This is a genomic window from Streptomyces sp. NPDC093089 (genome assembly GCF_044754405.1).
In the GTDB taxonomy this organism is placed as follows: domain Bacteria; phylum Actinomycetota; class Actinomycetes; order Streptomycetales; family Streptomycetaceae; genus Streptomyces.
Map to the genome: position 1 here is coordinate 1 of NZ_JBIVPA010000021.1, position 111238 is coordinate 111238.

Genomic DNA, 111238 nt, shown 5'->3' on the forward strand with positions numbered 1-111238 from the left:
GCCGGCATCTGGCACAACTGGACCACCGACGCCGCAGTCAAACGCTCACTGATCGCCTACGACCACTGAATACATCGGACTCATTCATCTAGGGGGTGTCCTCCCGGGCGAGGGACCTGCGCATCACCACGCACGGACGGCCGTGGGCGAGGTCGGGGCGGCGGGCGGTCTCCTCGTAGCCGAGGGAGGTCCAGAAGGCGAGGGCCTCGGGGTTGTTCTCCAGGACGGCGAGCTTCAGCCCGGTGCGGCCGGCGGCGCGGAAGCGGTCCTCGACGTACGTGGCGAGCCGGCGGCCGTGGCCCGAGCGCCGTTCGTCCGCGTGGACCATGAGGAGCCCGAGCCACGGGTCGGGGTCGGCCGGGTCGGGATGGCGGCCGAGGGTGACGGCGACGGCCACGAGGCGGCCCTCGGAACGGGCGAGCAGCACCTCGGCGGTGGGCTGGGCGAGGTCGTCGGCGAGTGCGGCCGCGACCTGTTCGGGCCGGATGTCGGACGGGTCCGGGAAGTCGCCGGTGAGCTGCTGGAACTCCTCGTTCGACGCGTACAGCGCGGTGAGTTCGGTGAGCAGCGTGCCGGGGAGGGCGGCGCCGTCCTCCAGGGCCTTGGGGGCGAGGGCTTCGACGATCACGCGGGAAAGGGTAGAGCCCCGGCCGGGATTCCCGGCCGGGGCTCTATCGTCGTGCGACGGATCAGGCGTGTGACCGATCAGTGGCGCGACCCGTCACGCGACGCGTCAGGCGTGCGCCGGAACGGTCGTGCGCCGGAACGGTCGTGCGCCGTGTCAGGCGTGCGACGGATCAGAGGTTGACGCCGAAGTCGCGGGCGATGCCCTCCAGGCCGGAGGCGTAGCCCTGGCCGACGGCGCGGAACTTCCACTCGGCGCCGTTGCGGTAGAGCTCGCCGAAGACCATGGCGGTCTCGACGGCCGCGTCCTCGGAGAGGTCGTAGCGGGCGAGCTCGGCGCCGCCGGCCTGGTTGACGATGCGGATGTACGCGTTGCGCACCTGGCCGAAGTTCTGCGAGCGGGCGACCGCGTCGTAGATGGAGACAGGGAAGACGATCTTGTCGACGTTCGGCGGGAGGGCCGCGAGGTTGACGTTGATCTGCTCGTCGTCGCCGCCGCCCTCGCCGGTGCGGTTGTCACCGGTGTGGACGATGGTCTGGTCGGGCGTCGACTTGTTGTTGAAGAAGACGAAGTGCGCGTCGGACGCGACCTTGCCGGCGGCGTCCACACCGATCGCCGAGGCGTCGAGGTCGAAGTCGGTGCCGGTGGTGGTGCGGACGTCCCAGCCGAGGCCCACGGTGACGGCGGCGAGGCCCGGGGCCTCCTTGGTCAGGGAGACGTTGCCGCCCTTGGACAGGCTCACAGCCATGGAAAGTCCCTTTCATCGTGATGTCGTCGCCTGGAGAAACGCGTGCGCGGCTCCGGCGGTTCCCGTGCGGATTCCCGTCCGGTGTCCCGTGCGGGTGCCCGCCCGGGTTCCGTCCGGTCTCCCGCAGGGTTTCCCGCTGGGTTTCCGCCGAAAACAGGATGACTCCCATGGCCCCCTGCGGGGAACATGGAGGGCATGTCCGGTCCGTATCCCATCCGCGGCTCCGTCTCGCTTCCCGAGGCCGAGCTCCAGTGGCGTTTCTCGCGGTCGTCGGGGCCGGGCGGGCAGCACGTCAACACCAGCGACTCGCAGGTGGAGCTCCGCTTCGACCTCGCGGCCACCGAGTCGCTCCCCGAGGTGTGGAAGGCGCGCGCCCTGGAGCGCCTCGCCTCCCGCCTGGTCAACGGCGTCGTGTCGGTCCGCGCCTCGGAGCACCGCTCCCAGTGGCGCAACCGCGAGACGGCGGCGGTGCGCCTCGCCGCGCTGCTCGCCGAGGCGACGGCCCCGCCGCCGAAGCCCCGCCGGCCGACGAAGATCCCGCGCGGGATCAACGAGCGGCGGCTGCGCGAGAAGAAGCAGCGCTCCGAGACGAAGAAGACCCGGCAGTCCCGCGACTGGAGCTGAGGGCACCACGGGGGACGTGCCTACGGGGACGCGGCTCCCGGGACGCGCATCCAGGGACACGCATCCAGGGACACGCATCCCGGAGCCCGCCCGGCGCCCGTACCGGCACCCCTACGACCTACGACAAGTGGCGGTACTTCCCCTGGAAGTACGTCAGCGGGCCGTTCTCCGAGGCCGGGGGCAGGGTGGCCGTCAGGACGCGGCCCACGACGAGGGTGTGGTCGCCGGCGACGACGCGGCTCTCGGTGCGGCACTCCAGGGTGGCGAGCGCGCCGCCCATGAGGGGGGCGCCGCTCTCCTCGCCGCGGGTGTGGGGGAGGTCGGCGAAGAGGAGGCGGTCGCTGACGCGGTTCTTCATGGCGAAGCGGCCGGCGACGTGCCGCTGGTCCTCGGCGAGCATCGAGACGGCCCAGACGGGGACGTCGGTGAGCAGGTCGTCCATGCGGGAGCCGTTGCGCAGGCTGACCAGGACGAGGGGCGGGTCGAGGGAGACCGACATGAAGGCGGTGGCCGTCATGCCGACGTCCTCGCCGCGCGGGCCGTCGTCGGGGTCGTGCGCGGTCACCAGGACCACGCCGGACGCGAGGCGGGACATGGCCGCCCGGAACTCGTCGTTGCTCACCCCCTCAGCATGGGGGATGGCCAGGTCGGACACGGGGGGCGGGGCGGGGGTCTTCTGCAGCACACCAGCACGCTATTGCGGTGTCGGCGTCCGCCGCATCGGGCCCGGGGACCAGTCCGGCACCCCTCGCCGGACCTAGGCCCCGTCCGAGGCCCTGTCCGAAAAGCGCCGTCCGGGGCGCGGTGGGCGGCCCTTCGCGCCCTATGGCGGGAGGCCTCAGGGGGAAAGGTGCGACCCGCCATGATCTGCTGTGACTTGAGTCACAGAGGCCAGTATTTGCTGACCCTGTGTACCGGGTGCGCAGCTCGCTGTGATTCAGTGGCAGTGACAGTGCACACGTAGCCGATGAGAACCCTGGAGTTGCTGTCGAGGTCTCGGGGAGAGCGAGCGATGGAGACCGAGTCGGAGCCGTACGTCCGTCTCTCGACCCTGCGGCAGCTGCATCAGGTCGTGGCGGACCTCAACACTGCGCGCAGCCTGGCGGACACCCTGCAGACCGTCGCCGACGGTGTCGTCGCGGGCCTCAACTACGAGCTGGCCTGCGTCAACCTCGTACGCCCCGACGGTGACCTGGTCGTCGCCGCCTTCGCCGGAAGCTCCGCCGCCGAGGCCCTGATCACCGGCCGGGTCGGCTCCCGTGCCTCCTGGGATCGACGCCTGTCCATGGGGTCGGCCTGGGGGGACCTGCGGTTCATCCCGCACACCGAGGGCTGGGTGCTGATGGAGGACGACGTCCCCCAGTGGCACACCGACGGCCCGGCGCCCCGCTTCGAGGACGAGTGGCACCCGCACGACCGGCTCTACGCCCCGATGTACGCCTCCGGCTCCGGCCGCGAGCTCCTCGGCGTCATATCCGTCGACCGCCCGCGCAACGGCCGGCACCCGGGCCCCTGGGGCCAGGAGGCGCTCCAGATGTACGCCTCCCAGTCGGCCATCGCCATCAGCAACGCACGCCTCCGCTCCAACATGCAGCGCGCCCTGGTCCGCCTGGAGCGCGAGCAGCAGGCCCTGCGGGCCAGCGAGGAGTCCTTCCGGCAGGCCTTCGAGTACGCCCCCTCCGGCATGGCGATCGCCGAGATGGGCGGCGACCAGCACGGCCGGCTGCTGCGGACCAACGACGCCCTGTGCCGGCTCCTCGGTCGGCCCGCGTCCGTGATGCGGCGCTACTCCTTCGCCGACCTCGTCCACCCCGAGGACATCGGCACCCTGCTCAGGACCTCCGCCGAGGGCGGCCGGGCCGAGCTGCGGCTCGGGCGGCGCGACGGCACGTACGTCTGGGTCTCCCTGCGGAACTCGGTCGTCGCCGACACCGCCGACGGGCCGCGCTTCCTCCTCACCCACGTCGAGGACATCGAGGAGCGCAAGCGGCACGAGCTCCAGCTCGCCCACCGCGCCTCGCACGACGCCCTCACCGGCCTGCCCAACAGCGCCGAGCTGCGCTCCCGGCTCTCCGCCCGCATCTGCGAGCGCCCGTCGGCGCCCGGGGACGAGGCCGCGTACGGCGCGTACGACTCCGCCCGGGACGGCGGCTACGCGACCGGCCACGAAGCCTCCTACGACACCGCCTACGACTCCGGGTACGAACCGCAGCCGTACGAGCACGAGCACGAGCACGGCTTCGGGTTCGAGCCGGCGGGCGGCGCCGGGCCGTACGACCACCACGTCCACGCGGTCGCCCCCACGGGCGGCGAGGTCGACGACGGTACCAAGGGGCTCGCGGTCCTCTTCTGCGACCTCGACGGCTTCAAGTCGATCAACGACCGGTTCGGCCACCACACCGGCGACGCCGTCCTCATCGAGGTCGCGCGCCGGCTCACCACCGGCGTGCGGGACGGCGACACCGTCGCCCGGCTCGGCGGTGACGAGTTCGTCGTCCTCGCCGACGGCCTCGGCGCCGCCGACGCCGCCGACCTGGCCGTACGCCTCCGCAACGCGATCATCCCGCCGATCCGGGTGGACGGGCGGGCGGTCCGCGTCGGCGCCAGTTTCGGCATCGGATGGGCCGAGTGCGGGATGACCGTCGAAGAGGTCCTGAACTCCGCCGACCAGCGGATGTACGTGGAGAAGCGCTCCCGTGCCAAGGTCCACCGGCGGGCGGGCTGAGCCGAGCGCTCGCCCGTTCGGGGTAGGCTCGGCCGGTCGGCGACGGCCGACGAGCATGGAGAGGTGACCCGGATGGCTGCCGGTAACGACGGCGCGAACAAGCCCGAGGACGAAGATCCGTTCGGCTATCTCTACGCGGACGGCCAGGCAGCGGGCGCCCAGCCCCCGCAGGGCGGTGGCTACGGCTACCCCGGCCCCGCCCCCGCCCAGCCCGGCGTGCCCCGGACCTCGTACAACCAGGTCAGAACGGTCGGCGAACGCCAGTACGGCCAGCAGCAGCCGTACGTCCCGCCGCAGCAGCAGGCCCCCTACGGCCAGCCGCAGGCGCAGTACGCCGCGCCCGAGACCTACGGCGGCCAGCAGACCCGCCAGTCCCCGATCCCGCCCCAGCGCGGCGGCGGCTCCGGCCGCGGCCCCAACACCCGCGGCCTGCTGATCGGCGCCGTCGCCGTCGTCGCGGTCGTCGTCGTCGGCATCGCCGCCGCCGTCATCACCAACTCGGGCGACAAGGACAAGGACAAGCGGGCCGGCGGGACCACCCCCACGGCCACGTCCTCCCAGGTCTCCGAGACGCCCAGCACCGAGCCGAGCGCCGAGAAGACTCCGGAGGAGCTCCCCAAGCAGGACGCGGCGACGCTCATGCTGGGCGGTGTGGCCACCACGGGGACCGACGTGAAGGGCGCGAAGGGCACGAACGGCGCCTACGTGAGCTTCAACGGGGCGGGCGGCTCCGCGAGCTGGTCGGTCGACGTGCCGAACACCGGCGAGTACACGCTGCGCATCACGTACAGCGTGCCCGGCAAGGACGCCAAGACCTCGCTGACGGTCAACGGTGAGACGCCGCGCGCCCTGAACATGTCCAACTTCGCGAAGGCCGCCGAAGGCGACTGGGAGAAGGGCTGGACCTACACGTACGCCTACGTGAACCTCAACAAGGGCGCCAACGCGCTCAAGATCTCCTGCGAAGCGGGCGACACCTGCGAGGCGATCCTCGACCAGGTGTACCTGGAGGCCGGCCACACCCGGTAGGCGACCGTCGGGGCCTCCTGATCGGGCGGCCCCGCGAAGCCTCAGGCGGCTTCGGGCTCCTCCGTGACCTTCACCCGCGGCAGTAGTTCCTCGTAGGCCGCGGCGTCGTATTCGCCGGCGACCGGGGAGAGGACGGTGGCGGCGGAGAGGGCGACGGCTCGGGCGAGGCGTTCGGGCCAGGGGGTGCCGTCGACGAGGCCGGCGAGGAGGCCGGCGACGGCCGAGTCGCCGGCGCCCGTCGGGTTGCCGCGGACCGGGGCCGGCGGGGCCGCGTGCCAGAGCCCTTCGGGGGTGGCGGCGAGGAGGCCCTCGGGGCCGAGCGAGGAGATCACCGCGTGGGCGCCGCGGCGGCGGGCGTCGCGGGTGGCGCGGCGGGGTTCGCGGGAGCCGGTGAGCTGGGCGAGTTCGTCGGTGTTGGGTTTGACGAGGTCGGGGCGGGCGGCGATGCCGCGGCGGAGGGGTTCGCCGCTGGTGTCGAGGAGGACGGGCACGGCGGCGGCGCGGGCGAGCCGGACGAGTTCGGCGTAGGCGCCGACGTGGATGCCGGGCGGGAGGCTGCCGCAGAGCGCCACTGCCCTTGCCCCGTCGAGGAGTTCGGTGAAGCGGGTGCGGAAGGCGGTCCACTCGGCGGGTGTGACGGCCGGGCCCGGTTCGTTGAGCTGTGTGGTGTCGCCGGTCGCGGCGTCGACGACGGCGACGGTGCGGCGGGTGGGGCCCGCGGTCTCGACGAGCTCGTCGCGTACGGGCGTCGCCGCGAGCTGCTCCCGCAGGGTCGCGCCGGTGGCGCCGCCCGCGAAGCCGGTGGCCACCGTCTCGTGGCCGAGGGCGGCGAGCACCCGGGCGACGTTGAGGCCCTTGCCGCCGGGGCGTTCGATGACCTGGGTGACCCGGTGGGAGGCGTGCGGCACGAGGGCGGGGACCCGGTAGGTCAGGTCCAGTGCCGTGTTGAGGGTGACCGTCAGGATCACCTGTCCCACCCCCGTACTCCGTACTCCTCGCTCCGTACTCCGTGGGGAGGCTGTGGAACGACCGCTTCGACGGGCACTGATCATGCCAAACGAAAGGCGATCGGCCCAGACCCCCGGACCGACCGCCCTCGCGCATGACTCCTGATCAGACCGTTGCGGCCGCCGTCGGGTCGACGATCCACTCGCCCTTGCGCATGACGCCCTTGAGGTCGAAGTCGGCGTCGAGGACGACGATGTCGGCGTCCTTGCCGGGTTCCAGGGAGCCGACGCGGTCGTAGGCGCCGAGGAGGCGGGCGGGGTTGGCGGAGATGGCCTGGACGACGGATTCGACGGGGAGGCCGTCGATGGTGACGGCGCGCTTGAAGGCGCGGTCCAGGGTGAGGGTGGAGCCGGCGATGGAGCCGCCCTCGACGAGGCGGGCGACGCTGTCCTTCACCTCGACCTCCAGCGGGCCGAGCATGTAGCGGCCGTCGCCGAAGCCGGCGGCGTCCATGGCGTCGGTGATGAAGGCTACGCGCTCGGGGCCCGCGTGGTGGAAGGCGAGCTCCAGGGCGGCGGGGTGGAGGTGGGTGCCGTCGTTGATGAGCTCGACGGTGATCCGCTCGTCCTCCAGGAGGGCGGCGATCGGGCCGGGGGCGCGGTGGCCGAGGGCGGGCATCGCGTTGTACAGGTGCGTGGCGACGGTGGCGCCGGCGTCGATGGCCGCGACGGTCTGCTCGTACGTGGCGTCGGTGTGGCCGATGGCGGCGATCACGCCGTGCTCGGCGAGGAGGCGTACGGAGTCGAGGCCGCCGGGCAGTTCGGTGGCGAGGGTGACCATCTTGGCCTGGCCGCGGGCGGCGTCGATCAGCTTGCGGACGTCGGCCGGGTCGGGGTCGCGGAGCAGCGTCTCGTCGTGGGCGCCCTTGCGGCAGGGGGAGATGAACGGGCCCTCGAAGTGGAGGCCGGCGAGCTCGCCCTGCTCGGCGAGTTCGGAGAGCAGTCCGGCCCGCTGGGTGAGGAAGTCCATCTCGCCGGTGACGAAGGAGGCGACGACGGTGGTCGTGCCGTGCAGGCGGTGGGTGTGGACGCCCTTGAGGACGTCGTCGGCGGTGCCGGAGGTGAAGGAGGCGCCGCCGCCGCCGTGGTTGTGCATGTCGACGAAGCCGGGGACGAGCCAGTGGCCGGTCAGGTCGACGGTCGGGGCGCCCTCGGGGGAGGAGCCCGCGATGCGGTCGCCCGCGACGATCACGCGTCCGTTCTCGACGATCCCGGTGGGCAGCACGACGTGTGCGCCGGCGAGAACCTTGTGATCGGCCATCAGGCGGAAACCTCCGAGTCGGTGGGGGGCTGGTCGGCGAGCAGGTCCCAGGCGAGGAGGCCCGCGCCCAGGCATCCGGCGGTGTCCCCGAGGGCCGCCGGGACGATGGCGGGCAGCTTCTGGAACGTGACTCGCTCCTCCACCGCGGCCCGGAGTGGTGTGAACAAGGTTTCCCCGGCCTCGGCGAGACCGCCACCGATGATCAGGGTGCGGGGGTCCAGCAGGGTGAGGGCGGTGACGAGCCCGTCGGCGAGGGCGTCGACGGCGTCCTGCCAGACCCGTACGGCGGTGGCGTCGCCGGATTCGACGGCCTTCGCGCAGTCGGCGGCGTCGGCGTCGGGGTCGCCGCTGGCGGCGGCCCAGGCCTGGGAGACGGCGGAGGCGGAGGCGTAGCGCTCCAGGCAGCCGCGCTGGCCGCAGCCGCAGTCGGTGCCGCCGGGGCGGACGACGATGTGGCCGATCTCGCCGGCGTAGCCGTGGGCGCCGGCTTCGATGCGGTCGCCGATGCCGATGGCGCCGGCGATGCCGGTGCCGAGGGGGACGAAGAGGAAGCGGTCGGCGCCGTTGCCCGCGCCGATGCGGCCTTCGGCGAGGCCGCCGGTGCGCACGTCGTGGCCGAGGGCGACGGGGATGCCGTCGAGTCGGCCGCTGAGGAGTTCGCGCATGGGAACGTCGCGCCAGCCGAGGTTGGCGGCGTAGACGGCGATGCCGTTCTCGGCGTCGACGATTCCGGGGACGGCGACTCCGGCGGCCGCGGCGGGCTCGCCGTACCGCTCCTGGCCGAGGGCGCGGAGGTCCTCGGCGAAGCCGAGGATCGTCTCGACCACCGCCTCGGGGCCGCGCTCGCGGCCGGTGGCGCGGCGGGCCTCGTGGAGCAGGGTGCCGTCCGCCCCGACGAGGGCGGCCTTCATGCCGGTGCCGCCCACATCGAGGGCGATGACGTGTCTCACGGGGGACAGTCTGTCGCGCGACCACCCAAAAGGTCTAGTCCACTGCCGAGGATTGTTACGTACGGATACAAATTCGAGCCCCGTGCCGAGTTGCGGAAGTGATACCCAAGTGGTGTAGACCTCATGCCCGGCCCGCGAGAGACTTACGGCCCTGCGAAGAGCGAACACTCCGCTCGGCGCAGCTCAACGACGAGCAAAAGGTGGATGAAGCCGTGGAGCGGCGACGATTCCTTGGACTGACCGCGGCCGCCGCCGCCCTCGGACTGACCGGCACGGTCGCCGGGTGCGGCTCCCTCGGGGGCGACTCCGGTGACGTGACCCTCAGACTGGTCGCCGCCGAGTACGACCTCACCGGTGGGGACTCCACCAAGAAGTACTGGACCGACCTGGTCGCCGCCTTCGAGGCGAAGCACCCCGGCGTCACGGTCGAACTCCAGGTCGAGTCCTGGGACGACGTCGACCGCAAGGTCTCCGAGATGGTCGCCGCCGGCAACGCCCCCGACATCGCCCAGATCGGCGCCTACGCCGACTACGCCGCCGCAGGCAAGCTGTACGCCGCCGACGAGATCCTCTCCATACCCGTCCAGGCCAACTTCCTCGCCCCGCTCGTCGCCGCCGGCGAGACCGAGCGGACCCAGTACGGCCTCCCCTTCGTCGCCTCCACCCGGCCCCTCTTCTACAACCAGGACCTCTTCGACCGGGCCGGGCTGGAGGCCCCCACGACCTGGGACGAGCTGGCCGCGGCCGCCGAGAAGCTGAAGGACGAGGGCGTCCCCACCCCCTTCGCGCTGCCCCTCGGACCCGAGGAGGCCCAGGCCGAGACGCTCATGTGGCTGCTCAGCGGCGGCGGCGGCTGGACCGACGCCACCGACCACTACGCCGTCGACTCCGACGCCAACATCCGCACCTTCGAGTGGCTCCGGACCCAGCTCGTCGGCAAGGGCCTCACCGGCCCCGTCGCCCCCGGCAAGCTCAACCGCAAGGCCGCCTTCGCCGCCTTCGCGCGCGGCGACGTCGGCATGCTCAACGGCCACCCCTCGCTCGTCAAGGAAGCCACCAAGAAGGGCGTCAAGGTCGGCCAGGTCCCCCTGCCCGGCGCCGACGGCACGCCCAAGACCTCCATGGGCGTCGCCGACTGGATCATGGGCTTCAAGCAGAACGGCCACCGCAGGGAGATCGGCGACTTCCTCAACTTCGTCTTCAGCGACGAGAACGTCCTCAAGTTCGCCGGGGACAACGACCTGCTGCCCGTCACCGTCAGCGCCTCCACCCGCATGGAGACCGACCCCGAGTACGCCAACCTGCGCGCGTTCCTCAAGGGCCTCCCCAACGCCCAGCTCCCCCCGGTCGGCAAGACCTCCTGGGCCAAGGTCAGCGAGAACGTCAAGCAGAACATCGGCAAGGCCGTCGCCCCCGACGCCAAGCCCGCCGCCGTCCTCGGCGCCATCGGCCGAGCGGCGACCGCGGCGGAGTCCGCCGAGTAATGAGTTGGTCGTTCGACTGCTCCCCCTCCTGAAGGACGGGGGTTCCTGGCTCACTTCGCCTGCGGACCGGCGGTCCGACAGGTCTTACGAGATCAACGCCGGCCGGGTACGAGACCAGCCTGGACGAGCATCACGCTGGCGGAGTTCTTGTCCCTCGGTCGGGAGACTCCGCACGCGGTGCACGTGTGGGTGCGTTCGGACAGCGGCAGCGCGTGCTTGGCTCTCGCTCCGCAGTCTGCGCAGTCCATCGTGGTGTGCGCGGGGGAGATCGTGTGCGTCGCTGGTGGTGGTGGCGGTTTCCTTCACACCCCAGTCGATGCCGATCGCCGCGCCCGTGGCGAGAAGTGGTTCGGTCTCGGTGGCGACAACGAACGAGGCGTACCAATGCCCGAGGCTGTCGCGGTGGACGCGCACGCTGGACGGGGTGGAAGGCAGTTCGCGCGACCACACCACGGTGACGGCGATGCCGCCCGCCAGGTGCAGACGGCCGTCCTTCAATCGGAAGCCGCGTCGGGTGTACTCAAGCGTCGGGGCGCTCTCGCGCTTCTTCTTGTACTTCGGCATCCCCGCCCGCTGCCGCATGGGAAGCCGGGCCTTGATGTCCTTGAGCGCTTTGGCGCGGGACTTTCCGAAGTCGCGGATCAACTGCTGTCGCGGAACGCGGGCGCCGTCGCGAAGCCACTCGTTCTTGGCGCGTGCCGCGGTCAGCATTTTCGCGAGCTGAACCGGGCCGCACGTCGACTTGTCCGCGCCTTCGGGTAACGCCCGGTTGTTCTGGTGAGTCTGCTTGGACTTGGCGACGGACTCGTTCCAGATCCACCGGCATCGCGACCGCTCCGCGTTCAGCGCGGCCCTCGCGCTGGACGACACGCGGAGGCGATAGGTAAACCGGGCGTGCCCGGCCTCTCTCACTTCCTTTAATGTCGCCATGATGTCAAAGTGGCATCATGGTTCGTTTCGCACTCCGCATTCCCGAAGACCTCCACGCCCGTCTCGTCGCGCAAGCGGCTGCGGACCGCAGGTCGATCAATGCCGAGATCCTGTACTTGCTGGAGGGCGCGCTGCCCGCTCCGGCGGCAGACGACGAATCACCCTGACGGCGATTCGCCCTTCCCAGCCCTGCTCCACAGGTGCTTCGTTTCCTCCCCCACCTAGAGGTGGGGGTATCCACGAAGGAGTCCGGATGACCACCGACGACGCCCGGGAACCGGCTGACGACGTAGCCGACGCCGACTTCGACGGCGATGGCGGTGGGCTCGGAGAGCGTGAGCAGGCGCTTCTCGCCCTCGAAAGCCGCTCCTGGCCCGGTCCCGGCGCCAAGGAGCGGGCGGTCCGTGAGCGGCTCGGCCTCTCTCCGACCCGCTACTACCAGCTGCTGAACGCGTTGCTCGACGACCCGCGGGCGCTCGCGCACGACCCGGTGACGGTCAACCGGCTGCGCCGGGTGCGGGAGGAGAGGCAGCGGCGACGGTAGGCGGCCCTCGTGCAGGCCCCGCTGACGGGACGGCCGTACGTCGGTAGGGTCGGGAGCATGGTCAGCAGCCTTCCGCACCCGGCCACGTCCTCCGGCCGCGACGGTCTGGCCGCGCTGCTCGCGCGGCCGGCGAAGGCCGTCGTCGCCCTCGACTTCGACGGCACGCTCGCCGAGATCGTCGCCGACCCCGAGCAGGCGCGCGCGCACCCTGGTGCCGTGGCGGCCCTCGCCGCCCTTGCCCCCGAGGTCGCCTCGATCGCCGTCGTGACCGGCCGCCCCGCCGGGGTCGCCGTCCGCTACGGCGGCTTCGCCGGCGTCCCCGGCCTTGAGCACCTCGTCGTCCTCGGGCACTACGGCGCCGAACGCTGGGACGCCGTCACCGGCACCGTCCACGCCGCCGCCCCGCACCCGGGCGTGGCCTCCGTCCGCGCCGAACTCCCCGGCTTCCTGGACCGGGCCGGGGCCTGGCCCGGCGTCTGGATCGAGGAGAAGGGCCGGGCGGTCGCCGTCCACACCCGCCGGGCCCTCGACCCGGAGGGCGCCTTCGAGGCGCTCAAGGGCCCGCTCGGCGAGCTCGCCACCCATCACGGGCTCGTCCTGGAACCCGGCCGCATGGTCCTTGAGCTGCGGCCGCCCGGCATGGACAAGGGCGTGGCGCTCGCGGAGTACGTACGGGAGGTGGGCGCGGGGTCCGTGCTCTACGCGGGCGACGACCTGGGCGACCTGCCGGCCTTCGCGGCGGTCGAGAAGCTCCGTTCCGACGGCACCCCGGGCGTCCTGGTGTGCAGCGGCTCCACCGAGGTCCCGGAGCTCGCCGAGCGTGCGGACCTCTCCGTCCCGGGCCCGGCGGGCGTGGTCGCGTTCCTCACGGAACTGGCGAGGGCGGTACGGGAGGACTGAGAGGCCCGGCATGCCGCGAGGGCGGTACGGAGGAGCCTGAGGCCCCTCCGTACCGCCCCCGTCAGGTGACTCCGCGATCAGTGCGCGGCCGGGTTGGTCACGCTGATCGTCAGGTCGTCGCCGGCGTCGCCGGTGACGGTGACGCGCACGCCGTGACCGGCGACCTTGACGCTGGCCTGCGGGGCCGTGGTGTCGTAGTAGGCGTTGGGGTCGGTGTCGTCGAAGACCGGGATGCCGGGGACGGAGGGGGCGCAGGCCGCCTGCGTCTCGACGGTCTTGTTGCCGCCCTTGCCGACGAGGACCTCCTTGTGGAGGCAGGTCGCGTCGGTGGCCTCCAGGCCGAAGGTGGCGTCGAAGGGCTGGCGCCGGTTGGTGGGCGCGGTCCCGTCGGCGTACTTGAAGGGGGCGGGTCGGGCGTCGACGGCCATGGCCGAGCCGCCGCCGGGGTGCTTGCTGACGTTGTTGTCGTCGAAGGACCGGTCGACGTACCAGACGAGCAGGCCGTTCTGGTAGCGGAAGTACTCGACCCAGTCGGGGGCGGTGACGCCCTTGCTGAACTGGTACGGGCCCTCGGCGAGGAGCGCGTCGGAGCCGACGTACTCGCGGTTCTCCAGGAGGTAGTAGCGCGGGGAGGTGGCCGTCTCGGTGCCGGTGGAGATCTTCCAGCGGCCCTGCGCGGTCCAGCCGTTCGCGCCGTTCTCGACGTCGTCGGTCACCAGGGTCGTACCGCCCGAGGTCAGCGTGACGTCGTCGAGGAACGCGCCGGCGAAGTGCACGCCGCCGTCGCTCTGGTAGCGGAAGCGGAAGAGGGACGGCTTGCCGGCGGAGTCGTACGAGTAGCGCAGCGTCGTCCACCTGCCGACGGAGGAGCCGGAGACGGCGTCGCCCGCGCGGGCCCAGGTGGTGCCGCCGTCGAGGGAGTACTCGGCGAAGAGGTAGTCGTAGTCCGCCTCGATCTCGTACCAGGCGCTCGCCTTGACGGTCACCCTCGGGGCGGCCGGCACGGAGCGGGTGAGGGACTGGTTGAGGCCGTCGGCCGAGCCGGTCCACCAGGCGTGCGTGCCCGAGGAGGGCGTGGCGTAGGTGGTGCTGCTCGTCTTGTCCGGGAGCGCGACGCGGACGGCCTGGTTCTTGCCCGTGACCTGGAGCTGCGCCGGGTTCAGGGTGTACGTGCCGTCGGTGCCGAGCGGGGCGTCGCTGTAGTCCAGCCAGCCGAGGAAGAGCTTCTCCTCGGCGCCCATGAGGCCGGGGTGGGTGCCGATGCCCGCGTTCGCGGCGGCGCCGTGGCCGAGCCAGGAGCCGGAGCTCATCAGGGTCCAGAAGGCGGTGGAGTTCTCGCCGCCGTCCGTGTCGTAGTAGTCCGGCAGGCCGAGGTCGTGGCCGAACTCGTGGCAGAAGACGCCGAGTCCGCCGTTCTCGCCCTCGGTGGTGTAGTCGCCGAGCCAGTACTTGGACTGGCCGATGCGGGCGCCGCCGCCCTTGTTCTGGGTGCCGGAGACGTCGGGGCCGGTGAGCCCGTAGTCGTCGCCGTTCACGAACCAGCGGTGCGACCAGATGGCGTCCTCGCCCTGGGCGCCGCCGCCGGCGTCCTCACCCATGCCGGCGTGGACGGCCTGGAAGTGGTCGATGTAGCCGTCGGGCTCGTCGAAGTCGCCGTCGTGGTCCCAGTCGTTGCGGTCCCACACGTCGAACTGCGCGAGGTACGCGTCGATCTCGGCGGGCGACTTGCCGGCCGCGATCTGCGCGTTCCACCAGGCGTCGCCGGTGTCCTGGATGAAGGCCCAGGAGCCTCCGGTGTCCTCGACGGCGTTGTCGCCGTAGGTGGAGGCGTTGCCGGGGACCTTGACCCAGTCCTCGACCGTGTTGGTCACCGAGTAGCGGCCGTTGGACAGCTTCTCGTAGTACGTCTTCATCGACTCGCCGGAGCCGTTGAAGAGGTTCTCGTAGTACGGCTTGGAGAAGTCGGCGGTCCAGGCGTTGGAGTTGTCCTCGGCCCGGTCCGGCTGGGGTATCTGGTTGTGCAGCGGTCCGGGGACGGTGCCGAGCTTGCCGGAGCCCTGGTCGCCGAACTCGGAGAGGATCGTGAAGATCTTCTCCTGGCGCTGGGCGGTGGTGGTCTCGGTCTCCACGAACTTGCCGTCGGCGACCTCGACGACGCCCTCGGCGTTCGCCTTCGCCTTGCCCTTGGCGATCAGGTCGATCGCCTTCTCCCGCAGTTCGGTGCGCTGCTTCGTGAGCGGTCCGGGGCGGTTGTCGGACCGGTGCGCCTTCGCGCCCGTCGGCGCGGCGTCCTTGGCTTCCTGCGCGGCGGCGGGGACGAGCCCCGCGGCGAGGAGTGCGGTGAGCGCCGACCCGAGGGTCATGCCCACGACAATCTTCTTCACGTTTCTTGCGATCCTTCCGCTTGCCTCATGTGCCTCATGGGGAAAAACGGATCGCCTGGGGGAACGATCGCCGCAGAGTCTGGCACGAGACACCCCCTCAAGAGGAGGGGTCTTCACCGATTACCGGTAACCGAATCACCGGTCACCGAAGCAGCAGATCGACCACCCCCGTGAGGTCCTCCTCATCGCTGCCGACGTCGAGGCGGCGCCGCATCAGCTCGAAGTACGGCCGGATCAGCTCCGGACTGACCCCCTGACCCTCCGCCGTGGCCAGGAACGTCGGCGTACCGGCCACCTGCATGGCGAGGTTGGACACCACGCCCTCGCTGTAGTCGCCGGACCGCAGCTGGGCGGCGGTCCCGTGGACGCCCTGGGCCATGGCCGCGAGCCAGTCGGCGAGCAGCGGGGCGAACGCCACGGGGTCGATGTCCTCCCGGCGGATCAGCGCGAAGGCGTGCGCCGTCCCGGCGAACATCCCGTACATCGCGCTCAGCAAGGCCACGTCGTGCAGGGCGGCGAACCCGGCGTCCGCCCCGACGTACTTCGTGCCGAGTGGAACGGCCAGGGCTTCCCGGCGCGCCTCGAACAACTCCCGCGACCCGCTGTAGAACACGTAACCCCCGGCCTCCGGCACCCCCGCCATCGGCGGTACGGCCATGATCCCGCCGTCCAGGTAGCGGGCGCCCCGCTCTTCTGCCCATGCGGCGCGGGCGCGGGCCTGGGCGGGGGTCGTCGTGGTGAGGTTGACCAGGTCCCTGCCGGCCAGGTCGACGCCGTCCAGAGCCTCGCCGACCGAGTCGTCGTCGAGGAGGCAGACCACGATGAGGGCGCTCGCCGCGACGGCCGAGGCCGCGCTGTCCGCGACCTTCGCGCCCTCGGCGGCGAGCGCCTCGGCGCGGGCCGCTGTCCTGTTCCAGACGGTGAGCGGATGCCCGGCGGCGAGCCAGGTCCGGGCGAGGGCGGTCCCCATGGCGCCGAGGCCGAGAAGGGTGACGGGGGGCTTCGCAGCAGTGTTCCGTGTCATGCCGACAAGGCTGCTCCGGGGTTCTGGCCTGCTCAAGTACCCACTTGGAAGTGGGTGGTTACCCTGAAGTGAGCGAACAGGTCAGAAGGGTGGGCACATGGCGACGCTGAACCGGCCGGGCGCCGACGACGGTCACATCTGCGGCATCGACACCGCGATGGAGGTGATCGGCGGCAAATGGAAGGTCCTCGTCCTCTGGGCGCTCCACGAGCAGCCCAACCGCCGCTTCGGTGAACTCCGCCGCCTCCTCCCGGGCGTCACCGAAAAGGTTCTCGCCTCCCACCTCCGCGAGCTGGAGGCCGACGGCATCGTCCACCGCGTCTCCTACGGCGAGGTCCCTCCCCGCGTCGAGTACTCCCTCACCAAGTCCGGCACCCGCCTCAACGACGCCCTGGAACCACTGGCGGCGTGGGGGAGGGAACGGCGGGAGGAGCGAACAACCGCCTGATCTCCCGAGGGACCCTGTCGTGGCCTCAACCCACGACAGCCCGCCCAGACGGCGGGAAAGCCGGACGGGCGTCCGCCACGTGTGCACGGCAACCACCCACCGCCCCCGGCCACGCTGCCCTTTGTTGCCACGGCCTCGGCCCACGGCGGCCGGTGAGTGCCGGGGCGGGGTGGGGGCACCTCCGAGGAACGGAGCGCAGCGAGTACCGCAGGGGCCTCCGTGCGGCGGGTGCGCTTACCTGCTTAAGACGGAGCGGCTGCGGCAGGCCTCTGGCCTGCGGGGATGCATCGACAGTTTTGCAGCCATGTGAGCTTCCTATGCGAAATCGTATAGATAGTGGGTATCACCCTTGAGATTTGATGCGGAAATGCATAAGGTGATGCGCAACCTGGGATTCTTATGCAGCCCTGGATGGCTTCATCCACTCGTGGAGGTAATCTGTGCGTGCGGCCCGGCGCGTGACCAGGATCGAGACGGTCAATCGCTTCACCGGCGAGGTTCAGGACCTCACCGTTCACTCGTCGGTCAGTGCAGGTGCCGGGCTCTGGTTCCGAGGAGGTGGCTACACCACGATGGGTTACGAGGCTCACAACGCCCTGGCTGAGGCCGACCTCAGCGGAGCGGCGTACAAGCTGTTCCACAAGATGTGCGCCATGCAGAATCGCAAGGACCACGGCTTGGTCCGCGTTGAGACGCAGGCGAAGTTCGCCGTGCAGGTCGGGATGCAGCAGCCGACCGTGTCGCGGGCTCTCCGCCAGCTCGCCGAGGCCGGATTCATCTACCCCGACGGCCGCGACTGGCGTCTGCGCGCCGACTTCGTCTTCAACGGCAACGGCGCCGCTCAGGGCCAGGCCATCCAGAACATCCCCGCGGGCACGCCCGACCCGTACGCGGGGAAGGGCGCCGAGCTGACCGTCATCGACGGGGGCAACGACAGCGATGCGTGAGCGACGACGGGTCTAACAGACGCTCTCCTCGACCTCGCGCATTCGCCCCTGCCAGGATCGGTCCGGACAGGGGCGTCGCCCTTCCGGACGTCAGCGGGTCTGCTCGATGCGTTCGAAGATGTCCGCGTCCGTCTCCCGCTGCCAGGCCGGCAGGTCGGTCCAGTCGGCGACGTATCCGGGCTTCGGATCCTCGAAGTGCCTGAACATCTGGGCCGTCCAGCAGATCGCTACGAAACGGCTTTTCTGCTCGCGGGTGAGGCGGGCCGTATGCCCTCCGCTGGCTTCGATGAAGTCGCGTACCTGTCCGCACACGGCGGTGGCTGCCTCGCGCTCCCACTCGGGGGTCTCGTCCCACGGCGTGATGTAGCCGGGCTTCGGTTCGCCGGGATAGTGCTTGTTCACACCGGCGATCCACGCCTCGCGGAAAATCCGGCCGTCACTCATGCGCGTGTCCCTCTCGTCATGCGGTACGCGGTAGCGCCGCGATTCGGTGATCCAGGTCCGAGACTCGGCCATCGGCCATGAGCGGGGCAAGACGCCCTCGAAGCCCGTCCAGCTTCCTGCAGATGAATCCCGAGTGGGAGCGGTCGGCCAGACCGAGCACCTGCTCCGCGTAGTGCATGACCTGGTCGATGTCACACCGGTGCGCTCCGAGGACTGCGAGGTCGGCGAGGACGGCAGCGCGGCGGCGTAGTGACAGGGGCTGCGCGAGGGCTGCTGTGAGGGCTTCCTCCGCGAGGTCGGGGCGGCCCAGTTGGAGGTAGCAGGCTCCTCTTTCCTCAGCGAGGCGGGAGCCGTCGAAGCGGAGCCAGCCCCCGTTGTGGGAGTGGGCGCTGTCAAGGGCATGCACCTCCTCGGCTTCGTCCAGAGCCCGGTTGCAGGCGTCGAGGTCGCCCACCGCCGCGTACGCCTGCGCCTGGACTGCGGCGACCCAGTGGCGAGTGGAGAGTGCGTCGTCGCCCCGTAGGGCGATCCGGGAAGCTGCCGCGAGCAGAGACTGGGCGGCGGGGGCGCGGCGCGCGTACAGCTCGACGTACGCGTGGCGGGTCATGGCGCAGGCCCAGAGGTCGTGGTCCCCGCAGGCATGAGCGGCGTGGGCGGCCAATGTGTAGCACTGGGCGGCGTCGGTGTACCGGTTGGCGTCGAAGAACAGCTCACCGACGAGTTGGTAGAGGTCGGCCGTCATCCGGCACAGCCGGTCCCGATCCCCCGGCATACGTGCCTCGGCCAGTCCCCTCGTCATGGCGTCGAGCTGTACGCGAACAGCGGGGAAGACAGCCTGTTTGGAGTCCGAGAGCGCATAGATCTGCCACAGGCTGCGGTGCAGGTCGTCCCCCGTCTCCAGGAGTTCGACCGCCGCGCACTCTCGGGGGGCTTCGTCGGAGTCGGGCAGGGCGACCAGTGCGCCCGTGACGGCGAGTAGGCCCAGGACATCGCGGCGCTTCATGTCGTCATCATCACCATGGAAGAGGGGCGGGGTGTCGGGGAGCACAGAGGTCTCCACCGGCTGTTCTTCGGAGAGGAGGGCTTCCAGCTCGGGGAGGGTCACTCCCAACAGCGCTGCGATCTTGAGTCGTTGGTGCGGCTGGGGGGTGGCACGACCGCTTTCCCAACGGACGACGGTGGACGCGGCCACCGTGAGCGCTTCTGCGAATTCCTCCTGAGAGTAACCCCGCGCCACACGCCGTTCAGCAAGGCGCCTACGCCTCAATGACATTGGCATCCCCTCATAGGAGCACCTTTCCCTGCGCGCGCGCACCGACGCCTGGAAAACGCCCGGGCATTGCGCAGGGTCCGCTCTGGGAGACGGTAACGGATCGTTGTTCACTGGTCGCACGTCGCTCATGGGGCGAAGAGTCCTTCAGGCGGCTTCTCGCAGAGAGGAGCAGTTGCGTGACACCACCCGAATCGCCTCGCTGGAGCCCCGGCAACGGCCGTACCTACATTCCGCAGGAGGTCCAACCGGGTGAGCCGAGCCGGGCCTTGCGGCTGCGAGCGGCCGGTGGCTGGGAGCGGTTCATGCGCCGCTTCGCCGGCGAGAGGCCCGACCGGGACGGCGAGGAGTGAACGCCGTCGACCATGCCGGGTACGAACGGCATGCGCTGCTCGGACGCCGGGTACGAGACATCGCCTCGCAGGGCGAGGGCGAGCTCATGGCGGTCACACACGAAGTACACGACGACGGCCGCATGGTCCGCGTCGCTCACATCCGCCCCGCGTCCGGTGTCGAGTGGTCGACGGCGATCGCCAACATCCGGGCTGTCCGACCGGTCGAGAGGAGCCCCATGCCCTCGTGCAGTCCCAAGCGACTCGCGGCCGTCCCCCGTGCGGTGATCATGCAGCCGACGACTCAGTGCCTGCCCATGGACTGCACGTACTGCTACCTGCCCCTACGGAAGGAGAAGCACCTCATGACGGTGGATGTCGCCAGAGCGGTGGCCGAACAGGTCAACGCGTGGGCGGCCGATGACCCGGTATTCGAGGTCGTGTGGCACGGAGGTGAGCCCCTTGCCACGGGACGCGAGCACTTGGCGGCGCTCATGGCCCCCTTCGATGGCGTGAAGCACTCCGTGCAGACGAACGCCGCTCTGGTCGATGACTCCTGGTGTGAGTTCCTGCTGGACCACGAGGTAGCCGTGGGAGTCAGCATCGACGGCCCCGCAGAGATGAACACGCATCGTGTGACCCTCGTCGGGCGCCCCGGATTCCAGGTCACGATGCGCGGGATCGACCGCCTGCGCCGTCACGGTATCCCGTTCTCCGCCATCGCGGTCGTCTCCGACCCCGACCCGGCGGACGCCAGCCGCTTCTACGAGTTCTTCGCCGAGCTCGGCGTCACCACTCTCGGCGTGAACGTCGAAGAGGAGGAGGGCGTCAACCTGACCGCCCCCACGCCCGACATCGGTCGAGCGGTCGAGTTCTGGGCCGCCCTCGCCGACGCCTGGCGTGCCAACCCGGTCGTACGCCTCCGGGAGATCCAGCGCGTACTGAACTTCGCCGGCGCTGTCCTCCAGGGCCAGGTCACGGCACCACTCCCGGCCTCCGCCCCGTGGGACCCGCTGCCCACCGTCGCGTACGACGGCGGTGTGGTCATGCTCTCCCCCGAGCTGGCCGGGTTCACCGACGAGCGGTTCGGCGACTTCACCACCGGCAACGTGCTCGGTCTCGGCCTCGACGTCCTCGTCGCCGAGGCCGAGGAACGCACTCCCTGGATCGCCGAGTTCTGGAAGGGCGTGGACGCCTGCCGCGCCGCATGCCCCTCCTTCGCCTTCTGCGGCGGAGCGCACCCCGCCAACCGGTACTTCGAGCACGACGGCCGGATGGACGGGACCAGGACCCGGTACTGCACCACCGCCAAGATCGCCTTGTTGGAAGGAGTAACGCGCCATGTCCGCGAACATGCCCACTGACGCCACCACCCTCGTGATGGACTCGCCCCAGGGCTTCCGGTCCCTCCTGGAGGTCGCCGGGACGCAGGCTCTGGCCACCTTTGACAACCGGCCCACCTGGGACAACCCCACCCCGGTGTTCGACAACCGGCCCACGTGGGACGACTGGAGCAAGAAGTCCTAGGTCACGCTGATACCGGGGCGGTCCCAGCCGACTCTGCGTGGCCGCCCCGGCCCCGCGACAGAACGGAGCACCATCATGGCCACCCGCGCCTTCGGGCACGTCACCGTGACGACCCCGGACCTGGACGAACCCGGCTTGTACCTGTCGAACGTCGACACCCTCGACAGCGTGCACGGCATCGTCCAGGACTTCTCCTTCCGAGACGCGGACCTGCGCTCGCTCGACTTGGCGGACACACAGCTCATCACCGGCCGCATCACCGACGTCCGCTCTCAGCGAGTCGAGTTCCAGGCCCTGAATCTGCACGGCGTGGAGATCAGTGGCAGTGATCTCCGCTCGGCTCGCTGGAGCGGGTGCAAGCTGACCCGTGTGGTGGTCCGCGACTGCAAGCTCATGGGCGCCGCGCTGGACGGACTGGTCCTTGACGACGTGCTGTTCGAGGACTGCAAGTTCGACTACGCGACGTTCGACAGGATCCGTGCCACCGGTCCCGTCGCGTTCACGGGTTGCGTCCTCACCGAAGCGGTGTTCAGCGACTGCGACCTGTCCGCCGCCGTGTTCTCCGACTGCACCTTGAGGGTCACGGAGTTCGGTGGCGGCCGTTACCGGGACACGGACTTGCGCGGAAACGACCTGTCGATGCTCCGGGGCGTCGCGAATCTGGCCAAGGTCCGCATCGACCACACCCAACAAGCCGACCTCGTTCACGCACTGGTGAGTGAGCTCGACATCACGGTCGGGGACGACTGACTCCAGGAGGACCGCCGTGCCCCTGTATCTGGCCTTCAATGACCTGCGCGCTCTACGCGCACGCTGTGACCTCGCCGTAGTCCGAACAGCCAGGGGCGAGGCGGCGTACGAGGACGGGGCCGTAGTCCCCTCCGGCGACTGGCAGCCATTGGGCGCTGGGGCCGGTCGCATGCTGACCGCTCCCGCAGGGGCGGGGGCCGGCATGCTCGTGGAGATCGTCCGGCCGCCCGTACCGACCGGCCGGGGGCTTGGCGAGCTGGCGAAGCCCCTGGGCGACGACCACGCCGAGTACATCGGCCAGGCCCTCGCCAAGCCCGGGATGCGCACGACCACGGACAACTATCGTGACGGACGCCTGATCGGCCTCCACCTCGACAACTGGGACAAGCTCCCCTACGGCCGGAAGGCGACCGGGAGGCGGCGGCTCGCCCTCAACCTCGGGCCCGGAGACCGTTTCATCATCCTCGGAAGCCTCGACGCCGAGGCCGTATGTCGGGTGGTCCACCCCGACTCGTACGAGCGGCGGCATCCCCACACCGATGACTACCGCGCGTACGTCGCCGCCGGTCACCCCCTTCGGTGCGTCCGGATCCGCCTTGCACCCGGAGAGGGCTACGTGGCGCCCACCGAGTACCTCCTCCACGACGGTTCGACCGAGGGCCAGGACAAGACGTCCGCCATGGCCTTCTGGCTCGGGCACTGGCGCCGCGGCATCCTGCCCTCGCTCGTCTGACCGCCCGTGCCGCCATCTAGCCGCCGAGGGCCTCCAGCTGGTCGAGGAACCAGCGGGTCGGAGGGAGGGCGGTGGCGGTGGCGGCGAGGCGCTTGGTGCGGGTGGTGCGTTCGGCGGGGGGCATGGAGAGGGCGGCGTGGAGGGCTTCGGCGGTCTGGGACACGTCGAAGGGGTTGACGGTGAGGGCGTGGGGGTGGAGTTCGGCGTGGGCGCCGGCCTCGCGGGAGAGGACGAGGGCGCAGCCGGACTCGGAGACGACGGGTATCTCCTTCGCCACGAGGTTCATGCCGTCGCGGACGGGGTTGACGAGGGCGACGTCGGCGAGGCGGTAGGCGGCGAGGGAGCGGGTGAAGTCGTCCTGGACGGAGACGAGGACGGGCTGCCAGTCGGGGGTGCCGAACTCGGCGTTGATCTCGGCGGCGAGGTCCGAGACGGCGGTCGTGTACGCGCGGTAGACGTCGAGGTCCTGGCGGGAGGGGTAGGCCGAGGCGAGGTGGACGACGCGGTCGTGCCACTCGGGGCGGGTGGTGAGGAGCTCGCGGTAGGCGAGGAGGCCGCGGAGGATGTTCTTGGAGAGCTCGGTGCGGTCGACGCGGACGATGGTCCTGCGGTCGCCGACCTCCTTGCGGAGCGCCGCGAGCCGCTCGTCGACCTCGGGGCGGTGTGCCAGGGAGCGGAGCTCGTCGCCGTCGATGCCGAGGGGGTGCACCGCGACCTCGGAGCGGCCGAGGCCTGCGGGGCCCGCGCACTCGGTGAAGGCCGAGGCCCAGGCCTGGGTGTGGAAGCCGAGGTGGTCGGCGCCGAGCATGCCCGCGAGGAGTTCCTCCCGCGGGTCGTCGGGGAGCATGCGGAGGTAGGCGGGGGAGGCCCACGGGGTGTGCGTGAAGTGGGCGATGCGGAGGTCGGGGCGGAGCTCGCGGAGCTGCCCCGGGACGAGGGCCAGGTGGTAGTCCTGGACGAGGACCGCGGCGCCCTCCGCCGCCTCGGCGGCCAGGGCCTCGGCGAAGGCGCGGTTGTAGGCGCGGTACGACTCCCAGCTGCGGCGGAACGCGGCGTCGAAGACGGGTTCGCGGGGGATGTCGTACAGGTGGTGGTGGAGGAACCAGAGCACCGAGTTCGCGATGCCGTTGTACGCGGCGTCGTACACGTCCGGATCGATGTCGAGCATGCGGACGCCCGGCTCGGAGATTCCGCGGCGGACGGCCTCGCGGTCGCCCTCGCCGAGCGCGGCGCACACCCACAGGCTCTCCTGGGCGGACACGGCGCTCAGCCCCGAGACCAGGCCGCCGCCGCCCCTGCGGGCGTCGAGCGAGCCGTCGGCGCCGGGGACGTACGAGACGGGGCCCCGGTTGGATGCCACGAGCACAGTAGCCATGTGGCGAACCTAGCCCGTCCCGTAAACGCTCAAACGTACGTATACGAGACAGGCTGATTCGGCCACGCTCAGTCGCCGCAGGTCAGCGGTTCGGCCGGGGGCGCGACCGGCGGCTTCGGCGGCCGGTTCGTCAATCGCGCCGGCTGTTGCGCAGGGCCGCCTTCGCCACCAGGCCGGCGGCCGCGAGGGCCACGGCGAGGGCGCCGAGCAGCCAGAGGCGCTCGGCGTTCCCGCCCGTCGCCGCCATGGAGCCGGAGGAGCGGCCGCCCTGCGGGCCGGGGGCCGGGGGAGCGGGGGAGGCGGCGCAGGCGGGGGTCGTGGGACAGGCCGTGACCGTGTTGCCGAGGGTGGTGAAGTCGCCGTGCAGCGTCTCCTCGTACCGCTTGCCGAAGGGCTCGACCACGTCCGCGGCGGCCGGTCCGGCCGCCGTGAACACGAGCGAACCCGCCGTCAGGCCGATGGCCGCCAGCACTCTGCCCAGGTGGTGTCGTCTGAAGCGCATAACAGGGCAATGTAGGCAAAGCGGATCATCGTAGGGTGTTGCGCCACGCGGTGAAGCCGCCCGGCGCCGCGCGCCCGCCCCGGCCGTCAGGCCACCCGGCGCCGCGCGCCCGCCCCGGCCGTCAGGCCACCCGGCGCCGCGCGTACTCCGTGATCTCGGCCATCGGGGGGCGTTCCTCCGTGTCCACGGCGTACGTGCGCGGCTCGAAGCCCTTCTCGCCGCGCTCGAACTGGGTGAGCCGGGGCCGTACGAGGTGGCCCCGGGAGAGCCGGAGCTGCGCCGTCCGGTAGATCGCGGCGGCCATCCGGCCGAGCGCCCGACCGTCCTGGTGCCGGTGCTTGCGCACCCCGACGTCCACCTGGGCGAGCGCGTCCAGGCCGACCGTGTGCAGCGCGTCGACGAGCAGCCCCAACTCCACTCCGTAGCCGACGGGGAACGGCAGCCGTTCGAGGAGCGAGCGCCGCGCCGCGTACTCGCCGCCGAGGGGCTGCACGAAGCCGGCCAGCTGCGGCCAGTGGAGGTTGAGCAGGGGGCGCGCCACCAGCTCGGTGACCCGGCCGCCCTGACCAGGGGCGTCCCCGAACGGGCGGTCGTACATCGCCTTCACGAAGTCGACGTCCGGGTCGGTGAGCAGCGGGCCCACGATCCCGGTGACGAAGTCCGCGGAGAAGTCCCGCAGGTCCGCGTCCACGAAGCACACGACGTCCCCGCTCGTCACCATGAGCGACCGCCACAGGACCTCGCCCTTGCCGGGGACCGCCGGTATCCGGGGCAGGATCGCGTCCCGCGCGACCACCCGCGCCCCGGCCGCCGCAGCGACCTCCGCCGTGCGGTCCGTGGAGCCCGAGTCGATCACCACCAGCTCGTCGACGAGCGGCACCGCCTCCGACATCAGCTCGCGGCGGATCACGGCGACGATGTCCCCGACCGTCGCCTCCTCGTTCAGCGCGGGCAGCACGACGCTGACCCTCGTGTTGCGCTTGGCGGCGAGGATGCGCTCCAGCGGCCGGTCCTCCACGGACCAGGACCGGCGGTCCAGCCAGCGCTCCACCTCTTCCAGCACGTGATCTCCATCTCGCGTTACGGACGGCCGGTCCAAGCATCCGGGCCTTCGGTTACAGTCTTGAACAACGCGGATCCCCGATGCACGTCGGGGTGCCGACCGCGTCGGAGCGCAGGAACGAAGTCCACCGCGCTTCACAATCGAATACCGCTCATCCAGAGGGGCAGAGGGAAACGGCCCGTTGAAGCCCCGGCAACCCTCCAGTCGGTTTGTCTCGTCCTCCAGCGAGGTCCCCGGCTAGGGAAGGTGCCAAATCCGTCTCATGACGAAAAATTCGTCATGGGAAAGATGAGGAGAAAGGGCCTCGCCTCCATGGCTGTACAGACTGTCGCCTCCACCACCGTCGACCTCGGTCCCGCGTCCGGGCTCTCCTGTCGCGAATGCGGTGAGGTCTTCCCGCTCGGTCCGATCTTCGCCTGCGAACTCTGCTTCGGGCCCCTCGAAGTCGCGTACGACCTCCCCACCGGCGACCCCGAGGCGCTGCGCAAGCAGATCGAGGCCGGCCCCGCCAACATCTGGCGCTACGCCCCGCTGCTGCCCGTCCCGGCCGACGTCGCCGAGAAGCCGAACCTGAACCCGGGCTGGACCAAGCTCGTCCAGGCCGACAACCTCGCCCGCGAGATCGGCGTCGCCCCCGGCAAGCTGTTCGTCAAGGACGACTCCGGCAACCCGACCCACTCCTTCAAGGACCGGGTCGTCGCGCAGGCCATCGAAGCCGCCCGCGCCTTCGGCTTCACCACCCTCTCCTGCTCGTCCACCGGCAACCTGGCCGGCGCCGTCGGCGCCGCCGCCGCCCGCGCCGGCTTCCGCTCCTGCGTCTTCATCCCGCACGACCTGGAGCAGGGCAAGGTCGTCATGGCCGGTGTCTACGGCGGCGACCTGGTCGCCATCGAGGGCAACTACGACGACGTCAACCGCTTCTGCTCGGAGCTCATCGGCGACCCGCTCGGCGAGGGCTGGGGCTTCGTGAACGTCAACCTCCGCCCGTACTACGGCGAGGGCTCCAAGACGCTGGCGTACGAGATCTGCGAGCAGCTCGGCTGGGTCATCCCCGACCAGCTCGTCATCCCGATCGCCTCCGGCTCCCAGCTCACGAAGATCGACAAGGGTCTGCAGGAGCTCATCAAGCTGGGCCTCGTCGAGGACAAGCCGTACAAGATCTTCGGCGCCCAGGCCGAGGGCTGCTCCCCGGTCTCCGTCGCCTTCAAGGCCGGCCACGACGTGGTCCGCCCGCAGAAGCCGAACACGATCGCCAAGTCGCTCGCCATCGGCAACCCGGCCGACGGCCCGTACGTCCTCGACATCGCCCGCCGCACCGGCGGTGCCGTGGAGGACGTGAACGACGAGCAGGTCGTGGACGCGATCAAGCTGCTCGCGCAGACGGAGGGCATCTTCGCCGAGACCGCGGGCGGCGTGACCGTCGGCGTCACGAAGAAGCTCGTCGAGGCGGGTCTCATCGACCCCGAGCTGACCACCGTCGTCCTCAACACGGGTGACGGACTCAAGACCCTGGACGCGGTGGCCGACACCTCTCAGGCGACCGTCACCATCCGCCCGAGCCTGGACGCGTTCCGCGACGCCGGCCTGGCGGTCTGAGCCCGCCCGCTTTCCGGTCCTCCGAAAGGTTACGAAGACATGGCCGTGAACGTCCGCATCCCCACCATCCTCCGCACCTACACGGGCGGTCAGTCCGAGGTCCAGGCCGAGGGCGCGACCCTCGCCGAGGTCATCGCGGACCTGGAGAAGAACCACACCGGCATCGCCGCCCGCGTCCTGGACGACCAGGGCAAGCTCCGCCGCTTCGTCAACGTCTACGTGAACGACGACGACGTGCGCTTCGAGCAGGGCCTGGAGACGGCCACCCCGGCCGGCGCCGGAGTCTCGATCATCCCCGCGGTGGCCGGCGGCTGCTGAGCCGTTCCGCGTCCCGTCTTCCTTGAATTGCCCCTTCCGCGCCTATAAGCGGAAGGGGCAATTCTGCATGGTTGAGCGGGGTAGAGTTGGGGAAGTCCCCTCCGCTGCTCATGCCGGACGCATATGAGAAAGCGTCCCCGCGCGACAAGAAGCAGCCAAAGTGCCTGCGCGTTGTGTACGTTCTGCGCCTTTTGCCGGGCCCGACTTGCCCCGGCATCCAGGGGATTCTCCCCAATTCCCCTTTCCGTCGTGCCGAGAATTCCCGCTCGAATGACCTGTTGCAGAGGGCAGTTGGGCAGATACATTCAGCGGCGGTCGACGCGTTCCGGCGCAGGGTCTGACCCGGGTCCGCGAAGTGCGGTCCCGCGCAAGGGCCAGTAATAGGGGAGTTAGGCATGGCTCAGGGCACCGTCAAGTGGTTCAACGCGGAGAAGGGCTACGGCTTCATCGCGGTCGACGGTGGTGCGGATGTTTTCGTCCACTACAGCGCGATCCAGATGGATGGCTACCGCAGCCTCGAAGAGGGACAGCGAGTCGAGTTCGAGATCTCGCAGGGCCAGAAGGGTCCGCAGGCGGACATGGTCAAGCTCGCCGTCTGAGCGCGGCGCGATCGGCCACCGACGCAACGCCGTCGAGGGGTCCGCATCCCTGAGGGGATGCGGACCCCTCACGCGTTCCCGCCCCTTCCCCCCTGTGTTCCCGCCCCTTCGCGCGCGCGTTCCCGCCCCTTCCCCCGCGCCCCCGCGCGCCCCTTCCGCCACGTCCCGATCGTCGAGAGTCGCTTGCACTCTCCTATGCCGAGTGCTAATCATTGGCGTTAGCACTCGGAAGGTGAGAGTGCTACCACGAGGATCGGGCAGATGAGGCCCGCGGCCGGACGGGGCAAGGAACCGTCGGGTACGCAGGCCGTCCGTCGCGGGCGTCGGCGCGGTCCTGGAGCGTTATCCACCCCATGTCCGGGAGGACCACTTCACATGGCCAAGATCATCGCGTTCGACGAGGAGGCCCGGCGCGGTCTCGAGCGCGGCATGAACCAGCTCGCTGACGCCGTCAAGGTCACCCTCGGCCCCAAGGGCCGCAACGTCGTCCTCGAGAAGAAGTGGGGCGCCCCCACGATCACCAACGATGGTGTCTCCATCGCCAAGGAGATCGAGCTCGAGGACCCGTACGAGAAGATCGGCGCCGAGCTGGTCAAGGAAGTCGCCAAGAAGACGGACGACGTCGCCGGCGACGGTACGACCACCGCCACCGTCCTCGCCCAGGCGCTCGTCCGCGAGGGCCTGCGCAACGTGGCCGCCGGTGCCAACCCGATGGCCCTCAAGCGCGGTATCGAGAAGGCCGTCGAGGCCGTCTCCGGCGCCCTGCTCGAGCAGGCGAAGGATGTCGAGACCAAGGAGCAGATCGCTTCCACGGCCTCCATCTCCGCCGCCGACACCCAGATCGGCGAGCTCATCGCCGAGGCGATGGACAAGGTCGGCAAGGAAGGCGTCATCACCGTCGAGGAGTCCCAGACCTTCGGTCTGGAGCTGGAGCTCACCGAGGGCATGCGCTTCGACAAGGGCTACATCTCGGCGTACTTCGCCACCGACATGGAGCGCATGGAGGCGTCGCTCGACGACCCCTACCTCCTGATCGTCAACTCCAAGATCTCCTCCGTGAAGGACCTGCTCCCGCTCCTGGAGAAGGTCATGCAGTCGGGCAAGCCGCTGCTGATCATCGCCGAGGACGTCGAGGGCGAGGCCCTGTCGACCCTGGTCGTCAACAAGATCCGCGGCACCTTCAAGTCCGTCGCGGTCAAGGCCCCGGGCTTCGGCGACCGTCGCAAGGCCATGCTGAACGACATCGCCATCCTCACCGGCGGCACGGTCATCTCCGAGGAGGTCGGCCTCAAGCTGGAGAACGCGGGCCTCGACCTGCTGGGCCGCGCCCGCAAGGTCGTCATCACCAAGGACGAGACCACCATCGTCGACGGTGCCGGTGACAGCGACCAGGTCGCCGGTCGCGTGAACCAGATCCGCGCCGAGATCGAGAACTCCGACTCGGACTACGACCGCGAGAAGCTGCAGGAGCGCCTGGCGAAGCTCGCCGGCGGTGTTGCGGTCATCAAGGCCGGTGCCGCGACCGAGGTCGAGCTCAAGGAGCGCAAGCACCGCATCGAGGACGCCGTGCGCAACGCGAAGGCGGCCGTCGAGGAGGGCATCGTCGCCGGCGGTGGCGTCGCCCTGCTCCAGGCGTCGAACGTCTTCGAGAAGCTCGAGGCCGACCTCACGGGTGACGAGGCCACGGGTGCGAACATCGTGAAGCTGGCCCTCGAGGCCCCGCTGAAGCAGATCGCCGTCAACGCCGGCCTGGAGGGTGGCGTCGTCGCGGAGAAGGTCCGCAACCTGCCCGTCGGCCACGGCCTGAACGCCGCGACCAACGAGTACGTCGACCTCATCGCCGAGGGCATCATCGACCCGGCGAAGGTCACGCGCTCCGCGCTGCAGAACGCCGCGTCGATCGCCGCGCTGTTCCTCACCACCGAGGCCGTCATCGCCGACAAGCCGGAGAAGGCGTCCGCGCCGGCCGGCGGCGGCATGCCGGGCGGTGACATGGACTTCTGATCCTCCGGGATCGGTGGTTCATCGCTGAACGCGACCGAGGGCGGCACTCCCACCAGGGGGTGCCGCCCTCGGGCGTTCGGCGGATGCTGGAAGGGGCGGCCACGGCGGAGTGCCGCCCCGGGGGCCGTACGGAAGGGGCAGCGGCATGGTCACCCTGCTGACGACGCCGGCCGATCGCGAGCTGGTCATCACGCGCACCTTCGACGCCCCGCCGGCCCGGGTCTGGGAGGCCTGGACCGTCCCCGAGCACGTACGGGAGTGGTACGGGGCGGCCGTCCTGACGACGACGGTCGTCGACATCGACCTGCGGCCCGGCGGCGCCTGGCGCTGGGGCCAGACCGCGCCGGACGGGCAGGAGATCGTCTTCTCCGGCACGTACGAGGACGTCCTCCCCGTCGAGCGCCTCGACTACACGGAGGTCTTCGAGCAGATGCCGGACGCCGAACCGGTCCGCGTGAACCTCGCCTTCGACGCGACGCCCGACGGCGGCACCGCCCTCACCAGCACCTCCTTCTGGCCCTCCAACGACATCAGGGACCAGGCACTGGCCGCGGGCATGGAGGCCGGCGTCCGCGAGCAGTACGACCGCCTCGCGGACTACCTGACGTCGATGTGAGCCCTGCGCGGGCCGCGGGCCCGGCACCGCTCGCGGGCGTGAGCCCCACGTCCTGCGCGGGGCACCGGAAGGCGCGGGCGTGAGCCCTACGCGGGTCGCCGGAACAGGCCCGTCCAGAGGAAGGACTCGCCGAACACGGGGGAGTCGGCCGGCTCGTCGCGCATCCGGCGCACCTCGACCTCGGTCAGGTCCGCGAAGATCGCGCGCAGCGAGTCGTCCGTGTACGCGAGGCCGCCCTCCAGCTTCCCGCGCCGGTAGAACTCGGCGTCCGACAGCTCCGCCCCCATCCCGCCCTCGCCGGCCGCGAACGTCGTCAGCGCGAAGTGCCCACCGGGCGCCAGGACCCGGTCCAGGAGTGCGAGATAGCCGACGCGGCGGTGCGGCGGCAGGTGGTGGAAGCAACCGGAGTCGTACACCAGGTCGTACGGCCCCTCCAGCGCGGCCGCGAACACGTCCCCGCACACGAACCGGACGCCCTCGGCCCCCGCCTCCCGCACCCGTTCCTCCGCCCACCGGATCGCCCCGGCGGACAGGTCGACCGCGTCCACCTCGTACCCCAGCGACGCCAGGTACAGCGTGTTCCTCCCCGGCCCGCAGCCGAGGTCCAGGGCCCGCCCGCCGGCCGGCACCAGGCCCCGCTCCACGGACGACACCAGGCTCTCGTCCGGCTTCCCGACGAAGAACGGCACCGGCTTCCCCCGGTCCGCGTAGAACCCGTCCCACCACTCCGCGCCCGCCTCCGTCCACCGGTCGGCCTCGGGCGCGAACAGGCCGTCGAGCAGGGTCATGACATCGTCGATCGTGCGGATGTTCCGGTCCATGTGGATCTCCCCTCCGAGTCCCCCAAGAATACGGGGAGGAGGGGTAAAAGCCCAGGTCAGAGGTGGTGTGGGGAGGTGCTGTGCGGGGCGTGGGCGGGCGCTGGGCGGCGTTCCGGGCCACCCCGACGGGGCTGACGTCCGGACCCTCTGAGGGTCGCTCCCAGGGCCGGGGAGGGGCCTTCTCGGGGGGAGCCGGGGGCGGTTTCCGTACGGGTCCGAAGTCCGGGTCGGGGCCCGGCGGCGACGAGTTGAACCAGTTCGAAAATGAGTGCTGCCCGCCCCCTCGCTCTGCTAGGGTCGCCCTGCTCGCGCGGGGGACGAGCGGCGAGAGCAAGTGGCCCCTCCCCGCGCCGTATCCCCTGGGGAGGGACCTTCACGTGAACAGCCCATTTCCACGACCGCGCCGGCGTGCGCTCGGTCGCATCGCGCTCACCGTCAGCCTCGCGGTGACGGCAGGGGCCGGCAGCACCGTGGGGGCGGTGGCCGCCGACGCGCCCGGACCCACCGCCGAGGCGGTCGTCGTCAGTCCGGGCGCGCGCTTCGTGCCCCGCGCCACCATCGTCCTGAACGCCGGAGAGACAGGCTTCCTCACCGCGCAGGAGGGCGACGACCGGCTCCGCTGGATCGACTACGGGACCGGCGCGACCACCGTCCTCGACCACCGCCTGCCGAAGCCACTCTCGTACGACGTCGACTCGTTCCGTTTCGCCGAGTACCCGGCGGGCTTCGGTCACGGCTCCGACACCGTCGCCGTGCACTCGGAGACCCCGACCCCGCACGTGACGCTCCAGCAGCGGGCCGGCGGGGCGACGACCACCGTCGCCATCCCGGAGGGGCAGACGTACGTCGGCACCTACGGCGACACCGTCCTCACCCGGACCGGCACCGAGAGCGCCGTGACGAGCCTGCACCTCCTGCATCCGGAGGCCGGGGGCGGCGTGCGGGACCAGAAGCTCGAAGGCCTGCCCGAGGGGTGGAACCTCTCCGTCAGCGAGGGCGACGCCCGCTCGATCGCCGTCCGCGGCATCAAGTGGGAAGACTCCACGATGAGTCAGGGCTGGTGGGTCGTCGACCTCGCGAGCGGAAGCCTGAAGGCGCTGTCCACCCACGGCGAGAGCGTCGCGTTCGACCGGGACCGCGTCTTCCACTTCAGTGCCCCGTCCAGCGGCGAGGTCCAGGTGTACCGCCGCGACGACCTGGACGCGGCCCCGACCACCATCGACCTGCGGGACGTCGCCTCCTACAACGAGACCGTCCGGCCCTTCGGCGACAAGTTCGTCACCGTGACCCCGCCCAACCCCGGCGACAACGAGTACCGCGGCAACCACCTCGTCCTGCGCGACAGCACGGGAAGCTGGGACTCCCTGCTCGCCGTGGCCTCCACCGACGTGCACCGTGCGCCCGACGGCGCGCTCCTGGTGGCCGGTGCGGAACAGGAAACCGACTACGGTGCCCTCGACTGGGGGTACTACCGCTTCACCGAGGCCGCCGACGGCACCGTCACGCGCAAGCGCCTCGCGGACATCGAGGACATGGAGGCCAAGCCCTTCGGCATCTCCCTCGGCAGCGGCATCCTGACCACGGCGGACGACTCGAAGCTCTACCAGCCGCACACCATCATCGGCGGCTACCGGAGCACCTGGCTGAAGACCTCCGGGCGGCCGGAGGAACTGCGCTCCACGGTCGACGGCTTCGTGGCCGGCCAGGACGGCGACTGCAGCATCACGTCGGGCGTCTCCTGCGCCACCCTGTTCGCGAGCGGTGACGGCCACCACGGGCGCGTCAAGGGTACCGAGCAGGACCTGACCATGCTCTACCGCAACGGCTCGGCCGCGTGGGGACCGCGGCTCGAGACCGGTATCGGATCGCCCCGCCTCGTCGACCTCTCCGGCCGGTTCGGCGTCGTGGAACAGGGCTGGGGAGGGACCCAGGCGGTCGTCGAGTTCCGCGGCACCGACTCCGGCGCCGTGCTCCAGAAGCGCGAGCCGGTCGCGTCGGCCCTCTGGGGCAGCACGCTGTGGAGCGCGACGAAGGGATCGGACACCGTCACGTCCAAGGTCCTTCCGGCGGGAACGGCGGGGGAGTCGTTCACGACGACCAACCGCTGCGAGCCCACCGAGCTCCAGGCCGTGGGCCGCTGGGTGTACTGGAAGTGCAAGGACGAGTCGTGGGACGTCCGGGGCGGTGGTCTGTACGACCGGTCCACCAAGCGCTTCATGAGCCTCGGTTCGGAGCAGGTGCTGCTCGGCGACGGCTACCTCGTCTCCCGCTCGAACGGCACGGGCCTGACTCTGGTCGACCTGCACAACGGCATTCCGGGCAGCGGGAACGCGGCCGACCTGCCGCAGCGCGTCGTGGCCACCGCCGCCGACCTCGGTGCCGGCACCGTCCGCCGCTCCGGCTGGACCGTCGACCGCTTCGGCGGGCACGTCGCCTACACCGGTGTCGACCGCCGGGTGCGCATCGTCCCGTCCGGTGTTCCGGCCTCCCCGATCGCAGCCGTCGACGCTGACGTTTCGACGTCCGTCGACATCAAGTCGGCCGTGTGGCAGCCGCGTTGGTGGACGTCCAAGCCCGCTGCCTCCTGGTCGCTGGAGCTCCGGCACAAGGCGACCGGCAAGGTGGTCCGGACGTTGACCGGTGGTGAGGCACGCGGTCTCGTCACCGCCGCGTGGGACGGGAAGGACACGGCGGGAGCGTCCGCCCCGAACGGCGCCCACACGTGGACGCTGACCGCGAAGGCCGCGGACGGCGTCGGTGCGGACCTTTCGGTGTCCGGAGCGCTCTCCGTGTCCGGTGGCGTGCCCGTGGCCGTGTACCGCGACCTCGCCGGGGACGACGGCTTCGGTGATCTGCTGGTGATGGACACGACGGGCCTGGTGTCGATGTACCGGGGGACCGGTACGGGCGCGCTGTCGGCGCGGATCGCGGGGACGGGGGCGAAGTTCCCGACGACGTCGGTGTTCGTGCCGGTGGGTGACCTGAACGGCGACCGGTGCGTCGACGTCTACGCCCGCGTGGGCGACCAGCTGCGGGCGTACCGGCCCGGCTGCGGGAAGGTGGTCTCGGCGTCGTCGCCGTACACGGTGGTGGGTTCGGGATGGGGCACGTACGACGTCCTGACGTCCCCGGGTGACGTCAACGGTGACGGGTACGTCGATCTGATCGCGCGGCAGGCGTCCACCGGCGACGTGTACTTCTACGCGGGAACGGCCGACCACCGGATGAAGTCCCGAGTGCGGATCGCCACCAACTGGAAGCTGTACAAGCAGCTGGTCGGCGCTGGTGACCTGAACGGCGACGGGCGGGGCGACCTGCTCGGCGTCGACGCGTCCGGGGTGCTGTGGCGGTACTACGGCACGGCGGCCGGCGGGCTGTCGCCGCGGGTCAAGGTCGGCACCGGCTGGGGCGTCTACACCTCCCTCGTCGGCGTCGGAGACCTCTCGGGCGACGGCCGTGCGGACCTGGTGGCGCGGGACACCACCGGGAAGCTGTGGCGGTACTCGGGTGCCGGGAACGGGCTGTACGGCGGACGAGCGCTGATCGGCAGCGGAGGCTGGAACGGTTTCAAGGGGCTCTACTGAGTTCAAGGGGCTCTGCCGAGCCGTTCCACCTCGTGGATCCACCCGGGGGCCCGGCCGTGACGGCCGGGCCCCCGGGCGTCGGCGCGCTCGTGCCGTCCGCCTCGTGGGGCCACCGAGGAAAGGCGTCAATCTGGAGGATGCCCGCGGGCTCGTGGCGCGGCTGGATGTGAGTGGGTGGAAACAAGGGCATACCCGTGCGGACCGGTCGTGGCGAGTCTGTGGCGAGTGTGTGGCGGTGTCCTGTGCTGTCCGGATCTGTCCGGTAGGTGGGGGAGGGGATTGGCCGGACTGGCGGGTTGTCCTCGATCGCGGGCGCCGCTAGCGGTGTTGGCGGCTCCGGGCGGGGTCTCCATCATCGTCCCGGGTGCGAGGGACCGGCGCACCGGAGGGGAGGGGTCGTGGGGACGGCGGGCGTTGTGGTGGTGGGCGACAGGTGAGTTCGTTCACCGGGCGGCGGTTGGCGGGGCTGATCGCCGAGCGGACGGGGCAGGCGGCGCTCGGTCACGACGCCGAAGTCGTGGGCCGTGTACTGCCGTTCAAGGTCAGTGCCCATGTGGCCGACGAGCTCGTCGACTGGGCGCGGGCCCCCGACGATCCGCTCTACCGGCTGGTGATGCCGCACCGGGACATGCTGGCGCCCGCGGACTTCGCCGCCGTCGAGGCGGCGCTGCGGAGCGGGGACCGGGTGCGGCTGAGGCTGGTCGTGGACGGACTGAGGGAACGGCTGAACCCGCATCCGGGCGGCCAGTTGCACCTGAACGTGCCCGAGGACGGGTGGGGGCTCCAGCACAAGTACCCCGAGACGCTGCTGGTCTTCCCGCGCCAGGGGCAGACCTGCCACGGCTACTGCGCGTACTGCTTCGGCTGGCCGCAGTTCACCGGTGAGTCGGCGCGCCGGCAGGCGGTGGGCGGGCCCGAGGTGATGACCGGGCACCTGGCGCGGCACCCGGAGGTCACCGACGTGCTGCTCACCGGCGGCGACCCGCTGGTCATGCGGGCCGAGCTGCTCGACACGTACGTCGCGCCGCTCCTCGACCTGCCCCACGTCCGCACCGTCCGCATCGGCACGAAGGCGGTGTCGTTCCAGCCGGAGCGCTTCCTCACCGCACCCGACGCCGACGACCTGCTCCGCCTCTTCGAGCGCGTCGTCGCCTCCGGCCGGCACCTCGCCCTGATGCTGCACGTCTCCCACCCGCGCGAACTCCACCCGGAGCCCGCCCGCCGCGCGCTGCGCCGGCTCCGCGCCACCGGTGCGGTCCTGCGGACCCAGGCCCCCGTCGTCCGGCACGTCAACGACGACGCCGCCGTCTGGGCCCGCATGTGGCAGGAGCAGGTCGAACTGGGCCTCGTGCCCTACTACATGTTCGTGGAGCGCGACACGGGCCCGCGCCGCTACTTCGGTCTGCCGCTCGCCCGCGCCCTCGACGTCCACGCCGACGCGACCCGCCGGGTCTCGGGCCTCGCGCGGACCGCGCGGGGCCCCGTCATGTCCACCGAGCTCGGCAAGCTCGTCCTCGACGGCGTCGCCCACCTCCCCGACGGCCCCGCCTTCGCCCTCCGCGCCCTCCAGGCCCGCGACCCGTCCCTCGTCGGAACCCTCGCCCACGCCCGCCTCGACCCTGCGGCCCAGTGGTGGGACGAGCTCATCCCGTACGGGCCCCGGGACCGCGCCCTGATCCCGGGGAAGCCGCTGACCCTGGAGGGAGTGGTGGGCTGACGGGCCGGGCCCCGGACGGGGCCGCCCCCGACGTTCAGGGGGCAGCCTTCTCGGTTCTCAGGCGGCGGCGTCCCGGTGGGCGCGGCCGAGGAGGGCGAGGTCCTCGGGGGTGAGGCGCAGGGAGCCGGCGGCGACGTTGGCCGCCAGGTGGGCGGGGTTGCCGGTGCCGGGGATGGCGAGGAGGTGGGGGCCCTGGTGAAGGGTCCAGGCGGTGCGGACCTGGGCGGGGCTCGCGCCGTGGGCCTCGGCGACGGCGAGGACCTCGTCGAGCTCGGTGGTGGCGGCCCCCGTCTCGCGGGCGGCGGCGGCGATCGCGTAGAAGGGGACGAACGCGATGCCCTGCTCGCCGCAGTGCCGGACGAACTCCTCGTACTCGGGGCGGACCCCGATCCCGTACATGTTCTGGACGCAGACGACGGGGGCGATGGCCTGCGCCTCGGCGAGCTGGTCGGGCGTGATGTTGGAGAGGCCGAGGTGGCGGATGAGGCCCGCCCGGCGCATCTCGGCGAGGGCGCCGAAGCGTTCGGCGATCGAATCGGTGCCGAGGACGCGGAGGTTGACGACGTCCAGCCGGTCCCGGCCGAGCTGCCGCAGGTTCTCCTCGACCTGCGCGCGCAGCGCGGCGGGCGTGCGGGCGTGCTCGCCCCAGGCGCCGGAGAGGTCGCGCGAGGGGCCGACCTTGGTGGCGATGACGAGGTCGTCGGGGTAGGGCCCGCCGAGGGCGCTGTTGATCAGCTCGTTCGCGGAGCGGAGCGGCGAGAAGTAGAACGCCGCCGTGTCGATGTGGTTCACGCCGAGGTCGACGGCCTTGCGCAGGACGGATATCGCCCGGTCGCGATCCATCGGTACGGCGTTCTCGACGAGCGCCGCGCCGTGCTGCGGCAGCCGCATGGCGCCGAAGCCGATCCGGTTGACGGGGAGGTCGCCGCCGAGGAGCCAGGTTCCGGAGGCGGTTGCGGGTGCTGCGGGTTCCATGCGGGATCCACCTTGCGGTTCGAGGGAGGTGAACATTGTGCGGAAGCGGCCGGGCCGGCGCACCGGATTTTTCGAAGTGGAGCCCGCGGTAGGGGGGTTGGCCCTACCCGCGGCCCGCCTGTCTGCCGGATGGGAGCCGTCCGCGCGGTCCGGGAGGCTGTGCGCATGACGACGAACCGTGGACGCAAGGCCCTGACGCTCGCCCTCTCCGCCACCGCCGTGGCCGGGGTCGCCCTCGCCGGGGGCGCGGTCGCTCCCGCCGCCGCGGCGACCGGGCTCGCATGGGGTGACTGCGCCCCGGCGGTGAAGCCGCTGCCCGGACAGCAGTGCGCGCTGCTCTCCGTACCCCTGGACTACGCCCGCCCCGACGGGGAGCGGATCCAGCTCGCCGTCTCCCGGCTGCGCAGCGACCGCCCCGAGGCGCGGCGCGGCACCCTGATGGTCATCCCCGGCGGCCCGGGCAGCTCCGGGGTGCAGCGGCTCGGCCAGAAGGGCGCCGCCCTGACGAAGGAGCTGAACGGTGCCTACGACCTGGTGGCCTTCGACCCGCGGGGCGTCGGCGGGTCCGCGAAGGCCCGGTGCGGGTTCGCGGAGGACGACCGGCGGCTGGTGACCCTGCGGTCCTGGCCCGCGGCCGACGGCGGCATCGGCGAGAACACGGCCCGGTCGCGCCGGATGGCGGAGGCGTGCGGGCGCAACGGCGGCGCGATGCTGCGCGGCCTGACGACCGCCAACCAGGCGCGGGACCTGGACCGGCTGCGGCAGGCGCTCGGCGAGCGGAAGCTGTCGGCGTGGAGCGTGTCGTACGGGACGTACGTGGCCGCGGTGTACGCGCAGAAGTTCCCCGGCCGCACCGACCGCTGGGTCCTCGACAGCAGCGCCGACCCCGACCCGAAGCGCGTCGCCCAGGGCTGGCTGGCCGACATGGCCCGGGGCGCCGAGGACCGCTTCCCCGACTTCGCCGCCTGGACCTCGGACCCGGCACGGCCCGCCGCCCTGCGTCTCGCCGAACGCCCGGACGACGTAAGGCCGTTGTTCCTCGACCTCGCCGACCGGCTCGACCGCGCCCCGCGCCCGTCGACGACCCCCGGCGTCCCGCTGACCGGCACGGTCCTGCGCCAGGCCCTCCAGCAGGCCCTGTACTCCGACACCGCCTTCGAGCCCTTCGCCCGCCTGATGTCCCAGGCCCTCGACCCGGCGGGCGTCCCCGTCCTCCCGCCCGAGCTGACCGGCCCCATGCCCGACGAGGCCGCGACGGTGAGCGTCGGCGTCATCTGCAACGACGTCGACTGGCCCCGCTCCGTCCCCGCCTACGAGCGGGCCGTCGCCGCGGACCGGGTCCGCCACCCGCTGACGGCCGGGATGCCCGCCAACATCACCCCGTGCGCCTTCTGGAAGGGCGGCGCCGTGGAGAAGCCGACCCGCATCACCGACCGCGGTCCGTCCAACGTCCTGATGATCCAGAGCCTCCGCGACCCCGCCACCCCCCACTCGTCCGGACTGAGGATGCGCGAGGCCTTCGGCGACCGCGCCCGCCTCGTCTCCGTCGACAAGGGCGGCCACGCCGTCTACCTCGGCAGCGGCAACGCCTGCGGTGACCGTGCGGTGACCCGCTTCCTGACGGAGGGGGTGCGGCCGGCGGAGGACGTGCTCTGCCGCTGACTCCGGGCTACCGGGTACGGGGAAGGGCCCGGCCGACTGGTGTCGGCCGGGCCCTTCCCCGTACTGCTGCGGGCTACGTGAAGGCCTTGACGCTCCTCCAGTCGATGGAGAGCACCGTCCTCAACGCCGCCCTGGTGTTGGTCGTCGACGGGTAGTAGAGCTTCATGTTGCCGGTCGCCCCGTCCCGGGTCCACAGGTCCGGGACGCCGTTGCTGTCGCCGTCCAGGGCCCTGCTCACGTCGGGGATGCCGATGACGGCCGAGACGTTCGTCTGCGTCCAGCCCGTGCCGTACGAGACGTCGCCCTGCCGCGAGGCGGCGGACGTCATCAGGGAGGCGAGGGTGACGCTGCCCGCGACGCTGCCCGGCTTGCCGTGGCGGATGTACATGACGCCGGTGTTCACGTCCCGGAACAGCAGGTCGGGGGTGTTGTCCAGGTCGATGTCGGCGAGGTTGACGATGTCGCGGCTGGTCCAGGTCTCGCCGGTCATCTGGGTGGCCGTCTGGAAGTGGGCTCCGGTGTAACCGGAGAGGATCCAGAAGTTCGCACCCGCCCGGACGAGGACGTCGGGCAGCTTGTCGCCGGTGATGTCGCCGACCGCCTTCATCTGCGTCCAGGTCGACGGCGCCGGGGCGTTCGACGGCAGCTGGACGGAGACCCGGTCCTCGACGTTGAACGTGCCGTAGCCGTCGCCGGGGTAGATCCAGAAGGTGCCGTCCGGCGCGACGGAGAACAGGTCGGTGTAGCCGTCGCCCGGGTAGGTGTCGGCGTACTTGCTGATCAGCGCGGTCTTGCCGGTGGTCGCGTCGTACCAGTAGCCGGGCGGCGGTTCCTCGGCCCTGAGGATGTTCGGGTCTTCGTCGTCGGGCCTGAGGACGTAGGAGCCGCGCATGCCGCTGTACAGGTCGCCGCCCTCGATGCCGGACAGGGACTGGAGGCTGCCGCTGGAGTTGATGATCAGGAGGTCGACGAAGTCGTCGCCGCCGACGTCACCCGGGCCGTCCGCCTTGTCGCGGGGGCGGACGTAGAAGGCGTAGTCCGTGCGGGCGCTGATGTTGCCCGCCGCGTCGTGGGCGAAGATCTGCATGCCGTTCGGGCCGGCGTGCGGGGGCTTCAGGTTGCTCACCGTCGCGACGCCGCCGGTCGCGGTCACGGTGCCGCTGGTGCTGGGGACGCCCTCGAAGTTGTAGGTGAACTTCGAGGCTCCGACGGAGCTGAACTTGATGGTGCCGGTGCCGCCGAACTTCACCTTGGCCCAGGTCTGGCCGTCGTCGGTGATCTCGGGGAAGTCGGTGCTCTCGACCTCGGGTGCCAGGGGAGCGGTGGTGTCGACGGTGATGCGGCAGGGTTCGTCGCCCAGGGGGAACCAACTGGAGAGCCCGGCCGGGACCATGTCGTCCTCGGCCTGGACGACCCAGGTGTAGGTGGCGCCGTTCACCAGGCCGTTGACTTGAGCGGTGGCGGTGCCGGAGGAGTTGGTGGTCTCCACGTAGTCGGTCGAGGTACCGCCGACCTTCGTGACGCGGAAGCGGAGCTTCTTCAGGTTGCCGTCGTCGTCCTTGGCGTTCGCGGTGAGGGTGATGTTCGTCATCGCGATGGTCCTGGTGCCCGGCGCGATCACACACGCTCCGCCCGGCGTGCTGTAGCCGCCCGTGGGCTCCTTGGGCTTGCGGTTGTAGTCCGCCTCGAACGCCGCGGAGGCGGCGGCGAACTTGCGCCAGGTGTGGGCGTCGCTCTCGCTGGTGGCCCGCAGGCCGAAGGTGATGTTGCCCCAGCCGCCGGTGGCGGCCTTCTGGGCCGCCGCCTTCACGTTGTCGCTGGTGAACTGCTCGTACGCGTCGTCGCAGTCCGGGTCGGGGTCGTAGCCGTGGGCGAAGCTCTTGTTCTCCAGCCACGTGGCCCAGCTCGGCTGGGAGTTCCAGGTGGTTCCGGTGGAGATTCCGCCGGTCAGGTAGAACTGGAACTGGCGGGGGCTGCACGACCACGAGTGGGTGTTGTTCACCTTGAACGAGGCGTCGTAGATCGTGGCGCCCGTGACGGTCTTGAAGTCCATGCGCCAGAACGAGCGGGCCAGGCCGCCGGTGTCGCTCTCGTATCCGACCCGGGCCTCGGAGGTCCCGGAGCCGAAGTTGGTGCCGTCGAAGAAGCTGCTGTTCGGGTACCGCCGGTAGGCGATCGTCCAGGCTTCCTTGATGGTGTTCATCGTCGGGTCGACGAACACGGGGAAGCGGACGTCCTTGGCGGTGAACAGCCCGGTGGCGGCGGCCCCCAGCTGCATGCGCGCGTCGCCGGTGCCGCCGCCCTCGATGCGGACGGGCACGGGGGCGTGCTTGGCCCCGGGCTCGACGCCGTTCAGGCCGGACAGCTTCAGGACGTCGGCGGGGGTGGCCGTCGAGGTGCGGGGCGCGGCCTTGGGGTCTCGGGCTTCGGGGTCGCGTCCGCTGGAGTCCCAGGCGAACGGGGTGGGGATCGAGCCGACCTCCTTGCCGGCCTTGTCCAGGATCCGTACGCGGCTTCCCTTGTCCTCGTACCGGAACACGGCGGTGTCCGAACGCAGGCCGTACGTCACGGTCTTGAGCGCCTGCTGCTGCGCCGCCTCGCGGGTCTTGACGATGAGCAGCTGGGCGAAGCCACCCTCCTCGCGGGCGAGCACGAGCAGGTCGACGCCGGGCAGGACCTCGGGGTAGAGGGCGCGGGGGCCGTCGAGGACCGGCTCGGGCAGGGTGCCGGGCCAGGTGTACGCGACGGTGTGGCCTTCGACGTCCATCTCGGCCAGCACGGTGTCGCCGGGGCGCGGGGCCCGGGCGAAGGACCGGTCGGCGCGGGACGCGTCGGCGCTGCCGCTGGAGAACCGCACGGGAAGGGCGGCGTTCACCGGCCGGATGCCGAGCCCGCGGGGCGCGTCCTTCGTCCGGACCAGCTTGTTGTCGATGGGCGCCCACTGGCCCTTGGCGTTCTTCGCACGCTGCGGAAGGGCGTGGATGCGGGTGCGCATCCGCCCGTTCGGCAGGGCCCAGGTCAGTTCGGTGGCCGTCGTCGCGGTCTCGACGAGCACGGGCTTTCCGGTGAGCCGGGCCTCCTTCACCGCCGCGGTCACGTCGCGCGGACCGGTGGAGGCCGGCTTCGCGTCGACCGGGCGGGCGGGCTGTGCCGTCGGTGGGCCGTCGGGTTGCCACCAGGGCAACAGGGCAGCGGTGAGGGCGGCCAGTACGAGGCCGAGGGTGCAGGCCAGCCTGGTGCGCGTGCGCACGAAGGGGCTGAGCAGGCGGGGCGCGGTCACGGCGGTCTACTCCCGTGGGGACCAAACGGAAAGGGGCAGCACAGACAGCCCCGGACGGCGGACCGCGGGGCACAGGCGCGCAAACGATCACACGGGCTTCACAGCCTGTCCATTCGTGAAGGTTTTATTAAGTCGTGACCTCGAGCCGGGAGTTCCATGACCATGCGGCTGCTAAGGCGCCACGTGGGGCTTTCGGGCGACCTTTAGAGACGGGTATCTGGCAAATCGGATGATCCACCTGAAAGGTCGTCAGCATGATCTTTCGGGTCGCCATATCCCGTGTCCGAGGTCACAGAGAAGTGAGGCAACCGCTCCCATCCGCCCTTGAGGCGGACGGTGTTCATGACGGATGGTGCACACGCGTGCGCCCGTCACGGGCGTGCGCTCTTTGGTGTTTCCGCACCTCATCCGTTGTCTGGATTGCCTCAGTGGGAGTCGCCGCGTATGCGTGCTTCAGGTCCGCTGTCATGGCTGGGGCGGGGACGCCTAGCCATGACGGAATCACAACGACGGCGTCGGCGGCTCGGCCGCACGGCGACCGTCCTACTCCTGTCCTCGACGTTGTCGGTGACGACCCTGGGCGCCGAGGCGTGGGCCGCGCCGGGGCCCGGCATGACCCGCACCGAGGACACCGCGCAGATCAAGCTGCCCGAACTCCCCGAGGACGTACCGCTCGATCCCGACCTGGCGGCCCTTCCGGCACTGAGCACCTCCGAGGAGGTGCCGGTCAAGCCGTACGAGCCCGACAACGTGACTCCCTGGCAGGCGGGTTCCGGCACCGCTGACCCCAGCACGGCGGCGCCCGGGACGTCGGTCGCGGTCAGCAACGGCCTGCCCATCGCCCTCGGCGTCCCCGAGGGCACCCCGCCCTCCGCCCTGGCGGGCGACTGGAAGGTCGACCTCGCCGCGCCCGCCGCCTCCCAGGACGCGGGCGTCTCCGGCCTGATCCTGCAGATCACCCCGCCGGCCACGGTCGACCCGAACGCCCAGGTCGTCCTCGACGTCGACACCAGCAGCTTCAAGGACCTCTACGGCCCCCAGGCGGGCGAGCGCTTCGGCGTCGTGCTGCTGCCCGACTGCGTCCTCTCCTCGCCCACCGAGGGGGAGTGCTCCGGCGGCACCGAGACCATGACGGGCGACGACGACGCGGAGTCGTTCGAGCGGCTCGTGAGCTCGGTGAAGGTGGTGCCGGCCAAGTCCGCGCCCACCAGGAACACCGGGGCGAAGAACCTGCCGAACCGGACGATCGTCTCCGGCACCGTGCCCGTGGCCAAGCTGCTGGCCGACGAGCCCGCCCCGCTGGCCGGCTCGTCCGTGCACACCGCCGCCTTCGTCGCGGAGACCGCTCCGGACCCCAAGACCCTGGGCGTGGTCGACACCGGCGCCTCCAGCGCCGGCGACTTCGGCGCGTCGCCGCTGCTGTCGTCCGGCTCGTGGTCGGCGGGCTCGTCCAGCGGCGCCTTCACCTACGGCTACCAGGTGCAGGTCCCCGAGGTCGCCGGCGGCCTGATGCCGAAGGTGAACCTCTCGTACTCCTCGCAGTCGGTCGACGGCCGCACCTCGGGGACGAACAACCAGGCCTCCTGGATCGGCGACGGCTGGGACTACAGCGCCGGCTCCATCACCCGCTCCTACGCCAACTGCCGCCAGGACGCCAAGAAGGCCGGGTCGAACAACTCCACGCACGGCACCGGCGACCTCTGCTACGGCTCCGAGAACGCCACCCTCTCCCTCGGCGGCTCGACCACCGAGCTGGTGTGGGACGCGACCAAGGGCCCGCTCGGCTCCGACGGCAAGCCCGTCGGCGAATGGTTCACCGCGAACGGTGACGGCTCGAAGATCGAGCGGATCAAGGACACCAGCAAGGACCCGCGTACCGGCACCGGGGTCATGAAGGACGCGGACGGCGAGTACTGGGTCGTCACGACCAAGGACGGCACGAGGTACTACTTCGGCCTCAACAAGCTCCCGGGCTGGTCCGACAACGGCACCCTGGCCGACGACCCGTACACGAACTCCGTGCTCGCCGTCCCGGTGTACGGCAACCACGAGGGCGAGCCCTGCTACAAGGCGGGCGACTGGCCCAACTCGTTCTGCAACCAGGCCTGGCGCTGGAACCTCGACTACGTCGAGAACATCCACGGCAACGCCATGTCGCTCTGGTGGAACCGCGACAGCAACTACTACGCGCGGAACTTCAACTGGAACCAGCCGGTCCTGTACCACCGGGACGGCTACCTGTCCCGGATCGACTACGGCCAGCGCAAGGACACCCTCTTCTCGGCCGCTGCCCCGGCCAGCGTGAAGTTCGACGTCGAGGAACGCTGCTACACGGTCGAATCGAAGACCTGCAGTGAGGCCAACTTCACCTCCAAGAACTCGGGCGACTACCTCCACTGGTACGACACCCCCGCCTCCCTGCGCTGCGCGTCCGGCAAGGCGTGCTGGAACGCCGGCCCCACGTTCTGGTCCCGCAAGCGCCTCGACAAGATCACCACGTCGGCGCAGCGGCTCTCCACCAGCACTGCTCGGCAGACGGTGGACGAGTACCGGCTGATACAGAAGTTCCCGGTCACCGAGACCGGTGTGAACACCGCGCTGTGGCTGGAGTCGATCACCCGCAAGGGCTTCGGCCGCAACGGCGGCACCGACGTCACGGAACTCAACGCCGTGCGTTTCGAGCCCAACACGAAGGACATGCCCAACCGCGTCCTGGAGGACTCGAGGCCCGGGTTCTCCCGGCAGCGGATCAGCCGGGTCATCAACGAGTACGGCGGCGAGACCGTCGTCACCTACAAGGAGCCCACCGGCGCCTGCGGCACCGGCACGGGGCTGCCCGGCAAGGACGACACGGCGGAGCTGAAGGCCAACACGCGCTTCTGCTACCCGTCGTTCTGGCACCCGGACCCCAACCAGGAGGACATCGACTGGTTCCACAAGTACGTCGTGGACACCGTCGAAGAGCTCCCCAACATCCCCGGCTCGTACCCGACACTGACGTCCTACGAGTACGCGTCCCCCCGCTGGAAGCTGGCCGAGGCGGAGTTCACCAAGAAGTCCACCCGCACCTACTCCCAGTTCGCGGGCGTCAGGCAGACCACGACGATCACCGGCGCGGACGATCCGAGCAGCGGCAGCAAGCGGTCCAAGTCCGTCACGCGCTTCTTCCAGGGCATGGGCGCCGGCACGCTCGTCACGGACATCACCGCTGTCGGCAGGACCGTCACCGAGCCCACGGACCCGTCCGTGATCGCCAAGGACGAGGAGCCCTTCGCCAGCCGCATCGCCGAGGAGCTCACCTACGCGAACGCCGACGACGCCGACACGGACTGGCTGACCCGCAGCGTCACCGTGCCCGAGGCCGAGGAACTCGCCAAGCGCGACCGCGGCGACGGCCTGAGCCCGCTCCGCTCCTGGCGCGTCACCGAGCCGAGGACGACCTCGTACACCAAGTCCTCCGGCACCGGTGACGACAAGAGCCCCGAGCGCAAGGTCGAGACCCTCACGCAGTACGACGAGAACGGCCTGCCCACGCAGGTCGAGTTCCTCGGCGACACCGCGAAGCCGGGTGACGAGTCCTGCACCAGGTCCACCTATCTGGACCGGGCCGACAAGAACCTCATCGGTCTCACCAAGGAGGTCCTCACCTCCCCGACCCGCTGTGCCGACGCCACCTTCGGTGACCTGAAGACGCTCAGCGGCGCCACGCGCACGGCGTACGACCACCAGGGCTACGGCGCGGCGCTCACGGCCGCCACCCTCGGCGAGGCCACCCAGACGTGGTCGCTCAACGGCGAGGGCACCGGCTTCCAGAACGACGGAACCACCGACTTCGACGAGACCGGCCGCGTCATCTCGCGCACCGACCCCGACCTGAAGACCTCCACGATCACCTACACCCCCGACAAGGGCCAGGTCTTCACGGTCACCGAGCGGAACTCGGCGGGCCACGAGCAGATCCAGGAACTGGAGCCGGGCCGGTCCGTCGCCGTCAAGACCACGGACCTCAACGGCCGTGTCAGCCAGGCGGAGTACGACGCGCTCGGCCGTCTCGTCAAGGCCTGGGGCCCCGGCCGCACGCCGTCGCCGACGGCCGTGCCCGACTTCCGGGCCGTCTACACGATCCCCGCGATCGACCCGGCGGACCCGACGCGCCTGCCGCCCTACGTCACCACGTACACGCGGGGTGACGAAGGCCGGATCGACACCTCCGTCACGATCTACGACGCCCTCGGCCGCGAGCGCCAGACGCAGGAGCAGGCCGTCGGCCGCGGCTGGCTGATCACCGACACCCTCTACAACCGCTCCAGCGAGGTCTGGCGCACCAGGAACGCCTACCTGACCCACGAGGCCACGCCCGGCGAGCTGTTCACGCCGGAGGCCGACACGGCCGTCCCGAACGTCACCGAGTACACCTACGACGGCCTCGGCCGCGTGGTGCAGGAGATGCCGTTCCTCAAGTACGAGACCCCCGGGTCCGAGGGCGCCACCTCGCAGCCGTTCCCGTCGCGGGCCACCCGCTACGAGTACGGCGCCGACTGGTCCACGGTCATCAACCCGCAGGGCTCGCCGTCCTACCGGATCTACACCGACGCCCTCGGCCGCAGCTCCCGCGTCGACACCTTCACCGACGCGGCCCGCACGGCGTTCACGTCCATGCGGTACGAGTACGACGCCCGCGGCCAGCTGGCGAAGGCCACCTCGGCGGCCGACCCCGCCCACCCGTGGTCCTGGACGTACGACCACCGGGGCCGGCTGGACTCCTCCACCGACCCGGACGCCGGCACGACGAGCACGAAGTACGACCACCGTGACCGTCCACTGACCGTCACCACCAAGCGTGGCACCGTCTGGAACTCTTACGACGACCTGTCGCGACCGAAGCAGCAGCGGCTCACCGACGGCTCCGGCGCCGTCCTGGCCGACTTCACGTACGACACCGTCCCCGGCGGCAAGGGCCTCCCGGCCTCGGTGACCCGCTACACCGACGGTCTCGCGTACACGCAGAAGATCAACGGTTACGACAAGGACTACCAGCCGACTTCGACCACTCTGAGCCTTCCGCAGTCGATTGCCGACACCTGGGGTCTGCAGAGTTCGTACACGTACGGCTACCAGTACTCCGACACCGGCCGGCTCGACTCGGCCACCCTCCCCGCTGTCGGCGCCCTCGCCGCCGAGAAGCTCGTCGTCCGCTACAACAAGGACGGCCTGCCCCTCTCCATATCCGGCAAGGACTGGTACGGCGCCGAGACCGTCTACTCGCCGTACGGCCAGGTCATGCGTTCCACGCTCGGCGCCCAGCCGTACCGCGTGTGGACGCAGAACACCTTCGACGAGGCCAGCGGCGAACTCCAGGAACAGCAGGTCTACCGCGAGCAGACCGGCGACACCTCTCTCGTCGGCGGCATCCTCGTCTCCAAGCGCTCCTACGCCTACGACCCGGCCGGCAACGTCACCGGGATTCAGGAGCACTCCACGGGCATCGACGAGCGGCAGTGCTTCTCGTACGACCCGCTGGGCCAGCTGAAGAAGGCGTGGACCGACAAGAACGCCACGTGCTCCACCGGCCCGACGAACACCGACGGGTCGATCAACGCCACACCCGGCACCGGCAAGACCCTCGGCTCCGGCTACTGGCAGGAGTACGAGTACGACCTCCTCGGCAACCGCAAGAAGCTGACCGAGAAGGACTTCACCGGCGACACCACGAAGGACGCAGTCACCTCCTACACCTACGGCAAGGCGGACGGCTCCCAGCCGCACACCCTGACCAAGGTGTCGAAGGCGTACAGGACGCCTGCGGGCGCGGCGGTGAAGGCCGAGACCGAGCGTCTCTACGAGCTCACTGGTGAGACCAAGACCATCACCGACCCCATGACCGGCGACAGCCAGTCGCTGACCTGGACGTACGACGGCCAGATCGACCGCATCACCGGCCAGGGCACCGGAGGCAAGACCCCGTATCTGGGGCTCGCGGACAAGTGTCTCGACCTCAAGTCAGGCTTGGCGGCCGCAGGCCAGCCGCTCCAGTTGTACGGCTGCAACGACACGGCGGCGCAGAAGCTTCGTTTCACCCCCGGACCGAATCAGGTCGACCCGAACCTGGGCTCGCTGGCGGTGTACGACACCTGGTGTCTCCAGCCGGCGGCGAACGCGGTGGGTTCTGCGGTGCAGATCCAACCTTGCTCCGGCACCGCGGCGCAGCAGCTGAAGCGGAACGCCGCAGGGCAGCTGACACACGTCGTGTCGGGCCTGTGCGTCGCGGTCAAGGACGCGGCCACCGCGAGTGGTACAGCGATCGTGCTGGCGACCTGCAACGGCACCGCCGCGGCTCAGCAATGGGCTCCGCAGAACGACACCCGTCACATCTACGGCCCCGGCGGCAGCCGACTCCTCACCATCAAGGGCAAGCAGGCCACCCTGCACCTGGGCGAGGCCGAGGTAACGGTCCAGAAGGGCGGTGCGCTGATCAACACCCAGCGCACGTACTCCGCTCCGGGCGGCGCGGTCATGCGCTTCGCTTACGGCTCGGCTGCCTCCTGGCTGGTTGCCATCACGATGGACCATCAGGGCACCCCCTACGCCGAGGTCGAGCTCAACGGTGACCAATCGGTCCGCATCCGCAAGCAGGATCCCTTCGGCAACCAGCGCGCCGCGGCGACCACCAGCATCGGCATGCAGACTCACAAGGGATTCCTCGGAGCGACCAACGACGAGGCCTCCGGCTTCACCCCCCTCGGCGCCCGTCTCTACGACCCCGTCGTCGGACGCTTCCTGTCCGCCGACCCGATCGTCGACCTCACCGACCCCCAACAGTCCAACGGCTACGCCTACGCCCACAACAACCCGGTCACCCACTCGGACCCGACCGGTCTGGCCATCTCCCTCACCGCCTCGGAGAAGGCCGCCGCCCTCGCCGGCGCCGGCCTCAGCGCCGCCGAAGTCGCCCAGGCCCAGGCCACCATGGGCAAGTCCCTGAGCTCCGTGATCCTCTCGATCGCCTGGGAGACTCTCAAGGACTTCATCGGCATCAACGACGCCATGGCCTGCTTCGGCGGCGACATGTGGTCGTGCGGCAGCCTCATCATCGACGCCATCCCGTGGGGCAAGATCGGCAAGATCCCGTCCGTCCTCCGGGCCATCGACCGCACGATCGACGCCATCCAGGCCTTCAAGGCCGCCAAGAAGGCCGCCGAGATCGTCCTCAAGGCCGCCAAGGCAGCCGAAGCCGCCGCCCTCAAGGCCAAGAAGGCGGCGATCGAACGGGCTAAGAAGGCCGCACAGGCGGCCAAGAAAAAGGCCGCCGACCAAGCCAAGAAAATCAGCGACCAAGCCGCCCAGAAAACCAAGAAAACCGGCAACCCCGTCCAGAAGCAGGCCCAGGCCAAGGCAGCCCCCAAGGCTTCGTCCGCGGCAGGCTCCGGCAAGGGCGGCGGCAAGTCCGGCGGCGGTGGCGGCGGCAAGGTCAGCACGACCAAGGCCGGTGGTTCGAACGGTGCTTCGTCGCGCAGCAACGGTGGGTCCAGCGGCGGCGGCTGCAACAGCTTCGTGCCGGGCACCAAGGTCCTGATGGCGGACGGCTCCGCCAAGCCGATCGAGCAGGTCAAGGCCGGAGACAAGGTCATCGCGACCGACCCGGAGGCGGGCGAGACCCGCGTCGAGACGGTCACCGCGGAGATCAAGGGCCAGGGCCGCAAGCACCTGGTCAAGGTCACCATCGACACGGACGGCCCGTCCGGTTCGAAGACGGCCCAGGTCACCGCGACCGACGGTCACCCCATGTGGGTCCCCGAAGTCGGCAAGTGGCTGAAGGCCACCGACCTGAAGTCGGGCGAGTGGCTCCAGACCAGCGCGGGCACGTACGTCCAGATCGCTTCCATCGAGCGTTGGACGGCCCAGGACGCCACGGTCCACAACCTGACCGTCTCCGACCTCCACACGTACTACGTGCTGGCGGCTGGCGTTCCGGTCTTGGTCCACAATGCCAACCTGCCGACAGTATGTGGCCCGATCACGGAAAAGACGCATTTCGCCGACGTGGAAGTATTTGACGCGAACGGCGATCAAGTTGACGCGTATTCCCTGCGAAGTGGCGCCACGACTCCGGAGGAGGCCAGCATAGGTTCGGGAAGGGCGCGCCAGGCGGTCCATACGGAGAATCGGGCGGCCAGAGCGGCCGGTGGTGCCCCCATGGTTGGGGATACCGTGATTCCCAACGACCCATTCTGGGGAGCCAGTCCTGTTCCTGAAGGCGGATTGGTGAGGATCACTGGCACCAGGCCGCCTTGCGGTACTTGCCAAGGTCAAATGAGGCTTTCTGCGGAGGATACGGCTTCGACCTTCGAATACCTCTGGCCAAACGGTAGTGGCGGAATGAACAGGTGGCGCACGTCTGGGTGAGTTCGACGACTTCCTGTACCGCGGTGCGGGAAGGTAGCCACTTCTGACCCTTGTGAGAGGCTCCTGTTGGGCGGCCATCGGCTGCACCGGCAGGAGCCTCTGCCTTGTGGGCGGGCTTCTTGGGAACTCTGGGGCGTGGCAGCGGGTATCCGCACCGGTACGATCCCTGCCATGGATACCTCACCAGAAGGCGTTTGCGGGCTCTGCGGCCAGCTGATGAATGCCGATCGCACTCATCAGCACGGTGACCGGGAGGCAGTCGAGCAAGGAAGGTGTGTGAAGTACGTCGTGATAGAGCTGCGCGGAGCTATTGCCCACTTTCAAGACGTCGACGACTCCACTCAGACAGACAAAACCGTGGCCGCTGGACTGGCGGAACAACTCGGAATCGATCTGGCCGAGCTTCTTGGCTGCCGATTCACGTGCTGGGAGGAGCCCGGAGAGTATGGTGTCATCCAGAGTGATTTCAGACTTGCCTGACTGACCTGAGGGCGAGCGAAGGGCCCGGCGGGTATTTTCTGCCGGGCCCTTCTGCGCACGTCTCAGATTTTTACGGATTCCGATTCCGGAGCGGGCGCGGTCGGGGCCAGTGCGGGGGTGCCGTAACCGACTGTGACTGCCACCTCCGGGACCTCCGTCTCCACGTTGAACTCGTCCAGGAGCTCCTGGCTGAAGCCCCAGAAGTAGGTCGCCACGAAGCCGACCAGGTAGCCGACCAGCAGGCCGCCCGCGTAGATGGCGATCGTTTCGCCGAGGTCGTGGTTGCCGTTGAGGAGGGGGAAGAGGGCCCAGCCGGAGGGGCCGATGGCGGTGGAGCCGACGGAGGTGCCGAGCATGGAGAAGAGGCCGATGAAGGCGCCGCCGGCGGCGCCGCCGACGCAGGCGGTGACGAAGGGGCGGCCGAGGGGGAGGGAGACGCCGTAGATGAGGGGTTCGCCGACGCCGAGGAAGCCGGCGGGGAGGGCGGACCTGATGGTGCGGCGGAGGGAGCCGTTGCGGGGGAGCTTCAGGTAGACGGCCATCGCGGCGCCGACCTGGCCCGCGCCCGCCATCGCGAGGATGGGGAGGAGGACGGTGTAGCCCTGCTGCTCGATGAGGGTGGTGTGGATGGGGATGAGGGCCTGGTGGAGGCCGAGCATCACGAGCGGGAGGAAGAGGCCGCCGAGGAGGAGGCCCGCGCCGGCGCCCGCGTTCGCGAGGAGCCAGTTGGCGAAGTCGCCGATGGCCTGGGAGATCTCGCCGGCCACGAACATCAGGCCGAAGATGGTGACCAGGCCGGAGATCAGGACCGTCAGGGTCGGGGTGACCAGGACGTCGAGGGACTCCGGCACCCAGCGGCGGCACCACTTCTCGACGTACACCGCGAGGACGGCCGCGCCGAGCGCGCCGAGGACGCCGCCCTGGCCGGGGGAGAGCGTCTGGCCGAAGGCGTCGATCTTGGCGACGCCGGGGAAGACGATGATCGCCGCGACCGCGCCGCCGAGGATCGCCGTACCGCCGAACTCCTTCGCCGTGTTGTAGCCGACGAAGACCGCGATGAGCGCCATGAAGCCGCTGGCGATGGCGGCGAGGGCGGGGGTGACGCCCGGCAGCCAACCGAGGTTGATCAGCAGGCCGTTGAGGCCGGCGATGATGCCGCAGCCGATGAGGGCGGGGATCAGCGGGACGAAGATGTTCGCGATCCGGCGGAGGAAGAGCTTGAAGGGGGTGGCGTTCTTCGCCTTCTGCGCCGCCTTCAGGGCCGCGCCCTGCGCCGCGAGGTCCTCCGCCGAGTGCGTGGGCTGCGGTGCCGCCGCCACCAGGGCCTCGATCTCCGGGGTCACGCGGGCGACGGTGCCGGGGCCGAGGACGATCTGGTACGTGTCGTCCTCCACCACGCCCATCACGGACGGCAGGGCCTTGAGGGCTTCGTCCTGGACGAGCGAGCGGTCCCGCAGGCCGAGGCGGAGGCGCGTCATGCAGTGGGCCACGGTGCTGATGTTCTCGGCGCCGCCGACGAGGGGGAGGATCGCGGCGGCGATGGCGCGGTTCTTGTCGTCTGAGCTCATGGTGCGGGGGGCCTTGCTGTGAGGGGATGCCTTGCTGTGTGGGGGGATGGATGCGCGGGTTACGCGGTCGGCTCGGTCGCGTGCAGCGCCGCGCGCAGGTGGCCGCGGGAGTCGGTGAGCCGCCGGGCGGCCGTCGGGGCGTCGATGTCGGCGAGGATCATGAGGATGGCGTTCTTCACCTCGCCGTCGGCGGCGGTGAGGGCCGTCTCGATCTGTTCGTCGGGGGCGCCGGTGGCGAGGGCGACGATCCGCCGGGAGCGGGCCTGGAGCTTCTCGTTGGAGGCGCGGACGTCGACCATGAGGTTTCCGTAGGTCTTGCCGAGCCGGATCATGGTGATCGTCGAGATCATGTTGAGGACGAGCTTCTGGGCGGTGCCGGCCTTGAGGCGGGTGGAGCCGGTGAGGAGTTCGGGGCCGGGGACGACCTCGATGCCGTGTTCGGCGGCGGCGGCGAGGGCGCTGTCCGCGTTGCAGGAGAGGCCGATGGTGAGCGCGCCGAGGGTGCGGGCGTGTTCGACGGCGCCGATGGCGTACGGGGTGCGGCCGGAGGCGGAGATGCCGACGACGGTGTCGTCGGCGGTGAGGCCGAGGTCGGTGAGGTCCTGGACGGCGAGTTCCTTGGAGTCCTCGGCGCCTTCGACGGCCTTGATCATGGCGGACGGGCCGCCCGCGATGAGGCCGACGACCTGGGCGGGGTCGGTGTTGAAGGTGGGCGGGCACTCGCTGGCGTCGAGGACGCCGAGGCGGCCGGCCGTGCCCGCGCCCATGTAGACCAGCCGACCTCCGCGGGCCATCCGTTCGGCGGTGGCGTCGATCGCGGCGGCGATGGCGGGGAGCTGCCGGGCGACGGCGGCGGGGACGGTCTGGTCCTCGCCGTTCATGGTGCGGGCGATGTCCAGGGTCGGGAGCTGGTCGATCTCCGCGAGCTCGGGCCGGAACGCCTCGGTGGTGAGGGTGGCGAGCTGGGCGCGGAGTTCGGAGTACGTGGAAGCGGACATGGGCTGCTCTTTCGGTGCGTGGACGTCGTCGGCGGCGTTGGCGTCGACGTATGACGCTCGGCGGACGGGGGAGGGTCAGCGGGTCCGTGGTGAGTGGCGGTGGGCGAGGGCTTCGTACGAGGCGGCGAGGGCGGGGGCCGCCGTCTCGTACGTGCGCTGGGTGACGCAGGTGAACAGGCAGTCGATGACCAGGAGCTGGCTGGTGCGGGACGACATGGCCGCGGGGCGCAGTTCGCTTTCGCGGGCGGTGGAGGTGGTGAGGACGTGGTCGGCGTACTGGGTGACGGGGCCGTCCGGGCGGCCGGTGATCGCGACCGTGGTGGCGCCGTGGTCGAAGGCGACGCGGAGGGGTTCTATGACGTCGCCGGTGGAGCCGGAGTGGGTGATGGCGAGGGCGACGTCGCCGGAGCGGAGCTGCACGGCGTTGGTGACGGCGAGGTGGGGGTCGCTGTGGGCGTGGGCGATGAGGCCGATGCGGAGGAGCTTCTGCGCGAGGTCCTGGGCGACGAGACCGGAGGCGCCGACGCCGTAGATGTCGACGCGGCGGGCGGTGGCGAGGGCGGCGACGGCGGCGCCGAGCTGGATGGTGTCGAGTCCGGCGGCGGTGTCGGCGAGGGTCTGCTGTTCGTCGTGGGCGAGTTTGGCGACGACGTCGGCGATGGGGTCGTCGACGGCGATGTCGGCGGTGACGGCGGGCGCGCGGCCCGACTGCTGCTGGGCGGCGAGGCCGGCGAGGGCGAGCCGCAGGTCGCGGTAGCCGGGGTAGCCGAGGAGGCGGGCGGTGCGGACGACGGTCGCCTCGCTGGTGCCGGTGAGCTCGGCGAGGCCGGTGACGGTGAGGGCGGCGCAGCCGGCCGGGTCTCCGGCGACGGCTTCGGCGACCCGCTGCATGGAGCGGGTCATGGAGGGGGCGAGGGTGCGCACCTTGGCGGCGAGCGCGGCGGGGGCGGGGGGCGAGGCGGGCGCGTCGCTGGTGAAACTTTCCTTCACGTCATTGGTCACATCTGAAAGATACTTTCGGCCCGGTGGGGCGACAAGACCCCCTCCGTCCCGGACGGGTCCCGGAAACGGACGGGCCCTTCGTCCTTTCCCCACTCCGGGTGACAATGAGTGCATGGACGACATCGACCCCGTGGAGCAGTCGCTGCACACTGCTCGCGCGCTGGTAATGGCCGACCTGGTGGCCCGGGACGTGGCCGCCGCCGAGGTCGTGTCGATGGTGGAGGACGCCGTGACCCACCGCCGCTGGTGGGTCGAGCAGTGGCCCGAGGGCATCACGTACGTCGCCGGACTCGTCGCCCAGGACGTGCAGGACGCCCTGCTCGAACAGTACGGACGCTGGCCCCTCTGTCCCGTGTGCTCCTCCGGCGACCCGCACGCCCTCGACGTCGAACCCGAGCTCGGCCCCGACCCGCACTGGGTCTGCGGCAAGCAGGGCGTGGTCGTCGCCCCGGTGGGGGCCCTGAAGTGAGCCGCACGACGGAGGCCTGCCGCGTGACCCGCTCGATCGACGCGACGGAGGCCGCCACGTGACCCTCTACATCGACCCGCCGACCTGGCCGGGCCACGGCCGCATGTGGTCCCACCTCGTCAGCGACGCCTCCTTCGACGAACTCCACACCTTCGCCGCGTCCATCGGCGCCCCGCCCCGCGCCTTCGAGCGCGACCACTACGACATCCCCTCCGACCGCTACGCGGACGCGGTGGCGGGCGGCGCCGTGGAGGTCGGGTCGAAGGAGCTGCTCCGCCGCCTCACGGCCGCGGGCCTGCGCCGGCCGAAGAACCGCCCCGCGCCCTGACGTACCGAGGGGGCGGCCCTCGTCCTGACGTACCGAGGGGACTGCATGCGTCCTGAGCACGCCGAAGGGGCGGCCCGGCACGATGCAGGGCCGCCCCTTCGGCGTGTCATCCGCTCACACGGGCTGTCCGGACAGCGGCTCGGAGGGACGGGCGTCCGGAGCCTGCCCCGCGTCGGCCGCCGAGGTCGTGGAGCCCCCGCCGACCGTTGGGATCGCGGCGCTCTCGTCGGCCGTCTCGATCGTGGAGCTCCCGCCGACCGTTGCGATCGCTGTGCTCTCGGCGGCTTTCGCCCGGCGCCCCGCCACGTGGGCGGAGACGATCAGGAGTACGGCGACGGTCCCTGCGATCGCGGGCCAGTAGACGTAGCGGTAGTTCGACTCGGGAGAGGTGGGCAGGTAGGCGAGGACGTAGAGGACCGAGCTGGCGCCGAGGAGGCGGAGTTCTCGGGTGTAGGGGCCGGTCCAGCGGCGGCGCAGGGCGAGGACCAGGGAGAGGGCGAGCCAGAACCAGCCCTGGAAGAGGAACGGGAGGTCGCGGACGAAGCCGAGCACGTAGGAGCGCAGGGTGGTCCGCAGCATCTCGTTGGAGGGGGTGTCCACGATGGCGTCGGGCTGGTCCGCCGGCCGGGCGCGCGTGCCGTCCTGGAAGGGGTAGTTGCTCTGGAAGAGCAGCTTGGCGAAGAGCTGGAGGCGGTACTCGGCGTAGCCCTTCCAGTGCTGGGGCATCTGCTGGGTCCACATCTCCACCATGGCGTCGACGTTCCGCGGCGACAGGGGGTCCGGTGCGATGTCGCGCCGGTAGCAGTGGAAGTAGGCGTCCGAGGGGATCTTCTTGGACTGGCAGGTGGCGGCGGCGGTGGCCAGGCCGTCGCGGAAGGCCGGATCGGCGCCGGCCCGGTCCGCGGCGGTGCGCACCTGGGCCGGGGTGAGCACGTGGACGAGGTCGTCCAGCGGGATCTGCGCGTACTGGCGGGAGGGCAGCGGGTCGGCGACGGCGTTCACGGCGGTGTTGGCGCCGGCGGTGACGGCGACGAGCACACCGGTGGCGACGAGCCAGCGGCGGCGGCCCGGGGCGGGCCAGAGCGCGAGGACCAGCAGGACGAAGACCGGTATGACGGCGGGGAAGGCGTTCTTGCGGACCAGGACGGCGTACGCGAGGAACAGCACGCCCACGAGGAGGAGGGCCCAGCGGGTCCTGGCCCGGCCGGACGGCAGCTCACGGGCGAGGAGCGCGACCGCGCAGGCCGCGAGGAGGACGTACGCCATGTGGACGTCCTTCCACACGACGCCCGTGAAGGTCACGACGTGCGGGGCGAGGCCGACGGCGAGCATCGCGAGGGAGAGTCCGCGGCTGCCGCTCCTCTTCCACACCAGCACGGCGAGGAGCCACAGCGACGCCCACAGCACGGCGGCCTGCAGGGCGGCCATGGCCGATACGGCGCCCGTGGAGTCGATCAGGACCTTCCACAGGAGGGCCATCACCGGGGGGTGCCAGTCGTGCATCGGCGTCTCGCCCAGCGCCTCCCTGAGCTGGACGAGGCTGTCCGAGCTGAAGTATCCGGGGTGGAACACGACGGACACGGCGTAGGCGCAGACCGCGGCGAAGGTGGCGAGGGCCCACGGCCAGAGCGCGCCGCGCCGCCGGGCGGCGCGGAGTGATGCGGTCCACCGTTCGATGCTGCCGGGCACGTGGGTCGGGTCCTCTCCTGGGCGGGTGAACACGAGGCTGCGGTAGGAGACGAAGCGGAACAGCGTCGCCGCCGCCCAGCCGACGAGCCGGGCCGCGTTGTCGCTGAAGGGCGATCCGAGGCCGAGGAGTTCGCGGGAGACGTAGACGGGGAGGGCGGTGACCGCCATGCCCACCAGGTTGACGCCCACGAACAGCGTGAGTTCGCGCCGGTCGACGGCGCCGCGCCGGTCGCGGTAGGTCCAGTAGCGGTTGCCGACCCAGCTCACGACCATGGCGAGCAGGGTGGCGACGACCGATGCGACGACCGGCGCGCTCCCGAGGACCCCGCCGCCGGAGGCCGGGGATCCGAAGATCAGGAGGTTGAAGCTCGCGGTCTCCACGACGAACGCGAGTGCTCCGACGACGCCGAAGGCCGCGATCTCACGCCCGATGTTCCGCGCCCACGCGGGCGCGTGTCGGCTCCAGGCCGTCAACCGCATCATGGCGGAAACGTAAACTTGTGCGACCGGAATACACAAACGCGAGGTAGCATCCCCACGAATTTCACGGACGGGCCACGCTGCCCGTTGTTACTGGGGGGAACCTTCGCATGAGTCCGGTGATCGCCTGTGTCGTTCCCTGCTACAACGAGGAGGCGGCGATCGGGAAGGTCGTCCGCGACCTGCGCGCGTCGCTCCCCGAGGCCGTCATCTACGTGTACGACAACGCCTCCACGGACAACACCCTCGCCGAGGCCCTCAAGGCCGGCGCGATCGTGCGTCAGGAGCCCCGCAAGGGCAAGGGCAACGTGATACGCCGGGCCTTCGCCGACGTCGAGGCCGACGCGCTGCTGATCATCGACGGGGACGACACCTACGACGCCACGCGTGCCCGCGAGATGGTCGACCTGCTCTTCGAGGGCCCCTACGACCAGGTCGTCGGCGCCCGCCGCGAGATAACCGACACGGCCTACCGGGCCGGTCACGCGGTCGGCAACAAGATGCTCACCGGCGCCGTGCGGTCGCTGTTCGGCAACGACGTCAGCGACATGCTGAGCGGCTACCGGGTGTTCTCCCGCCGGTACATCAAGTCGTTCCCCGCCCTCTCGCGGGAGTTCGAGACCGAGACCGAGATGACGGTGCACGCCCTCAGCCTGCGTCTGCCCACGGCCGAGCTGGAGGTCGACTTCAAGGACCGGCCGGCCGGCAGCGTCAGCAAGCTCCGCACCTACCGCGACGGCTGGCGCATCCTGAAGCTGATCCTGGGTCTCGCCCGCCGTCAGCGCCCTTCGCTGTTCCACTCCGTCATCGCCGGCCTGCTGGCCCTCGTCTCGCTCACCCTGGGCGTCCCGGTGATCGCCGAGTTCGTGGAGAGCGGCACCGTTCCGCGCTTCCCCACCGCCATCCTGGCCGCCTCCATCATGATCATCGCGGTACTCGTGCTCCTGGTCGGGTACATCCTGGAATCGTTCATGCACATGCGCCAGGAGCAGTCCCGCCTCGCCCACCTCATGTACCCGGCGCCCTCCTTCGGCGCGGACTTCGTGCCGGAGGCGCTCCCGGAGGCGACCGTCTCCGGCTCGGACGTCCGCACCGCCTGACGCACCGAAGGGACGGCCCGCGCCCTGACGTACCCAAGGGGCGGCCCGGCATCGTGCCGGGCCGCCCCTTCGGTGCGTGCGGTCAGGTCAGGTGGGAGGCGATGGTGTGGGCGCAGGTCAGGGCCTCGGTGTGGGTGGTGTCGATCTCCAGGTCGTAGGTGACGCCTTCGTGGACGACGAGGGCCTGCTGGGCGGCCATGCCGGGGGTGCGGTCGCCGCGGGCGATCTCGCGGCCGGCGGCGGTGGCGGGGTCGCAGCGGACGCCGACCCAGAGGACGGGGAGGTCGCCGAGGACGGTGCGCCAGCGCTGCTGGGAGGCGGCGCCGCCGAGGAAGACGTCGTCGATGACGATCCTGGCGCCGGCCCGGGCCATCGTGGCGATGCCTTCCGCCCAGGCGGCCTCCAGCTGCCGGAAGTCCTCGCCGACGGTGACGCCGCCGTCGTCGCCGAAGACGATCCCGCCCTCCGAGGACCACATCTTCTTGGGCAGGGCGTCGACGAACGAATCGCATCCGAACGTCATCCAGGGGTCGGGCAGCACGGACTGCAGGCACCGCACGATGCCGGACTTCCCCGAGCTGGAGGCGCCGTTGAGGATGATCATTCGCGTCGTCACGGTGTCACCGTACGGAACCCCCGGGCGGTTCCGCAGCGGGTTTTCAGTCGGCCCGTACGAGCACCGTCTCCTGCGGCGGGCCGCTGAGCAGCTGCGGTCCGGCGGCCATCGCCGCCGCCAGGTGGGGGCTGCGGAGGTGGGCGTCGAAGGCGGCGCGGTCGGTCCACTCCTCGACGACGATCCAGGAACCGGGCTCCAGCGGGTCCTCGTACGGGCGGTACGAGAGGCACCCGGGTTCGGCGAGGGTCGGGGCGACGAGCGAGAGGGCCTGGCGGCGGACGGCGGCCTCCTGGCCCGGCGCGGCCTGGAGTCGTGCGATGACGGTGACGGCGGTGCTGCTGCTGGTGGTCACGGATTCCCCCCGTGGGTGCGTACGCGATGTCAGCGGGACGATACGGCCTTCTGTTCCAGAGGCGTGCCGGAAGCCACCACGCGGGACGGGGACTTGTGGAGCTTGAGCGCGAGGGCGGCCGTCGCGAGGCCGAGGGCGGTCATGGCGGCGCCGGCCCAGGCGGTGGAGGCGAAGCCGAGGCCGGCGTCGATGACGGTGCCGCCGAGCCAGGGGCCGCCGGTGTTGCCGAGGTTGAAGGCGGCGGTGGTGGTGGCGCCGGCGAGGGTGGGGGCGGCGCCGGCGACGTTGAACATGCGGGCGTTGAGGGCCGGGGCGGTGTAGAAGGTGGACACGCCGAGGAGGAACGTCAGCACGATCGTGGCGGCCGGGCTGGACGCGAAGAGGGCCAGGGCGACGAGGAAGACGGTGGAGGCGGCGATGCCGCTGAGCATCACGCCGAAGAGGTGGGCGTCGGCGACGCGTCCGCCGATCGTCGTGCCGACGACGGCGCCGATGCCGAAGAGCGCGAGGACGCCGGAGACCCAGCTCTCGTCGAGGCCGGAGACGTCGGTGAGGAGCGGGGCGAGGTAGGAGAAGGCGCAGAAGACGCCGCCGGCGGCGAGGGCGGTGACGGCGATCGAGAGGAGCACCTGGCGGTCGCGGTAGATCGTCAGCTCGCGTTTGACGCGGGGCTTCGTCTCGGGCCGCGGGATGTGCGGGATGCGGGTCACCACGCCGACGAGGGCGATGGCGGAGGCGGCGCCGACCGCCCAGAAGGCCGAGCGCCAGCCGAGGTGCTCGCCGAGGAAGGCGCCGGCGGGGACGCCGAGGACGTTGGCGATGGAGAGGCCGCCGATCATGACGGCCATGGCCCGGGCGCGCGCGCCGACCGGCACCATCGCGATGGCGACGGCCGCGCCGACCGCCCAGAACCCGGCGCAGGCCAGCGCGCTCACGACGCGGGAGGCGAAGAGCACGGCGTAGTTCGGGGCGAGGGCGCCCGCGACCTGGCCGAGGCCGAAGACGGTGATGAGGGTGATCAGGGTGGTCTTGCGGGGGAGCCGGAGGGTGGCGACGGCGAGGAGGGGTGCGCCGACGACCATGCCGATGGCGAAGGCGGATATGAGGAGTCCGGCGCTCGGGATGGAGACGTTCATGTCCTCCGCGAGGGGCGGCAGGAGTCCGGACAGCATGAATTCGCTCGTGCCGAGCGCGAAGACGGAGAGCCCGAGGATGTAGACGGCCAGGGGCATGCGGGTGGCGGTCGCGGGTGGGGTGGACAGGAGGGAGGGGGTGGTCGGGGCGGGTGGGGTGGGCTCGGCGGAGGGAGAGGGCATGACATGTGTCAACCCTCGATTTGTGCCTGTCATTCCGTGGTGACGGGAATGTCTTGGGATGCGAGACGGGCGGGCCCCGAGCCGCATTCCTCACGCTGGGTGACGAGGTGTTCGAGAACGGCGCCGTTCTGTGGGCTCGTGAGGCTCTTCGGGGGTCTGTTCAGCTCTTGCCGGACGTGTCCGTCAGTTCCGCGAGCTCCCTGGCCATGTTCTCCCGCGCTTTCCCCTCCCAGGCCGCCGCGCCGTACGGGGTGCGGAAGAGGCTGGGGAGGGCGAGGAGCTGGCGGAGGACGGCGGCGCGGCCGTCGCGGAAGGCGTCGTCGGGGACGAAGGCGTACTCCTCGCGGACGGCCGCGGCATACCCCCGGTACGTATCGGGGTCGGTGGCCAGGACGGCGAGGTCGGCGTCGCAGAGGGTCTCGCCGTTGAGGTCGCCGGTGTCGGGGTCGTGGCTGGTCGTCAGTCGGACGAGGCGGGCGACCTCGGTGACCTCGTGCGGGGTGAGTCCGGCCTCGGTGAGGGCCTTCTCGGCGAGGGCCGCCGAGCGTTCCTCGTTCTCGGAGCGGTCGGGCCGGTAGACGGCGTCGTGGAACCAGGCGGCGAGCCGTACGAGCTCCAGCTCGCCTCCCTCGCCGCCCTGGTCGGTGAGTTCGTCGATGCGGTCGAGGACCGCGCGGAGGTGGTCGACCGTGTGGTAGCGGCGCTGCGGCTCGGCCCAGCGGGCCAGGAGGTTCCGGCCGTACGGGGCGGGGTCGGGGCCCTCGCGGCCGGCGCGGGCGGCGAGCAGGGTGGCGGTCCAGCGTCGGAGGAGCGCGGGTTCCTGGTCTGCGGTCATGGGGGCATTCTGCCCGGCGGGGGTGTGGAGGGGGCGCTTCCGGTGCGTCGTCACGACCGCCCCCCTCTCTCCCTTACATACCCCCCATGGGTATGCTACGGTGCTCCGCACAGGTACCCCCTAGGGGTATGCCCCGGCTCCGGTCGGGGGTCGATGCGAGCGAAGGGTCAGGGCAATGTCAACCGTCAATCCCCGGCGCTGGTGGGCACTTGTCGTGCTCGCAGCAGCCCAGTTCATGGTCATCATGGACACGTCGATCATCGGGGTCGCGCTCCCCGAGATGCAGAAGGACCTGGGCTTCACGCAGGGCGAGCTCCAGTGGGTCTTCAACGCGTACGTGATCGTCTTCGGCGGCCTCCTGCTCCTCGGCGGACGCCTCTCCGACCTCGTCGGGGCCCGGAAGATCTTCGTCACCGGCTGGGCCGTGATGATCGCCGGCTCGGTCCTCGCCGCCGCCGCGCAGACCGCCTGGGTCGAGATCGCCGGCCGCGCCGTCCAGGGCGTCGGCGGTGCGCTGATCGCGCCCTCCGCGATGACGCTGCTGATGATGCTGTTCATGCACGACCCGAAGGAGCTCGGCAAGGCGATGGCGCTCTACGGCGCCGCCGCTCCCGCCGGCGGCACCGCGGGCGTCTTCCTCGGCGGTGTCTTCACCGAGTGGGCGGCGTGGCAGTGGGTCTTCATCATCTACATCCCGATCGGCCTCGCGACCCTCGCCGCGACCCGGCTGCTCCCGGACGTCGGCTCGCGCCGCGGCTCGGTCGACGTGCTCGGCGCGGTGGCCGTCACCGCGGGTCTCGCGCTCGCCGTGTTCGCCGTGGTCCGGGCCCCCGAGGTCGGCTGGGGCGCCACCGCCACCGTTCTCGAACTGGTCGGTGCCGTCGCCCTCCTCGCCCTCTTCTTCGTGATCCAGAAGTCCGTCCGCGAGCCGCTCATGCCGCTCAGCGTCTGGCGGGTCCCGCGCCTGGGCTCGGCCAACCTGGCGATGACGCTGCTCGGCGCGGCCTGGATCCCGATGTGGTACTTCCTCAACCTGTACCTCCAGCAGGTCCTGGGCTACGGCGCCTTCGCGTCCGGCGCGGCGCTGCTCCCGATGACCGTGCTCCTCATGATCTTCATGACGGCCATCACGGCCCGGCTCATGGGCCGGTTCGGGGCGAAGCCGCTCATCGGGGCCGGTCTGCTCGTCCTCGCCGCCGGCCTGGTCTGGCTCGCCGCCGTCCCGCCGACCGGCACGTTCCTGGTCGACGTCCTGCCGGCCTCGCTGGTCGCCGCGCTCGGCATGTCCCTCGCGTACATCCCGGCGATGATCGCCGCGATGTCGGGCGCCCCGCAGGAGCAGGCCGGTCTCGCCTCCGGCATCGTCAACACCACCTACAACGTGGGCTCCGCGCTCGGTCTCGCCGCGCTCACCGCCGTCGCCATGTCGCAGGGCGCCGACCGGCTCGGCGACCTGCCGAAGCTGACCGAGGGCTTCTCGGCCGCCTTCATCGGCGCCGCGATCATCGCCGCCTTCGGCGGTGTCGTCACCCTCCTCGTCATGAAGAGCGACAAGGCGGTGGCCGCCGAGGCCGCGTCCGCCCCCGCTCCGCAGGGCGAGAAGGTCTCCGCCTGAACCGCCCCGAAGGGGCCGCCCGATGTCCGACCCCGGACGTCGGGCGGCCCCTTTTCCGTATCTCCGACAGGGTCCCGAGAGGAATGCCGTGGAACTGAGCACCCGTGCCGTTCATGTCGTCAACGAGCCTTTTGGGGAGGGAAGTTGGCCGCTGTCCGTGCCGCTCGTGCAGTCGTCGGCCTTCGCCTTCGACTCCGCGGCCGAGCTCGCCGAGGCGATGGCGGGACCCGACGGCCGGTACGTGTACGGCCGTCGGGGCAATCCGACCGTGCGGGCGCTGGAGCGGACGCTCGCGGGCCTGGAGGGCGGGGAGGGGGCCCTCGCGTTCGCCTCGGGGATGGGGGCGATCAGCGGGGTGCTCCTGGCGCTCCTGCGGCCCGGTGACCGGGTGGTGGCGCAGCGGTGCCTGTACGGGGGGACGCACGCCGTCCTGTCGGACCTGGCCGAGCGGTACGGGATCGAGGTGGTGCGGATATCGGGCGACGACCCGGCGGAGTTCGAGGCGGCGGCCGTGCACCCGGCGACGCGGCTGCTGGTCCTGGAGACCATCGCGAACCCCACGGGGCAGGTGCCGGACCTGCCGGGACTGCTGGCGGCGGCGCGGGCGCTCGGGGTGACGAGCGTGGTCGACAACTCGCTGGCGTCGCCGGTGCTGTGCCGGCCGCTGGAGTGGGGCGCCGACGTGGTCGTGCACTCGACCACCAAGTACCTGTCCGGGCACTCGGACGTCCTGGGCGGCGCCGCCGTGTTCGCGGACGACGCGCTGCGGCAGCGGATCTGGCCGCGCACGGTCGAACTCGGCTCCTGCGCGGATCCGTTCGCGGCGTGGCTGACCCTGCGCGGGCTGCCGACGCTGCCGCTGCGGATGCGGGAGCACTGCGCCAACGCGGTGGTGCTCGCGGAGCGGCTGGCGGCGCACGGGGCGGTGGCGGCCGTCCGCCATCCGTGGCGGGTGGACCACCCGTCGTACGCGACGGCCCGGAAGGTCCTGGCGGGTGGGGGCGGGTTGCTCTCGTTCGAGCTCGCCGGGGGGCGGGAGGCGGGTCGGGCGTTCATCGAGCGCGTACGGCTGGCGAGGCTCGCGCTGTCGCTGGGCGGGGTGGAGACCCTCGTGACGCATCCGGCCTCCACCTCCCACCGGGAGCTGGGCGAGGGCGAGTTGGCGGCCGCGGGGATCGGCGCGGGGCTGGTGCGGATGTCCGTCGGCATCGAGGACGTCGAGGACCTGTGGCGCGACGTCGAACAAGCCCTCGCCTGAGCCTTCTTTTGGGTTGACAAAATAAATGGTCGATTCGTAGATTGGAGTTCGCCAGGGAAAGACCACTCCTAGGTCAAGGGGGAAGCGCGATGCGCTACTTCGAGGACTTCCGGCCCGGCGACGTCCACGAGCTGGGCACCGTCACCGTCACGGCGGAGGAGGTGCTGGAGTTCGGCAGGCGCTTCGACCCGCAGCCCTTCCACACGGACCCCGAGCGCGCGGAGCACTCGCCGTTCGGCGGTCTGATCGCGAGCGGGTTCCACACCCAGGCGATGTTCATGCGGCGCTACGTCGACGGACTGCTCGCCTACAGCGCCTGCATGGGCTCGCCCGGCATCGACGAGGTCCGCTACCTGCGGCCCGTCCGCCCGGGCGACACCCTCACCGCCCGCGTCGAGATCCTCGGCGCCACCCCGTCGCCGTTCAACCGCGCCACCGGCACCGTCAAGCCGCGGTGCACGCTCGTGGCCCCCGACGGGACGGCCGTGTTCAGCATGGTCCTGCACAGCATCTTCCGCCGGCGCCCCGCCGACTCCGAGGCCGACCATCTGTCGTCGATGCCCGCGGCCGAGGACCCCGTCGCCTGCGCGCGACCGGCCAAGACCTGTGTCCCGGCCATGAGCGCCTGACGAACCGTCCTTCGTCGGGCCCCTGAACACGGCCGTCCGTACATCTTCCGTCAACCGAGTGAAGGGGGACCTCCTGTGGAGGCCGTATCCCGCACCGCCCAGTGGACCGCCGCCGCGCGCGCCCTGGAGACCGAGCGCGAGGACCGGCTGTTCGCCGATCCCTACGCGCGCACCGTCGCCGACGAGATCGGCTTCGAACTGCTCGCGCGCTACGACGGCGGCGGCATCGTGCCGTTCCTCGCCATCCGCACCACCTACCTCGACCGGGCCGTCGTGAAGGCGGTGGAGGAGCGCGGCATCCGGCAGGTCGTCTTCCTCGCCGCCGGCATGGACACCCGCTTCTACCGGCTGCCCTGGCCCGACGGCGTCACCGTCTACGAGCTCGACCGCCCCGCCCTCCTGGAGGCCAAGGCCGAGATGCTCAAGGACGAGCCGCGGCCCGCCGGCCGCAGCCGCGTCGCCGTCCCCGTCGACCTGACCCAGGACTGGACCGGCCCCCTGAAGGAGGCGGGCTGGAAGAGCGAGGAGCCCGTCCTGTGGGTGGTCGAGGGCCTGCTGTTCTTCCTGCCCGAGCAGGCCGTGCGGACCCTGATCTCGACGCTCTCCGCGCACGCCGCGCCCGGCTCCGTGCTGCTCGGCGACGTCATCTCCCGGGCCGCCCTGGACAACCCGCTCGCCCGGAGCTTCATGACGGCCCTGGAGGAGGACGGCAACCCCTGGCTCTTCGGCACCGAGGAGCCCGAGGCACTGCTCGCCGACTGCGGCTGGGCCGTACGGGAGGTCAGGCAGCCGGGTGAGGACGGCGCCGACTTCGGCCGCTGGCCCTACCCGGTCGCCCCCCGCGGCCTGCCCCGCGTCCCCCGCTCCTTCCTGTTCACCTGCGACACGCCCGGCCACGGCCAGGAGGAGGCGGCATGAGCGCCCACGACTTCCACCAGCGGGTCATCACCGACGCGGGCGCGGCCGTCCGCGGCCTGACCGTCGCCCTCGGCGAGCGCCTCGGTCTCTACCGGGCGCTGGCCGCCGACGGCCCCCTGACCGCCGAGCAGCTCGCCGCGAAGACCGCCACCGACCCGCGCTACATCGAGGAGTGGCTGCACGCGCAGCTCTCCGCCGGGTACGTGGAGCGGCACCCGAGCTCCCTCACGTACACGCTCCCCGCCGACCACGTCGAGGTGCTCGCCGACCCGAAGGCCGTCACCTACGCGGCCGGGTTCTTCACCGCGCTGAAGGCGCTGTACGCCACCGAGGACCTGCTCGTCGACGCGTACCGCACCGGCGAGGGCGTCGGCTGGGCCGAGCACGACGCGGCCCTCGACACCGGCATGGGCTCCTTCTTCCAGCCGACGTACGAGCACAAGCTCGTCCCGGACTGGCTGCCCGCCCTGCACGAGGTCACCGGCAAGCTCGCCGCCGGCGGCACCGTCGCCGACGTCGGCTGCGGCGTCGGCCACACCACCCTGCTGATCGCGAAGGCGTTCCCGCGGGCCACGGTCCACGGCTTCGACTACTCGGAGGAGGCCATCGCGATCGCCCGCCAGCTCGCCGAGGAGGCCGGGCTCTCCGACCGGGTCGTCTTCGAGGTCGCCTCCGCCGACGACTACCCGGGCACCGGCTACGACCTGGTGTGCTTCTTCAACGCCCTGCACGACATGGGCGACCCGGTGGCCGCCGCCCAGCACGTCCACAAGTCCCTGGACGCGGACGGCACCTGGATGCTCGTCGAGTCGAACGTCTCCCCGCAGGACATCGACGCGCAGACGCCCGCCGCCCGGATGTTCATGGCGCTGTCCGCCGTCATGTGCCTGCCCGTCGCCGTCGCGCAGCGCGGCCCGCACGCGCTCGGCAACCACTCCGGCGAGAAGGCCTTCCGCGCCATCGCGGAGGAGGCCGGCTTCACCCGCTGGCGGCGCGCGACCGAGACCCCGGTCAACGCGGTCTACGAAGTCCGCCCGTAACCCCACCGCCAGCAAGCGAGGAGTCGTCCACCATGGGCATCGCCGCCCCCCTTCCCGTGACCGACCGGTTCATGGAGGTCCTCGCGCGTCTCAGCGAGCGCTCGGTCGAGGACTACTACAACCCGTACCAGACCTTCCAGTGGCCCGAGACGCTGGAGGAGAACCGTTTCTGGATGACACCGGAGCTGCTCACCGTCCACGGCACCGAGCACTACGACGCCCTCGGCGAGGAAACGCTTCAGCGCCTGTCGAAGTGGGAGTCCGTCAACTTCTACAGCCTCAACGTCCACGGCATCCGCGAACTCCTCATCGAGGTCGTCGGCCGCATCCACATGCCCGGCTTCGAGGTCCCCTCCGACTTCTTCCACCACTTCATCGGCGAGGAGAACGAACACATGTGGTTCTTCTCGGAGTTCTGCCGCCGCTACGGCAACAAGATCTACGGCTCCACCGCGATGCGCGCCGACGCGGCCTGGGAGCCCGAGGTCGAGAACTTCCTCGTCTTCACCCGCATCCTCTTCTTCGAGGAGCTCGTCGACCACTACAACTCCCGGATGGCGAAGGACGACACCCTCTGCCACACCATCCGCGAGGTCAACCGGATCCACCACCAGGACGAGTCCCGCCACATCGCCTTCGGCCGCGAGCTGGTCTCCCTCCTCCACACCCGGATGTGCCAGGCGGTCAGCGCCGAACGGGTCCGCGAGGTGGAGGCCTACCTCAAGCGGTACGTCGTCTACAGCGTCAACTCCCTCTACAACCCGCACGTCTACCGCGACGCCGGCATCGCCGACCCGCTCGCCCTGCGCAACGCGCTCGTCGCCGACCCGGCCCGCCGCCCGCACGAGCGCAAGGCCATCCGCAAGCCGCTCGCCTTCTTCCTGAAGACCGGGATCTTCTCCGACGACACCCTGCCCGTCGTCTGACCCGCCCGGTCCGCCCGGCCCGAGACCTCCCACCCGAGAGGTGCAGAGACCATGACCGTGACGACCCCCGCGACCGTCGGGGAAGCCCGGGGGCAGGCGAGGGGCCTGCCCTCGCTCGGCCCCGAGGGGACCCGCCTGCTGCGGCTCCTCGACGACACCTTCGAACGCTGGGGCGTGACCGCGGGCGCCCGCCCGATGACCATGCCCCCGCTGCTCCCCGCCGCCGACCTGGCCCGCCTCGACTACTACGACAACTTCCCCCACCAGGCCGTCGTCGCCGCCCCGCTCGACCTGGAGCGCCGCGCGACCACGCCCTTCTCCCCGGACACCGGCTGCTTCCCGAGCGACGCCCTCGAACCGGCCGCGCTCGGACTGCCCTCGGCGTCCTGCTACGCCGTCTACCTCGACCACCAGGGCCGACGGGTCGCCGACGACACCCTCGTCACGATCTGCTCCTGGTGCTTCCGCAAGGAGACCCACTACGAGGGCATGCGGCGCCAACTCGGCTTCCGCATGCGCGAGATCGTCGCCATCGGCGCCCGCGACCACGCCGAGGCGCACCTCGCGGACTTCACCGCCCGCATCCACGCCTTCGCCGACGCCCTCGACCTGCCGCTGCGCAAGGAGGCCGCCTGCGACCCCTTCTTCGACAAGGGCGGCTCCAAGGCGGTCCTCCAGCGCCTCACCCCGGTCAAGTACGAGTTCCTGTACGAGGACCTGGCCATCGCCTCGGTCAACACGCACCGGAACTTCTTCGGCGACCGCTGCGGCATCACCCTGGAATCGACCGGCGGCCCCGCCTTCACCAGCTGCGTCGCCTTCGGCCTGGAGCGATGGCTGTCCGCACTCACCCGGCGCCACGGCAGCTGGGAGTCCGCCACCCAGGCGGTGCTCGACGCGAACGCCCGCACGCGGGCCGATGCGAGTGGCACGGCCGGGCCGGTGATCTGACGTGCCGGCCCGTCCCGCCGCCCCGCCGGCGGGCGGCCTGGGGTGGGCGAACCTCGGCATGGACATCGTGTCCGTCAACCGTGTCCGCAGGCTCCTCGCCCAGTACGGGGAGCGGTTCTTCGAGCGGATGCTCACCCCCGGCGAGCTCGCCGACTGCCGTACGTCCTCCGGTCTCGACGTCCTGAGCCTGTGCGGGCGGATCGCGGCCAAGGAGGCGGCCTTCAAGACCCTGCGCGTCCGAGGCAGGTTCCTGCCCTGGCCGGACATCGTCGTGCGGCGCTCCGAGGGCGGCTGGCCGCTCGTGGAGCTCCACCGGGCGGCCGCCGAGATGGCCGCCGCGTCCGGCATCACCGAGATCACCGTGTCCATCAGCCACGACGTGGACTACGCGGTCGCGGTGGCCGCCCCGATCGTCGCCGCGACACCCCCGCCCGCGCCCCTCACCCCTTCCGTATCCAGCAGCAGCTAAAGGAGAGCAACCATGGCCGACGGCCTGCAGACGGTGAAGAACTGGATCCTGGAGCGTCACCCCGAGCGCGACGACATCGCGTCCGACCTCGACCTGATCGAGAACCGGCTCATCGACTCGCTGTCCTTCGTCGAGTTCGTCTTCCTCCTGGAGCAGGAGAGCGGCACCGCCATCCAGATGGAGACCCTGGAGGTCGACTCCATCCGCACCCTCGGTGCCATCGAGCAGCACTTCTTCAAGGCCCCGGTGGAGGTCCAGGCATGAGCCGCCGCCTCTTCACCTCGGAGTCCGTGACCGAGGGCCACCCCGACAAGATCGCCGACCGGATCAGCGACACCATCCTCGACGCCCTGCTCGCCGAGGACCCCTCCTCGCGCGTGGCGGTCGAGACCCTGATCACCACGGGCCTCGTCCACATCGCCGGCGAGGTCACCACGACGGCGTACGCGCCGATCGCGAAGCTGGTGCGCGAGGCCGTCCTCGACATCGGCTACGACTCCTCCGCGAAGGGCTTCGACGGCGCCTCCTGCGGCGTCTCGGTGTCCATCGGCGCCCAGTCGCCGGACATCGCCCAGGGCGTCGACACGGCGTACGAGTCCCGCGTCGAGGGCGCGGGCGACGCGCTCGACGCGCAGGGCGCCGGCGACCAGGGCCTGATGTTCGGCTACGCCTGCGACGACACGGCCGAGCTGATGCCGCTGCCGATCGCCCTGGCCCACCGGCTGTCCCGCCGCCTCACCGAGGTCCGCAAGGACGGCACCGTGCCGTACCTGCGCCCCGACGGCAAGACGCAGGTCACCATCGAGTACGACGGCGACCGCCCGGTCCGCCTCGACACGGTCGTCGTCTCCTCGCAGCACGCCGCCGACATCTCCGTCGAGGGCCTGCTCACCCCGGACGTCCGCGAGTACGTCGTCGAGCACGTCCTCAAGGAGCTCGTCGAGGAGGGCGTCAGCCTGGAGTCCGACGGCTACCGGCTCCTGGTCAACCCCACCGGCCGCTTCGAGGTCGGCGGCCCGATGGGCGACGCCGGACTCACCGGCCGGAAGATCATCATCGACACGTACGGCGGGATGGCCCGGCACGGCGGCGGCGCCTTCTCCGGCAAGGACCCGTCGAAGGTGGACCGCTCGGCCGCCTACGCCATGCGCTGGGTCGCGAAGAACGTCGTCGCGGCCGGCCTCGCCCGCCGCTGCGAGGTCCAGGTCGCCTACGCCATCGGCAAGGCCGAGCCCGTCGGCCTCTTCGTCGAGACCTTCGGCACCGGCACCCTCCCGGACGAACGCATCCAGGAAGCCGTCAGCGCCGTCTTCGACCTGCGTCCCGCCGCGATCATCCGCGACCTGGACCTCAAGCGGCCCATCTACGCGGCGACGGCGGCCTACGGCCACTTCGGCCGCGAACTCCCCGAGTTCACCTGGGAGCGCACGGACCGCGTGGAGGCCCTGGAGAAGGCAGCGGGGGTCTGACCCATGCGTATCGCTGTCACGGGATCCATCGCGACCGACCATCTGATGACCTTCCCCGGCTGGTTCAGCGAGCAGCTCCTCGCCGACCGGCTCGACCGGGTCTCCCTGTCGTTCCTCGCCGACAACCTGGAGGTCAGGCGCGGCGGAGTGGCAGCGAACATCGCCTTCGGCCTCGGCGTCCTCGGCCTGCGCCCCGCCCTCGTGGGCGCGGTCGGCGCCGACTTCGAGCCCTACCGCGTCTGGCTGAAGGACCACGGCGTGGACACCGACTCGGTGCGCGTCAGCGAGTCGCTCCACACCGCCCGCTTCGTCTGTACCACCGACCGGGCCCAGAACCAGATCGCCACCTTCTACGCGGGGGCGATGGCCGAGGCGCGCGAGATCGACCTGCGGGAGGTCGTCGCGCGCACCGGCCGCCTGGAACTGGTCCTGGTCTCCCCGGACGACCCCCAGGCCATGCTCCGGCACACCCGCACCTGCCGTGACCTGGGCATCCCCTTCGCCGCCGACCCGTCCCAGCAGCTGGCACGGCTCGACGGGGGAGAGGTGCGGGAACTGGTGGACGGGGCGCGGTTCCTCTTCACCAACGAGTACGAGACGGCCCTCCTCCTGGAGAAGTCCGGCTGGACGGAGGCCGACGTCCTGCGCCGGGTCACCACCTGGGTCACCACCCACGGCGAGGCGGGCGTCCGCATCCGCGGCGAGGCCCGCCCCACCCTCGCCGTGCCGGCGGTGGAGGTCCCCGCCGTCGTCGACCCGACCGGCGTCGGCGACGCCTTCCGGTCCGGGTTCCTCGCCGGCACGCTGTGGGGCGTCCCGGAGCGGTGCGCGGCCCAGCTGGGCTGCGCGGTCGCCGCGACCGTCCTCGACTACGTCGGGACGCAGGAGTACCGGCTGCACCGGGACTCCCTCCTCGACCGGATCAGGACGACGTACGGCGTCGGCTGCACGGCCACCCTCGTCACCCACCTGAGGGGGCTGTCATGAGCGCCGCCCGCCGCTCCCTCAGGGAGGAGCTCGCCACCCGGGTCGTCGTCGCCGACGGCGCCATGGGCACCATGCTCCAGGCCGCCGACCCGAGCCTCGACGACTTCCGGAACCTGGAGGGCTGCAACGAGATCCTCAACCTCACCCGCCCCGACATCGTCGCCTCCGTCCACGACGCCTACTTCTCCGTCGGCGTCGACTGCGTCGAGACCAACACCTTCGGGGCCAACCTGGCGGCTCTCGCCGAGTACGGCATCGAGAACCAGGTGTACGAGCTCTCCGAGGCCGGCGCCCGGATCGCCCGCACCACCGCCGACGCCCACACGGCCGCCGACGGCCGCCCCCGCTGGGTCCTCGGCTCCATGGGCCCCGGCACCAAACTCCCCACCCTCGGCCACGTCACGTACGAACCCCTCCGCGACGCCTTCCGGCAGAACGCGGAAGGCCTGATCCGCGGCGGCGCCGACGCCCTCCTCATCGAGACCTCGCAGGACCTGCTCCAGACCAAGGCCGCCGTCATCGGCGCCCGCCGCGCCCTCGACTGGGTCGGCGTCGACCTGCCCGTCATCGTCCAGGTCACCGTCGAGACCACCGGCACCATGCTCCTCGGCTCCGAGATCGGCGCCGCGCTCACCGCCCTGGAACCGCTCGGCATCGACATGATCGGCCTCAACTGCGCCACGGGCCCCGCCGAGATGGCCGAGCACCTGCGGTACCTGTCCCGGCACGCCCGCGTCCCGATCTCCGTCATGCCGAACGCCGGCCTGCCCGTCCTCACCTCCGACGGCGCCCACTACCCCCTGTCGCCGACCGAACTCGCCGACGCCCAGGAGGCGTTCGTACGCGACCACGGGCCCGCCCTGGTCGGCGGCTGCTGCGGTACGACCCCGGAGCACCTGCGGGAGATCGTGGAGCGGGTGCGGGGCGCCGCGGTCCTCGACCGCCGACCCGCGCCCGAACCCGGCGCCTCCTCCCTCTACAGCCACGTGCCGTTCCGCCAGGACACCTCGTACATGGCGATCGGCGAGCGCACCAACGCGAACGGCTCCAAGAAGTTCCGCGAGGCCATGCTCGAAGGCCGCTGGGACGACTGCGTCGAGATGGCCCGCGACCAGATCCGCGAAGGCGCGCACATGCTCGACCTGTGCGTCGACTACGTCGGCCGCGACGGCACCGCCGACATGGCGGAACTCGCCGGCCGCTTCGCGACCGCCTCCACCCTCCCCCTCGTCCTCGACTCCACCGAGGTCGACGTCCTGCGCGCCGGCCTGGAGAAGCTCGGCGGCCGCGCCGTCATCAACTCCGTCAACTACGAGGACGGCGACGGCCCCGACTCCCGCTTCGCCCAGGTCACCGCCCTCGCCCAGGAGCACGGCGCGGCCCTGATGGCGCTGACCATCGACGAGCGGGGCCAGGCCCGCACGGCCGAGCACAAGGTCGCCGTCGCCGAGCGGCTCATCGGCGACCTCACCGGCAACTGGGGGATCCGCGAGTCGGACATCCTGATCGACACGCTCACCTTCACGATCTGCACCGGCCAGGAGGAGTCCCGCAAGGACGGCATCGCGACGATCGAGGCCATCCGCGAGCTGAAGCGCCGCCACCCCGACGTCCAGACGACCCTGGGCCTGTCCAACATCTCCTTCGGCCTCAATCCGGCCGCCCGCATCGTCCTGAACTCCGTCTTCCTCGACGAGTGCGTCAAGGCCGGCCTCGACTCGGCGATCGTGCACGCCTCGAAGATCCTGCCGATCGCCCGACTCGAACCCGAGCAGGTCCAGGTCGCCCTCGACCTCATCCACGACCGGCGCGCCGACGGCTACGACCCGCTCCAGCGCTTCCTGGAGATCTTCGAGGGCGCCACGGCCACGTCCCTCAGGGCCGGCAAGGCCGAGGAGCTCCTCGCCCTGCCCCTCGACGAGCGCCTCAAGCGCCGCATCGTCGACGGCGAGAAGAACGGCCTCGAAGCCGACCTGGACTCCGCGCTCGCCCTCCGCCCCGCCCTGGAGATCGTCAACGACATCCTCCTCGACGGCATGAAGGTGGTCGGCGAGCTGTTCGGCTCCGGCCAGATGCAGCTGCCGTTCGTGCTCCAGTCCGCCGAGGTCATGAAGACGGCCGTGGCCCACCTCGAACCCCACATGGAGAAGTCCGACGCGGAGGGCAAGGGCACGATCGTCCTCGCCACCGTCCGCGGCGACGTCCACGACATCGGCAAGAACCTCGTCGACATCATCCTCTCCAACAACGGCTACAACGTCGTCAACATCGGCATCAAGCAGCCCGTCTCCGCGATCCTGGAAGCCGCCGAGGAGTACTCCGCCGACGTCATCGGCATGTCCGGCCTCCTCGTGAAGTCCACCGTGATCATGAAGGAGAACCTGGAGGAACTGAACGGCCGCGGACTGGCCGCCACGTACCCCGTCATCCTCGGCGGCGCCGCCCTGACCAGGGCATACGTGGAGCAGGACCTCCACGAGATCTACCAGGGCGAGGTCCGCTACGCCCGCGACGCCTTCGAGGGCCTGCGCCTCATGGACGCCCTCATGGGCGTCAAACGAGGCGTCCCCGGCGCCGCGCTCCCGCCCCTCAAACAGCGCCGCGTACCCCGCCGCGACACCCCGGCGACCGAGGTCCGCGAGCCCGAACCGGCCGGGCGCTCCGACGTCGCCGCCGACAACCCCGTACCCGAACCCCCCTTCCTCGGGACCCGGGTCGTCAAGGACATCCCCCTCGCCGCGTACGCCCCCTGGCTCGACGAGACCGCCCTCTTCAAGGGCCAGTGGGGCCTCAAGGACGCCGCGACCATCGATACCGAGGGCCGACCGCGCCTCCGCGCCCTGCTCGACCGCGTCGAACGCGAGGGCCTCGTCGAAGCGGCCGTCGTCCACGGCTGGTTCCCCTGCGTCTCCAAGGGCGACGACCTCATCGTCCTCGACGAGGACGGAGGCGAGCGCACCCGCTTCTCCTTCCCCCGCCAACAGCGGGGCCGCCGCCTCTGCCTGGCCGACTTCCACCGCGCCGAGGACTCCGGAGAGGTCGACGCCGTCGCCCTCCAGATCGTCACCGTCGGCTCCCGCATCGGCGAGGAGACCGCCCGCCTCTTCGCCGCCGACGCCTACCGCGACTACCTCGAACTCCACGGCCTCTCCGTCCAACTCGCCGAAGCCCTCGCCGAGTACTGGCACGCCCGCGTCCGCGCCGACTGGGGCATCGCCGGCGCCTCCGAGCCCGCCTCCCTCGACGGCATGCTCCGCACCGAGTACCAGGGCTGCCGCTACTCCCTCGGCTACCCCGCCTGCCCCGACCTGGAGGACCGCGCGAAGATCGCCGCACTCCTCCGCCCCGAACGCATCGGCGTCACCCTCTCGGAGGAGTACCAGCTCCACCCCGAGCAGTCGACGGACGCGATCGTCGTCCACCACCCCGAGGCGAGCTACTTCAACGCGGGAGGCAGACGCCTGTGAACCCCGTACACCCCACGTACCCGGCGGGCCCGGCCGGCCTCACGCACCCGACCGGCCTGGCCGGCCCCGCCGACCCCACCGGTGCCGGCAACCCCGCCGACCCCACCGGTGCCGGCAACCCCGCCGACCTCACCGGTGCCGGCAACCCCGCCGACCCCACCGGTGCCGGCAACCCCGCCGACCCCACCTTCTCCTTCGAGTTCTTCCCGCCGAAGACCGACCGTGGCGAACAGGCACTCTGGGACGCCATCCGCCGCGTCGAGGCGCTCCGGCCGGACTTCGTCTCCGTGACGTACGGCGCCGGCGGCTCGTCCCGCGACCGCACCATCGACGTCACCCAGCGGATCGTCACCGAGACCACCCTCCGCCCCGTCGCCCACCTCACCGCCGTCGGCCACTCCGTCGCCGAACTCCGCGCCATCATCGGCGCCTACGCGGACGCCGGCGTCCGCGACGTCCTCGTCCTGCGCGGCGACCCCCCGGGCGACCCGCGCGGACCCTGGACACCGCACCCCGACGGCTTCACGTACGCGCACGAACTCGTCGCGCTCGTCCGCTCCCTGGGCGACTTCAGGATCGGCGTGGCCGCCTTCCCCGAAGGCCACCCCCGGTCCGCGACCCCCTCCGCCGACCTCGCGCACTTCGTCGCGAAGTGCCGGGCCGGCGCCGACTACGCCATCACGCAGATGTTCTTCGACCCCGAGGACTACCTGCGGCTCCGGGACCGGGTCGCCGCCGCCGGCTGCGACACCCCGATCATCCCGGAGATCATGCCCGCCACCGACGTACGCCAGATCCGGCGCTTCGCCGAACTCAGCGACGCCGCCTTCCCCGAGGACCTCGCCCACCGCCTCGAAGCGGCCAAGGACGACCCGGCCACCGCGTACCGCATCGGCGTCGAGCACGCGACCGCGATGGGCCTGCGCCTGCTCGACGAGGGCGCCCCCGGCCTGCACTACATCACCCTCAACAAGTCGACGGCGGCCCTCGAAATCCACCGCACCATCCTCAGCGCAAGGAGCGTTGTCCATGTCTGACGTCACCACCGGCTCCACCGCCACCACCGGCTCCACCGCCACTACCGGCTCCACCGGCTCCACCGACTTCACCGACTTCAAGGTCGCGGACATCTCCCTCGCCGCCTTCGGCCGCAAGGAGATCACCCTCGCCGAGCACGAGATGCCCGGCCTGATGTCGATCCGCCGCGAGTACGCCGCCGCGCAGCCCCTCGCCGGCGCCCGCATCACCGGCTCCCTGCACATGACCGTGCAGACCGCCGTCCTCATCGAGACCCTCGTCGCCCTCGGCGCCCGGGTCCGCTGGGTGTCCTGCAACATCTACTCGACCCAGGACCACGCCGCCGCCGCGATCGCCGCCGCCGGCATCCCCGTCTTCGCCTGGAAGGGCGAGACCCTGGAGGAGTACTGGTGGTGCACCGAGCAGGCCCTCACCTGGCCCGGCGCCGACGGCCCGAACATGATCCTCGACGACGGTGGTGACGCCACCCTCCTCGTCCACAAGGGCGTCGAGTACCAGAAGGCCGGCGCCGTCCCCGACCCCTCCACCGCCGACAACGACGAGTTCCGGGTCATCCTGGAGCTGCTCCGCGGCACCACCCTCGACTGGACCACGATCGCCGCCTCGATCCGCGGCGTCACCGAGGAGACCACGACGGGCGTCCACCGCCTCTACGAGATGCACCGCGAAGGCGCGCTCCTCTTCCCGGCGATCAACGTGAACGACGCCGTGACGAAGTCGAAGTTCGACAACAAGTACGGCTGCCGCCACTCCCTCATCGACGGCATCAACCGCGCCACCGACGTCCTCATCGGCGGCAAGACCGCCGTCGTCTGCGGCTACGGCGACGTCGGCAAGGGATCGGCGGAGTCGCTGCGCGGCCAGGGCGCCCGTGTCGTCGTCACCGAGATCGACCCCATCTGCGCCCTCCAGGCCGCGATGGACGGCTACCAGGTCGCGACCCTCGACGACGTGGTGGAGACGGCCGACATCTTCATCACCACGACCGGCAACAAGGACATCATCATGGCGTCCGACATCGCCCGCATGAAGCACCAGGCCATCGTCGGCAACATCGGCCACTTCGACAACGAGATCGACATGGCCGGCCTCGCGCAGATCCCCGGCATCGTGAAGGACGAGGTCAAGCCGCAGGTCCACACCTGGACGTTCGACGACGGCAAGGTCGTCATCGTCCTCTCGGAAGGCCGCCTCCTCAACCTCGGCAACGCCACCGGCCACCCCTCCTTCGTCATGTCGAACTCCTTCGCCGACCAGACCCTCGCCCAGATCGAACTCTTCACGAAGCCGGAGCAGTACCCGGTGGGCGTGTACACGCTGCCGAAGCACCTGGACGAGAAGGTCGCCCGCCTCCACCTCGACGCCCTCGGCGTCCGCCTCACGACCCTCCGCCCCGAGCAGGCTTCGTACATCGGCGTCCCGGTCGACGGCCCGTACAAGCCCGACCACTACCGCTACTGAGGACGCATGTGTACCGACTGCCCCCAGGACGTACGTGACCCCTGGCTCCCCGACCGGCTCCTCACGACCGAACGGGACCTCCTCATGCCCCTCCTCCGGCGCACCCCGGAGGAGTCGTACGCCCTCCGCACCGCCTGCCCCGGCTGGACCGCCCGCCAAGTCCTCGCCCACTGCGCGGCCGCCCTCGTCCGCATCGTCGAGGACCGCCTCGAAGAAGGCGTCTTCCTCCCGGAGGCCAACGCCCGCGACGTCGCCGAACGCGACCACTGGCCCGTCCCCCGCATCCTCGACGAACTCGAACGCGGCCTCACCGAAGCCGGCCCCGTCATCGCCCGACGCGACGACGACCGCCTCGACGCCGTCGCCCTCGGCGAATGGGTCCACGCCGGCGACATCCGCGAAGCCTTCTCCGAACCCGGCGCCTACTCCGGCCCCTCCCTCCCCCTCGCCCTCTCCCTCCTGGCCCCCACCACCCGCCGCCGCGACACCCCCCACCTCCTCGCCACCCTCACCGCCCCTGCCACCGAGGTGCCCCCCGGCTCCGCTTCCGGCCCTGGCTTCGGGGCGGCCCCCGGCTCGGCTTCCGGTCCCGCCGCCGGGGCGGCCCGCGGTGCCGTTTCCGGCCCTGTCGCCAAGGTGGCTCTCGGCACCCACATACGCGGCCGCCCCACCGCCCACTTCCACGGCGACGCCGCCACCCTCATCCGCATCTACTCCGGCCGCCCCCTCACCCGCACCCGCTACCACCTCACCGGCGCCACCGAACAGGAACTCCTCATCTACCGCTGAACGTTGGCTGCGGGCTGCGGGCTGCGGGCTGCGGGCTGCGGGCTGCGGGCTGCGGGCTGCGGGCTGCGGGCTTGCGGCCTGCGGGCCCGTCGGGCTCACCTCATGATCCATTGGCGGATGCGCGGTTACGTGGTCACCTCGACGTGATGGCGCGGAGGGCGAAGCCGGAGGCGGTGGTCCAGTAGGTGACGAGCTGGCCGTCGTCGGCGTGGAGCTTGGCGACGGGGAGGGGGACGTCGACGGGGGAGCCGACGCGGGTGCCGGGCTGGGGGCCCTGGAGGGTGAGGGAGAGGCTCCGGGCCTCGTACTCGTCGCGGTGGCCGCCGGAGACGAGGAGGGCGGCGTAGCCCTCGCGGCCGGGGGCGAGGGTGACGGGCTTGCCGGGGTCGGGGTCGGTGTCCTTGATGACCGGGGTGTCGGCCTGGGAGTCGGCGCCGAGGCGGACGTGGGGGTAGCGGTAGAGGTTGCACTGCTTGTCGCTGACGTTCTGGACGGTGAGGAGCAGGTGGCGGTGCTCCTTGCTGTCCGGGGGCTCCAGTTCGGAGGAGACGGCGAGCTGTTCCTGGGTGCAGGTGGGGATGGTGGAGGCCCCGCCGTCGTTCCCGCTGCCACCCTTCCCCTTCCCCTTCCCGCTGCCGCCCGTCGTCGCGCCCGGCTTCGCCGGCGACGTCTCGGTCGGCGTACCGGCACTCGGCGAGGCTCCGCCGTCGGTCGGCTTCGCCGACGGCGTGCCGCCCGGTGCCGACGGGCCGGTCGCGCTCGGCCGTGCCGTTCCCGTACCGGACCCCGGGCCCTTGCCCTGCCCCGAACCGTTGCCCGCCCCCTGGCACGCCGTCGACGTCAGCAACGCGGCGACGACGACGGCCCCGACGGCATACGGCTTCCAGCCCCTGACCGCCCTGGCCTCCGTGTGCGCCCGCCCCGTCCTCCGACTGACCGAAGTCCTCATGATCTCTCCCCCCGTGGCCGGCCCCGCGAGGCCGCTGGCTCCGCTGTCGCCGGCGACCTGAGTCCGCTCGGCGACCGGATTCTGCTCGGCGAGCGTCCTCAGGAAGCTTGCGGGGCCTGTCTGTTACCCAGCCAGTGCAGGGAGGAGTTGGTTCCGCCTGCACTCGCCGCACAGGGTCTGCCCTTCCTCACCCCGGAAGAGCATCGGCTGGGTGTGCCCGTCTCCCGCGCACTCCCGCGCTCCCTCCAGCCGAGCCGACAGCCGTTGCCCGACGGGCGCCGACACGGATGCGGGCGCGGACTCGGGCGCGGATTCGGTCTCCGGCATCGGATCCCGGGGCGGTACGTCCCTCAGCAGGTACCTCACCAGACCCCCGGGCCGGTGTACGGGCGTCCCGGCGCCCGGCAGACAGCGCAGGACGTGTGTGTGGACGTCGGCGGGGGCGTACCCGGCGTCGAGCCAGCGGGCGGCGAGGCGGGCGAGTTCGTTGCGCATGCCGGGCGGAATGTGCCGGAGGGAGGGAGAGAGGAGGTGGAGTACGCCGACGAGGGCGCGGGCGTCTTCGAGGCGGGTGCTGTCGGGTGTCACGGCGGGTTCACCTGTCACGGCGGGTTCACCCGCCCCGTCGGCCTCACCCGCCTCGCTCGCCCTGTCTGAGCCGTCCAACCCGTCCAACTCTCCTGCCCCACCTGCCCCACCTGCCCCACCTGCTCCGCCCGCCCCCGCACCCGGAAGGTTGGAGGTGTTTCCCCCCAGGTCTTTCTTTGGATGACCGTCGGTTGACGGGGGCGTCGGTGAACCGACCGCCGGTTCACCGGCCTTCGGATCACCGACGGCCGGATCTCCGGGACTCGGTGCGACCTGCGGCGACACGTGTTCGCCGCAGCCGGGCAGTGGTGTCCGGCCGAGGAACTTCGCGGCCTGCGCGGGGGTCAACGGCGTGCTGGAGACGAGCTGTTTCGTGATCCAGTGGCCGCTGGCGTTCTGCACCCGCCGCTCGTGGACGAACCCCTCCTCCATCAGTTGTCGCTTCGCGCGCCCGAAGGCACATGCCCCGATCCGGGCACGTTCGGCGGTTCGCGACAGGGATTCGCGGGCGCCTTTGGGGAGGGAAAGCTGCCAGGTCAGGAGCCGCACGGCGTTGGAGCTGAGCCGGGGATGCCGGATGAGCTCGTGCGAGAGCTGGGTGAAGGCGCGCGAGGGCGAGCTAAAGTGCCGGTAGATCACGGTGGACTCTTATTCCACTAGTGGTTCAGGCCCTCGCCGATGGGTGCGAACCATCGACGGGGGCCGTTTTGCGTGAACCTACATCACCGAGAGTGTCCAGCTCGACGCGCCGAGCGAATAACCCTCTTCCGGGTGATGCGCCCGTGCCGAGCGTGCGTCAGGGGCGACGCGCACGCAGAAGCACCACATTGACGACCAGTCACTGAGGCGCATGCCAGGCGGTGTTGGGTTCCCTGGCGGCGAATGTGGGCATCGAACATCATCCCCCCGATCGCGGGGGAGGCGTGGAGCGGGGGGAGACGCGAGTGTCTGAGTCGAGGCCGGCGTGGGTGGTGTTCGCGAGCCTGGGGGTGACGGCTCTGAGTCTCGTCGTGGGCTTGCTGGCTTGGCTGTTTCCCGTATTCGACGGGGCGAAGTCGGACGCGCGGCGGGCGGGCGAATCGGCTACGGCCGGGACGGGTGACGGCGAGCCTTCCGGGGGTACGCCCCGGCCGGTGGAGCAGAAGGCGCCGACCTCGACGCCAACTTCGACCCCGCCCCCGACCTCGCCCTCGACGCTGACTCCGACTCCGACTCCGACGACGTCCGAAGAGGTTGACTCCCCGTCGGCGACGGCCGTCCCGCCGGCCCTCAGCGGACGGACTCCCGAGGGCTGGGCAGGGACGTGGCGCGGTTCCACCAGTGACGACGAGGAGCTGATCATCGTGAACCTGCGGGCGGGGCGGGAGGGCCAGGCGGTCGGCACGATCGATTGGCCCGTGTCGTCGTGCAAGGGGGAACTGACCCTGGTGGCCGGCATGACCGAGAAGCTGATCATCCACGAGGTCATCACCGAGGACCCGAAACAGACGTGCCGGTCCGAGGCGCAGATCGACTTCACGCTCAGGGGGTCCACCCTGCTCCTCGGCGGTTCGGAGTGGGGCAAGGAGGCCACTCTGCGGCGCGTGTGAAGCCGCCGGAACCCTCGGGGACGGGAGCGGCACTGTCACGCCCCGGTGCGGTAGGCCGCCTGGTTGCCCGGCTGCCTGGTCGTCCGGCTGCCTGGTCGCCCGGTCGCCCGGCGACGCCGGTGGGGTGTCCCCGGGCCGGTGCTTACACCCCTCGAAAGCCGATGTCGGTGGTGCTGGATACCTTGCATCCGACGATGCGCAGCGCTGGGGGAGACATGCCGTCTGAAGCAACCGTTCTTGCCGCACTCACTGCGGTGATGTCGCCACAGGACGGCGCCGATGAGCAGGTGGACTGGGATGCGATGCGACGGGCTTGGGGAATCGTTTTCCCCTCCGACTACATCGCCTTCATGGGCACGTACGGAGCTGGAGGCGTCGGCGACACACTGGGGGTCCTCACGCCCGAAGCGGGCACACAGCCGTCGGACGGCCCCGGATACGGAGGCATGGCCGGCGAGACGGCCACCATGCGGCAGATATGGGAGGTCGAAGGAGGGCCGGACGGGGTGGACGCCGACCCCACCCACGTCCTCGCATGGGGTGCCAGTTGCGGAGCCGACATTCTCGGCTGGCTCACCGTCGACGACGACCCCGACAAGTGGCCCGTGATCGTCTGGGAACGGCACGGCCGGCCCCACTGGAAGATCTACGACTGCGGAATGACGGAGTTCCTCCGGCGCCTGTTCACCAAGGGCTTCGACGAGTGCCCACTCAGCGACGCCTCCCTTTGGGGAGAATCCACTCCGCATTTCCTCCACTGGCGCGAGGAAGAACGACGCTGGGATTCCGGCATCGACCCCTACACAGGTGAACCCCTACACAGGTGAACCCCACTTGTACTCCGGCATGGAGTTCTACTGGGGCCTCCCGACACCTTGCCGATGACCGTGGCACCTCGTCGGCAGAGCAGGCTCAGCGCGGCATGAATCGGCCCAGCTCGCGTGACTTGTGCTGAAGGGCGGCCGCCCAAGCCGCCTCAGAGGAAACGGGGGCTGCCGGCACCTGAACATCCCTGAGGGCACCGTCTTCGGCGGAGCCTGCCGGCTGCCAGTTCACCTCGATGCCTGCCCTTTCCGCCAGGACCAGCGTCGTGGCGACGAAGCCCTCGGAGAGGGCGATCATGACTCTGTGAGTCGTTCTCCGGTGCCACGCGAGCAGGGTGTCGACGAACTCCTCGAACACGATGGGGTCGATCTGGCACTCGTCACCATCCATGGGACCGATGCCGGACGGTAGCCCCAGTTCCGCCTGGTAGAGGTCCACCTGACTCATGAACAGTCGGGAGGCCCCGTTGGACGGGTTCCACAGCGTCTCGTCGCCTATGTCGTAGTACTGGCTCAAGGCAACCCCTCCTCGTCGGCCACGCCGGTCGGCGTCGCGAGCGGCTGACACTACTGCCAATGAGCCGTTCTCGTCCTGAAGAGCTGCAGGTCAGCAGTGTGCGGACGGCCTGGACGGCGGTGCCGATGCGGCGGGTGGAGCATCTGGCTCGCCGGAGCAGCCGCCAGGACTTCAGCAGGGCGAAGGCGCGTCGCCCAGCCCGGTCAGGGCCTCGTGCAGGCTTGGTGTCCACGCTGCGAGGACGTCCAGGGTCTCGTCGACGTAGCGCCAGGCCGTGGCTGTCGAGCCGCCGAAGCCGGCTGCCAGGGTGGGCAGCGTCTCGTTCTTGCGCAGGTGCACCAACGCGAGCAGGGCCTGCTGGAAGCACCCCAGCTTCGGCCACCGCGAACGGCGTCCACACCTTCCGGCGTAGATGAGCCAGGAGACATGCTCGACGAGGTCGTACGGGACGTCGAGCATGGAAGGATACGGAACCAACAGGGCCCCTCGGTCGGCGGTGTGATGAGTGAGATCACCACGCCAACGACCAGGGGCCCTGACCTGTCACCACACCGGTTGACCAGGCCTTATAGCCCCTCAGGGGCAGGATGAAAGAGGTTCACTGACACCGAGACCAGGGCCTAGCAACGGCTAACACAATGAGGCGTACCGCTCCTGGGTGCCATGTCCGGGGCGGAAGTTGAGCGTTCTGTCCGCTGCGGGGACGTCACCGTGGATCGTGTCGGATGAGCTGTGGGATCTCCTGCAGTCGTTGCTGCCGCAGCGTGAGCGCAGGTTCCGGCATCCGGGCCGCAAGCCGTTGCCGGACAGGGATGTACTGTGCGGGATCTCGTACGTGTTGCACACCGGGATCCAGTGGGAGTACCTGCCTCAGGACCTCGGCTTCGACTCGGGCGTGACGTGCTGGCGACGGCCCTGCTCAAGGCATCGCCGCCCTACGTGTGGCACATCAGGCCGTACGAGTCCACAGGCAGGCCCACGACCGACTGAGCACCGCTTTAGGCGTTCGATCTGAAGCCCACGACGGCCGTCCTGCCCGCCGACACTGCTGCCGTACGAGGACGCTCGTGTGCGCGCCCGTACAGCCTCGTTGATGTCAGTCGTGGATGTCAGAGACTTTTTGATCCGTAGTTCTAGCGGGATCGGTCAGCGGTGGCCTACCGGCCGCTAGGCCGTTTCGTTTGGATCATCTGATCGTTGGTCTGGGCGTGCCGTTGACTGACGTGCAGTGGGCCCGGATTGAGCCGTTGTTGCCAGACCGGACGCCGCAGCGGGGTGGCCGGTGGCGGGATCACCGTGAGGTGATCGATGCGATCGCCTGGAAGTTCCAGACCGGATCGCAGTGGATCCACCTGCCCGAGAAGTACGGGAACTGGAGGGGCGTCTACAACAGGCTGCGGATGTGGGCCCTCGACGGCACCTGGGAGCGGGTGTTCACCGCGCTCATCGCGCAGGCCGATGCCGAGGAAGACCTCGGTTGGGCCGTCTCGGTCGACTCCACTGTCGTGCGTGCTCACCAGCACGCAGCCGGGGCCCGTAAAAAGGGGCCCCGGCCGGCGAGCCCGATGACAATGCCATCGGCCGGTCTCGCGGTGGACTGACCACGAAGATCCACCTCGCCTCTGATGCTCACTGTCGGCCACTGGCCTTCGTGCTCACCGCCGGACAGGCCGGTGACGCGCCCGTCTTCGCTCACGTCATGGCCCGCCTCCGCGTGCCACGGCAGCGAGGACGTGCCCGTACCAGGCCGGACGTAGTCCTGGCCGATAAGGCGTACTCCTCCCGCGCGATCCGCGAGCACCTGCGCAAGCGCGGAATCCGGGCGGTCATCCCCATTCCGGCCGATCAACGCGGTCACCGGCTGCGGCGCGGCAGCCAAGGCGGTAGGCCACCCGCCTTCGACCGCGAGGCGTACAAGCAGCGCAACACCGTCGAACGCTGCATCAACCGCCTGAAGCAGTGGCGGGGCATCGCCACCCGCTACGAGAAGACCGCAACCATCTACCTGGCCGGACTCTACGTCGCCAGCATCTTTCTTTGGTCTGCCAGGCCAACGGCTCAGGAGCAGGAGCGAAGCGCATCGTCCCAGGCACCAGGGCTGCGGTAGTGGTTCTTGTGCCCCGCGGCAAGTACGTGGCGCAGTTCGGCAAGGTGCTGGGTGTTCGTGGGGAGATCCAGCCGGCCGAGGAAGGTCAGTGCAGCAGTCGGCTCCAGGTCGCCGTAGACGTCGTGGAAGCTCGCCAAAAGGCCGCGGAAGACGGCCGAGTGCAGGGCAGGAAGGCGCATGGCGGTGCGGTACGTCAGCTCCTTCACCGTCCAGCGCACCGGTCCCGAACACTCCAGAACGCGACGGGCTCGGCGGAGCAGGGCCTCCGATCGCTCGGCCACCACCCGGTCGATGTCGTTACCGAGAACCTCGGCGAAGGCCGTCGCGGACGTGGCGTGATCCTCGAACCAGTCCACCCACAGCGAGTAGGTGACGGCCTCGGAGTCCCGGTCCGCCTCCAGTCGCTGACGGTAGCCGTCCCACAGCACGTCGGCCGGCAGGGGACCCTCCGCACTCTCGTTCGCGAACCGGATCTCGCACGTGACCCAGTACTCGTCGAGGAGGTCCAGCAACCCGAAAGCCAACCTCACCTGGCCGGCTGCATCCAGGTCTTCGGCGAACACATCACCGGCCCAGGAGTGCGCTACCTCGTTGGCGGTGAGCAACGCGTCCGGCTTCTCGTTGCTCACCCACCCGTCGCGCACCTGACTGACACCCTGATCAGCCAGCCAACGCCGCGCTGCCTCCTCGGCTCGCATCTCCACTCGGGAAGTATTACAAGCCTCGCAAGATCCAAACGAAACGGCCTAGTAGTGCTTCGTTACGTCGGGTGATCTTTCCTGCCGGTGGGCATCTTTCGGCTATGAAGCTGGGGGAGGTGGAGCGGCTCCGGGGCGAGTTGGCGGAGTTCGTTGCCGATGTGTTCGGGTCGTTGCCGAGGCGGGATCAGCGGCGGTGGGGCGGGTGTTATCTGCGGGGGCTGATGCTGGACGGCCGAAGGAAGTCGATCCAGCCGATGGCCGAGCGGTTGCCGGACGGGAACATGCAGGCCCTGCAGCAGTTCGTGAACCAGTCGCCGTGGGATCCGCTGCCGGTGCGGCGCCGGATCGCCGAACGGCTGAGCCGGGCGATCCGCCCGGAGGTGTGGGTGATCGACGACGTGTCGTTCCCCAAGTGCGGAACCGCCTCGGCCGGGGTGGCCCGGCAGTACTGCGGAGCACTCGGGAAACGAGCGAACTGCCAGGTCGCGGTCAGTGTCCACGCAGCTACCGACACCGCGTCCTGCCCGCTGAACTGGCAGCTGTATCTCCCACGGGAGTGGACGGACGAGCCGGCTCGCTGCCGCAGGGCAGGAGTGCCGGACGAAGCCGCTGCCCATCAGGAGAAGTGGCGCCTGGCTCTCGGCCTGCTCGACACGCTCGCCGGCTGGGAACTGGAGGCGCCGGTGGTGGTCGCCGATGCGGGCTACGGCGTCAGCACCCCGTTCCGGGCCGGTCTGGAGGAACGCGGACTGTCCTATGTTCTCGCGCTGACCGGTAAAGAAGTCGCCCATGCCGAAGAGGCCGAGCCGCACCAACCTGCCTACGGCGGGCTCGGGCCGCCGACACTGCCCCGCTACCGCACCCCGCCCCGGGCCGTCTGCGTTCTGGCGGCACAAGCCGCACCGGAACAGTTCACCGAGGTCACCTGGAGGCAGGGCAGCAAAGGCGCGATGACCTCACGCTTCACCGTCCTGACCATCAGGCCCGCGGGCAAGCAGTCCCTGGCCGCGGCCCAGCAGGCGGGCGGCGGGCGCAACCGGTGGGACGGTGTCCTGCCCGCACGGACCCTCCTGGTTGAGTGGCCTCATGGGCAGGACACCCCGACGGGCTACTGGATATCGAACCTTCCTGTCACCACACCGGTCGCCGACCTGGTCCGCTGGGCGAAGATGCGCTGGCGGATCGAGCACGACTACCGCGAGCTCAAGCACGGCCTCGGGCTGGACCACTTCGAGGGCCGCACCTGGCGCGGCTGGCACCACCACGTCACCCTCGTCACCGCCGCCCAGGCATTCCTTACCATGCGGCGCCTCGACCCAAAAGCCCACATGTCGGCCTGACCCTCTACCAGGTCCTCGACACCCTCCAGGACCTGCTGAGATGCTGGACCGGCACATGCGTGACCTGCGGTCGAGATCTGTCAGTACGGACGGGTACTCGTCACGGCTACAGGTACTCCACCCGAAGACCCGGCCGATAGAGGTCGCGGTATCGATCAAGGCAGTCGGCCAGCATCATCGCCTCATCCGGAACACGTTCCACCAACGGCTTCCAACCCACGAAACGCACATGCTCGGGGATGAGAACAAGGCCGCTGACGGCATCCCAGAAGGCAGCCCAGTTCCGACCGTAGAAGTCCGGAAAGTCGAACTCTCGCTGGAGCAGTCGGTGCAGCTCGTCCTCACTTGCGACTGAAGCTACGTCGATGGTCACCATGGCCCGCATCCTAAGCACCATTCGCCACCTCGCGGACAACAGACCTAACGAAGCACTACTAGGTGGGCCCGTAGGGACGCTACCGCGCGGGGGCGGTTACTAGGGTTGCGGTACCTGGCTGCTGTACCGCACGATCCAAACAGGGGTGACCATGGAACGGCATGTGCTGGAAGCGCTGCTGACCGGCGATGACGAGGCGTCCGCAATAGCTCTGGCCGCCCTACGCCGCGGCGCCCCCTACTCGGTGCAAGAGCGGGTGCAAGCCACTGGTGCACATGCCGGAGTCTTCAGTCACCGACTTCAGCGGATGCGGATGCGCGGATTCGAACCCCCTGGGCTGGCACGAGCGGTTCAGCTCATCAGGGAGTACGACCGGCCCGTGCGCACCGCACTGATCGATCCTGAGAATCGGACACGATTCACCCTGCTCTTCCTTACCGAGGACGGCAGCGCGCTGGTGGCCTGCGCGAGCTGGACCCTGCCGCTAGCTGCAAGCAAGCCACCGCTTTAGAGAAGCGGGAAGGCGGGGCCGCACCGACCCGTTCGGGCGCCTGCTGTGGGCCTCGCCAGCCCTGCCCGGCTCGACCCACGATCTGACCGCCGCCCGGCACCACGGAATCATCGAGAACCTCGCTGATGCGGGGATCAAATGCTGGGCGGGCGACTTCTCCGGAAGCTCCGGTGCAGCACCAACCGCATCACCGGCATCGTGAAGGCCGTTCTCGCCCTTCACCACGCCTCAAGCTGAGGTTGAAAAAGGCTCACTCCTGCGCCGTATGTGCAGGTGGCCATCGCGGGGGAAGGAGGGCGGCGCTGCGGGCAGGATGCTGTCGAAGTCGTAGCGGCTCTTCTGCGCAACCCGGCACGATGCCAGGTTGTCCACCTGGTGAAGGAGTTCGAGACGCTCCAGCCCGTCGGCTTCGAAGGTGTCGAAGGCCCAGCTGGTGAGTGCCTCCAAAGCGCGGGAGGCCACTCCCCGCCCGCGAGCGTGCGCCGCGGTCCAGTAGCCCACTTCGGCCGCCGGTTTGCCGGAGGTGACTTCCTTGAGGACCACGTTGCCCACCAACTGTTCTCGAAATGAACCGAGTTGTGTCTCAAGGACGGCGAAGCCGAACCGGTCCCCCGCTGCCCAGCCCTGCTGCTGGGCCTGCACCCAGCGCGTCCCGTCGGCATCGTTGTCCACGACGGAGCTCGCCCACTGGCGCAGTGCGGGATCCCGGCTCACCTCGACCAATGCGGCAACGTCCTCCATGCGCCAGGGGCGAAGAACGAGGGGGGGAGAGGCCGGCGTCGCGGCCACCTGAAGTACGACCGGGGTGCTCATCAACCGATGATATGTGGCGGCGTTTTCACCCGACGTCAGCCGCGTCCGGCCCATGCCGCCTTGCGACCGCCCCGTCATTGCTGTGTCCGGACGCGCAGGGCCTGGACGGACCAGTCGAACACTGGAGCCAGACTCTCCGGGGCCGGCCAGCCGTTGACCACGGCGAGGAGCTGGAGGTATCGCTCCCTGCGGGGGTCGTTCACGCTCTCCAGCCGAGTCGTCAGCCGGCGGCGAAGCTCGACGTCGTCGGGGCGGCCGAGGAGGTGCGCGTAGTGCGCCGTGAACTCCGCGACGATCGGATCGGCCTGGGGCGAGGCCGGGTCGATGCCTGCGGTCAGGGCCGGGCCGACCTGGTCACGGACGGCTGCGGCGATGTCGCGGCGCGGGCCCATCATGTCGCTTCGGGCCTGCTCGGCTGCCTGGTCCTCGGCCATCCGCCGCACGACGGCGCGGAAACCCGGGTCCAGGGCCATTTCGGCCAATTCCACCCACGCCTGGACCTGCTCCGCCTCCGGGTTGTCGGGCAACTCGGGGGTCATCGAGCGCATGACCCCCGCGAATGCGGGGGCGGCGTCAAGGCCGCCGAAGACGGCGTCGAGGAATTCGCCGATCAGACGTCGGCGTTCGTCCTCGGAAAGCTGGGCCAGCCGGTGCATGAGTTCCGTCTCCTCAGGTGTGGACCCGCGCTCGGCCACCGCCGTCAGCACCGCGCGCCGCAGGCCCAGGACGCGGATCTGCACTGCCAGTGCTTCGGCGTGCGCCGCGGCGACCTCGGGAAGCGAGAGCTCGCGGTCCACGACCTTGCGGATCGTGGGAAGGTCCAGTCCCAGCTCGCGCAGGGTCCGCACGAGGTCCAGGCGTGCGACGGCGTCGATGCTGTAGAGGCGGTAGCCGGCCGGGCTGCGGTCCGTCGGCGTCACGATTCCGCGATCGGAGTAGAACCGAATGGTCTTGACCGTGAGACCGGTCCGTCGAGCGAGTTCGCCGATCGAGTAGAGCGTGTCGCCGTCCATGCCCCCACCTTTGTGTCTCCCCCCACTGGAGACTCAAGCCCCTTCGCCTGCCGGCAGCCAACCACTCCTCGTCCACAAGTCTTGATGATTCCTCGCTCGCGCCGCGCGGCCGCGCACATGTTGCCGAAGACTGATCGTCGGCACGGACACAGGGCCGGGTGAGGTGCGTCAGGCTGCGTGGGCTTCGGGGTGTTCGACGAGGTGACCACCCTCACCGCACTGACCGGCGTCGACGAGATCGCCGCCTCCCTCGGCGGCGACTTCCGCCTGGCCAACTGACAGCTGGCCCACCTCATGGCAGGCCACCTCATGGCAGGGCCGTCTCATGGCAGGCCCGCCTCATGGCAGGGCCGTCTCAAGCTTCAGGCCGGAGACGGCCCTCACCGTGTCCTGTGGCTCAGGCGGTGCACGGAGTCGCGGCGGGGCGTCGGCCCGCGGTGAACGCGGCCGGGGGGACGCCCATGAAGCGGCGGAACTCGGCGGTCATGTGGGACTGGTCGTAGTAGCCGGCCGTCGTGGCGATGTCCGCCCAGGGGCCCGCGTCGGCCGCGAGCACGGTGCGGACGCGGTTGATGCGGGCGAAGTGCTTGGGGGACAGGCCGGTGGCGTCGGTGAACAGGGCGTGGAGGCGGCGTTCGCTGATGTGGAGCCGGGTGGCGGTCTCGGTGACCGTGGTGTCGGCCAGGAGGCGCGCCGCCTCTTCGAGCCGTTCCGACGGCTCCGGGTGGTCGGCCAACGCTTCTTCGAGAGCGGTGACCGGGTCGGTGGCGAGCTGGTCGACGTCCAGACCCGGTAGGTCGGGGAGCGGCAGGACGCCGTCGGCGAGACCGTGCAGCGAACGTCCGAGCAGGGCTTGGGCGCGACCCGGCCGCATGCGAACCCGTACGCACGAGCGGCCCGGGGTGGCGAGGTGATAGGCGGCCCGGGTGCGGGGGCCCATGACGACCAACTCGCGCTTGTCCGTGCGCAGGAGGAGCGTGGTGGCGTGATCGGGTACGTCGACCGCCGCCGGAGTGCCCGCCGAAGCATCCGCCGTGGCGACGTCGATCCCGGCAACCCACCGCAGAAGGGCAGGCGGCACCACGAGAGAACCCACGCGGCCCACGATAGTGCCGAAACTTCCTATCGCGAGGGGTGAGAGCGCCGTCATCGTCGGAGCATGATCCTTGTTACCGGTGCCACCGGCACCATCGGTGGTCATGTCGTCCGCCTGCTCACCGAGCGGGGCATGCCGTTCCGGGCGATGTCCCGGCGCGAGCGGGCCGGCGGGGTGCGGGCCGGCGGGGTGCGGGCCGACTTCGACGACCCGGCGTCGCTGGCGCGCGCGGTGGCCGGCGTCGACACGGTCTTCCTCGTCACCGTGCCTCCCGTACCGACGGCGGACCACGACATCGCCCTGGTCGCGGCGGCGCGGGCGGCCGGCGTCCGCAAGATCGTCAAGCTGTCCGCCATCGGCAGCGGCGAACGGTTCGACGGGGAGACCGTCGGCGCGTGGCACCTCGCCGCGGAGGAGGCGATCGAGGACAGCGGGCTCGCGTGGACGATGCTCCGTCCGCCGGGCTTCGCCTCGAACTTCCTGTGGCACCGGCCGCTGATCCAGGCCGGAGAGCCGCTCCCGAACCTGACCGGCGACTCCCGTCAGGCCATCGTCGACCCGAGGGACGTGGCCGCCGTCGCCGTCGCCGCCATGACCGGCGACGCGCACGACGGGCAGCGGTACGACCTGACCGGGCCGGAGCTGCTGACGTTCGCCGACCAGGCGGCGATCCTGGAGGGCGTACTGGAACGGCCCGTCAAGATCGCCGACACGGATGCGCTCGACCACCTGCCGGACGGGATGCGCATCGGCATCGGCTGGGCGCGGTCCGGCGGTGCGGCCTACGTCACCCACCACGTGCCGCAGGTGCTCGGCCGACCGGCGGGCACGTTCGAGCAGTGGGCCCGCGACCATCGGGAGGCGTTCACGGCACTCCCGTAACCCGCTACCGCTGACCGCCGCCCACCGCTGCCGACCGCCGCCAGGCTCTCGTAGCTCACCGGCGAGGACGCGCGCGGTTCGCGGGCGGCGGTCGCGGCCGACCCGCCACGCGTACGCCGCCTCCGTCTCGTCCCACAGCCGCCGAGGTCCGGACTGCACGACCTCGAACTCCGCCGCGCCCGGCTCGTGGTCCACGGAGGCCCAGGACCGCCGGTCGGTGCCGTACGTCCAGAGGGTGTACGAGCCGTACGACGGCCTCGCCGCCGTACGTCGTCCCCCGAGGGACGACGATCACCCCACCGGCGCGGCCTGCTCGATCCATGCGCGCGGGACCTCTCCGACGGAACAGGTCGCGATGACCCTGCTGTACGGCGCCTCCCCACCCCCGCCGTACTCCTTCCGCCCCTCCCCGACGAGCCGGGACCCCCACCCGGCGGCCGCGAGGCGCTCGGCCGCACCCGTCGCCACCACCGGGTCGTACTCGATCGACACCACGTGCTCCGCCCCGACCCGGTGGGACAGGAGCGCCGCGTTCCACCCCGTACCGGTACCGATCTCCAGGACGCGGTGACCGCCCCCGCCCCCGGCCCCGACCGCAGCATCGCCGTCGAGATCACCGTCGAGACCGAGACCGAGACCGAGACCGAGATCGAGACCGAGATCGGCGAGCATCGCGAACACCATGCCGGGCTGCGAGCTGGAACTCGACGGGCGGATGCCGACGGAGCGCCCCGTGCCCCCGCCCACTCCCGCTGTCGTCCTGCTGACTGCCACCCTGACCGGTCCCGGTCCCGGTCCCGCCGCCGTGCTTCCCCATGCCGCTCACTCCGCTCGTATCGCCCGTGTCGCTTGTATCGCTTGCCTTGCTCGTGTTGTTCGTTCCTACGGGGTACGGAGCCACAGCGCCGCGCAGAGCGCGCCCACGGCCACCGCCATCAGGAAGACGGCCGCGCGGGCGACGGCGACGTACTGATGATCCGTACGGCCCCGCGCGGCGTCAGGCTCTCGCGTTCCGCCGGGCTCGCCGTCCAGCACTGGTCGGCCGCCGCCTCCCACAGGTACCCGCTGGGCCGCACCAGGGTCAGCAGGTCGCCGTGCACGCCCCGCACCTGCCCGGTCAGTGCGCGCTGGGCGTCGGTCACGACGTCCCCGAGCCGGTACCTCACCCGACACCCGGCCTCACCGCCGCGCGCAGCAGCGCGGTGAGCCGCTTGGCCCCGCCGATGCCGACGACACCGAGCCCGTACCGGTGGACGTCACCGCCCGGCCCGCGCGTCACGTCCCGGTAGAGCCCGTTCGTGGGCAGGCCGGCGGTGTCCATCGCGGCCTTGAGGTCGAGGTAGACACGGGCGGCTTCGGGCTCGGAGACGGGGCGGGTGGGGGGAGCGTTCGGGGGTGTGCGCATGGTGGGCTCTCTTTCTGATGGATCTCCACCGGAACGACTCCACGATGACGTGACCGGCCCTACGCTCACCAGGAGTTGAGTTCCATGGCGCACGTGAGGAACGAGGCATATGCCAGGAGCGAAGGACCTGGACCCCGGGGACAGCATCGAGCAGTACCTGGGGAACCTGGTGCGGGAGGCGCGACTGGCCCTGGGGCGCGAGTGGACGCAGGCGCACCTGGCGACGAAGGTGTTCAGCAGCGGCAGCAGGATCTCCGAGATCGAGCGCGGCGAGGATCCGCCGGACCGGGACCTGGCGAAGAAGCTGGAGATCGTCCTGCGGCTGCCGTCCGGATCTCTGGTGCACCTCGTGAAGATCCTCACCGACCAGAACGTGCGCGATTACGCGAAGACGTACATGCGGCGCCAGCTCGAAGCCACCGCCATACACGAGTTCTCCATCGTCGTGCCGGGCCTGCTCCAGACCGCCGACTACGCCCGAGCGGCGATGGAGGCCGGGCTCGCGGGCGACTCGGGGCAGATCGGCGGCTTCGTTGGCCGACGACTGGAACGGCAGGCCGTCCTCGACCAGCCCGACCCGCCCTGGATGATGATCGTGCTCGACGAGGCCTGCCTGCGCCGCGACATGGGTGGCGGCCGGGTGATGCGGGAGCAGATCGAGCACCTTCTCGCCGTGTGCGAGCGCCCCAACGTGAACATCCAGGTGCTGCCCATGAAGGGGACGCCCGTGGCTGGTTCCGTCGCTCTCCTCACTCTCCCGAAGGGCGAGCGCGGGGCGTACACGGAGGGCTTCAGCACGGGCAACTACACCGAAGAACCAGCCCAGGTGATGCGATTCCAGCGTGTCTATGATCTGTTGCAGCAGGGTGCGTTGGGTGTCCGGGCGTCCCTGGAACTGATGCGCGCGATCGCGAAGGAACACGATGACTGAGACCTCCCCGAACTGGCACAAGAGCTCGTACAGCGGCAACGACAACGACGCCTGCATCGAGGTCGCCGACAACCTGTCCCGCGTCCGCGTCCGCGACACCAAGGACCACACCAAGGGCGAGCTGACCGCCACCCCCGCCGCCTGGTCCGCGTTCACCGCGTTCGCTCGCTCGCACGCGATCTGACCCCGCCGGCGAACCCCGCCCTCGACCCCCTCGGCCCCTGCCTCTCGTGGCGGGGGCCGTCGTCGTGGGCTCGTGGTCTCAGACGAGGGCGGCGACCAGGAAGGCGAAGGCGGCGACGATGACGGCGACGCGGGCGTAGTGGTAGCGGTCCCAGCGGTTCATCTGCTCCTTCCAGTCCTCGGGGCGGTTCTCGGGGGTCCAGGTCTTGCCCCGGTTGTTGATGGGGACGAGGAGGAGGAGCGACATGATCACGCTGACGATGAGGAGGGCGGCGGCGGTGAGGACGCGGCCGGTGCCGGGCTCGTCCCAGGCGGCGACGGCCCAGACGGCGCTGAGGACGAGCGAGGTGATGTACCAGACGGGCATGAGGGCGCCGAGCATGCGGCCGCCGTGGGAGCGGGCCTGCTGGTCGGCGTCTTCGGGGAGTGCGCCGAAGATGCGGTTCATGACGAAGGCGACGGAGAACTCGACTCCGACCATCAGGCCGACGGTGACGGTGGTGAAGACCTGGAGTGCGTGGAGCATGGTGACGAACCCCCTGTGATCTAGCGCTGCTAGGTGATGAGGCAACGCTAGTACTACTGCCGCTCGATTGTCTAGCGGTGCTAGAATCGAGTCATGTCGGTACAGGAACGCAAGCAGCGTGAACGGGCGGACCGCGAGCGCCTCATCGTGGCCACGGCCCGCGAACTCGCCGAGCAGCAGGGCTGGGACGCGGTCACCACCCGTCGGCTCGCCGAGCGCATCGAGTACAGCCAGCCCGTCCTCTACAGCCACTTCAAGGGCAAGCGGGAGATCATCGGCGCCGTCGCCCTCGAAGGCGCCGCCGAGATGGCCGCGGCCGTGCGCGCCGCGACCGCCGGCGCGACCTCCGGAGCCACCTCCGCGACCTCCGGAGCCGACGGCCCCCGCGCCCGGGTCGCCGCCCTCGCCCGCGCCTACCTCGACTTCGCCGAGCGCAACCCGGCGGTCTACGACGCCATGTTCCAGCTCGACGGGGGCCTCGCGTTCGCGCGGGAAGACACCCCGGAGCCGCTGAAGGACGCCTTCGCCGCCCTCCTGGAGACCCTCGGCGAGGCCGCCGGCGACGGCGTCGCCCCCGGGCTGTTCACCGAGACCTTCTGGGCGGCCCTGCATGGCCTGGCCACCCTGACCCGCGCGGGACGGCTGCCGAGGGAGTACGCCGAGGTGAGGGTGGAACTGCTCGTGGACCGGCTTGCCGTGGTCTGACGGTGGCCCTCGACCGTCAACCTCGGCTCCGCCCGGGGAAATTGGCCGCTTCCGTCAGGTGGAAGCGTCGGGATCGCTCGTTCGGGGGCTGTCGCCGTGCGGGGGTGGGGGGTGGCTGGTGTGCTGGTCGGGACCCTTCCCCGGACGTACAGGAGCGAGAGCATGGAGCTGAAGAAGGGCGTCGTCGTCACCCTGGAGATTCCCGGCGGGACGCAGGAGCAGTACGAGAGGACGACGCAGCTGATCCAGGGGGCGGAGTGGTTCCCGCCGGAGGGGTTCATCGCGCACTCGGCGGGGCCGGACGGGACCGGGGGGTGGCGGATCGTGGACTTCTTCGAGACGCGGGCGCACTTCGAGGCGTTCGTGGCGAAGGCGATGCCGTTCTTCCAGGAGGCGGGGATGCCGTCGGTCATCCCGCAGATCCAGGACGCCGTGAACGTGGTCGTGCGGCCCGAACCGAAGTGAAAATGCTTTGCGGGGCGGGGGCGTAGGGCGCCACCCTCTCGGGCATGACCAGTCATCCTTCCCGACCCGTCGCGGACCTGTTCTCCGCCGACGGGCGACTCAAGGCGATCCCGCGCAGGCCCGCACGCCGTGAGGCGCTGCTCGCGCACCTCGCCGAGACGCTGTTCGAGTCCGACCGGACGTACCGCGAGCGCGAGGTCAACGAGGCGCTGAGCACGGTGCACGAGGACTTCCCGGCGCTGCGCCGGTACCTGGTGACCGGCGGGTTCCTGACCCGCACGAAGGACGGGGCGGACTACCGCCGACAGCAGAAGTCCGACTCCACCGGATGCGCGATCCCCGCCGTCGCGTGACGGGCGGGGCGGTGGTGGCCGGCCTGCTGGCCGGCTACGGCATCGCGATCCCGGTGGGCGCGGTCGGCGCCCACCTGGTGGCGGTCGCGGCGTGCTCCCCGTGGCGTACGGGCGCGAGCGCGGCGCTGGGCATCGCCGCGGCGGACGGGCTGTACGCGCTGGTCGCGGTGGTCGGCGGTGCGGCGCTGGTGCCGTTGATCGCGCCGGTGACGATCCCCCTGCGGTGGGTTTCGGCCGTGGTGCTCGTGGTCCTGGCCGTCCGCTCCGTCCGGGCGGCGGTCCGCGCGTACCGCTCGGGCCCCGAGGCGGCGGAGGCCCCGCCGCCGGCCCCTCGGCGCGCGTTCCTCGGCTTCCTGGGGATCACGGTGCTCAACCCCATGACGGTGGTCTACTTCGCCGCCCTCGTCCTCGGCGGACATTCGACGACGGGCGCGGCCGAGGCGACGGCCTTCGTCGTCGCGGCCTTCGCGGCCTCGTCGAGCTGGCAGCTCCTCCTCGCCACGGGCGGCACCCTCCTCGGCCACCTCGTCACGGGCCCCCGGGGCCGTCTGACGACGGCCCTCGCCTCGGGGGCCCTGATCACGGCGCTGGCGGTGGGGCTCGTGGTGTGACCCGCGAACGGTCTGACCCGCGAACGGTCTGACCCGCGAACGGTGTGACCCGCGAACGGTGTGACCCCGGACGGTGTGACCCCGGACGGTGTGACCCCGAACGGTGTGAGGAACACCGGTGAAAGGGCGGCTAGTAGCTGGGGATGTAGTAGTCGCAGGCGCCGCCGTCGTCCCAGTTGGTCGCGTTGAGGAGCGCGGTGCCCGTCTCCGGCCCCACGATTCCGTCCGCGCTCAGGCGCTTCCACTTCTGGAACGCCCTGATCGCGCCGTCGGTGTCCGGGCCGAAGACGCCGTCCTCGGCGATCGGGTGGTAACCGGTCTGCCACCACACGTCGTTGAAGAGGTCCTGGAAGCACGCCACCCCTTCCCGGGGGTTCGGCTGCCCGTAGCCGATCCAATCGGCCCAGGGGTGGGCCTGGGCGGGAGCGGCCCACGCGCCCAGGGCGAGAGCGGCGCTCGCCGCGACGAATCCGAGCCGGACCATCGGCGTCTTGAACTTCACGTGCGGATCCTCGATTCCTGAAGGGTGTCGGCGTGACGGGCTGCCCCGCACCCCCGTGCCGGAGCAACCGCCCTCAGCCTCCCGCTCCCCTCCAACAACCCACCAACAGACGATCAACGCCCGTGCCCCGGTGTCCTGGCGCCGGAGGTCAGGCGTCGGGCAGCAGTCGGACCATGCCGATGCCGGGGCGGACCTTGGCGATGGCGGTGAAGTCGTCGTCCACGTGCAGCAGGGTCAGGTGGTGCTGCTCGGCCGTGAGCGCGATCAGGATGTCCGTCGGCGACGGTCCACGATGGTGTCCGACGGCGAGGAGATCGCGCTGAACGGCGATGGCCTTGGGCCAGGGGTCTTCGGGCGCGGGGACCCAGGTGAACGTCTGGTTCAGCATGGCGGTGAACGGCTCGTTGTCGCGGTCGGAGCGCAGGGCGCGCATCAATTCCGCTTCGACGGGCGGGCAGATGGAGACCTGGCCGTGTGCCACGCGGCCCGGCCAGGGCTCGCCGACCTGTCGGCGGAGAAGCCGCCACACGGCTGAGGTGTCGGCGAGGTAGTTCACCGGCCGGACCGCTCCTGCTCCTCCAGGAAGCCGAAGTCGAGGAAGTCCTCGTCGCTTCTCGGGATGTCTCAAGGGTCGGGAGGGGCTTGCTCGTGGTCGGGGGAGGCGTCAGGCTCCTGCGCTGATCGTCCGGAAATCGGTCCGGGCGGCGTGGGACGTACGGGGGAAGCGTTGACGGGGGAGTTGGGGGCGGGGCTGCGGCAGCGGCATCTGGCGATGATCGCGATGGGCGGGGCGATCGGTGCCGGGCTGTTCGTCGGGTCGGGGTTCGGCATCGCGGCCGCGGGGCCGGGGATTCTGGTGGCGTACGCGCTGGCCGGGGTGCTGACGGTGCTGGTGATGCGGATGCTGGGGGAGATGTCGGCGGCGCGGCCGGTGACGGGGGCGTTCGCGGAGCACGCGCGGCGGGCGTTCGGGCCGTGGGCCGGGCTGCTGGCCGGTTGGATGTACTGGGCGCTGCTCGTGGTGAGCGTCGCGGCGGAGGCCGTGGGGGCGGCGCACATCGTGGCCGGGTGGGTGCCGGGGGTGCCCGGCTGGGCGTGGGTGGCGGTGTTCATGAGCGTGTTCACCGTGAGCAACCTCGCCGGGGTGCGGAACTTCGGCGAGATGGAGTTCTGGTTCGCGGGGCTGAAGATCGCCGCGATCGGCGGGTTCCTCGTCCTCGGCGCCGTCGTGGTCGCGGGCCTGCTGCCCGGTCACCCGTCGCCCGGCGCCGGCCATCTCACCGGTGCCGGAGGGTTCCTGCCGCACGGGTGGCACGGCGTGGCCGTCGGGATGGTCGCGGCGGTGTTCGCCTTCGGCGGCCTGGAGGCCGTGACGATCGCGGCGGCCGAGTCCGACGACCCGGTCCGCGCGGTGCGGGCGGGCGTGCGCGCGGTCATGTGGCGGGTCGCGGTCTGCTACCTCGGCTCGATGGCGGTGATCGTCACCCTCGTCCCGTGGAACGCGCCCGGCGTGGCCGAAGGCCCGTACGCCGCCGTCATGGACAGCATCGGCGTCCCCGGAGCCGCCGACGTCATGAAGGCCGTGGTGCTCGTGGCGCTCCTGTCGGCGATGAACGCCAACATCTACGGCTCCTCCCGCATGCTGTACGCCCTGGTCGGGCGCGGCGACGCGCCCCGCGCCCTGGGTCGGCTGCGCACCGGCGTGCCCTACGCGGCCGTCCTCGCCTCCGCCGCCTTCGGCTTCGTGTCGGTCGTCCTCAGCCTGCTCTGGCCGCGGACGGTCTTCCCGTTCCTGCTCAACTCGATCGGCGCCGCGATCCTGCTCGTCTGGGCCCTGACAGCCGCCTCGCACCTGCGGCTGCACGGACCCTCCGCACGGTCCTTCCTCGCCCTCGCGGGCATCGGCGCCGTGCTGCTCTTCATGCTCGGCGACGCGGCCAGCCGCACCCAGCTCCTGACGACCGGCGGCTGGGCGGCCGCCCTGCTGGCCTGGGCGTGGATCAGGAGCCTCAGGAACGCGCGTACCGGGCCAGGAACAGATCCACTCCCGAGCTGATCACCCGCGTCAGCTCCGCGTCGTCGATCTCCGCGTCGGGCGAGAACGTACGCACGAGCTGCGGCACGCCCAGCGTCGCCGCCACCAACTGCTGCACGGCGAGCGCCGGGTCGGGCGCGTCGAGGACGCCCCGCGCGTTCAGCTCGGTGAACGCCTCGACGAGCGGCCCGTTGTTCATGTCGTAGCTCACCCGGTACCAGAGCTGCCCGAGCTGCGGGAAGCGGTCGATCTCGCCGATCACGAGCCGCCGCAGCGACATGATGTCCGGCCGCAGCAGGATCCGCGCCCAGTCGGTCGTCAGCCGGACGAGGGCCGCCCGCAGGTCGGGCGCCTCGGCGATCGTCGAGTTCGACGGCTCCAGATCCGCGTACGTCTTCGGCAGCACACCGCCGATGACGGCGAGGAACAGCCGCTCCTTGCTGCCGAAGTGCTTGTAGATCGTCGCCTTCGACACGCCCGAGCCGCGCGTGATCGCGTCCATGGACGCCGCCGAGTAGCCCTCCGCGAGGAACTCCGCGAGCGCCGCGTCGATGATCGCCTGACGCTTGCGCGAGGCCGCGTCCGCGGGGTCCGGGATGATCGGGATGCCGTACTCGTCGACGGCGTCCTGGGTCTCGGCTCCGGCTCCCATGGGGTGTCCTTACGGGGGTGACGACGGGGGGTGATGACGGGGGATTACGGGGGGTGATGACGGGGGGTGAGGGGGAACCGTCAGTATATGAACTGAACGGTTTGGTCTGCAAAGGCGTGGGGGCGGGGCAGGGCGGCGGCTGGGCTGGGCGATCGACGGGCGGGGGCTCGCGGTTGCTTACGGGTTGCTTACTGGGTTGCTTACGGGGGTTGCTCAAGGCGTCGGCAGTGCCAGGGCCGCCAGGGCCGGGCCGGCGGCCACGCCCGTCAGGAACGCCAGGTTGAAGAGACTGATCGCGAGGCCGTGGCGGGCCGGCGGAAGGCCGCCGGTCGCGGCGCCGGTGAGCAGCCCCTGGCCGGCGGCGGTGACGAGGGAGCTCACCCCCGAGCCGACGAGTACGGCGGCCGGCCAGGGCGCGGTGACCGCCAGTACCAGCGCGGCGGGTGCGCCCACCGCGAGCACGACCCGTACCCGGGGCGCTCCCAGGACCAGCGCCGACCGGATCAGCAGCCACGACAGCAGGGCCCCGGCCAGCGCCGCCAGCGAGGCGGCCGCGCCCGTCTGCACCGAACTCCAGCCGGTGAGGGCGGCGACGCGGCGCGGAGCCGCGTACATCAGGGCGAAGTTGACCGTGGAGACGGCGAGCATGAGACCGGCGGCGGCGCGGAAGCGGGGGTTGCGGAGGACGTCGAGGGGGAGGGGGCCGGTGGGGGCGGGGGTGGCCGTGGGGGTGGGCGGGACTCTGACGCCGGGGGTGACGCCGGGGGTGACGCAGGGGGCGGCGCCGCGGGTGCTGCGGGGAGTCGGCGCGGGAGTGGGGCTCGGGGTGGGGGACGGGGTGGGGGACGGGAGGTAGCGGGGTTCCCGGCTCTGTTCGGCCAGGCGGAGGGCCGGGAGGAGGGCGAGGAGGCTGAGGAGGGGGAGGACCAGGGCGGCGCGCCAGCCGAGGGCGCCGGCGACGGCCGCGCCGGCGAAGAGGCCGGCGGTGCCGCCCGCGGCGCTCCCGATGGCGACGAGGCCGGGGATGCGGCCCGTGGAGTCGCGGCCGGCGAGTTGGAAGGCGGCGACGTTCAGGCCCGCCGCGCCCGCCGCTTCGAGGGTGCGCCCGGCGACGGCCAGGGGCAGGGCGGAGGCGACGAGGACCAGCAGGGCGCCGAGGACGACGAGGACGGCGGCGGCGCGGATGACACCGGCGGGGCCGTGCCACCGGCCGGCCGTGGCCGACAGGAGCGGGGTGCCGGCCGCCATGCCGAGCCCGTACGCCGTCATCAGCCACGCCGCCGACGCCGGGGAGACCGCCAGTTCACCGGCGGCCTCCGGCAGGGCGAGGCTCGGTCCCGACACGCCCATCGCCGCGGGAGCGGCGAGCGCGGCGAGGAGCAGCCCGGTCCTGGTCCCGCCGCGTGGAGCGGCGGTACGTGCGGGCGTCGACAGGGCGGTCATACCGGCATCCGCCCCATCAGGCCGCGCCTGAAGTCCGTTTCGGCCCGACGGAGTTCGGCGGCGATGTTCATCACGAACGGGCCGCTGCGGGCGACCGGTTCGCCGATCGGTTCACCGGTCGGCGAACCGGCGAGGGCGGGGACCTCGGCGGCGAGGGCGGGGACCTCGGCGGCGAGGGCGGGGGCCTCGGTGGGGAAGGGGCGGCGGACCGGGAATCCCGCGCCCTCCTGGGTGAGGAGGGGGCGGGCGACGCGGGCGACGGTCCGCGGACGGGGGGAGGGGGCGGCGGCCGGGGCGGTCCCGGCGGTCGTGGCAGTCGTGGCGGCGGCGACGGGCGCGGGGGCGATCACGGGAGAGGCCATGCATCGAATGAACTACACCATTCAGTTCACTGTCAAGACTGAACCGTTTGGTTGACAGACTGAACCGACCTGTTTAGTTTCATGGTTGTCGAGCCCGGCACCCGCCGGCTCACCCGACGAACTGGGGGGTTCCCATGACCGCGTCCACGATCCTCGCCATCTCCGGCTCACTCCGCGCCGACTCGCGCAACACGCAACTGCTGCGCGCGGCACAGAAGTTCAACTCCGGCGCCCACGAGATCGAGATCTACGACGGCCTGCGCGACCTCCCGCCGTACGACCTCGACCTCGACACCCCCGAACTGCGCCCGGCCGCCGTCAACGAGCTCCGTCGCCGCGTCACCGAGGCCGCCGGACTCCTGATCGCCACACCGGAGTTCAACTACTCCGTCCCCGGCGTCCTCAAGAACGCCCTCGACTGGCTCAGCACCGACTGGACCCGCACCGAAGGCCTGCCCCTCCGCCACAAGCCCACCGCGATCCTCGGCGCCGGCCCGGGCGCGTTCGGCACCGTCCGCGCCCAGCTCGCCCTCCGTCAGATCCTCGTCTGCACGGACAACGACGTCGTCGTGAAGCCCGAGGTCCACGTCTTCCGCTCCCACGAGCGCTTCGACGCCGACGGCAACCTCACCGACGAGCTCACCGTCGAGCTCCTCCAGAGCCTCCTGTCCGCCCTTGAAGCCAAGATCGACACGGCGGCCCGGTCATGACACTTCCCGAGACCGAGACCGAGACCGAGACCGAGCCGATGGCGGAGACCAGGTCCGCGCCCGCGGCCGAGACCGGGTCCGCGCCCGCGACCGTGACGTACGTGGGGACGGCGACGGTCCTCCTCCGCCTCGGCGGCCTCACCGTCCTCACCGACCCCGCCTTCGACCCGGCCCCCGCCGACTACCCGGGGGCCCGCCCCCTCCGGCGTACCGCCGGACCCGCGCTCGCCGCCGACCGACTGCCGCCCGTCGACCTGGTCCTCCTCTCCCACGACCAGCACGCCGACAACCTCGACCGCACCGGCCGCGAGGTCCTCGGCCGCGCGGCGACGGTCCTCACCACCCCCGAGGCCGCCGAACGCCTCGGCGACGACGGCCGGACGAGGGGACGGGTCGAGGGCCTCGCGCCCTGGGAGAGCCGGAGGATCACCGCCGGCGGCACCACCGTGACGGTGACCGCTACTCCCGCCCGCCACGGACCCGCCGGCACCGAGCACGTCACCGGACCCGTCACCGGCTTCGTCGTCGAGTACGACGGCAGGACCCTCTACGTCTCCGGCGACACCGTCCGCCACGACGCCCTCGACGAGATCGGCGCCCGCTTCGCCGTCGACACCGCCTTCCTCCACCTCGGCGACGCCCACTTCCCCACCACCGGCGACCGCGCCTTCTCCATGAGCGCCCACGAGGGTGCCGCCCTCGCCCGCGCCCTCGGCGCCCGTACCGTCATCCCCCTCCACTTCGACTCCTGGGACCACCTCGCCGAAGACCCCGCCCGCATCACCGAAGCCTTCGCCGCCCCCGACCTCGCGGGCCGTCTGCGCACCCTCCGCCCCGGCGTGGCCGAGACGCTCTGACGTGTTTCAGAGGGTGCGGCGGCGGGAGGCGGCGGTGACGGCGAGGGTGCCGGCGAGGGCGAGGGTGGCGCCGGCGGCGAGGACACCGCGGTGGGAGCGCCAGGAGAGGACGGACCAGGTCGAGCAGGCGGAGAGCAGGGAGCCGGCGCTCGCCCAGGAGCCGACGGAGCCGATGGAGAGGGCGGAGCCGACCGAGCCGACGGACAGGAAGGAGCCGACGGAGCCGACCGAGAGCGTCGAGCCGACCGAGCCGACGGACAGGAACGAGTCCCGGGACCAGAGGGACAGGGACGAGGAGCATCGCTGAGTGGTCATGCGGCGATCCTAGGCAGGGCGGGGTCGCCGACGCGGGGAATCGGGGGCCGCGCCGCCGGCGCGGGAGGGCGATCGGGCGGGAGGCGACCGAGGCCGAGGCTGCCGATGAGTTCCGGTGGGTTCGGGAGTCGGTCCTGGAGTCCCCGGAGAGTCGTCGCGGGGAGTCGCCGACGGCGCGGTATCACCGCGGTCGGGAGTCCAGGAGGAGGACGTACGTGGAGCAGTTGCTGAGGGTCGTGAACTTCATGGTGTCGAGCGACGGGTTCGGGGCGGGGGTGGGGCAGAGCCTGGAGCGGCCGTTCGGGCATGCGGAGCCGGCGGAGATGTTCGCGTGGGCGGGGGCGACGGCGAGCTGGCCGATGCGGACGGACGGCGGGGGCAGCAGAGGGCTGGACGACTACTTCACGCGGGACTTCGCGCGGAACATCGGCGCGGAGATCATGGGGCGGAACAAGTTCGGGCCGCAGCGGGGGCCGTGGACGGACCACGAGTGGAAGGGGTGGTGGGGTGAGGAGCCGCCGTTCCGGACGCCGGTGTTCGTCATGACCCACCACCTGCGGCCGTCGTTCACGCTCTCGGACACGACGTTCCACTTCGTGGACGAGGAGCCGGCGAAGGTCCTCGCGATGGCGCGGGAGGCGGCGGAGGGGAAGGACGTCCGGCTGGGCGGCGGGGCGACCACGGTCCGGGAGTTCCTGGACGCGGACCTCGTGGACACGCTGCACGTGGCGGTGTCGCCGGTGGAACTCGGGTCGGGGGCGCGGCTGTGGGAGTCGCCGGAGGAGCTGTACGACCGCTTCGAGCACGAGGCCGTGCCCAGCCCGCGCGGTGGGGTGACGCACCACCTGTTCTGGCGCCGCTGAGCCGGGAGGCGTGAGAACCGGCGACCGGGTCCGTGCGTCACGGCGCGGGGTCGGTCGTCGGGTCGGTGCGTCACGGCGGGGCCGGTCGCCGGGGCGGTGGGTCGGGCCGGGGCCGATCGCCGGGGGTCCGTGGGTCGGGCCGGGGTCAGTCGTCGGCCTTGTCGGGGAGCAGGGGCCCGGCCTCGTCGGGGAGCAGGGGGGAGAGCGGGCGTTCGAAGAAGGTTTCGAGGACCACGGTGGCCTGGGTGCCGCTGACGCCGTCGATCGCGTAGATGCGGCGCAGGACGTCCTGGAGGTGCTCGGTGCTGGTGGTCCTGACCTTGACGAGGACGGAGGCGCTGCCGGCGATGACGTGGGCTTCGAGGATCTCGGGGAGGGCGGCGAAGGCGTCGGCGGAGTCGCCCATCCAGGAGGTGGAGTCGACCATGACGTAGGAGAGGACGGCGCTGCCGACGGAGGCGGGGTCGACCTCGGCGGCGGTGCGGCGGATGGCGCCGCGCTCGCGGAGTTTGCGGACGCGTTCGTGGGCGGCGCCGGCGGAGAGGCCGACGGCCTGGCCGAGGGCGGCGTAGGACTGGGTGGCGTCCTGCTGGAGTCGGGCCAGTAGGACGCGATCGATGTGATCCACAACTCTCCATTCGGTGTTGCCTTGTGGTGACCGTAGCTCATCCTGCAATCTTCGCTGTGAGCGGGATGAGGTTCGGCCCGCGCGGGATGTCGGCGGAACGGTGGAGGGGAAGGGTTCATGAGCGGCGAACACCCTGGGCTGTACGAGATGTTCGACGACCGGTTCCGCAGCGGGCGCTGCATGAACGGGGACGACGCGCTGGAGGTCCTGTACACGGGCTGCCGCTGGGCGGAGGGGCCGATCTACGTGCCCGCGTGGCGGCAGGTGGTGTGGAGCGACATCCCCAACGACCGGATGCTGCGCTGGGACGAGGAGACGGGCGCGGTCGCGGTGTTCCGCCGCGGCGCCGGGCACACGAACGGCAACACCCTCGACCGGGAAGGCCGGTTGGTGACCTGTGAGCAGGGGAACCGGCGGGTGACGCGGACGGAGCACGACGGCACGGTGACCGTGCTCGCGGACCGGTGGAACGGCAAGCGGCTGAACAGCCCGAACGACGCCGCGGTGAAGTCGGACGGGTCGATCTGGTTCTCCGACCCGGACTTCGGCATCACCAGCGACTACGAGGGCTACCGGGCGGAGAGCGAGATCGGCGCCAACAACGTGTACCGGATCGATCCGGTGACGGGCGAGGTCCGGCTGGTCGCCGACGGGTTCGGGGCGCCGAACGGGCTGGTGTTCTCGCACGACGAGCAGCGGCTGTACGTCTCCGACACCCGGGCGGGATTCATCCGGGTCTTCGACGTGCGCGAGGACGGGACCCTGTCGGACGGGAAGGTGTTCGCCGACGCGGCGCGGCGCGAGCACGCGCGCTTCGACAACCTGCGCTTCGACGACGGGGGCCGCCTCTGGGCCGCGGCGATGAACGACGGCGTGCACTGCTACGACCCCGACGGCACCCTCATCGGGCGGCTGCGCGTCCCCGAGGCCGTCGCCAACATCTCCTGGGGCGGGGCGAAGCGCAACCGGCTCTTCATCGCCGCCGAGACCAGCCTCTACTCGGTCGTCATGGCCGTCACCGGCACCCACCCGACGGGCCCGGGCCCCCGTCCGTGGCCGGCCCCGGCGACCGTGACGGCCGGCTGACGAGCGCGACGGCCGCCCTGACGAGCACGACGGCCGGCTGACGAGCGCGACGGCCGCCCTGACGAGCGCGACCGCCGCCCTGACGGGCGCGCCCACGGCTTGGCGACCGCGACCGCCGACGACCGGTGAGCGCGACCGCCGGCCGACGGCAAGGGCCTTGGGGCAGCGGTCAGTTCTTCCAGAAGTCGAAGCGGCCGCGGTTGTCGTCGTCGGTGTCCTGCTGGTCGGTGGAGATGGTGCGGACGACGTCGCGGAGGGGGCCGTCGAGGTGGTCGGCGAGGGCGCGGGTGGCGAGGTCGAGGTCGTTGACGAGGGGGGTGTACTCGGCGGCGATGGCGCTGCCGACGGAGCCGCCGGCGGCGAGCGCGTCGAGGTCGTAGAGGGCGCGGGCGAGGGCGGTGGTGGTTTCGCCGCGGATGTGTTCGGCGGCCTTGGCGAGGCCGTCGGCGGCGCGCTTGTGCTCGTCGTGGTCGACGAAGATGCTCCAGCTGCTCGCGTTCGTCCCGGAGAACGGGCTGCCCGCGCCGGCGACTCCGGTGCCCGCGCCGATCCCTCCGCCGATGCCGTTGCCGATGCCGCCGCCGATCCCGCTCCCGATGCCGCCGCCGATCCCGTTGCCGATGCCGCCGCCGATCCCTCCGTCGATGCCGTTGCCCGGGTTGCCGCCCAGGTCGCCGCCGATGGCGCGGCCGAGCAGGCCGGCGAGGGTGGTGGGGACGGTCTTGAGGGCGGTGACGTCCGCGGTGCTCCGGGCCCGGTTCGCGCCGTCCCGGACGTCGCCGAGCGTCGTCGTGACGTTGGACTCCAGGTCGTCCCTGGCGACGTCGATGTGCCGCTGGAGCTTGGCGTCCGGGGTGGCGGTGCCGATGTCGGGGTTCATGTTCCGGAGGTACGAGACGATGTCCTGGGCGCGGTGCTTGCCGATGACGATGGTGTCGCCGCAGGCCTGGATCTCGCTCGTGATGTCGAGGGCGGCCCTGGTGGTCTGCCCGAAGCAGGCTTTGACGCGGGACCAGTGCTCGCCGAGCGCCTTGACGGCTTCGCCGCGTCCGCTGGAGACGAGCCGTTCGACGGCCTTCGTCGCGTCGGCCCCGTCGCCCTCCAGCGAGGACCGGTAGCCGCGGAGGTGATCGTCGGCGTCGGACGAGCGGTCCTCGTTCGCCTCGATCCAGGGCAGTGCGTACTGGTCCATCAACGCCCGGTCGCCGTCCATCGGTTCGACTGCCATGGTGTGAATCCCCCCTGATTCTCCGTCAGTTGAGCGAAACGGTCTCATGGGGCGGGGGCGCGGACAAGGGCTCCACGGGGCGGTCGAGGGGGGGCTCCCGCCATCGGCCGAGGGGGCTCCCGTCAGTCGATGTGCACGATCTGGAACGCCTCCGCCATGCGGCCCGCGGGGAGTCCGGCCGCGGTGGCGTGCTCGCCGAGCCAGGTGCGGAGGAGGCCGGCGAGGTCGTCGAAGTGGGCGGTCTGGGAGGTGTGGATGCGGAGGGCCTCGACCTTGCGGTCGAAGACGGGGGTGACGTCGACGTACTGGTTCGGGGTGGGGCCGGTCATCAGCCAGAGTTCGTGGACGGTCCAGGGCTCCAGGCCCTCGTCCTTGAGCAGTTCGGGGTGGGCGAAGGGGTTGCGGGCCTCGGGGTACACGGCGCGGAGGCAGGCGTCGCCGACGGCGCGGTGGTCGGGGTGGAGGTCGGCGACGCGGGCCCAGTTGATCTCGGGGGAGGGGATGACGGCCCGCTGGGGGCGCACCTCGCGGATGACGCGGCAGAGGTCGCGGCGGAGGGCGACGGAGGGTTCGACGAAGCTGTCGGGGTAGCCGAGGAAGCGGACGTCGGCGACGCCGCTGAGCTTCGCGGAGTGGACCTGCTCGGCGCGGCGCAGGTCCGCCATCGCCTGTCGGGGGAGCCGTTCGTCGTAACCGCCGGCGCCGCCGTCCGTGACGATGCAGTACGTGACGCGGGTGCCGCGTTCGACCCACTGCATGACCGTGCCGCTGACGCAGAACTCGATGTCGTCCGGGTGCGCGGCGACGACCAGCAGGGATTCGGGGGCGGTCCGGTTGAAGTCCTCCATGAGGCAAGCCTGTTGGGGCGGCGAGGGGTGTCGCAAGGCCGACTCGTGGCGTGAACTGGACATGGCACTTACGCGCCATTCAAAAACTTGGTAGATTCAAATCATTGAGTTGACCGGGTGAAGTGAAGCGACGTGCTTGGAGGGTGACCGGTATGTGCAGGATCCTCGGCTCCTTCGCCGCGGGGGCGGACCGACCGGACCCCGCCGAACTCGCGGCGGTCTCCGCCCGCCAACGGCACGGCGGACCCGACGAGCACCAGGTGCTCAGCGGACCCGGCTGGTCCCTCGGCTGCGACCGGCTCGCCGTGACCGACCCGTGCGGCGGACAGCAGCCCTACCGGCTGCCCCACCTGCCCGGCGTCCTCGCCGTGCTCAACGGCGAGATCTACAACCACGCCGAACTGCGCCGCACCCTCGCCGCCCGCGGCCACCGGTTCCCCGACCTCTGCGACGGCACCGTCCTCCCCGCGCTGTACGCCGAGTACGGGCCCGCGTTCGCCGAACACCTCGACGGCATGTTCGCCGTCGCCGTCCTCGACCTGCGCCCCGGCAGCACCCGACTCGTCCTCGCCGTCGACGACATGGGCATGAAGCCCATCCACCTCCACCACGACCCGTACGACGGCTCCACCCGGTTCGCCTCCGAGATCCCCGCCCTCCTCGCCTTCGAAGGCGTACGGATCTCCCCGCGCGAGGACTCCCTCGACACCGTCCTCGCCACCCGCACCTCCTTCGCCACCCACACCGCCCTCGACGGCGTCAGCGTCCTGCCGCCCGGCGCCACCGCCCTCGTACGGCCCGGCGCCGCACCCGTCGTACGCCGCCGCGGCACCTACCGCGCGACACCCGCCGGAGACACCCAGGACGTGCTGCGCCACGAGGTCCGCCGGCTCGCCCGCGCCGAAGTGCCCGTCTGCGCCATCACCAGCGGCGGCCTCGACTCCGGCCTCGTCACCGCGCTCGCCGCCGAACACGCCCGCGAGACCGACGCGCCGCCGCTCCACACCTTCCACCTCACCTACCGGGGCCGCTGGCCCGGCTCCGAAGCCGCGTACGCCCGCTCCGTCGCCCGCCGGGCCCGGACCGTCCACCACGAGGTCGCCGTCGACCCCGACGAACTCGGCTCCCTCCTCACCCGGACCGTCCGCCACCTCGGCCAGCCCAACGCCGACCCCATCACCCTCTCCACGTACGCCCTCTTCCGCGCCGTCCGCGAGAACGGCTTCACCGTCGCGCTCACCGGCGACGGTGCCGACGAACTCTTCGGCGGATACGACCGGATGCGCGCCGCACTCGCCGCCCCGGCCGGCACCGACTGGGCCGCCGCCTACGCCGACGCGCTCTCCGCCGCCCCCCGGCTCCTCCGCGAACACCTCTACACCCCCCACTACCGGGCGTTCATCGCCGACCAGGGCTCCGCCGCCGACCGCATCACCCAGGAACTCCGCTCCGCCGAAGCCCTCGGCGAGGACCGGCTCACCGCGATGACCGCCTTCGAAACCCGCTGGCGCCTCCCCGCCTACCACCTGCGGCGCGTCGACCACCTCTCCATGGCCTGGGCCGTCGAAGCCCGCATGCCCTTCTGCCAGCCCTCCGTCGTCACCCACGCCCGCGCGCTGCCCCTGGCCGCGCGCACCGGCAAACGGGCCCTGTACGAAGCCGGCGCCGAACTCCTCCCGCCCGGGGTCCTCCAGCGCCCCAAACAACCCTTCACCCTCCCCCTCGCCGCCCTCCTCGCCCCCGGCACCCCCCTCCTCGACACCGTCCGCGAAC

General features: G+C 71.0%; 105 protein-coding genes, 5 pseudogenes and 1 riboswitch (1 of these 111 cut by a window edge). Of the genes and pseudogenes, 62 read left to right on the forward strand and 48 right to left on the reverse strand.

What is annotated here, in order from left to right; genetic code table 11:
• Positions 1 to 88 precede the first annotated feature (88 nt).
• Entirely contained in the window at positions 89 to 628 is a 540-nt protein-coding gene (locus tag ACIQFX_RS35460) for a GNAT family N-acetyltransferase (RefSeq protein ID WP_402471880.1), read from the reverse strand.
• A gap of 169 nt (positions 629 to 797) precedes the next feature.
• Positions 798 to 1373: a TerD family protein gene (locus ACIQFX_RS35465; RefSeq protein ID WP_362564016.1), complete on the reverse strand. Its 576-nt coding sequence runs from the start codon at positions 1371 to 1373 to the stop codon at positions 798 to 800.
• 186 nt (positions 1374 to 1559) lie between these two features.
• Between ACIQFX_RS35465 and arfB the strand changes: the two genes are divergently transcribed.
• Positions 1560 to 1997, forward strand: coding sequence for an alternative ribosome rescue aminoacyl-tRNA hydrolase ArfB (gene arfB / locus ACIQFX_RS35470; RefSeq protein WP_402471883.1), 438 nt, complete (start codon positions 1560 to 1562; stop codon positions 1995 to 1997).
• Between the two features lie 118 nt (positions 1998 to 2115).
• Here the strand turns inward: arfB and ACIQFX_RS35475 are convergent, their stop codons facing one another.
• A complete protein-coding gene (locus tag ACIQFX_RS35475; RefSeq protein ID WP_402471885.1) occupies positions 2116 to 2682 on the reverse strand; it encodes a flavin reductase family protein in 567 nt (188 codons plus the stop codon).
• 327 nt (positions 2683 to 3009) lie between these two features.
• Between ACIQFX_RS35475 and cdgB the strand changes: the two genes are divergently transcribed.
• Both cdgB and ACIQFX_RS35485 read left to right on the forward strand, forming a co-directional pair.
• On the forward strand, positions 3010 to 4722 hold the full coding sequence (gene cdgB, locus ACIQFX_RS35480) for a diguanylate cyclase CdgB (RefSeq protein ID WP_402471888.1): 1713 nt from the start codon (positions 3010 to 3012) through the stop codon (positions 4720 to 4722).
• A 72-nt stretch (positions 4723 to 4794) separates the two neighbouring features.
• Positions 4795 to 5751: a CBM35 domain-containing protein gene (locus tag ACIQFX_RS35485; protein ID WP_402471891.1), complete on the forward strand. Its 957-nt coding sequence runs from the start codon at positions 4795 to 4797 to the stop codon at positions 5749 to 5751.
• A gap of 41 nt (positions 5752 to 5792) precedes the next feature.
• Here the strand turns inward: ACIQFX_RS35485 and ACIQFX_RS35490 are convergent, their stop codons facing one another.
• The 3 genes from ACIQFX_RS35490 to ACIQFX_RS35500 form a co-directional block, all read right to left on the reverse strand.
• Positions 5793 to 6719, reverse strand: coding sequence for a 1-phosphofructokinase family hexose kinase (locus tag ACIQFX_RS35490; protein ID WP_402472129.1), 927 nt, complete (start codon positions 6717 to 6719; stop codon positions 5793 to 5795).
• A gap of 145 nt (positions 6720 to 6864) precedes the next feature.
• Entirely contained in the window at positions 6865 to 8019 is a 1155-nt protein-coding gene (gene nagA, locus ACIQFX_RS35495) for an N-acetylglucosamine-6-phosphate deacetylase (protein WP_402471893.1), read from the reverse strand.
• On the reverse strand, positions 8019 to 8969 hold the full coding sequence (locus ACIQFX_RS35500; protein ID WP_402471895.1) for an ROK family protein: 951 nt from the start codon (positions 8967 to 8969) through the stop codon (positions 8019 to 8021). Before ACIQFX_RS35500 ends, nagA begins: the two co-directional genes overlap by 1 nt.
• Before the next feature lie 200 nt (positions 8970 to 9169).
• Between ACIQFX_RS35500 and ACIQFX_RS35505 the strand changes: the two genes are divergently transcribed.
• Positions 9170 to 10453 (forward strand): extracellular solute-binding protein, encoded by a 1284-nt coding sequence (locus tag ACIQFX_RS35505; RefSeq protein ID WP_402471897.1) that lies wholly within the window; start codon positions 9170 to 9172, stop codon positions 10451 to 10453.
• Positions 10454 to 10517: 64 nt separating this feature from the next.
• Here the strand turns inward: ACIQFX_RS35505 and ACIQFX_RS35510 are convergent.
• Positions 10518 to 11383, reverse strand: a pseudogene (locus ACIQFX_RS35510) (RNA-guided endonuclease InsQ/TnpB family protein); the annotation flags it as partial.
• 17 nt (positions 11384 to 11400) lie between these two features.
• On the opposite strand from ACIQFX_RS35510, the gene ACIQFX_RS35515 reads away from it, so the two are divergent.
• The 3 genes from ACIQFX_RS35515 to otsB all read left to right on the forward strand — a co-directional run bounded on the left by ACIQFX_RS35515 (position 11401) and on the right by otsB (position 12827).
• A complete protein-coding gene (locus tag ACIQFX_RS35515) occupies positions 11401 to 11550 on the forward strand; it encodes a FitA-like ribbon-helix-helix domain-containing protein (RefSeq protein WP_402471898.1) in 150 nt (49 codons plus the stop codon).
• A gap of 86 nt (positions 11551 to 11636) precedes the next feature.
• The gene (locus ACIQFX_RS35520; RefSeq protein WP_402471900.1) at positions 11637 to 11927 is read left to right on the forward strand and encodes a DUF3263 domain-containing protein; all 291 of its coding nucleotides are present in this window, start codon (positions 11637 to 11639) and stop codon (positions 11925 to 11927) included.
• A gap of 57 nt (positions 11928 to 11984) precedes the next feature.
• Complete coding sequence (otsB, locus tag ACIQFX_RS35525; protein ID WP_402471902.1) at positions 11985 to 12827, forward strand: trehalose-phosphatase; 843 nt, start codon at positions 11985 to 11987, stop codon at positions 12825 to 12827.
• Between the two features lie 77 nt (positions 12828 to 12904).
• Here otsB and ACIQFX_RS35530 read toward each other — a convergent pair whose 3' ends face one another.
• Entirely contained in the window at positions 12905 to 15211 is a 2307-nt protein-coding gene (locus tag ACIQFX_RS35530; protein WP_402471904.1) for an immune inhibitor A domain-containing protein, read from the reverse strand.
• A gap of 142 nt (positions 15212 to 15353) precedes the next feature.
• Complete coding sequence (locus ACIQFX_RS35535; protein WP_402471906.1) at positions 15354 to 16235, reverse strand: NAD(P)-dependent oxidoreductase; 882 nt, start codon at positions 16233 to 16235, stop codon at positions 15354 to 15356.
• A 97-nt stretch (positions 16236 to 16332) separates the two neighbouring features.
• Between ACIQFX_RS35535 and ACIQFX_RS35540 the strand changes: the two genes are divergently transcribed.
• The gene (locus tag ACIQFX_RS35540) at positions 16333 to 16683 is read left to right on the forward strand and encodes a winged helix-turn-helix transcriptional regulator (protein WP_402471909.1); all 351 of its coding nucleotides are present in this window, start codon (positions 16333 to 16335) and stop codon (positions 16681 to 16683) included.
• A 458-nt stretch (positions 16684 to 17141) separates the two neighbouring features.
• Positions 17142 to 17630 (forward strand): helix-turn-helix domain-containing protein, encoded by a 489-nt coding sequence (locus ACIQFX_RS35545; protein WP_402471911.1) that lies wholly within the window; start codon positions 17142 to 17144, stop codon positions 17628 to 17630.
• Between the two features lie 90 nt (positions 17631 to 17720).
• On the opposite strand, the gene ACIQFX_RS35550 is transcribed toward ACIQFX_RS35545, so the two are convergent.
• The 3 genes and pseudogenes from ACIQFX_RS35550 to ACIQFX_RS35560 all read right to left on the reverse strand — a co-directional run.
• Positions 17721 to 18074, reverse strand: coding sequence for a hypothetical protein (locus ACIQFX_RS35550; RefSeq protein ID WP_402471914.1), 354 nt, complete (start codon positions 18072 to 18074; stop codon positions 17721 to 17723).
• A gap of 16 nt (positions 18075 to 18090) precedes the next feature.
• The gene (locus ACIQFX_RS35555; RefSeq protein WP_402472132.1) at positions 18091 to 19077 is read right to left on the reverse strand and encodes a transcriptional regulator; all 987 of its coding nucleotides are present in this window, start codon (positions 19075 to 19077) and stop codon (positions 18091 to 18093) included.
• 87 nt (positions 19078 to 19164) lie between these two features.
• Positions 19165 to 19476: pseudogene (locus ACIQFX_RS35560) on the reverse strand (multiprotein-bridging factor 1 family protein); the annotation flags it as partial.
• Positions 19477 to 19523: 47 nt separating this feature from the next.
• Between ACIQFX_RS35560 and ACIQFX_RS35565 the strand changes: the two are divergent.
• The 5 genes from ACIQFX_RS35565 to ACIQFX_RS35585 all read left to right on the forward strand — a co-directional run bounded on the left by ACIQFX_RS35565 (position 19524) and on the right by ACIQFX_RS35585 (position 22686).
• Positions 19524 to 19697, forward strand: a complete 174-nt coding sequence (locus ACIQFX_RS35565; RefSeq protein ID WP_402471917.1) for a hypothetical protein — start codon at positions 19524 to 19526, stop codon at positions 19695 to 19697.
• A 218-nt stretch (positions 19698 to 19915) separates the two neighbouring features.
• Positions 19916 to 21040, forward strand: a complete 1125-nt coding sequence (amcB, locus tag ACIQFX_RS35570) for a cyclophane-forming radical SAM peptide maturase AmcB (RefSeq protein ID WP_402471919.1) — start codon at positions 19916 to 19918, stop codon at positions 21038 to 21040.
• Entirely contained in the window at positions 21018 to 21203 is a 186-nt protein-coding gene (amcA, locus tag ACIQFX_RS35575) for a multiple cyclophane-containing RiPP AmcA (RefSeq protein ID WP_402471921.1), read from the forward strand. Before amcB ends, amcA begins: the two co-directional genes overlap by 23 nt.
• Positions 21204 to 21278: 75 nt before the next feature.
• Positions 21279 to 21953 (forward strand): pentapeptide repeat-containing protein, encoded by a 675-nt coding sequence (locus ACIQFX_RS35580; RefSeq protein ID WP_402471922.1) that lies wholly within the window; start codon positions 21279 to 21281, stop codon positions 21951 to 21953.
• Between the two features lie 169 nt (positions 21954 to 22122).
• Positions 22123 to 22686 carry a hypothetical protein gene (locus ACIQFX_RS35585; protein WP_402471925.1) on the forward strand — a complete coding sequence of 188 codons (564 nt, stop codon included), beginning with the start codon at positions 22123 to 22125 and terminating at the stop codon, positions 22684 to 22686.
• Positions 22687 to 22702: 16 nt separating this feature from the next.
• Here the strand turns inward: ACIQFX_RS35585 and ACIQFX_RS35590 are convergent, their stop codons facing one another.
• The 3 genes from ACIQFX_RS35590 to ACIQFX_RS35600 form a co-directional block, all read right to left on the reverse strand.
• A complete protein-coding gene (locus tag ACIQFX_RS35590; RefSeq protein WP_402471928.1) occupies positions 22703 to 24061 on the reverse strand; it encodes a trehalose-6-phosphate synthase in 1359 nt (452 codons plus the stop codon).
• A 130-nt stretch (positions 24062 to 24191) separates the two neighbouring features.
• On the reverse strand, positions 24192 to 24563 hold the full coding sequence (locus ACIQFX_RS35595) for a hypothetical protein (RefSeq protein ID WP_402471930.1): 372 nt from the start codon (positions 24561 to 24563) through the stop codon (positions 24192 to 24194).
• 121 nt (positions 24564 to 24684) lie between these two features.
• On the reverse strand, positions 24685 to 25626 hold the full coding sequence (locus ACIQFX_RS35600) for a glucosyl-3-phosphoglycerate synthase (RefSeq protein ID WP_402471933.1): 942 nt from the start codon (positions 25624 to 25626) through the stop codon (positions 24685 to 24687).
• 148 nt (positions 25627 to 25774) lie between these two features.
• Positions 25775 to 25921, forward strand: a riboswitch (SAM riboswitch).
• Here ACIQFX_RS35600 and thrC point away from each other — a divergent pair.
• The 5 genes from thrC (at position 25915) to ACIQFX_RS35625 (ending at position 30759) form a co-directional block, all read left to right on the forward strand.
• A complete protein-coding gene (thrC, locus tag ACIQFX_RS35605) occupies positions 25915 to 27222 on the forward strand; it encodes a threonine synthase (RefSeq protein WP_402471934.1) in 1308 nt (435 codons plus the stop codon). Its footprint overlaps the riboswitch before it by 7 nt.
• Before the next feature lie 39 nt (positions 27223 to 27261).
• Complete coding sequence (locus ACIQFX_RS35610) at positions 27262 to 27540, forward strand: MoaD/ThiS family protein (protein ID WP_017238235.1); 279 nt, start codon at positions 27262 to 27264, stop codon at positions 27538 to 27540.
• A 395-nt stretch (positions 27541 to 27935) separates the two neighbouring features.
• Entirely contained in the window at positions 27936 to 28139 is a 204-nt protein-coding gene (locus tag ACIQFX_RS35615) for a cold-shock protein (RefSeq protein WP_015035246.1), read from the forward strand.
• 375 nt (positions 28140 to 28514) lie between these two features.
• The gene (gene groL, locus ACIQFX_RS35620; RefSeq protein WP_402471937.1) at positions 28515 to 30143 is read left to right on the forward strand and encodes a chaperonin GroEL; all 1629 of its coding nucleotides are present in this window, start codon (positions 28515 to 28517) and stop codon (positions 30141 to 30143) included.
• 145 nt (positions 30144 to 30288) lie between these two features.
• The gene (locus tag ACIQFX_RS35625; RefSeq protein WP_402471940.1) at positions 30289 to 30759 is read left to right on the forward strand and encodes an SRPBCC domain-containing protein; all 471 of its coding nucleotides are present in this window, start codon (positions 30289 to 30291) and stop codon (positions 30757 to 30759) included.
• 86 nt (positions 30760 to 30845) lie between these two features.
• Here the strand turns inward: ACIQFX_RS35625 and ACIQFX_RS35630 are convergent, their stop codons facing one another.
• The gene (locus ACIQFX_RS35630; protein ID WP_402471943.1) at positions 30846 to 31580 is read right to left on the reverse strand and encodes a class I SAM-dependent methyltransferase; all 735 of its coding nucleotides are present in this window, start codon (positions 31578 to 31580) and stop codon (positions 30846 to 30848) included.
• 377 nt (positions 31581 to 31957) lie between these two features.
• On the opposite strand from ACIQFX_RS35630, the gene ACIQFX_RS35635 reads away from it, so the two are divergent.
• Both ACIQFX_RS35635 and ACIQFX_RS35640 read left to right on the forward strand, forming a co-directional pair.
• On the forward strand, positions 31958 to 35164 hold the full coding sequence (locus tag ACIQFX_RS35635; protein WP_402471945.1) for an FG-GAP-like repeat-containing protein: 3207 nt from the start codon (positions 31958 to 31960) through the stop codon (positions 35162 to 35164).
• 433 nt (positions 35165 to 35597) lie between these two features.
• On the forward strand, positions 35598 to 36881 hold the full coding sequence (locus ACIQFX_RS35640; RefSeq protein ID WP_402471948.1) for a KamA family radical SAM protein: 1284 nt from the start codon (positions 35598 to 35600) through the stop codon (positions 36879 to 36881).
• Between the two features lie 57 nt (positions 36882 to 36938).
• On the opposite strand, the gene ACIQFX_RS35645 is transcribed toward ACIQFX_RS35640, so the two are convergent.
• The gene (locus ACIQFX_RS35645; RefSeq protein WP_402471951.1) at positions 36939 to 37856 is read right to left on the reverse strand and encodes an aldo/keto reductase; all 918 of its coding nucleotides are present in this window, start codon (positions 37854 to 37856) and stop codon (positions 36939 to 36941) included.
• A 165-nt stretch (positions 37857 to 38021) separates the two neighbouring features.
• On the opposite strand from ACIQFX_RS35645, the gene ACIQFX_RS35650 reads away from it, so the two are divergent.
• On the forward strand, positions 38022 to 39518 hold the full coding sequence (locus tag ACIQFX_RS35650) for an alpha/beta hydrolase (protein ID WP_402471953.1): 1497 nt from the start codon (positions 38022 to 38024) through the stop codon (positions 39516 to 39518).
• A 73-nt stretch (positions 39519 to 39591) separates the two neighbouring features.
• On the opposite strand, the gene ACIQFX_RS35655 is transcribed toward ACIQFX_RS35650, so the two are convergent.
• On the reverse strand, positions 39592 to 42798 hold the full coding sequence (locus ACIQFX_RS35655; protein WP_402471956.1) for an FG-GAP-like repeat-containing protein: 3207 nt from the start codon (positions 42796 to 42798) through the stop codon (positions 39592 to 39594).
• A gap of 492 nt (positions 42799 to 43290) precedes the next feature.
• Between ACIQFX_RS35655 and ACIQFX_RS35660 the strand changes: the two genes are divergently transcribed.
• Together ACIQFX_RS35660 and ACIQFX_RS35665 are read left to right on the forward strand one after the other, a co-directional pair.
• Positions 43291 to 51201: a ricin-type beta-trefoil lectin domain protein gene (locus ACIQFX_RS35660; RefSeq protein ID WP_402471958.1), complete on the forward strand. Its 7911-nt coding sequence runs from the start codon at positions 43291 to 43293 to the stop codon at positions 51199 to 51201.
• A 171-nt stretch (positions 51202 to 51372) separates the two neighbouring features.
• On the forward strand, positions 51373 to 51681 hold the full coding sequence (locus ACIQFX_RS35665) for a hypothetical protein (protein WP_402471960.1): 309 nt from the start codon (positions 51373 to 51375) through the stop codon (positions 51679 to 51681).
• A gap of 62 nt (positions 51682 to 51743) precedes the next feature.
• Here the strand turns inward: ACIQFX_RS35665 and ACIQFX_RS35670 are convergent, their stop codons facing one another.
• The 3 genes from ACIQFX_RS35670 to ACIQFX_RS35680 all read right to left on the reverse strand — a co-directional run bounded on the left by ACIQFX_RS35670 (position 51744) and on the right by ACIQFX_RS35680 (position 55249).
• The gene (locus ACIQFX_RS35670) at positions 51744 to 53249 is read right to left on the reverse strand and encodes a PTS transporter subunit EIIC (protein WP_402471963.1); all 1506 of its coding nucleotides are present in this window, start codon (positions 53247 to 53249) and stop codon (positions 51744 to 51746) included.
• 59 nt (positions 53250 to 53308) lie between these two features.
• Entirely contained in the window at positions 53309 to 54247 is a 939-nt protein-coding gene (gene murQ, locus ACIQFX_RS35675) for an N-acetylmuramic acid 6-phosphate etherase (RefSeq protein WP_402471965.1), read from the reverse strand.
• Positions 54248 to 54322: 75 nt separating this feature from the next.
• Positions 54323 to 55249 carry a MurR/RpiR family transcriptional regulator gene (locus ACIQFX_RS35680; RefSeq protein ID WP_402471967.1) on the reverse strand — a complete coding sequence of 309 codons (927 nt, stop codon included), beginning with the start codon at positions 55247 to 55249 and terminating at the stop codon, positions 54323 to 54325.
• Between the two features lie 112 nt (positions 55250 to 55361).
• Here ACIQFX_RS35680 and ACIQFX_RS35685 point away from each other — a divergent pair, with 112 nt between their 5' ends.
• Together ACIQFX_RS35685 and ACIQFX_RS35690 are read left to right on the forward strand one after the other, a co-directional pair.
• On the forward strand, positions 55362 to 55718 hold the full coding sequence (locus ACIQFX_RS35685; protein ID WP_402471968.1) for a hypothetical protein: 357 nt from the start codon (positions 55362 to 55364) through the stop codon (positions 55716 to 55718).
• 58 nt (positions 55719 to 55776) lie between these two features.
• Positions 55777 to 56046 carry a DUF4031 domain-containing protein gene (locus ACIQFX_RS35690; protein WP_402471970.1) on the forward strand — a complete coding sequence of 90 codons (270 nt, stop codon included), beginning with the start codon at positions 55777 to 55779 and terminating at the stop codon, positions 56044 to 56046.
• A 114-nt stretch (positions 56047 to 56160) separates the two neighbouring features.
• Here the strand turns inward: ACIQFX_RS35690 and ACIQFX_RS35695 are convergent, their stop codons facing one another.
• On the reverse strand, positions 56161 to 58218 hold the full coding sequence (locus tag ACIQFX_RS35695; RefSeq protein WP_402471972.1) for a GtrA family protein: 2058 nt from the start codon (positions 58216 to 58218) through the stop codon (positions 56161 to 56163).
• A 107-nt stretch (positions 58219 to 58325) separates the two neighbouring features.
• Here ACIQFX_RS35695 and ACIQFX_RS35700 point away from each other — a divergent pair, with 107 nt between their 5' ends.
• Complete coding sequence (locus ACIQFX_RS35700; protein WP_402471975.1) at positions 58326 to 59315, forward strand: glycosyltransferase family 2 protein; 990 nt, start codon at positions 58326 to 58328, stop codon at positions 59313 to 59315.
• An 82-nt stretch (positions 59316 to 59397) separates the two neighbouring features.
• Here ACIQFX_RS35700 and cpt read toward each other — a convergent pair whose 3' ends face one another.
• The 4 genes from cpt to ACIQFX_RS35720 form a co-directional block, all read right to left on the reverse strand.
• Positions 59398 to 59919 (reverse strand): chloramphenicol phosphotransferase CPT, encoded by a 522-nt coding sequence (gene cpt / locus ACIQFX_RS35705; RefSeq protein ID WP_402472133.1) that lies wholly within the window; start codon positions 59917 to 59919, stop codon positions 59398 to 59400.
• 55 nt (positions 59920 to 59974) lie between these two features.
• Positions 59975 to 60283, reverse strand: a complete 309-nt coding sequence (locus ACIQFX_RS35710) for a putative quinol monooxygenase (protein ID WP_402471978.1) — start codon at positions 60281 to 60283, stop codon at positions 59975 to 59977.
• A 29-nt stretch (positions 60284 to 60312) separates the two neighbouring features.
• Entirely contained in the window at positions 60313 to 61515 is a 1203-nt protein-coding gene (locus tag ACIQFX_RS35715) for a Cmx/CmrA family chloramphenicol efflux MFS transporter (RefSeq protein WP_402472136.1), read from the reverse strand.
• 244 nt (positions 61516 to 61759) lie between these two features.
• Positions 61760 to 62434: a hypothetical protein gene (locus ACIQFX_RS35720; RefSeq protein WP_402471980.1), complete on the reverse strand. Its 675-nt coding sequence runs from the start codon at positions 62432 to 62434 to the stop codon at positions 61760 to 61762.
• Positions 62435 to 62609: 175 nt separating this feature from the next.
• Between ACIQFX_RS35720 and ACIQFX_RS35725 the strand changes: the two genes are divergently transcribed.
• The 15 genes from ACIQFX_RS35725 to ACIQFX_RS35795 all read left to right on the forward strand — a co-directional run bounded on the left by ACIQFX_RS35725 (position 62610) and on the right by ACIQFX_RS35795 (position 79451).
• Positions 62610 to 64049, forward strand: coding sequence for an MFS transporter (locus ACIQFX_RS35725; RefSeq protein ID WP_402471982.1), 1440 nt, complete (start codon positions 62610 to 62612; stop codon positions 64047 to 64049).
• An 88-nt stretch (positions 64050 to 64137) separates the two neighbouring features.
• Complete coding sequence (locus ACIQFX_RS35730) at positions 64138 to 65307, forward strand: trans-sulfuration enzyme family protein (RefSeq protein WP_402471985.1); 1170 nt, start codon at positions 64138 to 64140, stop codon at positions 65305 to 65307.
• Positions 65308 to 65396: 89 nt separating this feature from the next.
• Positions 65397 to 65936, forward strand: coding sequence for a MaoC family dehydratase (locus ACIQFX_RS35735; RefSeq protein WP_402471986.1), 540 nt, complete (start codon positions 65397 to 65399; stop codon positions 65934 to 65936).
• A gap of 75 nt (positions 65937 to 66011) precedes the next feature.
• Positions 66012 to 66854: a class I SAM-dependent methyltransferase gene (locus ACIQFX_RS35740; protein WP_402471988.1), complete on the forward strand. Its 843-nt coding sequence runs from the start codon at positions 66012 to 66014 to the stop codon at positions 66852 to 66854.
• Positions 66851 to 67894 (forward strand): class I SAM-dependent methyltransferase, encoded by a 1044-nt coding sequence (locus ACIQFX_RS35745; RefSeq protein ID WP_402471991.1) that lies wholly within the window; start codon positions 66851 to 66853, stop codon positions 67892 to 67894. Before ACIQFX_RS35740 ends, ACIQFX_RS35745 begins: the two co-directional genes overlap by 4 nt.
• 32 nt (positions 67895 to 67926) lie before the next feature.
• A complete protein-coding gene (locus tag ACIQFX_RS35750) occupies positions 67927 to 68820 on the forward strand; it encodes a diiron oxygenase (RefSeq protein WP_402471993.1) in 894 nt (297 codons plus the stop codon).
• A gap of 51 nt (positions 68821 to 68871) precedes the next feature.
• Positions 68872 to 69771: a hypothetical protein gene (locus tag ACIQFX_RS35755; RefSeq protein ID WP_402471996.1), complete on the forward strand. Its 900-nt coding sequence runs from the start codon at positions 68872 to 68874 to the stop codon at positions 69769 to 69771.
• Position 69772: 1 nt separating this feature from the next.
• Positions 69773 to 70240 carry a holo-ACP synthase gene (gene acpS / locus ACIQFX_RS35760; RefSeq protein WP_402471997.1) on the forward strand — a complete coding sequence of 156 codons (468 nt, stop codon included), beginning with the start codon at positions 69773 to 69775 and terminating at the stop codon, positions 70238 to 70240.
• A 12-nt stretch (positions 70241 to 70252) separates the two neighbouring features.
• A complete protein-coding gene (locus tag ACIQFX_RS35765) occupies positions 70253 to 70504 on the forward strand; it encodes a phosphopantetheine-binding protein (RefSeq protein WP_399701026.1) in 252 nt (83 codons plus the stop codon).
• Positions 70501 to 71709, forward strand: coding sequence for a methionine adenosyltransferase (metK, locus tag ACIQFX_RS35770; RefSeq protein WP_402472001.1), 1209 nt, complete (start codon positions 70501 to 70503; stop codon positions 71707 to 71709). The genes ACIQFX_RS35765 and metK overlap by 4 nt, the downstream gene beginning before the upstream one ends.
• Before the next feature lie 3 nt (positions 71710 to 71712).
• Positions 71713 to 72696 carry a carbohydrate kinase family protein gene (locus tag ACIQFX_RS35775; RefSeq protein WP_402472004.1) on the forward strand — a complete coding sequence of 328 codons (984 nt, stop codon included), beginning with the start codon at positions 71713 to 71715 and terminating at the stop codon, positions 72694 to 72696.
• The gene (metH, locus tag ACIQFX_RS35780) at positions 72693 to 76163 is read left to right on the forward strand and encodes a methionine synthase (protein WP_402472006.1); all 3471 of its coding nucleotides are present in this window, start codon (positions 72693 to 72695) and stop codon (positions 76161 to 76163) included. The genes ACIQFX_RS35775 and metH overlap by 4 nt, the downstream gene beginning before the upstream one ends.
• On the forward strand, positions 76160 to 77200 hold the full coding sequence (gene metF, locus ACIQFX_RS35785; protein WP_402472007.1) for a methylenetetrahydrofolate reductase [NAD(P)H]: 1041 nt from the start codon (positions 76160 to 76162) through the stop codon (positions 77198 to 77200). The genes metH and metF overlap by 4 nt, the downstream gene beginning before the upstream one ends.
• Complete coding sequence (gene ahcY / locus ACIQFX_RS35790) at positions 77193 to 78662, forward strand: adenosylhomocysteinase (RefSeq protein WP_402472009.1); 1470 nt, start codon at positions 77193 to 77195, stop codon at positions 78660 to 78662. The genes metF and ahcY overlap by 8 nt, the downstream gene beginning before the upstream one ends.
• A 6-nt stretch (positions 78663 to 78668) precedes the next feature.
• On the forward strand, positions 78669 to 79451 hold the full coding sequence (locus ACIQFX_RS35795; protein WP_402472012.1) for a maleylpyruvate isomerase family mycothiol-dependent enzyme: 783 nt from the start codon (positions 78669 to 78671) through the stop codon (positions 79449 to 79451).
• Between the two features lie 133 nt (positions 79452 to 79584).
• Here the strand turns inward: ACIQFX_RS35795 and ACIQFX_RS35800 are convergent, their stop codons facing one another.
• Positions 79585 to 80400 carry a DUF4232 domain-containing protein gene (locus ACIQFX_RS35800; protein WP_402472016.1) on the reverse strand — a complete coding sequence of 272 codons (816 nt, stop codon included), beginning with the start codon at positions 80398 to 80400 and terminating at the stop codon, positions 79585 to 79587.
• A 123-nt stretch (positions 80401 to 80523) separates the two neighbouring features.
• Complete coding sequence (locus ACIQFX_RS35805) at positions 80524 to 80988, reverse strand: hypothetical protein (protein WP_402472018.1); 465 nt, start codon at positions 80986 to 80988, stop codon at positions 80524 to 80526.
• A 968-nt stretch (positions 80989 to 81956) separates the two neighbouring features.
• On the opposite strand from ACIQFX_RS35805, the gene ACIQFX_RS35810 reads away from it, so the two are divergent.
• Positions 81957 to 82577 carry a hypothetical protein gene (locus ACIQFX_RS35810; RefSeq protein ID WP_402472020.1) on the forward strand — a complete coding sequence of 207 codons (621 nt, stop codon included), beginning with the start codon at positions 81957 to 81959 and terminating at the stop codon, positions 82575 to 82577.
• A gap of 215 nt (positions 82578 to 82792) precedes the next feature.
• A complete protein-coding gene (locus ACIQFX_RS35815; RefSeq protein ID WP_402472021.1) occupies positions 82793 to 83404 on the forward strand; it encodes a hypothetical protein in 612 nt (203 codons plus the stop codon).
• Positions 83405 to 83489: 85 nt separating this feature from the next.
• Here the strand turns inward: ACIQFX_RS35815 and ACIQFX_RS35820 are convergent, their stop codons facing one another.
• Complete coding sequence (locus ACIQFX_RS35820; RefSeq protein WP_402472023.1) at positions 83490 to 83918, reverse strand: DUF6086 family protein; 429 nt, start codon at positions 83916 to 83918, stop codon at positions 83490 to 83492.
• Positions 83919 to 83991: 73 nt separating this feature from the next.
• A pseudogene (locus tag ACIQFX_RS35825) lies at positions 83992 to 84436 on the reverse strand (transposase family protein); the annotation flags it as partial.
• Between the two features lie 140 nt (positions 84437 to 84576).
• Between ACIQFX_RS35825 and ACIQFX_RS35830 the strand changes: the two are divergent.
• Together ACIQFX_RS35830 and ACIQFX_RS35835 are read left to right on the forward strand one after the other, a co-directional pair.
• A pseudogene (locus ACIQFX_RS35830) lies at positions 84577 to 84831 on the forward strand (transposase); the annotation flags it as partial.
• Positions 84832 to 85111: 280 nt separating this feature from the next.
• Positions 85112 to 86025 (forward strand): IS5 family transposase gene (locus tag ACIQFX_RS35835; protein WP_402472139.1). Its coding sequence is split into 2 segments (ribosomal slippage): positions 85112 to 85466 and positions 85466 to 86025, totalling 915 coding nucleotides; the frame shifts between segments, so codons are not numbered across the junction.
• On the opposite strand, the gene ACIQFX_RS35840 is transcribed toward ACIQFX_RS35835, so the two are convergent.
• The gene (locus ACIQFX_RS35840) at positions 85977 to 86723 is read right to left on the reverse strand and encodes a hypothetical protein (protein ID WP_402472142.1); all 747 of its coding nucleotides are present in this window, start codon (positions 86721 to 86723) and stop codon (positions 85977 to 85979) included. The two genes, ACIQFX_RS35835 and ACIQFX_RS35840, sit on opposite strands and share 49 nt — an antisense overlap.
• Positions 86724 to 86827: 104 nt before the next feature.
• On the opposite strand from ACIQFX_RS35840, the gene ACIQFX_RS35845 reads away from it, so the two are divergent.
• A complete protein-coding gene (locus ACIQFX_RS35845; RefSeq protein ID WP_402472026.1) occupies positions 86828 to 88066 on the forward strand; it encodes an IS701 family transposase in 1239 nt (412 codons plus the stop codon).
• Between the two features lie 106 nt (positions 88067 to 88172).
• Here ACIQFX_RS35845 and ACIQFX_RS35850 read toward each other — a convergent pair whose 3' ends face one another.
• Complete coding sequence (locus tag ACIQFX_RS35850; protein WP_402472028.1) at positions 88173 to 88442, reverse strand: barstar family protein; 270 nt, start codon at positions 88440 to 88442, stop codon at positions 88173 to 88175.
• Positions 88443 to 88593: 151 nt separating this feature from the next.
• On the opposite strand from ACIQFX_RS35850, the gene ACIQFX_RS35855 reads away from it, so the two are divergent.
• Complete coding sequence (locus tag ACIQFX_RS35855) at positions 88594 to 88953, forward strand: hypothetical protein (RefSeq protein ID WP_402472031.1); 360 nt, start codon at positions 88594 to 88596, stop codon at positions 88951 to 88953.
• A 25-nt stretch (positions 88954 to 88978) separates the two neighbouring features.
• Positions 88979 to 89190 (forward strand): annotated as a pseudogene (locus ACIQFX_RS35860) (IS5/IS1182 family transposase); the annotation flags it as partial.
• Here the strand turns inward: ACIQFX_RS35860 and ACIQFX_RS35865 are convergent.
• The 3 genes from ACIQFX_RS35865 to ACIQFX_RS35875 all read right to left on the reverse strand — a co-directional run bounded on the left by ACIQFX_RS35865 (position 89182) and on the right by ACIQFX_RS35875 (position 91875).
• The gene (locus ACIQFX_RS35865) at positions 89182 to 89766 is read right to left on the reverse strand and encodes a GNAT family N-acetyltransferase (protein ID WP_402472033.1); all 585 of its coding nucleotides are present in this window, start codon (positions 89764 to 89766) and stop codon (positions 89182 to 89184) included. The pseudogene ACIQFX_RS35860 and the gene ACIQFX_RS35865 overlap by 9 nt on opposite strands.
• Positions 89767 to 89840: 74 nt before the next feature.
• On the reverse strand, positions 89841 to 90779 hold the full coding sequence (locus ACIQFX_RS35870; RefSeq protein ID WP_402472035.1) for a MerR family transcriptional regulator: 939 nt from the start codon (positions 90777 to 90779) through the stop codon (positions 89841 to 89843).
• Between the two features lie 397 nt (positions 90780 to 91176).
• Positions 91177 to 91875: a helix-turn-helix domain-containing protein gene (locus ACIQFX_RS35875; RefSeq protein WP_402472038.1), complete on the reverse strand. Its 699-nt coding sequence runs from the start codon at positions 91873 to 91875 to the stop codon at positions 91177 to 91179.
• A 63-nt stretch (positions 91876 to 91938) separates the two neighbouring features.
• Between ACIQFX_RS35875 and ACIQFX_RS35880 the strand changes: the two genes are divergently transcribed.
• Positions 91939 to 92757 (forward strand): NAD(P)H-binding protein, encoded by an 819-nt coding sequence (locus tag ACIQFX_RS35880; protein WP_402472041.1) that lies wholly within the window; start codon positions 91939 to 91941, stop codon positions 92755 to 92757.
• Between the two features lie 291 nt (positions 92758 to 93048).
• On the opposite strand, the gene ACIQFX_RS35885 is transcribed toward ACIQFX_RS35880, so the two are convergent.
• The 3 genes from ACIQFX_RS35885 to ACIQFX_RS35895 form a co-directional block, all read right to left on the reverse strand.
• Positions 93049 to 93429 carry a hypothetical protein gene (locus ACIQFX_RS35885; RefSeq protein ID WP_402472043.1) on the reverse strand — a complete coding sequence of 127 codons (381 nt, stop codon included), beginning with the start codon at positions 93427 to 93429 and terminating at the stop codon, positions 93049 to 93051.
• Between the two features lie 263 nt (positions 93430 to 93692).
• The gene (locus ACIQFX_RS35890; protein ID WP_402472045.1) at positions 93693 to 93899 is read right to left on the reverse strand and encodes a hypothetical protein; all 207 of its coding nucleotides are present in this window, start codon (positions 93897 to 93899) and stop codon (positions 93693 to 93695) included.
• A gap of 20 nt (positions 93900 to 93919) precedes the next feature.
• Entirely contained in the window at positions 93920 to 94162 is a 243-nt protein-coding gene (locus ACIQFX_RS35895; RefSeq protein WP_402472046.1) for a hypothetical protein, read from the reverse strand.
• Positions 94163 to 94271: 109 nt separating this feature from the next.
• Between ACIQFX_RS35895 and ACIQFX_RS35900 the strand changes: the two genes are divergently transcribed.
• A complete protein-coding gene (locus ACIQFX_RS35900) occupies positions 94272 to 95093 on the forward strand; it encodes a Scr1 family TA system antitoxin-like transcriptional regulator (RefSeq protein WP_402472048.1) in 822 nt (273 codons plus the stop codon).
• Complete coding sequence (locus ACIQFX_RS35905; RefSeq protein ID WP_402472050.1) at positions 95086 to 95277, forward strand: DUF397 domain-containing protein; 192 nt, start codon at positions 95086 to 95088, stop codon at positions 95275 to 95277. The genes ACIQFX_RS35900 and ACIQFX_RS35905 overlap by 8 nt, the downstream gene beginning before the upstream one ends.
• A gap of 78 nt (positions 95278 to 95355) precedes the next feature.
• Here ACIQFX_RS35905 and ACIQFX_RS35910 read toward each other — a convergent pair whose 3' ends face one another.
• Positions 95356 to 95802 (reverse strand): anthrone oxygenase family protein, encoded by a 447-nt coding sequence (locus ACIQFX_RS35910; RefSeq protein ID WP_402472052.1) that lies wholly within the window; start codon positions 95800 to 95802, stop codon positions 95356 to 95358.
• 93 nt (positions 95803 to 95895) lie between these two features.
• Between ACIQFX_RS35910 and ACIQFX_RS35915 the strand changes: the two genes are divergently transcribed.
• From ACIQFX_RS35915 to ACIQFX_RS35930, 4 genes are all read left to right on the forward strand, one after another.
• Positions 95896 to 96507, forward strand: coding sequence for a TetR/AcrR family transcriptional regulator (locus ACIQFX_RS35915; RefSeq protein ID WP_402472054.1), 612 nt, complete (start codon positions 95896 to 95898; stop codon positions 96505 to 96507).
• Positions 96508 to 96669: 162 nt separating this feature from the next.
• Positions 96670 to 96972, forward strand: coding sequence for a hypothetical protein (locus ACIQFX_RS35920; protein WP_402472057.1), 303 nt, complete (start codon positions 96670 to 96672; stop codon positions 96970 to 96972).
• Between the two features lie 44 nt (positions 96973 to 97016).
• Complete coding sequence (locus ACIQFX_RS35925) at positions 97017 to 97325, forward strand: DUF2087 domain-containing protein (RefSeq protein ID WP_402472059.1); 309 nt, start codon at positions 97017 to 97019, stop codon at positions 97323 to 97325.
• The gene (locus tag ACIQFX_RS35930; RefSeq protein ID WP_402472061.1) at positions 97301 to 97936 is read left to right on the forward strand and encodes a LysE family transporter; all 636 of its coding nucleotides are present in this window, start codon (positions 97301 to 97303) and stop codon (positions 97934 to 97936) included. Before ACIQFX_RS35925 ends, ACIQFX_RS35930 begins: the two co-directional genes overlap by 25 nt.
• A gap of 130 nt (positions 97937 to 98066) precedes the next feature.
• Here ACIQFX_RS35930 and ACIQFX_RS35935 read toward each other — a convergent pair whose 3' ends face one another.
• Positions 98067 to 98438 (reverse strand): peptidoglycan-binding protein, encoded by a 372-nt coding sequence (locus ACIQFX_RS35935; RefSeq protein WP_402472064.1) that lies wholly within the window; start codon positions 98436 to 98438, stop codon positions 98067 to 98069.
• 148 nt (positions 98439 to 98586) lie between these two features.
• Positions 98587 to 98994 (reverse strand): PIN domain nuclease, encoded by a 408-nt coding sequence (locus ACIQFX_RS35940; RefSeq protein ID WP_402472066.1) that lies wholly within the window; start codon positions 98992 to 98994, stop codon positions 98587 to 98589.
• A gap of 63 nt (positions 98995 to 99057) precedes the next feature.
• On the opposite strand from ACIQFX_RS35940, the gene ACIQFX_RS35945 reads away from it, so the two are divergent.
• A complete protein-coding gene (locus ACIQFX_RS35945; RefSeq protein WP_402472068.1) occupies positions 99058 to 100494 on the forward strand; it encodes an amino acid permease in 1437 nt (478 codons plus the stop codon).
• Here ACIQFX_RS35945 and ACIQFX_RS35950 read toward each other — a convergent pair.
• From ACIQFX_RS35950 to ACIQFX_RS35960, 3 genes are all read right to left on the reverse strand, one after another.
• On the reverse strand, positions 100448 to 101125 hold the full coding sequence (locus ACIQFX_RS35950; protein WP_402472070.1) for a TetR/AcrR family transcriptional regulator: 678 nt from the start codon (positions 101123 to 101125) through the stop codon (positions 100448 to 100450). The genes ACIQFX_RS35945 and ACIQFX_RS35950 overlap by 47 nt on opposite strands.
• A 213-nt stretch (positions 101126 to 101338) precedes the next feature.
• Complete coding sequence (locus ACIQFX_RS35955) at positions 101339 to 102568, reverse strand: MFS transporter (RefSeq protein ID WP_402472073.1); 1230 nt, start codon at positions 102566 to 102568, stop codon at positions 101339 to 101341.
• Positions 102565 to 102930, reverse strand: coding sequence for a pirin-like C-terminal cupin domain-containing protein (locus tag ACIQFX_RS35960; protein ID WP_402472076.1), 366 nt, complete (start codon positions 102928 to 102930; stop codon positions 102565 to 102567). The genes ACIQFX_RS35955 and ACIQFX_RS35960 overlap by 4 nt, the downstream gene beginning before the upstream one ends.
• Before the next feature lie 134 nt (positions 102931 to 103064).
• Here ACIQFX_RS35960 and ACIQFX_RS35965 point away from each other — a divergent pair, with 134 nt between their 5' ends.
• Together ACIQFX_RS35965 and ACIQFX_RS35970 are read left to right on the forward strand one after the other, a co-directional pair.
• Positions 103065 to 103640: an NADPH-dependent FMN reductase gene (locus ACIQFX_RS35965; RefSeq protein ID WP_402472078.1), complete on the forward strand. Its 576-nt coding sequence runs from the start codon at positions 103065 to 103067 to the stop codon at positions 103638 to 103640.
• Positions 103637 to 104497, forward strand: coding sequence for an MBL fold metallo-hydrolase (locus ACIQFX_RS35970; protein ID WP_402472081.1), 861 nt, complete (start codon positions 103637 to 103639; stop codon positions 104495 to 104497). Before ACIQFX_RS35965 ends, ACIQFX_RS35970 begins: the two co-directional genes overlap by 4 nt.
• A 6-nt stretch (positions 104498 to 104503) precedes the next feature.
• Here the strand turns inward: ACIQFX_RS35970 and ACIQFX_RS35975 are convergent, their stop codons facing one another.
• The gene (locus ACIQFX_RS35975) at positions 104504 to 104812 is read right to left on the reverse strand and encodes a hypothetical protein (RefSeq protein WP_402472083.1); all 309 of its coding nucleotides are present in this window, start codon (positions 104810 to 104812) and stop codon (positions 104504 to 104506) included.
• 215 nt (positions 104813 to 105027) lie between these two features.
• Between ACIQFX_RS35975 and ACIQFX_RS35980 the strand changes: the two genes are divergently transcribed.
• Positions 105028 to 105675, forward strand: a complete 648-nt coding sequence (locus tag ACIQFX_RS35980) for a dihydrofolate reductase family protein (protein WP_402472086.1) — start codon at positions 105028 to 105030, stop codon at positions 105673 to 105675.
• A 145-nt stretch (positions 105676 to 105820) separates the two neighbouring features.
• On the opposite strand, the gene ACIQFX_RS35985 is transcribed toward ACIQFX_RS35980, so the two are convergent.
• The gene (locus ACIQFX_RS35985; protein WP_402472087.1) at positions 105821 to 106303 is read right to left on the reverse strand and encodes an Lrp/AsnC family transcriptional regulator; all 483 of its coding nucleotides are present in this window, start codon (positions 106301 to 106303) and stop codon (positions 105821 to 105823) included.
• A 117-nt stretch (positions 106304 to 106420) separates the two neighbouring features.
• Between ACIQFX_RS35985 and ACIQFX_RS35990 the strand changes: the two genes are divergently transcribed.
• The gene (locus ACIQFX_RS35990) at positions 106421 to 107389 is read left to right on the forward strand and encodes an SMP-30/gluconolactonase/LRE family protein (RefSeq protein ID WP_402472089.1); all 969 of its coding nucleotides are present in this window, start codon (positions 106421 to 106423) and stop codon (positions 107387 to 107389) included.
• 169 nt (positions 107390 to 107558) lie between these two features.
• Here the strand turns inward: ACIQFX_RS35990 and ACIQFX_RS35995 are convergent, their stop codons facing one another.
• Together ACIQFX_RS35995 and ACIQFX_RS36000 are read right to left on the reverse strand one after the other, a co-directional pair.
• Positions 107559 to 108617 (reverse strand): hypothetical protein, encoded by a 1059-nt coding sequence (locus ACIQFX_RS35995; RefSeq protein ID WP_402472091.1) that lies wholly within the window; start codon positions 108615 to 108617, stop codon positions 107559 to 107561.
• Between the two features lie 122 nt (positions 108618 to 108739).
• Complete coding sequence (locus ACIQFX_RS36000; RefSeq protein WP_402472092.1) at positions 108740 to 109465, reverse strand: PIG-L deacetylase family protein; 726 nt, start codon at positions 109463 to 109465, stop codon at positions 108740 to 108742.
• Positions 109466 to 109617: 152 nt separating this feature from the next.
• Here ACIQFX_RS36000 and asnB point away from each other — a divergent pair, with 152 nt between their 5' ends.
• Positions 109618 to 111238, forward strand: partial view of an asparagine synthase (glutamine-hydrolyzing) gene (gene asnB / locus ACIQFX_RS36005; RefSeq protein WP_402472094.1) — the 5' portion only. It continues 185 nt past the right edge of the window; only the first 1621 of its 1806 coding nucleotides appear in the window; its start codon is at positions 109618 to 109620; its stop codon lies off the right edge, out of view.

What these genes read in the sequence shown, in the direction of transcription:
- ACIQFX_RS35665 (WP_402471960.1), top strand. Translation starts at nt 51,373, where the DNA reads ATGGATACCTCACCAGAAGGCGTTTGCGGGCTCTGCGGCCAGCTGATG.
- ACIQFX_RS35700 (WP_402471975.1), top strand. Translation starts at nt 58,326, where the DNA reads ATGAGTCCGGTGATCGCCTGTGTCGTTCCCTGCTACAACGAGGAGGCG.
- ACIQFX_RS35775 (WP_402472004.1), top strand. Translation starts at nt 71,713, where the DNA reads ATGCGTATCGCTGTCACGGGATCCATCGCGACCGACCATCTGATGACC.
- ACIQFX_RS35885 (WP_402472043.1), bottom strand. Translation starts at nt 93,429, where the DNA reads ATGCTCGCCGATCTCGGTCTCGATCTCGGTCTCGGTCTCGGTCTCGGT.
- cdgB (WP_402471888.1), top strand. Translation starts at nt 3,010, where the DNA reads ATGGAGACCGAGTCGGAGCCGTACGTCCGTCTCTCGACCCTGCGGCAG.
- amcA (WP_402471921.1), top strand. Translation starts at nt 21,018, where the DNA reads ATGTCCGCGAACATGCCCACTGACGCCACCACCCTCGTGATGGACTCG.
- ACIQFX_RS35610 (WP_017238235.1), top strand. Translation starts at nt 27,262, where the DNA reads ATGGCCGTGAACGTCCGCATCCCCACCATCCTCCGCACCTACACGGGC.
- ACIQFX_RS35975 (WP_402472083.1), bottom strand. Translation starts at nt 104,812, where the DNA reads ATGACCACTCAGCGATGCTCCTCGTCCCTGTCCCTCTGGTCCCGGGAC.
- ACIQFX_RS35465 (WP_362564016.1), bottom strand. Translation starts at nt 1,373, where the DNA reads ATGGCTGTGAGCCTGTCCAAGGGCGGCAACGTCTCCCTGACCAAGGAG.
- ACIQFX_RS35815 (WP_402472021.1), top strand. Translation starts at nt 82,793, where the DNA reads ATGCCGTCTGAAGCAACCGTTCTTGCCGCACTCACTGCGGTGATGTCG.
- ACIQFX_RS35910 (WP_402472052.1), bottom strand. Translation starts at nt 95,802, where the DNA reads ATGCTCCACGCACTCCAGGTCTTCACCACCGTCACCGTCGGCCTGATG.
- ACIQFX_RS35855 (WP_402472031.1), top strand. Translation starts at nt 88,594, where the DNA reads ATGGAACGGCATGTGCTGGAAGCGCTGCTGACCGGCGATGACGAGGCG.
- ACIQFX_RS35535 (WP_402471906.1), bottom strand. Translation starts at nt 16,235, where the DNA reads ATGACACGGAACACTGCTGCGAAGCCCCCCGTCACCCTTCTCGGCCTC.
- ACIQFX_RS35590 (WP_402471928.1), bottom strand. Translation starts at nt 24,061, where the DNA reads ATGGCTACTGTGCTCGTGGCATCCAACCGGGGCCCCGTCTCGTACGTC.
- ACIQFX_RS35915 (WP_402472054.1), top strand. Translation starts at nt 95,896, where the DNA reads ATGTCGGTACAGGAACGCAAGCAGCGTGAACGGGCGGACCGCGAGCGC.
- thrC (WP_402471934.1), top strand. Translation starts at nt 25,915, where the DNA reads ATGAGGAGAAAGGGCCTCGCCTCCATGGCTGTACAGACTGTCGCCTCC.
- ACIQFX_RS35840 (WP_402472142.1), bottom strand. Translation starts at nt 86,723, where the DNA reads ATGCGAGCCGAGGAGGCAGCGCGGCGTTGGCTGGCTGATCAGGGTGTC.
- ACIQFX_RS35895 (WP_402472046.1), bottom strand. Translation starts at nt 94,162, where the DNA reads ATGCGCACACCCCCGAACGCTCCCCCCACCCGCCCCGTCTCCGAGCCC.
- ACIQFX_RS35845 (WP_402472026.1), top strand. Translation starts at nt 86,828, where the DNA reads ATGAAGCTGGGGGAGGTGGAGCGGCTCCGGGGCGAGTTGGCGGAGTTC.
- groL (WP_402471937.1), top strand. Translation starts at nt 28,515, where the DNA reads ATGGCCAAGATCATCGCGTTCGACGAGGAGGCCCGGCGCGGTCTCGAG.
- ACIQFX_RS35685 (WP_402471968.1), top strand. Translation starts at nt 55,362, where the DNA reads ATGGACGACATCGACCCCGTGGAGCAGTCGCTGCACACTGCTCGCGCG.
- ahcY (WP_402472009.1), top strand. Translation starts at nt 77,193, where the DNA reads ATGTCTGACGTCACCACCGGCTCCACCGCCACCACCGGCTCCACCGCC.
- ACIQFX_RS35660 (WP_402471958.1), top strand. Translation starts at nt 43,291, where the DNA reads ATGACGGAATCACAACGACGGCGTCGGCGGCTCGGCCGCACGGCGACC.
- ACIQFX_RS35695 (WP_402471972.1), bottom strand. Translation starts at nt 58,218, where the DNA reads ATGATGCGGTTGACGGCCTGGAGCCGACACGCGCCCGCGTGGGCGCGG.
- ACIQFX_RS35735 (WP_402471986.1), top strand. Translation starts at nt 65,397, where the DNA reads ATGCGCTACTTCGAGGACTTCCGGCCCGGCGACGTCCACGAGCTGGGC.
- ACIQFX_RS35715 (WP_402472136.1), bottom strand. Translation starts at nt 61,515, where the DNA reads ATGCCCCTGGCCGTCTACATCCTCGGGCTCTCCGTCTTCGCGCTCGGC.
- ACIQFX_RS36000 (WP_402472092.1), bottom strand. Translation starts at nt 109,465, where the DNA reads ATGGAGGACTTCAACCGGACCGCCCCCGAATCCCTGCTGGTCGTCGCC.
- murQ (WP_402471965.1), bottom strand. Translation starts at nt 54,247, where the DNA reads ATGTCCGCTTCCACGTACTCCGAACTCCGCGCCCAGCTCGCCACCCTC.
- ACIQFX_RS35650 (WP_402471953.1), top strand. Translation starts at nt 38,022, where the DNA reads ATGACGACGAACCGTGGACGCAAGGCCCTGACGCTCGCCCTCTCCGCC.
- ACIQFX_RS35645 (WP_402471951.1), bottom strand. Translation starts at nt 37,856, where the DNA reads ATGGAACCCGCAGCACCCGCAACCGCCTCCGGAACCTGGCTCCTCGGC.
- otsB (WP_402471902.1), top strand. Translation starts at nt 11,985, where the DNA reads ATGGTCAGCAGCCTTCCGCACCCGGCCACGTCCTCCGGCCGCGACGGT.
- ACIQFX_RS35920 (WP_402472057.1), top strand. Translation starts at nt 96,670, where the DNA reads ATGGAGCTGAAGAAGGGCGTCGTCGTCACCCTGGAGATTCCCGGCGGG.
- ACIQFX_RS35765 (WP_399701026.1), top strand. Translation starts at nt 70,253, where the DNA reads ATGGCCGACGGCCTGCAGACGGTGAAGAACTGGATCCTGGAGCGTCAC.
- ACIQFX_RS35585 (WP_402471925.1), top strand. Translation starts at nt 22,123, where the DNA reads ATGCTGACCGCTCCCGCAGGGGCGGGGGCCGGCATGCTCGTGGAGATC.
- ACIQFX_RS35595 (WP_402471930.1), bottom strand. Translation starts at nt 24,563, where the DNA reads ATGCGCTTCAGACGACACCACCTGGGCAGAGTGCTGGCGGCCATCGGC.
- ACIQFX_RS35955 (WP_402472073.1), bottom strand. Translation starts at nt 102,568, where the DNA reads ATGACCGCCCTGTCGACGCCCGCACGTACCGCCGCTCCACGCGGCGGG.
- ACIQFX_RS35905 (WP_402472050.1), top strand. Translation starts at nt 95,086, where the DNA reads ATGACTGAGACCTCCCCGAACTGGCACAAGAGCTCGTACAGCGGCAAC.
- ACIQFX_RS35925 (WP_402472059.1), top strand. Translation starts at nt 97,017, where the DNA reads ATGACCAGTCATCCTTCCCGACCCGTCGCGGACCTGTTCTCCGCCGAC.
- ACIQFX_RS35950 (WP_402472070.1), bottom strand. Translation starts at nt 101,125, where the DNA reads ATGGGAGCCGGAGCCGAGACCCAGGACGCCGTCGACGAGTACGGCATC.
- ACIQFX_RS35795 (WP_402472012.1), top strand. Translation starts at nt 78,669, where the DNA reads ATGTGTACCGACTGCCCCCAGGACGTACGTGACCCCTGGCTCCCCGAC.
- ACIQFX_RS35745 (WP_402471991.1), top strand. Translation starts at nt 66,851, where the DNA reads ATGAGCGCCCACGACTTCCACCAGCGGGTCATCACCGACGCGGGCGCG.
- ACIQFX_RS35930 (WP_402472061.1), top strand. Translation starts at nt 97,301, where the DNA reads ATGCGCGATCCCCGCCGTCGCGTGACGGGCGGGGCGGTGGTGGCCGGC.
- ACIQFX_RS35615 (WP_015035246.1), top strand. Translation starts at nt 27,936, where the DNA reads ATGGCTCAGGGCACCGTCAAGTGGTTCAACGCGGAGAAGGGCTACGGC.
- ACIQFX_RS35720 (WP_402471980.1), bottom strand. Translation starts at nt 62,434, where the DNA reads ATGACCGCAGACCAGGAACCCGCGCTCCTCCGACGCTGGACCGCCACC.
- ACIQFX_RS35865 (WP_402472033.1), bottom strand. Translation starts at nt 89,766, where the DNA reads ATGAGCACCCCGGTCGTACTTCAGGTGGCCGCGACGCCGGCCTCTCCC.
- ACIQFX_RS35625 (WP_402471940.1), top strand. Translation starts at nt 30,289, where the DNA reads ATGGTCACCCTGCTGACGACGCCGGCCGATCGCGAGCTGGTCATCACG.
- metK (WP_402472001.1), top strand. Translation starts at nt 70,501, where the DNA reads ATGAGCCGCCGCCTCTTCACCTCGGAGTCCGTGACCGAGGGCCACCCC.
- ACIQFX_RS35580 (WP_402471922.1), top strand. Translation starts at nt 21,279, where the DNA reads ATGGCCACCCGCGCCTTCGGGCACGTCACCGTGACGACCCCGGACCTG.
- ACIQFX_RS35960 (WP_402472076.1), bottom strand. Translation starts at nt 102,930, where the DNA reads ATGGCCTCTCCCGTGATCGCCCCCGCGCCCGTCGCCGCCGCCACGACT.
- ACIQFX_RS35550 (WP_402471914.1), bottom strand. Translation starts at nt 18,074, where the DNA reads ATGAGTGACGGCCGGATTTTCCGCGAGGCGTGGATCGCCGGTGTGAAC.
- ACIQFX_RS35755 (WP_402471996.1), top strand. Translation starts at nt 68,872, where the DNA reads ATGACCGTGACGACCCCCGCGACCGTCGGGGAAGCCCGGGGGCAGGCG.
- amcB (WP_402471919.1), top strand. Translation starts at nt 19,916, where the DNA reads ATGCCCTCGTGCAGTCCCAAGCGACTCGCGGCCGTCCCCCGTGCGGTG.
- ACIQFX_RS35970 (WP_402472081.1), top strand. Translation starts at nt 103,637, where the DNA reads ATGACACTTCCCGAGACCGAGACCGAGACCGAGACCGAGCCGATGGCG.
- ACIQFX_RS35990 (WP_402472089.1), top strand. Translation starts at nt 106,421, where the DNA reads ATGAGCGGCGAACACCCTGGGCTGTACGAGATGTTCGACGACCGGTTC.
- ACIQFX_RS35555 (WP_402472132.1), bottom strand. Translation starts at nt 19,077, where the DNA reads ATGAAGCGCCGCGATGTCCTGGGCCTACTCGCCGTCACGGGCGCACTG.
- ACIQFX_RS35630 (WP_402471943.1), bottom strand. Translation starts at nt 31,580, where the DNA reads ATGGACCGGAACATCCGCACGATCGACGATGTCATGACCCTGCTCGAC.
- ACIQFX_RS35800 (WP_402472016.1), bottom strand. Translation starts at nt 80,400, where the DNA reads ATGAGGACTTCGGTCAGTCGGAGGACGGGGCGGGCGCACACGGAGGCC.
- metH (WP_402472006.1), top strand. Translation starts at nt 72,693, where the DNA reads ATGAGCGCCGCCCGCCGCTCCCTCAGGGAGGAGCTCGCCACCCGGGTC.
- ACIQFX_RS35965 (WP_402472078.1), top strand. Translation starts at nt 103,065, where the DNA reads ATGACCGCGTCCACGATCCTCGCCATCTCCGGCTCACTCCGCGCCGAC.
- cpt (WP_402472133.1), bottom strand. Translation starts at nt 59,919, where the DNA reads ATGATCATCCTCAACGGCGCCTCCAGCTCGGGGAAGTCCGGCATCGTG.
- ACIQFX_RS35725 (WP_402471982.1), top strand. Translation starts at nt 62,610, where the DNA reads ATGTCAACCGTCAATCCCCGGCGCTGGTGGGCACTTGTCGTGCTCGCA.
- arfB (WP_402471883.1), top strand. Translation starts at nt 1,560, where the DNA reads ATGGAGGGCATGTCCGGTCCGTATCCCATCCGCGGCTCCGTCTCGCTT.
- ACIQFX_RS35850 (WP_402472028.1), bottom strand. Translation starts at nt 88,442, where the DNA reads ATGGTGACCATCGACGTAGCTTCAGTCGCAAGTGAGGACGAGCTGCAC.
- ACIQFX_RS35540 (WP_402471909.1), top strand. Translation starts at nt 16,333, where the DNA reads ATGGCGACGCTGAACCGGCCGGGCGCCGACGACGGTCACATCTGCGGC.
- ACIQFX_RS35670 (WP_402471963.1), bottom strand. Translation starts at nt 53,249, where the DNA reads ATGAGCTCAGACGACAAGAACCGCGCCATCGCCGCCGCGATCCTCCCC.
- ACIQFX_RS35750 (WP_402471993.1), top strand. Translation starts at nt 67,927, where the DNA reads ATGGGCATCGCCGCCCCCCTTCCCGTGACCGACCGGTTCATGGAGGTC.
- ACIQFX_RS35485 (WP_402471891.1), top strand. Translation starts at nt 4,795, where the DNA reads ATGGCTGCCGGTAACGACGGCGCGAACAAGCCCGAGGACGAAGATCCG.
- ACIQFX_RS35880 (WP_402472041.1), top strand. Translation starts at nt 91,939, where the DNA reads ATGATCCTTGTTACCGGTGCCACCGGCACCATCGGTGGTCATGTCGTC.
- ACIQFX_RS35520 (WP_402471900.1), top strand. Translation starts at nt 11,637, where the DNA reads ATGACCACCGACGACGCCCGGGAACCGGCTGACGACGTAGCCGACGCC.
- ACIQFX_RS35945 (WP_402472068.1), top strand. Translation starts at nt 99,058, where the DNA reads ATGTCTCAAGGGTCGGGAGGGGCTTGCTCGTGGTCGGGGGAGGCGTCA.
- nagA (WP_402471893.1), bottom strand. Translation starts at nt 8,019, where the DNA reads ATGGCCGATCACAAGGTTCTCGCCGGCGCACACGTCGTGCTGCCCACC.
- ACIQFX_RS35995 (WP_402472091.1), bottom strand. Translation starts at nt 108,617, where the DNA reads ATGGCAGTCGAACCGATGGACGGCGACCGGGCGTTGATGGACCAGTAC.
- ACIQFX_RS35900 (WP_402472048.1), top strand. Translation starts at nt 94,272, where the DNA reads ATGCCAGGAGCGAAGGACCTGGACCCCGGGGACAGCATCGAGCAGTAC.
- ACIQFX_RS35515 (WP_402471898.1), top strand. Translation starts at nt 11,401, where the DNA reads ATGGTTCGTTTCGCACTCCGCATTCCCGAAGACCTCCACGCCCGTCTC.
- ACIQFX_RS35870 (WP_402472035.1), bottom strand. Translation starts at nt 90,779, where the DNA reads ATGGACGGCGACACGCTCTACTCGATCGGCGAACTCGCTCGACGGACC.